The 115343-nt window shown below is 39.1% G+C and carries 101 protein-coding genes, 1 tRNA gene and 1 pseudogene (2 of these 103 only partly in view); 93 read left to right on the top strand and 10 right to left on the bottom strand.

Annotated elements, in window-relative coordinates; translation table 11 throughout:
* The 8 genes from IGJ28_RS08660 to IGJ28_RS08695 form a co-directional block, all read left to right on the top strand.
* Nucleotides 1-1155: the final stretch of a sigma 54-interacting transcriptional regulator gene (locus IGJ28_RS08660; protein ID WP_103299890.1), read on the top strand. The gene continues 1557 nt to the left of window position 1, outside the view; 1155 of the gene's 2712 nt are visible here — the last part of the coding sequence; the start codon falls outside the window, past its left edge; the stop codon is at nt 1153-1155.
* Between the two features lie 135 nt (nt 1156-1290).
* Nucleotides 1291-1608: a PTS sugar transporter subunit IIB gene (locus IGJ28_RS08665; protein ID WP_252711809.1), complete on the top strand. Its 318-nt coding sequence runs from the start codon at nt 1291-1293 to the stop codon at nt 1606-1608.
* Between the two features lie 24 nt (nt 1609-1632).
* Nucleotides 1633-1950: a PTS lactose/cellobiose transporter subunit IIA gene (locus tag IGJ28_RS08670; protein WP_003126901.1), complete on the top strand. Its 318-nt coding sequence runs from the start codon at nt 1633-1635 to the stop codon at nt 1948-1950.
* Between the two features lie 88 nt (nt 1951-2038).
* Nucleotides 2039-3475 carry a PTS sugar transporter subunit IIC gene (locus IGJ28_RS08675; protein ID WP_003126904.1) on the top strand — a complete coding sequence of 479 codons (1437 nt, stop codon included), beginning with the start codon at nt 2039-2041 and terminating at the stop codon, nt 3473-3475.
* 118 nt (nt 3476-3593) lie between these two features.
* Nucleotides 3594-3815 carry a hypothetical protein gene (locus IGJ28_RS08680; RefSeq protein ID WP_003126906.1) on the top strand — a complete coding sequence of 74 codons (222 nt, stop codon included), beginning with the start codon at nt 3594-3596 and terminating at the stop codon, nt 3813-3815.
* Nucleotides 3816-3868: 53 nt separating this feature from the next.
* Complete coding sequence (locus IGJ28_RS08685; protein WP_003126909.1) at nt 3869-4057, top strand: DUF3188 domain-containing protein; 189 nt, start codon at nt 3869-3871, stop codon at nt 4055-4057.
* A complete protein-coding gene (locus IGJ28_RS08690; protein ID WP_252711811.1) occupies nt 4054-4467 on the top strand; it encodes a DUF3284 domain-containing protein in 414 nt (137 codons plus the stop codon). Before IGJ28_RS08685 ends, IGJ28_RS08690 begins: the two co-directional genes overlap by 4 nt.
* Nucleotides 4468-4523: 56 nt before the next feature.
* Nucleotides 4524-5705: a GNAT family N-acetyltransferase gene (locus IGJ28_RS08695; protein WP_113849920.1), complete on the top strand. Its 1182-nt coding sequence runs from the start codon at nt 4524-4526 to the stop codon at nt 5703-5705.
* 226 nt (nt 5706-5931) lie between these two features.
* On the opposite strand, the gene IGJ28_RS08700 is transcribed toward IGJ28_RS08695, so the two are convergent.
* Nucleotides 5932-6003 (bottom strand) — tRNA-Arg (locus IGJ28_RS08700).
* A gap of 180 nt (nt 6004-6183) precedes the next feature.
* Here IGJ28_RS08700 and IGJ28_RS08705 point away from each other — a divergent pair.
* The 3 genes from IGJ28_RS08705 (at nt 6184) to IGJ28_RS08715 (ending at nt 8677) form a co-directional block, all read left to right on the top strand.
* Entirely contained in the window at nt 6184-7308 is a 1125-nt protein-coding gene (locus IGJ28_RS08705) for a baeRF6 domain-containing protein (RefSeq protein WP_138371726.1), read from the top strand.
* Between the two features lie 416 nt (nt 7309-7724).
* Nucleotides 7725-7925: a cold-shock protein gene (locus IGJ28_RS08710; protein ID WP_003126918.1), complete on the top strand. Its 201-nt coding sequence runs from the start codon at nt 7725-7727 to the stop codon at nt 7923-7925.
* Nucleotides 7926-8044: 119 nt separating this feature from the next.
* The gene (locus IGJ28_RS08715) at nt 8045-8677 is read left to right on the top strand and encodes an HD domain-containing protein (protein WP_005472230.1); all 633 of its coding nucleotides are present in this window, start codon (nt 8045-8047) and stop codon (nt 8675-8677) included.
* A 134-nt stretch (nt 8678-8811) separates the two neighbouring features.
* Here IGJ28_RS08715 and IGJ28_RS08720 read toward each other — a convergent pair whose 3' ends face one another.
* The gene (locus IGJ28_RS08720; RefSeq protein WP_003126921.1) at nt 8812-9582 is read right to left on the bottom strand and encodes an SDR family oxidoreductase; all 771 of its coding nucleotides are present in this window, start codon (nt 9580-9582) and stop codon (nt 8812-8814) included.
* 228 nt (nt 9583-9810) lie between these two features.
* Between IGJ28_RS08720 and IGJ28_RS08725 the strand changes: the two genes are divergently transcribed.
* From IGJ28_RS08725 to IGJ28_RS08820, 20 genes are all read left to right on the top strand, one after another.
* The gene (locus IGJ28_RS08725) at nt 9811-12573 is read left to right on the top strand and encodes a helicase C-terminal domain-containing protein (RefSeq protein WP_438845329.1); all 2763 of its coding nucleotides are present in this window, start codon (nt 9811-9813) and stop codon (nt 12571-12573) included.
* A gap of 54 nt (nt 12574-12627) precedes the next feature.
* Nucleotides 12628-13128: a cell wall elongation regulator TseB-like domain-containing protein gene (locus IGJ28_RS08730; RefSeq protein ID WP_252711814.1), complete on the top strand. Its 501-nt coding sequence runs from the start codon at nt 12628-12630 to the stop codon at nt 13126-13128.
* A 21-nt stretch (nt 13129-13149) separates the two neighbouring features.
* A complete protein-coding gene (locus IGJ28_RS08735) occupies nt 13150-14343 on the top strand; it encodes a pyridoxal phosphate-dependent aminotransferase (protein WP_034706885.1) in 1194 nt (397 codons plus the stop codon).
* Nucleotides 14344-14385: 42 nt separating this feature from the next.
* Entirely contained in the window at nt 14386-15684 is a 1299-nt protein-coding gene (asnS, locus tag IGJ28_RS08740) for an asparagine--tRNA ligase (protein WP_005472233.1), read from the top strand.
* A gap of 223 nt (nt 15685-15907) precedes the next feature.
* Complete coding sequence (locus IGJ28_RS08745) at nt 15908-17065, top strand: CDP-glycerol glycerophosphotransferase family protein (protein ID WP_252711815.1); 1158 nt, start codon at nt 15908-15910, stop codon at nt 17063-17065.
* Nucleotides 17055-17801 carry a WecB/TagA/CpsF family glycosyltransferase gene (locus IGJ28_RS08750; protein ID WP_252711893.1) on the top strand — a complete coding sequence of 249 codons (747 nt, stop codon included), beginning with the start codon at nt 17055-17057 and terminating at the stop codon, nt 17799-17801. Before IGJ28_RS08745 ends, IGJ28_RS08750 begins: the two co-directional genes overlap by 11 nt.
* Nucleotides 17782-18969, top strand: a complete 1188-nt coding sequence (locus IGJ28_RS08755) for a CDP-glycerol glycerophosphotransferase family protein (RefSeq protein ID WP_252711816.1) — start codon at nt 17782-17784, stop codon at nt 18967-18969. Before IGJ28_RS08750 ends, IGJ28_RS08755 begins: the two co-directional genes overlap by 20 nt.
* An 11-nt stretch (nt 18970-18980) precedes the next feature.
* Complete coding sequence (locus IGJ28_RS08760) at nt 18981-22289, top strand: CDP-glycerol glycerophosphotransferase family protein (RefSeq protein ID WP_252711817.1); 3309 nt, start codon at nt 18981-18983, stop codon at nt 22287-22289.
* 18 nt (nt 22290-22307) lie between these two features.
* The gene (locus IGJ28_RS08765) at nt 22308-24293 is read left to right on the top strand and encodes a CDP-glycerol glycerophosphotransferase family protein (protein ID WP_219645281.1); all 1986 of its coding nucleotides are present in this window, start codon (nt 22308-22310) and stop codon (nt 24291-24293) included.
* Between the two features lie 47 nt (nt 24294-24340).
* A complete protein-coding gene (locus tag IGJ28_RS08770; RefSeq protein WP_086269264.1) occupies nt 24341-27796 on the top strand; it encodes a CDP-glycerol glycerophosphotransferase family protein in 3456 nt (1151 codons plus the stop codon).
* A 3-nt stretch (nt 27797-27799) separates the two neighbouring features.
* On the top strand, nt 27800-28750 hold the full coding sequence (locus IGJ28_RS08775; RefSeq protein WP_252711818.1) for an NAD-dependent epimerase/dehydratase family protein: 951 nt from the start codon (nt 27800-27802) through the stop codon (nt 28748-28750).
* A gap of 36 nt (nt 28751-28786) precedes the next feature.
* The gene (locus IGJ28_RS08780) at nt 28787-30319 is read left to right on the top strand and encodes a tryptophan-rich sensory protein (RefSeq protein WP_113849912.1); all 1533 of its coding nucleotides are present in this window, start codon (nt 28787-28789) and stop codon (nt 30317-30319) included.
* Between the two features lie 141 nt (nt 30320-30460).
* A complete protein-coding gene (mltG, locus tag IGJ28_RS08785) occupies nt 30461-31825 on the top strand; it encodes an endolytic transglycosylase MltG (protein ID WP_438845330.1) in 1365 nt (454 codons plus the stop codon).
* A gap of 111 nt (nt 31826-31936) precedes the next feature.
* Nucleotides 31937-32416: a transcription elongation factor GreA gene (gene greA, locus IGJ28_RS08790; protein WP_003126935.1), complete on the top strand. Its 480-nt coding sequence runs from the start codon at nt 31937-31939 to the stop codon at nt 32414-32416.
* Between the two features lie 150 nt (nt 32417-32566).
* Entirely contained in the window at nt 32567-33298 is a 732-nt protein-coding gene (gene liaF / locus IGJ28_RS08795; protein WP_208787995.1) for a cell wall-active antibiotics response protein LiaF, read from the top strand.
* Nucleotides 33295-34362, top strand: coding sequence for a sensor histidine kinase (locus tag IGJ28_RS08800; protein WP_003126937.1), 1068 nt, complete (start codon nt 33295-33297; stop codon nt 34360-34362). The genes liaF and IGJ28_RS08800 overlap by 4 nt, the downstream gene beginning before the upstream one ends.
* Nucleotides 34363-34364: 2 nt before the next feature.
* Nucleotides 34365-34994: a response regulator transcription factor gene (locus IGJ28_RS08805; protein ID WP_003126938.1), complete on the top strand. Its 630-nt coding sequence runs from the start codon at nt 34365-34367 to the stop codon at nt 34992-34994.
* 90 nt (nt 34995-35084) lie between these two features.
* Nucleotides 35085-35750, top strand: coding sequence for a potassium channel family protein (locus tag IGJ28_RS08810; protein WP_003126939.1), 666 nt, complete (start codon nt 35085-35087; stop codon nt 35748-35750).
* Between the two features lie 12 nt (nt 35751-35762).
* On the top strand, nt 35763-36059 hold the full coding sequence (locus tag IGJ28_RS08815) for a HesB/YadR/YfhF family protein (RefSeq protein ID WP_081131312.1): 297 nt from the start codon (nt 35763-35765) through the stop codon (nt 36057-36059).
* A gap of 103 nt (nt 36060-36162) precedes the next feature.
* Nucleotides 36163-37095 (top strand): glycosyltransferase family 2 protein, encoded by a 933-nt coding sequence (locus IGJ28_RS08820; RefSeq protein WP_003126941.1) that lies wholly within the window; start codon nt 36163-36165, stop codon nt 37093-37095.
* Nucleotides 37096-37129: 34 nt separating this feature from the next.
* Here the strand turns inward: IGJ28_RS08820 and IGJ28_RS08825 are convergent, their stop codons facing one another.
* Entirely contained in the window at nt 37130-38080 is a 951-nt protein-coding gene (locus tag IGJ28_RS08825) for a phosphoglycerate dehydrogenase (protein WP_081131313.1), read from the bottom strand.
* Between the two features lie 80 nt (nt 38081-38160).
* Nucleotides 38161-38970: a DUF1189 domain-containing protein gene (locus IGJ28_RS08830; protein WP_081131314.1), complete on the bottom strand. Its 810-nt coding sequence runs from the start codon at nt 38968-38970 to the stop codon at nt 38161-38163.
* 134 nt (nt 38971-39104) lie between these two features.
* Here IGJ28_RS08830 and IGJ28_RS08835 point away from each other — a divergent pair, with 134 nt between their 5' ends.
* The 14 genes from IGJ28_RS08835 to IGJ28_RS08900 all read left to right on the top strand — a co-directional run bounded on the left by IGJ28_RS08835 (nt 39105) and on the right by IGJ28_RS08900 (nt 53935).
* Nucleotides 39105-39548, top strand: a complete 444-nt coding sequence (locus IGJ28_RS08835) for a GtrA family protein (protein WP_081131315.1) — start codon at nt 39105-39107, stop codon at nt 39546-39548.
* A 75-nt stretch (nt 39549-39623) separates the two neighbouring features.
* Nucleotides 39624-40232 carry a superoxide dismutase gene (locus IGJ28_RS08840; protein ID WP_003126946.1) on the top strand — a complete coding sequence of 203 codons (609 nt, stop codon included), beginning with the start codon at nt 39624-39626 and terminating at the stop codon, nt 40230-40232.
* Nucleotides 40233-40458: 226 nt separating this feature from the next.
* Nucleotides 40459-40659 (top strand): cold-shock protein, encoded by a 201-nt coding sequence (locus IGJ28_RS08845; RefSeq protein ID WP_003126947.1) that lies wholly within the window; start codon nt 40459-40461, stop codon nt 40657-40659.
* Between the two features lie 105 nt (nt 40660-40764).
* Nucleotides 40765-41166, top strand: a complete 402-nt coding sequence (gene tagD / locus IGJ28_RS08850) for a glycerol-3-phosphate cytidylyltransferase (protein ID WP_003126948.1) — start codon at nt 40765-40767, stop codon at nt 41164-41166.
* A gap of 168 nt (nt 41167-41334) precedes the next feature.
* Nucleotides 41335-42390 (top strand): ABC transporter ATP-binding protein, encoded by a 1056-nt coding sequence (locus IGJ28_RS08855; RefSeq protein WP_003126949.1) that lies wholly within the window; start codon nt 41335-41337, stop codon nt 42388-42390.
* Between the two features lie 46 nt (nt 42391-42436).
* Entirely contained in the window at nt 42437-43246 is an 810-nt protein-coding gene (locus IGJ28_RS08860; protein ID WP_081131316.1) for an ABC transporter permease, read from the top strand.
* A gap of 278 nt (nt 43247-43524) precedes the next feature.
* Nucleotides 43525-44622, top strand: a complete 1098-nt coding sequence (locus IGJ28_RS08865) for an LCP family glycopolymer transferase (RefSeq protein WP_003126952.1) — start codon at nt 43525-43527, stop codon at nt 44620-44622.
* A 298-nt stretch (nt 44623-44920) separates the two neighbouring features.
* Nucleotides 44921-47041 carry a peptidoglycan D,D-transpeptidase FtsI family protein gene (locus IGJ28_RS08870; RefSeq protein WP_081131318.1) on the top strand — a complete coding sequence of 707 codons (2121 nt, stop codon included), beginning with the start codon at nt 44921-44923 and terminating at the stop codon, nt 47039-47041.
* A gap of 305 nt (nt 47042-47346) precedes the next feature.
* On the top strand, nt 47347-47628 hold the full coding sequence (locus IGJ28_RS08875) for a hypothetical protein (RefSeq protein ID WP_003126954.1): 282 nt from the start codon (nt 47347-47349) through the stop codon (nt 47626-47628).
* Between the two features lie 3 nt (nt 47629-47631).
* Nucleotides 47632-49668, top strand: a complete 2037-nt coding sequence (locus tag IGJ28_RS08880) for a cation:proton antiporter (RefSeq protein ID WP_029486972.1) — start codon at nt 47632-47634, stop codon at nt 49666-49668.
* Between the two features lie 121 nt (nt 49669-49789).
* On the top strand, nt 49790-51694 hold the full coding sequence (locus IGJ28_RS08885; RefSeq protein ID WP_252711822.1) for an ABC-F family ATP-binding cassette domain-containing protein: 1905 nt from the start codon (nt 49790-49792) through the stop codon (nt 51692-51694).
* 14 nt (nt 51695-51708) lie between these two features.
* Nucleotides 51709-52656, top strand: a complete 948-nt coding sequence (locus IGJ28_RS08890) for a thymidylate synthase (RefSeq protein WP_003126957.1) — start codon at nt 51709-51711, stop codon at nt 52654-52656.
* Nucleotides 52657-52684: 28 nt separating this feature from the next.
* Entirely contained in the window at nt 52685-53437 is a 753-nt protein-coding gene (locus IGJ28_RS08895; protein WP_117474603.1) for a hypothetical protein, read from the top strand.
* A gap of 3 nt (nt 53438-53440) precedes the next feature.
* Nucleotides 53441-53935: a dihydrofolate reductase gene (locus IGJ28_RS08900; RefSeq protein WP_252711823.1), complete on the top strand. Its 495-nt coding sequence runs from the start codon at nt 53441-53443 to the stop codon at nt 53933-53935.
* A 63-nt stretch (nt 53936-53998) separates the two neighbouring features.
* Here the strand turns inward: IGJ28_RS08900 and trhA are convergent, their stop codons facing one another.
* Nucleotides 53999-54652 (bottom strand): PAQR family membrane homeostasis protein TrhA, encoded by a 654-nt coding sequence (trhA, locus tag IGJ28_RS08905; protein WP_113849906.1) that lies wholly within the window; start codon nt 54650-54652, stop codon nt 53999-54001.
* A gap of 126 nt (nt 54653-54778) precedes the next feature.
* Here trhA and IGJ28_RS08910 point away from each other — a divergent pair, with 126 nt between their 5' ends.
* From IGJ28_RS08910 to IGJ28_RS09020, 23 genes and pseudogenes are all read left to right on the top strand, one after another.
* Entirely contained in the window at nt 54779-55621 is an 843-nt protein-coding gene (locus tag IGJ28_RS08910; RefSeq protein WP_034704768.1) for a DegV family protein, read from the top strand.
* A 5-nt stretch (nt 55622-55626) separates the two neighbouring features.
* On the top strand, nt 55627-55923 hold the full coding sequence (locus tag IGJ28_RS08915) for a hypothetical protein (RefSeq protein WP_438845331.1): 297 nt from the start codon (nt 55627-55629) through the stop codon (nt 55921-55923).
* Nucleotides 55924-56037: 114 nt separating this feature from the next.
* Complete coding sequence (locus IGJ28_RS08920; RefSeq protein WP_285603985.1) at nt 56038-56967, top strand: SGNH/GDSL hydrolase family protein; 930 nt, start codon at nt 56038-56040, stop codon at nt 56965-56967.
* Complete coding sequence (locus IGJ28_RS08925) at nt 56967-57605, top strand: YpmS family protein (protein ID WP_005472266.1); 639 nt, start codon at nt 56967-56969, stop codon at nt 57603-57605. Before IGJ28_RS08920 ends, IGJ28_RS08925 begins: the two co-directional genes overlap by 1 nt.
* Nucleotides 57605-58126: a peptide-methionine (S)-S-oxide reductase MsrA gene (gene msrA, locus IGJ28_RS08930; protein WP_003126966.1), complete on the top strand. Its 522-nt coding sequence runs from the start codon at nt 57605-57607 to the stop codon at nt 58124-58126. Before IGJ28_RS08925 ends, msrA begins: the two co-directional genes overlap by 1 nt.
* On the top strand, nt 58119-58340 hold the full coding sequence (locus IGJ28_RS08935; RefSeq protein ID WP_003126967.1) for a YozE family protein: 222 nt from the start codon (nt 58119-58121) through the stop codon (nt 58338-58340). Before msrA ends, IGJ28_RS08935 begins: the two co-directional genes overlap by 8 nt.
* A gap of 75 nt (nt 58341-58415) precedes the next feature.
* Nucleotides 58416-59837: a S41 family peptidase gene (locus IGJ28_RS08940; protein ID WP_003126968.1), complete on the top strand. Its 1422-nt coding sequence runs from the start codon at nt 58416-58418 to the stop codon at nt 59835-59837.
* A gap of 26 nt (nt 59838-59863) precedes the next feature.
* Entirely contained in the window at nt 59864-60412 is a 549-nt protein-coding gene (lepB, locus tag IGJ28_RS08945) for a signal peptidase I (RefSeq protein WP_003126969.1), read from the top strand.
* Between the two features lie 442 nt (nt 60413-60854).
* Nucleotides 60855-61685, top strand: a complete 831-nt coding sequence (locus tag IGJ28_RS08950) for a PRD domain-containing protein (RefSeq protein WP_252711825.1) — start codon at nt 60855-60857, stop codon at nt 61683-61685.
* A 1-nt stretch (nt 61686) separates the two neighbouring features.
* On the top strand, nt 61687-63540 hold the full coding sequence (locus tag IGJ28_RS08955) for a PTS beta-glucoside transporter subunit IIBCA (protein WP_252711826.1): 1854 nt from the start codon (nt 61687-61689) through the stop codon (nt 63538-63540).
* A 34-nt stretch (nt 63541-63574) separates the two neighbouring features.
* Nucleotides 63575-65019, top strand: a pseudogene (locus IGJ28_RS08960) (family 1 glycosylhydrolase).
* Between the two features lie 959 nt (nt 65020-65978).
* The gene (gene ylqF, locus IGJ28_RS08965) at nt 65979-66848 is read left to right on the top strand and encodes a ribosome biogenesis GTPase YlqF (RefSeq protein ID WP_003126974.1); all 870 of its coding nucleotides are present in this window, start codon (nt 65979-65981) and stop codon (nt 66846-66848) included.
* The gene (locus tag IGJ28_RS08970; protein ID WP_029486958.1) at nt 66832-67596 is read left to right on the top strand and encodes a ribonuclease HII; all 765 of its coding nucleotides are present in this window, start codon (nt 66832-66834) and stop codon (nt 67594-67596) included. The genes ylqF and IGJ28_RS08970 overlap by 17 nt, the downstream gene beginning before the upstream one ends.
* 64 nt (nt 67597-67660) lie before the next feature.
* Entirely contained in the window at nt 67661-68533 is an 873-nt protein-coding gene (dprA, locus tag IGJ28_RS08975; RefSeq protein WP_252711827.1) for a DNA-processing protein DprA, read from the top strand.
* 144 nt (nt 68534-68677) lie between these two features.
* Nucleotides 68678-70756 (top strand): type I DNA topoisomerase, encoded by a 2079-nt coding sequence (gene topA / locus IGJ28_RS08980; RefSeq protein ID WP_438845332.1) that lies wholly within the window; start codon nt 68678-68680, stop codon nt 70754-70756.
* Nucleotides 70757-70992: 236 nt separating this feature from the next.
* Nucleotides 70993-72300, top strand: a complete 1308-nt coding sequence (trmFO, locus tag IGJ28_RS08985; RefSeq protein ID WP_003126978.1) for an FADH(2)-oxidizing methylenetetrahydrofolate--tRNA-(uracil(54)-C(5))-methyltransferase TrmFO — start codon at nt 70993-70995, stop codon at nt 72298-72300.
* Nucleotides 72301-72412: 112 nt separating this feature from the next.
* Entirely contained in the window at nt 72413-72838 is a 426-nt protein-coding gene (locus IGJ28_RS08990) for a hypothetical protein (RefSeq protein WP_252711894.1), read from the top strand.
* 13 nt (nt 72839-72851) lie between these two features.
* The gene (locus tag IGJ28_RS08995; protein WP_113849899.1) at nt 72852-74303 is read left to right on the top strand and encodes a flotillin family protein; all 1452 of its coding nucleotides are present in this window, start codon (nt 72852-72854) and stop codon (nt 74301-74303) included.
* A gap of 403 nt (nt 74304-74706) precedes the next feature.
* Nucleotides 74707-75624, top strand: a complete 918-nt coding sequence (gene xerC / locus IGJ28_RS09000) for a tyrosine recombinase XerC (protein ID WP_005472287.1) — start codon at nt 74707-74709, stop codon at nt 75622-75624.
* 25 nt (nt 75625-75649) lie between these two features.
* Nucleotides 75650-76192, top strand: coding sequence for an ATP-dependent protease subunit HslV (gene hslV / locus IGJ28_RS09005; RefSeq protein WP_003126982.1), 543 nt, complete (start codon nt 75650-75652; stop codon nt 76190-76192).
* 14 nt (nt 76193-76206) lie between these two features.
* Nucleotides 76207-77604: an ATP-dependent protease ATPase subunit HslU gene (gene hslU / locus IGJ28_RS09010; RefSeq protein WP_005472293.1), complete on the top strand. Its 1398-nt coding sequence runs from the start codon at nt 76207-76209 to the stop codon at nt 77602-77604.
* Nucleotides 77605-77617: 13 nt separating this feature from the next.
* The gene (codY, locus tag IGJ28_RS09015; protein ID WP_003126985.1) at nt 77618-78409 is read left to right on the top strand and encodes a GTP-sensing pleiotropic transcriptional regulator CodY; all 792 of its coding nucleotides are present in this window, start codon (nt 77618-77620) and stop codon (nt 78407-78409) included.
* Nucleotides 78410-78420: 11 nt separating this feature from the next.
* The gene (locus tag IGJ28_RS09020; protein ID WP_113849898.1) at nt 78421-79296 is read left to right on the top strand and encodes an aldose 1-epimerase family protein; all 876 of its coding nucleotides are present in this window, start codon (nt 78421-78423) and stop codon (nt 79294-79296) included.
* Between the two features lie 64 nt (nt 79297-79360).
* Here IGJ28_RS09020 and plsY read toward each other — a convergent pair whose 3' ends face one another.
* The gene (gene plsY / locus IGJ28_RS09025; RefSeq protein ID WP_438845333.1) at nt 79361-79990 is read right to left on the bottom strand and encodes a glycerol-3-phosphate 1-O-acyltransferase PlsY; all 630 of its coding nucleotides are present in this window, start codon (nt 79988-79990) and stop codon (nt 79361-79363) included.
* Between the two features lie 278 nt (nt 79991-80268).
* Here plsY and parE point away from each other — a divergent pair, with 278 nt between their 5' ends.
* From parE to IGJ28_RS09125, 20 genes are all read left to right on the top strand, one after another.
* Complete coding sequence (gene parE / locus IGJ28_RS09030; RefSeq protein WP_003126988.1) at nt 80269-82293, top strand: DNA topoisomerase IV subunit B; 2025 nt, start codon at nt 80269-80271, stop codon at nt 82291-82293.
* Nucleotides 82294-82304: 11 nt separating this feature from the next.
* Complete coding sequence (gene parC, locus IGJ28_RS09035; RefSeq protein ID WP_003126989.1) at nt 82305-84767, top strand: DNA topoisomerase IV subunit A; 2463 nt, start codon at nt 82305-82307, stop codon at nt 84765-84767.
* Between the two features lie 269 nt (nt 84768-85036).
* Entirely contained in the window at nt 85037-87265 is a 2229-nt protein-coding gene (gene pflB, locus IGJ28_RS09040) for a formate C-acetyltransferase (RefSeq protein WP_003126991.1), read from the top strand.
* Nucleotides 87266-87457: 192 nt separating this feature from the next.
* On the top strand, nt 87458-88213 hold the full coding sequence (gene pflA, locus IGJ28_RS09045; protein WP_003126995.1) for a pyruvate formate-lyase-activating protein: 756 nt from the start codon (nt 87458-87460) through the stop codon (nt 88211-88213).
* A gap of 86 nt (nt 88214-88299) precedes the next feature.
* Nucleotides 88300-89226, top strand: coding sequence for a manganese-dependent inorganic pyrophosphatase (locus tag IGJ28_RS09050; protein ID WP_438845334.1), 927 nt, complete (start codon nt 88300-88302; stop codon nt 89224-89226).
* Between the two features lie 181 nt (nt 89227-89407).
* A complete protein-coding gene (locus IGJ28_RS09055) occupies nt 89408-90214 on the top strand; it encodes a DUF1803 domain-containing protein (RefSeq protein WP_252711830.1) in 807 nt (268 codons plus the stop codon).
* Between the two features lie 188 nt (nt 90215-90402).
* Nucleotides 90403-90846 carry a hypothetical protein gene (locus IGJ28_RS09060; RefSeq protein ID WP_103299922.1) on the top strand — a complete coding sequence of 148 codons (444 nt, stop codon included), beginning with the start codon at nt 90403-90405 and terminating at the stop codon, nt 90844-90846.
* A gap of 69 nt (nt 90847-90915) precedes the next feature.
* Nucleotides 90916-91326, top strand: coding sequence for a hypothetical protein (locus IGJ28_RS09065; RefSeq protein WP_005472313.1), 411 nt, complete (start codon nt 90916-90918; stop codon nt 91324-91326).
* Nucleotides 91327-91630: 304 nt separating this feature from the next.
* A complete protein-coding gene (gene glgB / locus IGJ28_RS09070; RefSeq protein ID WP_029486951.1) occupies nt 91631-93508 on the top strand; it encodes a 1,4-alpha-glucan branching protein GlgB in 1878 nt (625 codons plus the stop codon).
* Between the two features lie 146 nt (nt 93509-93654).
* Entirely contained in the window at nt 93655-94797 is a 1143-nt protein-coding gene (locus tag IGJ28_RS09075) for a glucose-1-phosphate adenylyltransferase (RefSeq protein ID WP_252711831.1), read from the top strand.
* A complete protein-coding gene (gene glgD / locus IGJ28_RS09080; RefSeq protein ID WP_005472316.1) occupies nt 94787-95938 on the top strand; it encodes a glucose-1-phosphate adenylyltransferase subunit GlgD in 1152 nt (383 codons plus the stop codon). Before IGJ28_RS09075 ends, glgD begins: the two co-directional genes overlap by 11 nt.
* Nucleotides 95935-97365 carry a glycogen synthase GlgA gene (gene glgA / locus IGJ28_RS09085; protein ID WP_252711832.1) on the top strand — a complete coding sequence of 477 codons (1431 nt, stop codon included), beginning with the start codon at nt 95935-95937 and terminating at the stop codon, nt 97363-97365. The genes glgD and glgA overlap by 4 nt, the downstream gene beginning before the upstream one ends.
* A gap of 130 nt (nt 97366-97495) precedes the next feature.
* Nucleotides 97496-99922, top strand: a complete 2427-nt coding sequence (locus tag IGJ28_RS09090) for a glycogen/starch/alpha-glucan phosphorylase (RefSeq protein ID WP_438845335.1) — start codon at nt 97496-97498, stop codon at nt 99920-99922.
* 102 nt (nt 99923-100024) lie between these two features.
* Entirely contained in the window at nt 100025-100786 is a 762-nt protein-coding gene (locus tag IGJ28_RS09095) for a hypothetical protein (protein WP_029486949.1), read from the top strand.
* A 402-nt stretch (nt 100787-101188) separates the two neighbouring features.
* Entirely contained in the window at nt 101189-101758 is a 570-nt protein-coding gene (locus IGJ28_RS09100; RefSeq protein WP_252711834.1) for a DUF2179 domain-containing protein, read from the top strand.
* Nucleotides 101759-101836: 78 nt separating this feature from the next.
* Nucleotides 101837-102796, top strand: coding sequence for a cation diffusion facilitator family transporter (locus IGJ28_RS09105; protein ID WP_003127012.1), 960 nt, complete (start codon nt 101837-101839; stop codon nt 102794-102796).
* Between the two features lie 73 nt (nt 102797-102869).
* On the top strand, nt 102870-103430 hold the full coding sequence (efp, locus tag IGJ28_RS09110) for an elongation factor P (protein WP_003127013.1): 561 nt from the start codon (nt 102870-102872) through the stop codon (nt 103428-103430).
* A 65-nt stretch (nt 103431-103495) separates the two neighbouring features.
* The gene (gene crcB / locus IGJ28_RS09115) at nt 103496-103864 is read left to right on the top strand and encodes a fluoride efflux transporter CrcB (RefSeq protein ID WP_156247308.1); all 369 of its coding nucleotides are present in this window, start codon (nt 103496-103498) and stop codon (nt 103862-103864) included.
* A gap of 2 nt (nt 103865-103866) precedes the next feature.
* Nucleotides 103867-104220, top strand: a complete 354-nt coding sequence (locus IGJ28_RS09120) for a fluoride efflux transporter FluC (RefSeq protein WP_005472325.1) — start codon at nt 103867-103869, stop codon at nt 104218-104220.
* 13 nt (nt 104221-104233) lie between these two features.
* Nucleotides 104234-104917: a hypothetical protein gene (locus IGJ28_RS09125; RefSeq protein ID WP_005472327.1), complete on the top strand. Its 684-nt coding sequence runs from the start codon at nt 104234-104236 to the stop codon at nt 104915-104917.
* Nucleotides 104918-104965: 48 nt separating this feature from the next.
* Here IGJ28_RS09125 and IGJ28_RS09130 read toward each other — a convergent pair whose 3' ends face one another.
* Nucleotides 104966-105286: a GIY-YIG nuclease family protein gene (locus IGJ28_RS09130; protein WP_252711835.1), complete on the bottom strand. Its 321-nt coding sequence runs from the start codon at nt 105284-105286 to the stop codon at nt 104966-104968.
* Nucleotides 105276-106010, bottom strand: coding sequence for a tRNA1(Val) (adenine(37)-N6)-methyltransferase (locus IGJ28_RS09135; RefSeq protein WP_021151099.1), 735 nt, complete (start codon nt 106008-106010; stop codon nt 105276-105278). The genes IGJ28_RS09130 and IGJ28_RS09135 overlap by 11 nt, the downstream gene beginning before the upstream one ends.
* 135 nt (nt 106011-106145) lie before the next feature.
* On the opposite strand from IGJ28_RS09135, the gene IGJ28_RS09140 reads away from it, so the two are divergent.
* Entirely contained in the window at nt 106146-106775 is a 630-nt protein-coding gene (locus IGJ28_RS09140; protein WP_003127020.1) for a lysophospholipid acyltransferase family protein, read from the top strand.
* Between the two features lie 255 nt (nt 106776-107030).
* Nucleotides 107031-107384, top strand: coding sequence for a nuclear transport factor 2 family protein (locus tag IGJ28_RS09145; protein ID WP_252711836.1), 354 nt, complete (start codon nt 107031-107033; stop codon nt 107382-107384).
* A 249-nt stretch (nt 107385-107633) separates the two neighbouring features.
* Here IGJ28_RS09145 and IGJ28_RS09150 read toward each other — a convergent pair whose 3' ends face one another.
* Entirely contained in the window at nt 107634-108929 is a 1296-nt protein-coding gene (locus IGJ28_RS09150) for a PTS sugar transporter subunit IIC (protein WP_003127022.1), read from the bottom strand.
* A 45-nt stretch (nt 108930-108974) separates the two neighbouring features.
* The gene (anmK, locus tag IGJ28_RS09155; RefSeq protein ID WP_003127023.1) at nt 108975-110150 is read right to left on the bottom strand and encodes an anhydro-N-acetylmuramic acid kinase AnmK; all 1176 of its coding nucleotides are present in this window, start codon (nt 110148-110150) and stop codon (nt 108975-108977) included.
* A 287-nt stretch (nt 110151-110437) separates the two neighbouring features.
* Here anmK and IGJ28_RS09160 point away from each other — a divergent pair, with 287 nt between their 5' ends.
* The 3 genes in view from IGJ28_RS09160 to IGJ28_RS09170 are tightly spaced (at most 22 nt apart) and all read left to right on the top strand, a layout consistent with a single transcriptional unit that may run on beyond the window.
* Nucleotides 110438-111574 (top strand): exonuclease SbcCD subunit D, encoded by a 1137-nt coding sequence (locus tag IGJ28_RS09160; protein ID WP_113849884.1) that lies wholly within the window; start codon nt 110438-110440, stop codon nt 111572-111574.
* Nucleotides 111556-114735 (top strand): AAA family ATPase, encoded by a 3180-nt coding sequence (locus tag IGJ28_RS09165; RefSeq protein ID WP_156247310.1) that lies wholly within the window; start codon nt 111556-111558, stop codon nt 114733-114735. The genes IGJ28_RS09160 and IGJ28_RS09165 overlap by 19 nt, the downstream gene beginning before the upstream one ends.
* 22 nt (nt 114736-114757) lie before the next feature.
* Nucleotides 114758-115343, top strand: partial view of a DEAD/DEAH box helicase gene (locus IGJ28_RS09170; protein ID WP_252711837.1) — the start only. The gene runs 2579 nt beyond the window's last position; only the first 586 of its 3165 coding nucleotides appear in the window; the start codon lies at nt 114758-114760; its stop codon lies off the right edge, out of view.

The raw sequence follows: 115343 nt of genomic DNA on the forward strand, positions 1-115343 counted from the left end.
GGCTTTATTAGTATGTTTCTAGCTATTCAGGTGAAAAAACAGATCATGCCGCTTGAGAAGGTAGAAGTCGTCGTCTTGATGCATGGAAGAGCAACAGCTAGCAGCATGCTGGAAACCGCACAGGAGCTATTGGAAACCACTAGCGGTTATGCAATGAATATGTCATTGGATACAGAAGTGGGCGCAATGTACGAAAAGTTACTGGCCTATGTTTCTAAGAATAAAGATAAATTAAGTAATGGTCTATTGCTTCTCACTGATATGGGATCATTGAACTCTTTTGCAACACTTATTTATGAAGAAACGGGCATTCGGACGAAAGCAATCTCCATGTCCAGTACGATGATCGTGCTGGAAGCTTTGCGCATGGCAGAGAGTGGACGCAGTCTCGAGGATATCTATCAAAACATCCAGCGTTCCTTTGAGACGATCGTTCAAGAGCAATTCCGCACGGTTCGGGAAGCCAAAGGCAATAAAAAGGCAGTAATCGTTACGTGCTTTACGGGAGAAGGTGTCGCTGCCAAGCTGTATCAGCGCATCTATCCGGTCGTCGATCAAGAGAAGGTCGAAATTATTCAAATGCAATTTATTGAGAAAGAAACCTTCAAGAAACACATCGATGGGTTGCTAGAAGAATATGAGATCAAAGCCATCGCTGGCACAGTAGATATCGATTATCAAAACATTCCTTTCTTTTCGGCTTATGATGTCTTTGATGACGAACGGTTGAATGTGCTGAAGCGAATCGTTTCTGATGAAGTTCCCATCGAGAAAATTGTACGCTCTCTTGAAAATACCCTTACGCATGTCGGGTCTGTCTATCATTTGATCGAGAGCTTGCAACGAATCGTCCATCAGGTTCAGAATCAGCTGCATGTGACACTAGAACCGACTGTAGATGCCGGGTTAGTGATCCACCTTGCTTTTCTTGTGGAGAGCAATTTGAAAAAGGAACCTTCCCGAGCATTTAAGGATTTAGCAAACTTCCAAAAGCGGTATCGAATCGAGACCGATGTGTTGCGAACGAACTTGCTGCAAATCGAAAAAAATTATCAAATCAAGATCTCTGAAGATGAGATTGCGTATCTCACACAGATGTTCTTAGAAAATGAAATAAAAAATCATCATGAATCCGCACACAATATTAGTGTGTAATGAGAAAAAGTAAAAGTGTGTAAGCGTTAAATTGGTGCAGACCATTGTTAAATCAAGGTTTGCACTTTTTTTATTTTGGCACGCTTTTTGCTTTATAGTTAAGTGTAAATAATAATTTAGAAAGGAGTGACAATGATGGCGAAAAAAACGATTATGCTCGTATGTTCTGCTGGCATGAGTACTAGTTTGTTGGTAACAAAAATGCAAAAAGCAGCTGAAGCAAAAGGAATGGACGCAGATATTTTTGCAGTTTCCGCTTCAGAAGCAGACCAACATTTAGAATCAAAACCGGTGGATGTTCTATTGTTAGGCCCACAAGTACGTTTTATGAAATCACAGTTTGAACAAAAATTAGCACCTAAAGGGATTCCTTTAGAAGTCATCAACATGACTGATTATGGCATGATGAATGGCGAAAAAGTTTTAGCACAAGCAGAAAGCTTAATGAAGTAGTGAAGTAAGAGGAGGATTTTTTTGATGGACGAGCAAAATTTGGAAGCCATTATGGGTTTGATCATGTATGGCGGAAATGCGAAAAGTGATGCAATGGAGGCAATTGCGGCAGCCAAAGAAGGAAATTTTGAATTGGCAGACCAAAAGATTGCGGATGCTGAAGCATCTTTAGTAGAAGCACACCACTCACAAACTGGTTTGTTGACACAAGAAGCGCAAGGAAACCATATGACAGTGACCTTGTTGACGGTTCATTCGCAAGACCATCTAATGACATCAATCGCATTTACAGATCTAGCGAAAGAAATCATTGATATTTATCGACGTATGAGTAACGAATAATCTTTGAACGGATAGAAGTAGTTATTTGTTGATTTTATCTCTTAGAAAAATCTTCTTTGGCGAATAGAACTTATAGGAGGACATAAAAATGGATGGATTAACGAGTTGGATGGAGAAATACATTCTCCCCGTAGCAGCGAAGATCGGTGCTCAAAAGCACTTAGTAGCGTTGCGTGATGCGTTTATTGGAACAATGCCCGCGACAATGGCTGGATCGATCGCTGTAATGATCAATGCGATCATTCGCGATCTGCCGCCACAGTTTTGGCCTAGTTATGATGCAAGTACAATTCCAGTTATACGTGAAATTATTAGTATTAATGGGTTTGTTTGGAATGGTACACTAGCTGTAGCTGGATTGGTTTTTGCTTTTTCTTGGGGGTATAACTTAGCCCGAGCATACCGTGTCAATGACCTTGCCGGTGGGATCGTCGGAATGGCGACACTGATCCAAGGAATCGCTTTTTCATATAGCACATCTGTTGCGACGACAGTTCCTGCAAATTTGATGGATGAAATCAATGCTGGTACAGCAACAACTGGTTGGTCAGCAACAGCTGAAGGAATTACAGCTGGCGGCTGGGGCTGGTTGAATTTAAACCATCTAAATGGGAATGCATACTTTACTGTAATGATCATGGGAGCAATCTCAGTCATCATTTTCTGTAAATTAATGTTAGCCAATATTACAATCAAAATGCCGGATTCCGTTCCACCAGCAGTTTCGAAAGCTTTTGCCGCAATCTTACCGGCAACGATCGCTTTGTATGTTATTGCTATTATTAACTTTATTGTTGGACAATTGACGGATGGACAATTGATTATCGACCTTGTTCAGAAATATATTGCTGAACCATTCTTGGGTCTTTCTCAAGGAATAGGTGCAGTCTTGATCGTTACTGTTTTTGTGCAAATCTTCTGGTTCTTTGGTATCCATGGTCCAAACGTATTGGCACCAGTTTTGGAAGGTATCTGGGGACAAGCACAGTTGATCAATATTGATATTTTCCAAAAAGGATATGATGGAAAAACTGGAACAAGCGCGGTATTAGCAGCCATTGAAGATGGAAAAGCGTATATGTGGGTTCGTGGATCATTCGATGCATTTGCATGGTTTGGTGGTTCAGGTGGAACGATCGTTCTTTTGATCGCCATCTTAGTTTTCTCTAAACGTGCAGACTATCTGACAGTTGCCAAATTATCAATTGGACCTGGTATCTTCAATATCAACGAACCAGTCATGTTTGGTTTGCCAATCGTATTGAATGCGATCATGTTCATTCCATTCATTATTGCACCACTTGTTGCTACAACAATTGGTTGGTTAGCTACTTACTGGGGATTAGTCTCACCAGTTTCTCAACAAGTAACTTGGGTTGTGCCGCCAATGTTATTATCATTCTTAGCAACCGGTGCAGACTGGCGTGCGCCAATCGTCACTTTAGTATGTATGGTGGTCACCTTCTTCATCTGGGCGCCATTTGTTATCTCAGCAAATAAAATTGATCCAAAATTAGGCGAATAGCCCTTTAATCGAGAGGAACTGCTATCGCTTCATAGTTGAGGTAGCAGTTCTTCTTTTCATTCATTAAGAATACAGATAGAAAACAGCAGCAAGAAAACTGCTCAAGGAGGAATAAAAAATGATCTCAATCGCAAGTGCTATGCAACAAGATGCAATCAAAGAATTATTAGAAGGATACAATGAAGACGGTGTGTCTTACACATTTAAAGAAAAACAAGGGATCAAATTGATTTTTACTACCACAGCTGACGATGCAGAAGCAGCAGCTAAAAAAGCGAAAGAATTGATTAAGGCCCAACCATGGGGATCTGTGCTATACTTTCAAGCAACCGCTGTTTGATGTCGTAATACAACTGATGTCAGGGACGATTAAATAGATAGGGATGAATCAAAATGATAAAAAACGGCTTATTTTTGTGCAGTATCGGGTTGCTTGTGATTTTGTATAGCATGAACCCAAGCAATATGCGTTTAGACATTTTCAGTTTTACTACTGGAATTGCTTTGCTGATAGGCGGCGGTTTGTTGTTTATGAAAGGCAAGAAAAAAGCTGATCAATCAAATGGAGGACAGTCTAAATGAAAATTGAAAAAACATTGAACGTTCCAAGTCCAGTCTTTTTCGATAAAATAATCGACTCAGTGATATTTGATATCCGCAAGGCAACAGGCAAAACGGTTTCCCGCAAACAGTTAGCCGGATATGAGTACGTCAAGGAATTTTCAGCTTCCAGCCGTGCAAAAATCAAAATTGAAGAAGTCATTGAGAATCAAGTCTATCAGTTTCGGACAGAGACAACCAAAAATGAGTTTGTCGTTAGCTATGAGCTGGAAACGATAAATGAAAAGCAGACAAAGGTAATTTATACGGAAACGATGAAGTCATTCGGTATTTTGCAACAAATGAATGATATGCTGCTTGGAACGATTCTAGGTTATTTTAAAAGAAAACAATTCAAAAAAATGCTGGTTATGATGGAAGAATCATATTAAAGGGGTCCTGTGACGCCTTTTTTGTGTTTTCCAGGTAGGTAATAGGAGGAAATCGGATGAGTGATGTACGTAGAATGGATGAAGCAGGCCCACAAGAAGTTTTGGATTTAGTGGCTTATGCTTTCCAATGGGAATTAAGTGAGAAAAATAAGGAGCGTTATCGCTTACTAGCAGAGAATTCATGGAACTATGGTTCGTATGATGATCAAGGAAAGTTGGCTAGTCAAATCATGGCCACACCTTTTGCCATTGATTTTCATGGAACAAGCTATCCGATGGCAGGAATCGGTTTTGTTGCGTCATATCCAGAATATCGAAGTCAGGGAAGAATCGACCGCATCATGCGCCGCATCTTGGAAGATTGTTATGAGCAGGGAATTGTCCTTTCCTATTTAGCACCTTTTTCTTTTCCCTTTTATCGTCGCTATGGGTATGAATACGTCTTTGAACGTATGGTCTATGACGTTGCTGCTCATGAATGGGCCGATAGTCCCAAAGTAACAGGTTCGATTCAGCGTCTGCCATGGTCAGAGGCTAAAAGTGTGATCCACGATATTTATCATGCTATGCCAAGACATAAAAAAGGCGGATTGCTGCGAGCAGATTGGTGGGAAACGATCAAATTTACGTATCGTAAGCCGTATACATTTGCCATTTACCGCGATGAAGCTGGGAATAATACCGGTTATCTAGTTTATACGATTCAAGAAGGCAAATTCATCATTGAAGAGTGGGGTTACTTAAACATTGAGGCTTATCACGGATTGAATCGATTGATTGTCTCTCATGCCGATTCTGTTGCCCGAATCATTTATCAACCAGGTTATGACAATGATATTCGCCAGGCAATTGCTGCCAAACCAATAGCACACTATCAGGTGAGACCGGATATGATGGCGCGAGTAGTCGATGTTCATCGCTTTTTGACGCAATATCCCTTTACTTATCAGCTAAATGGAGCTTTTGCTATTGAGATCCAAGAAGATAAATATGCGCCTTGGAACAATGGGATTTATGAAATCTCTATCAAGGACGGTCAGCATTCAATCGAAAAAGTAACGCAGACGCAACAACCAATAGTAAAAACAACCGTGCAGCGTTTTGTCCAGTTATTTATGGGATACCAAACAGTTGATACAATGGTTTTCTTGGAACAATTAGTGGCAGATGATGCAGCAATAAACTGCATCAAGTCTAATCTTCCAATAGGAAAACCAATATTAGAAGACTATTTCTGATTTATCGAGTCGTCCAACCAGCAAAATACCTGATGGTCCCCTCGCGTTTTAGGTAGGAATCCTTTAAGATATGAGAGCAGTGATACAGACAGCTGATGGACCAGATCTGTTTTATCATCTTTGGTTTTAACTTGCTTCTTAGACAAGTGTTCTGTTGCAGCTAAGATTTTTTTATCTGATAAGCAAAAAAACTCTTGTCCAGCAAGAGTTTAACAGGTTCTTTCAACGTTCCCTGCCGGAATCGAACCAGCAACTAATCCTTAGGAGGGACTTGTTATATCCATTTAACTAAGGGAACACAACAATCCCATTTTACCTGTAAATTCATCTTCCTGCAACCCTAAGTCATAGTTATTTTTGTTGCGGGATAAGGGAAGATGAGGAATAGAAACCCGATTTATGCAATCGTTTTGCTTTATGGATAAAAATAGGCATGGTACACTTTAGGTGTAACCGATCAAGTAGGAGGTAATGTTGAATGGTAAAATTTGGGAAAGCTTTTTTGTCGCAATTAACAACTGACGGAATCAATGGACCATTTGTCACGATCATGCTAAATACTCACGTAGGTCACCAAAATGTTGAGAAAGATCAAATCAAATTCAAAAATTTTGCTAAAGAAGCAAAACGCCGATTTGAGAAGAGATATCCCGACCACTCATGGAACAAATTCCAGGAAAAAATTGAGACTCTGCTTGCTGACCAGGCATTTTGGCGCAGCAGCACCAAAAGTGTGGCAGTGATCTTAACAGCAGAAGAAACATTGATCCATCGCTTGAGTATTCCCGTGGATGATCAATACTATGTCGGAGATACACCTTACCTGTTGGCGATCATCAAAAATGCCCAATTCAATTATGCCTTTTATTTACTTGCATTGAATCGGGATTCCATGAAAGTATACCATGTTGAAAACAAGCAAGTCACTGAAGTGGCATTGCCTGAAGACGCTCCTGTTGACATTGAGACTGCTCTTGGTGAAGAAATCAGCGGTGGTGGAGATTTCAATTACAGTGCACAAGGTGCACCAAACAGTTCTGGTGAAGGCGTTGCCTACCACGGCTTCAGTGCTAAAGACGAAGAGGTTGAGATCGATCATGTCAATTACTACCAAGCTGTAGACAATTATTTTAAAAATGAATTTCCAAATGAGGAAAATTTACCGCTTTATCTTTTTGCACTCCCTGAAAATCAAACATTATTTAAGAAGATTGCAAAAACAAGTTACTTCAAAAAAGATGCTTGTATTGCGTCATCGCCTGCTTCATTATCCCCACAACAAATTGCCGAGTGTGCGCAAAAATTGATGGACGATCTGATGCAGAATGAAGTAGCTTCTTACAACAAACTGCTTGACCGCAAATTTATGGATCAATTAGTGGACATTGTACCAGCAGCGAAAGAAGGACGGATCGCGCAGCTCTTTATCGCCACTTCAAATTTAGTGGATGGCTTCGGAGAAGACCCGGATACTGAGTATGATCGTCGGCAAGTGCTGAATACATTGGCCAAAAATGTGTTGGAAAACAGTGGAGAAGTCTCTATATTGGAGCAAAAAGATGCGCCGGATGAGAAAAGTTTGACTGCGATCTTGCGGTACTAGTTTCCTAAATATCCGTAAAGCACCAGTTGAATAAATTAGCCTGTGACATAAACAACAAGAAGAATAATCTGAACGATTTACCAGGATTGCGTATCCCTTGTATAGTTGCTACTAGAACTTACAAACTGTAGGAGCAATCGTAGAATTTTTCGGATTAGTCCCTTTGTTGTAGAACATATGTCACAGGCTTTTTCTCTAAAAAAGTGCCTTCTTTGTGGAGAAAGTTAAGAAATAATTGCGTTTTCATTTTTTTTAAGTTTGCGATAGTCAAGAAGCAAAAACTGTGCTATAATACGAAGTGTAGTTTTTGTTACGGTAATTTATGGTAGCTTGTTTCATTTTAAAACATCTCCCACATTTTCACCATATACAAGTAATTGCAAAATATGTGTTTTAACACAAGGAGGATTTTTATTATGGAAACAGGTACAGTAAAATGGTTTAACTCAGACAAAGGTTTTGGTTTCATCACTGCAGAAAACGGAAACGACGTATTCGTTCACTTTTCAGCTATCCAAGGTGAAGGCTTCAAAACTTTAGAAGAAGGTCAAGCTGTTACTTTCGATATCGAAGACGGACAACGTGGACCACAAGCTACTAACGTAAACAAAGCTTAATTATTGCCTATCAGAGCAGCTTAGCTGCTCTTTTTTTGTGCTTTCATTCAAAAGAAGGTAGAGTCTAAATTTGTTTGCATTTTCTGTATTTGTTATACTTGAAAAAAGGGGGACTCAGGATGGGACTGAATGAATTTATTTTGGGACTGGCGAATTTGGAAAAGATTCAACGGGCGCCGGGGTTCTTTAAGTTTACAGAACATAGCGTCGCGGCGCATTCTTTTCGAGTCGCAATGATTGCCCAGACATTGGCTGATATTGAAGAGCAGGCGGGAAATACGATCGATTGGCAGATTCTCTATGAAAAAGCATTAAATCATGATTATACTGAACGATTCATTGGAGACATCAAAACGCCTGTCAAATATGCAAATAAAGAATTGCGGCAAATGCTTTCGACAGTAGAAGAAAAGATGACAGATACATTCATCGAAGAAGAGATTCCAGAATCATTTCAGCCGATTTATCGTCGTAGATTAGCGGATGGTAAAGATGATTCCCTGGAAGGCCAATTGTTGGCGATCGCAGATAAAATTGATTTGCTTTATGAATCTTTTGAAGAAATTTCAAAAAGCAATCCAGATAAAGTCTACAAAGAAATGTTTCGCGAAGCAGTAATGACGGTCAAAAATTTTAATCACCGTCCTAGTGTGTCTTACTTCTTTGAAGCGGTCTTTCCAGAACTATTGAATGCAGATTTCTATGGAAAAGAAAATTTTCTAGAAGAAATCGCAAACCTAATCAAAAATTGAAATGGACTGTGAAACAAGTTTACCTATGAAAAAAACATACTAAGAGCAGAGGAGAAACTCATCCGTCGATAAGTTCCTCCTCTGCTCTTAGTATGTTGTATGTTTTTGAAGCCTTGTTTCACAGGCTATTTTTATTATAACAATGATTCTGCTCCATCAACATAGACTTCTGTACCCGAAATGTTTCCTGCATCTTCAGAGGAAAGAAACAGCACGAGGTTAGCTACTTGTTCCGGAATACCAGTCTCCTGACGCAAAGGACGTTCCCGTTCCGGAAAGACGATTGGGATTTTGATTTTTTCAACAGCCTCTTCGATAGCCGTATTCTCATCAATATTTGTTGAAATCGCTCCTGGACAAATCGCATTGACTCGGATGTTGTAGCCGGAAAGCTCGAGTGCCGCCATTTTCATGAAAGCAACTTGACCAGCCTTAGATGTGCTGTAGGCACTGGCACCGAAATTTTTGAAAATTCGGTTGCCGTTGACCGAACTTGTGATCACGATACTGCCGCCGTTGATTTTTAAAAACGGAATTGCTGCTTTAACTGTGACAAAAGTACTGCGAAGATTCGTTGTAATGGTCGTATCCCAATCATCTAGTGAAAGCTCTTCGATAGGGGTCCAGGTTCCATTGATCCCTGCATTAACGTGGAGAATATCGACACCACCCAACTCTTGTGCCAACGCTGTGACTGCCTGTAAGAGCTCTTCTCCTTTTGATACATCAACCACACGATAAATCGATTGACCTTCAGTAGCTTCTACAAATGCCTTCAATTCTGTTTCATCAATGTCTAATAGACCAACGACTGCTCCTTGATCCAGAAATTGCTGGGCAACTGCTTTGCCAATGCCGGATGCTGCACCCGTCACGATAACCCTTTTATTTTCAAACCGTTTCATTTAAACGCCTCCTTCTTAATTAAATTATAAAAAAGTTCCTGACCTTTGTCGAAAGATACGGATGGTCCATTGATTTTTGATAGGATGAACGTATGAGGACTTTAGTCCTAAAATCAAGCTTCTCGTCTGATTGATCTCAAAATTTGATTTTCTCGTTATTGGCTAAAACAGATGTAAGAGGCAAAGATTTTGTAGTATAATGCAAGAAGTGCGTAAGGAGGAAGCGAAATGAAACCCATATACGCTGTGGTCGACCTTGAAACAACGGGGACTGATCCTGCCATTGATCGAATCATCCAATTTGGCTGTGTTTTGATCCAAGATGGTCAGGTCATTAATCGATTTGCGACAGATATCAATCCGGATCGAAGAATATCAAAGCAGATCCAGAATTTGACTCATATTACCAATCAACAAGTGAAACGAGCACCGTATTTCGAAGATGTTGCTCATACGATTTATAATTTGTTAACACAAACAGTCTTTGTGGCTCATAATATTTATTTTGACTATCATTTCTTAAGTCAAGAATTAATCCGATGCGGGATGCCGCCCCTTGAGATTCCAGGAATCGATACCGTGGAATTGGCGCAAGTTTTTTTGCCGACAGAAAGCAGCTTTCGTTTGGGAGATCTGGCTGAAAGTATCGGATTTGTTCATGAGAATCCACATCAGGCGGATAGCGATGCGGAAGTGACCGCGGCATTATTGCTGTACATCGAATCGATCATGCGTGAACTGCCATGGGTGACTTTAAAGCAAATCGCCCAGTTGAGCGGTCAAATGGGGATGCAGACCAGTCAATATATTCAGCGGATCGTCAGTGAACGTACCGAAGAGCCGCTTCCTGAACATTTGGAAGAAATCGATGGATTGGTTCTGCGAAAAAAGAGTGTGCCATTGTTTGAATCAAGCTATTTTCAAGGAGAGTATCCTAAAGTTAAAGCGGATAAGATCAAATGTTTTGATGGTCGCCTCAGTTATCGAAAACAACAAGCGCGGTTGATGAATGCTGTTTATGATCACTTTTCTCATGAAGAAAAAAATCTGATCATTGAGGCAGAAAACGGCATGGGAAAAACCATCGGGTACTTATTTCCTGCAAGCTACTTAGCTACTCCAAAAAATCCATTAATCGTCAGTACCACGTCGATTTTGCTACAGAATCAGATATTGGCTAAAGACATCCCATTAGTCAATCAAGTACTGGAACAACCGTTGCAGGCAACTGTTGTGAAAAGCCATCAACACTACATTGATCTCCAGCGGTTCAAAGCAACATTAGAACAACCGCTTGAACAAAAACAGTATGCCCAGTACCAGATGGGACTTTTAGTTTGGCTGACCAAAACTGAGACCGGAGATTTTGATGAATTGAATCTTGTGCGTCTTGATCATCCGCTGTTTTTGGAAATCCGTCATCGAGGGGTGGATTTTTTGGCAAAGAATCAAGCTTTTTATGAGCAGGATTTTGTGCGCCATCTCTATAATAAGATGACACAAAGCAATGTGCTGATTGTCAACCATGCATTTTTGATGCAGGAAAATCGGCGACAGTATCCACTACTGCCAACGAGTGACTTTCTGCTGATCGATGAAGTCCAGCATTTGCCGGAGATTGCCGAAAGATATTCGCAAAATTCCTTTGATTCCCAACAGTTCAAACGACAATTTTTGCAAATGAATGAAGAAGGTTTGTTTGAAGAGATCAAGCAACTCGTCGCTGAAGAATTCGATCTTTCCCATTTATTTTCATTGTATATCGATGCCATCAAATTGATTATCGATACGCTAGAAGCCTATTTTGAAACACTCATGATCGATGGGGAAGAACTGACACTTGTCCAACGCAAGGATCTTTACGATGGCAGCTTGCAGCAAGATCGTCTCCATCAAAAAATTCATTTGTATTATAAAGAAATTTTAGAAATCCAACAGCGATTGCAGACAACCTTCATGGCGACAGAAGAACGGCGATTGGCTCGGGAGCGCATCCTGATTGCCCGCTTGTTCGATTATTTCCATGATATGGAGGTACAGGCAGCGACGGTTCAATCGTGGCTGATGAATTGGCGACCTCGGTATGTCCATTGGATCAAGAAAAAAGCAGGGACTGCTGCAGCGATTATTGAAGTGGCAGACCTGCAGGGAAATCAAATTATCGAAAGCAAATGGTATTCAAGGTACAAACATATTCTTTATTTAGGCGGTACATTGAAAATTCCTGGTAACAAATCTTACTTTGCTCACCGATTAGGCATTCCTGAAGTGACGGTCAAAACGATTCCGGCATTTTATGATTATGAAAAGCAAGCACGCCTGTTTATTGTCAAACAAGGAATCTCGATTCAGCAAGCAACGAATGAAGAATACGCGCAATATTTGGCCGATGCATTAACACCGTTGCTATTTGAAAATTTGCAGCCAACACTTGTATTATTCACTGCTCATGAAACATTGAAACGGGTCTATGAAAAACTGCATAAAAAAGCCTTGGAACAAGGACGAGAACTTGTAGCACAAGGGACTGGCGGTAGTCGCGAGAAAATCATCAAGCGCTTTTTACTGGCGGAAAATGGGATTCTTTTTGGAACAGATAGTTTTTGGGAAGGCATAGATTTACCCGGTCAAGCGCTCAAAATCGCGGTTGTGACGCGCTTACCATTTGAGAACCCCAAACGACCGCTTGTTCAAGCACGTCATGCTTTTTTAGCATCGGAAGGCATTGATCCTTTCAAGGAAGATGCATTGCCAAAAGCAATTATCCGAATGCGTCAGGCGTTGGGACGTCTGGTTCGGTCGGAAAATGATCAAGGAGTAATGGTGGTTCTTGATCGTCGGATTCTTTCTACGAAGTATGGCAAGCGAATACTTAAAGGTTTGCCAAAAAATCTGCCGGTCAAAGAAGCTACACCACAAGAAATGACCGAGGACATACGGGCGTTTTTTGATTCTGGAGCAGAAGAAACACCAAAAAAACATTTTTCTTAAAAGATAGCTGAAATCTGCTATAATAGAGCATATTATTTTTATGGAGGATAACGAGTGAAAACGAAAGACAAAGAACAACGCCGTGTGATGATTTTACTGGGTGAGATCGTTTTTTTATTGATCGTTATCATATTCTCATCGATTTTCTACATCCGTTCGACTCGTCCGATGCGACAGGCACGCAATGAAGCAATCGAAATTGCTCAAAAGTATACGGATTTGAAAGAGGTCGATCAATTTTATTGGTTTAATCGTCAAGCCTCTTCTTTTAGTTTAGTTGGTACAGATGATAAAGAAAATAAAATCGTCGTCATTATTCCTAAAAGCGGTGAAAAAGTGTCAGTTTTTAAACAATCAGATGGTCTAACGGAAGAAGCCGCTCGTCAATTGGTTGCCGAAAAGCATCCAGAAGAAACGATCCAGAAAGCTACTTTAGGATTGTTTAAAGAGCAAGCTGCTTGGGAAATCATGACGAAAGATGCTTCTGGTGAACTTCATTATTATTTGCTAGGTTTTAAAGACGGCAAGGAAATCAATGCCATCAATAATATTTGATTTAGAGAAAGGATGGTTGACATGACACTCTCCAAACGAGCGTATCAAGTAGAGCCCTCAGTTACATTAGCTGCAGCTGCCAAGGCTAAGGCGTTAAAAGCGCAAGGCGTTGACGTATTGAGTTTGACGGTAGGAGAACCCGACTTTATTACTCCTGAGAATATTCGTCAAGCCGCTATCCAAGCCATTGAAAATGGGAAGGCAAGTTTTTATACCCCGACAGCTGGGATCCCTGAGCTAAAAGAAGCCATCCTACGCTATCTGCAGGAGTTTTATGGCGTAACGTATGACACCAACCAAGTGATCGTAACAGATGGCGCTAAATTTGCGCTTTATGCGTTGTTTCAAGCAGTGATCGATCCAGCAGATGAGGTGATTATTCCTGTGCCATATTGGGTCAGCTATGCAGAGCAAGTGAAACTAGCAGGAGGGCAACCAGTCTTCGTCTATGCTGCGGAAACCGAGCAATTTAAAGTAACGGTTTCTCAACTAGAAGCTGTTAGAACAGCCAAGACTAAAGCCATTATTTTGAATTCGCCTTCCAATCCAACGGGAGCAATTTATTCGAAAGAAGAACTACAGGCTATTGGAGAGTGGGCAGTTGAACATCATATTTTGATTGTTTCTGATGATATCTATGGTCGTCTGATTTACAATGGGCACTCCTTTACGCCGATTGCTAGCTTGTCTGAGGCTATTCGTAAGCAAACGATCATCATTAATGGTGTCTCAAAAACATATGCCATGACTGGTTGGCGGATTGGATTTGCCGTTGGCGATCAGACAATCATTCAAGCGATGACGGATATTGCTTCTCAAGCAACTAGCAATCCTACAGCTGTCAGTCAATATGCTGCTGTTGAAGCACTGTCAGGGAATCAAGACTCCATTGAAATCATGCGTCAGCAATTCGAAGACCGATTAAATAAAATCTATCCGATTGTTGCAGCCATTCCAGGTTTTCAATTAGTAAAACCGCAAGGCGCTTTTTACCTTTTCCCAAACGTCAGGGAAGCAATGAATATGTGCGGATATGAAGACATCAATAATTTTGTGGAAGCAATTCTGGAAGAGACCGGAGTAGCAGTCGTTACTGGTGCTGGGTTTGGTGCACCAGACAATTTACGGATCAGCTATGCAACCGATTGGGCAACCTTGGAAGAAGCCGCAAAACGTTTGCAGGATTTTGTTGAAAAGAAAAGCCGAAAAGCTTAAAATGCTTTATGGAACCCTTATTATCAGATTGGAGAGAAACGTGTGGAATCTATTCAAATTTTAGATGCAAAAAAACATGTTGGCGAAACAGTACAGATTGGTGCTTGGGTCGCAAACAAACGATCAAGTGGAAAAATTGCCTTTCTGCAATTACGTGACGGTACCGCATATTTTCAAGGTATCGTGGTAAAAACTGAAGTGGGCGAAGAAGTCTTTCAGCTTGCCAAAAACTTAAATCAAGAAACGGCAGTTCTAGTAACTGGTGAGATTCGTGAAGATAGCCGTTCGAAATTTGGCTACGAAATCGGTATCAGCGGTATTGAAGTAGTGGGCGAAAGCCATGAATACCCAATCACCCCTAAAGAGCACGGCACCGACTTCTTGATGGATCATCGCCATTTATGGCTACGTTCTTCAAAACAACATGCCATCATGCAGATCCGTAACGAAGTGATTCGTGCTACCTATGAATTTTTCAATAATAATGGCTTTATCAAAATTGATCCACCAATTTTGACAGGGTCTGCACCGGAAGGAACAACGGATCTTTTTGAAACCAACTATTTTGATCAAAAAGCATATCTATCTCAATCTGGTCAATTATATATGGAAGCTGCAGCGATGGCATTTGGTAAAGTCTTTTCATTCGGACCGACTTTCCGTGCAGAAAAGTCTAAAACGCGTCGTCATCTAATCGAATTCTGGATGATCGAACCGGAAATGGCTTTCATGCATCAAGAAGAAAGCTTGGAAGTACAAGAACAATACGTTGCTTTCCTTGTACAAAGCGTTTTGGACAACTGTGATTATGCATTAGATGTTTTAGGCAGAGATCGTGCCATTCTTGAAAAGTATACGAAATTACCATTCCCTCGTATTTCTTATGATGATGCCGTAGAACTATTGCAAAAAAATGGCTTTGAGGACATTCAATGGGGTGACGATTTTGGTTCGCCACACGAAACATTTATTGCAAACTCATTTGATCAACCAGTCTTTATTCTTAACTATCCAAAAGCCATCAAACCTTTCTATATGAAACCACATCCAACAAGAGATGATGTCGTGATCTGTGCAGATATGATTGCACCAGAAGGCTATGGGGAGATCATCGGTGGCTCAGAACGGGCTACAGATTATGAATTCTTGCTAGAACAAATCCGTAACCACGGATTAGATGAAAATGAATACTCTTGGTATTTAGATCTTCGCAAGTATGGCTCAGTTCCACATACCGGTTTTGGTCTAGGTCTTGAACGGACCGTTACATGGCTATCAGGTATCGAACACGTGCGTGAAGCCATTCCATTCCCACGCTTATTGAATCGTATTTATCCATAGGGGATATTAAAAGCCAGCTTCTGGGTAGGAAGCTGGCTTTTTTTGGTAAAAGGAAGCAAGGAATCTTAGGGGAATGAAGGTGCGAGTTTTTGGATTTATCAAAAGATCACCATATGCCGGAAGGTGTAACTTTTATTGAAATATAACGGTTTTGTTACATTTATTTTCTTTTTGCTTATTATCAGGTAAAATAAGAACTAATGTAAATAAATAGAGGTTATTTATGATTAAACAAATTGCAATTTCGTTTTCAAAAATCGTTTACTTGTCCTTAGTTAAACTTTTTTCACTAAGGAGACGTCCTAAAAACAATAAAATCGTCTTTTTGTTAAGTTTTCCATCCACAAGTACCTATGTTTTGGATGCTTTAGTTGAAAGATACGGTAATCGTTTGGTTATTTGTTATACCAGCAATGCGCAAGAAACGATTAAACGATTTAATCAAGAAAGAATCGACTGCTATCCTCTGCAGTCATTTTATATCTTGTGTACTAGAATCATCCCGATTATTAAAGCGTCGCAAATGATTATATGTGATAATTATTTCGCCTTTCTGGGGGGGATGTTTTTTGATGAACAAACAAAAGTTGTTCAAATATGGCATGCAAATGGGGCAATCAAAAAATTTGGTTTGCAAGCCCAATATGCTAAGAAAGCAACTGCTAAGGATCAACAACGTTATCAAAAAGTATATGATACGTTTACGCATTTTGTAGTAAGTTCTCCGACAATGGCTGAAATTTTTGCTGAAAGTTACAATATCGATCCTATCTTTTTAAAATTCGGTTATCCCATGACGGATTATTATTTCAATCGGAACGAAAAAAACATTCTTAAAGAAAAGAATATTTTATCAAAAGGGACTAATAAAAAAATTGCTCTCTATGTTCCAACCTATAGAGAAAACGACTATGAGCTTCCGCTGGACTTCGAGCAAATTGAAGAACAAATTGGTGATGAATGGGTATTCTATATCCATGCCCATCCCCATGATAAAAAATTAAAAAGCTTGGCTAAGAAATATCCATCTTATTTTATTGATGAAATGCAACATGACCTAAAAAATTTACTTATTGTTGCAGATTGTCTGATCACGGATTATTCCTCAGTTCCATTTGAATTTTCTTTAGCGAATCCAAATGGAAAAATAATTTATTTTTGTTATGACTATGAATTATATGATGATCTTGTGGGGATACAAGAGGCCTTCAAAGATACTCTGGATTCTTCAATCGTGAAAACGCCAGCTGGATTATTTGAAGAAATAATGTCCTCCGAAAAACAGGACTTAGTGGATTTTAATGCGAAGTGGAATACGTTTGTTTCTGGAAATGCAATGAACTATTTATTTGAATGGATTGATGAACAATATGAAAACTGAAGAGATAATGGGAATTTTTGTGGATCAAATTACCTATGAGGATGTAATCAATGATTTACCAAATTATATCAATAGTAGTCGTAAAATGACTATTGTAAGTGTAAACCCGCAAATCATCACTGAAAGCAATAAATTTCCTGAAATCGTGCGATTTATCAATCATAGTACACATCGCATACCTGACGGGATTGGCGTAGTCTTTGTTTCGAAATTAACTGGTGGAAAAATCAAAGAAAGAGTCACTGGTTACGATTTAATGTTGAAATTATTGGATTACGCAAATATTCATAAGAAAAGTGCTTTTTTTTATGGAGCAAAGCCAGAAGTCCTTTCTGATGCAGTTAAGAACATCAATCAGCGATACCCAGACCTGATTGTTGCAGGCGCAGTGGACGGATATACTAAGATGGACGATGGAATCTTAGTTGATCAAATAAATGCTGCTCAACCTGATTTTCTTTTTGTAGCGTTGGGGTTTCCTCGGCAAGAGAAATGGTTGGCTAAAAATACAAATGCGCTTGAGGCATCAGTTTTTCAAGATGTTGGGGGGAGTTTTGATGTTTTAAGCGGTCACGTAAAAAGAGCTCCTGCTTTTTTTATTAATTGTCATTTAGAATGGTTGTACCGTTCTTTGAGCAATCCAAAGAGGATTGGAAGAATTCTACAGTTGCCAGTATTTATGGCGAAAAGTATTTATTGGAAGATGGTGCATAGAAATGATAAAACAAATTATTAGTTTTATTTATCGAACGTTATTCAATATAGTCACAGCAATCTTTCCAGTAAATAAAAAAATAGTTTTATTTGAAAGTTTTAACGGGAATATCCCTTCAGATAATCCTTTAGCGATTTATAATGCTATGGTTCAAGACGAAGAGTTTGCAAACTGGAATCTTTATTGGGGAATAAAAAAAGCAAATCTATTAGAAGCAAAAGCTATGTATCCAGAAATGAATTATCTTTCTCGCTATTCAATGAAATGGTTATGGGTAGCTTCAAGGGCGGGTTTTTGGATTTTTAATGCACGAATGTCAAACTGGTTTAAAAAAAATAAGCAAACAGTCTATTTTCAAACATGGCATGGGACCCCTTTGAAAAAATTAGGATTAGATATCAAAAATGTTGTCATGCCTGGTACAAATACTAAATCCTATCAAGATAGCTTTATCAAAGAAAGTAAGCGTTGGGATTATTTAGTCGCACCTAATGAATACTCAAAAGAGATATTTAAACATGCATTTGCTTTCGAAAATAATTTTTTAGATATCGGATATCCTAGGAACGATCGTTTGGTGCAAGCAAATAATGAGTTTATAGTCAACCAACTGAAAAAAGAACTCCTAGGAGAAAAACGAGGCAACGTTTTTCTATATGCACCAACTTGGCGAGATGATTATTTTATTTCCCAGGGGAATTACAAGTTTAACATGCCTTTCAAATTAGAAAAAATGATACAACTTCTTGATAAAGAAGATTTGCTAATTATCAGACCGCATTATTTAGTAAAAGATTCAATAGATATAGATGGGTATGAAAATCAAGTTAGGGTCTGTGTTGATGAGGATATAAATGATTTGTTTCTGATTGCTGATTGCTTAATAACAGATTATTCATCAGTTATGTTTGACTTTGCGATATTAAAGAAACCAATGATATTTTATGCCTATGATTTGGTTCATTATGAGAATGAGGTTCGTGGATTTTATTTTGATTATGATAGTTTACCTGGACCAATTTGTAAAGATGAAACATCATTCTATAATGCGATAAAAAACTTTTATACAGAAACCAGTAAAAAAAATCTCAATGATAAAAAATATCTAGAATTTTATAATAAATTTTGCTCTTGGGAAAATGGAGAAGCTTCTCTAAAAGTGGCAGAATTGATCAAGGCAAGTAATTAAGGGGATACTATATGAGTGCAGTAGGGAATATTAAGTTGCTGATTAACAAAGTATTAAACAGTTTTGTTTCAAAAAATGGTAGTATAGCGTCGTTTTATGCAAAATTAAGTACAATCGATATAAAGAAAAATACGATACTATATGAAGTCAGGGATGGTCAATCAATTGTAGACTCTCCTTTTGCAATTTTTAAGTATTTAGTGAATGATCCCGACTTCGCTCATTATCACCATGTGTGGGTAATCAATGATTTAGATTATCCTACTGTTAATAAAATAAAAGCTTCTTATAAGAATGTTGATTTTGTAGTGAGAAACTCAAAAGAATATTTGAAATGGCTTGCGTCTGCAGAATATTTAGTGAACAATGCTACTTTTCAATCTTTCTTTGTTAAGAAAAAAGAGCAAATTTACATAAATACTTGGCATGGGACACCTTTAAAATATATGGGATTTGATATCCCAGGAAATCCTGCTCATTCGCAAAATGTTGTAAGAAATTTTTTAATGGCTGATTATATTCTATCGCCGAATGCTCACACAACTGAAATTTTTTCAAAAAGCTATCGATTAGACGGAATTTTTCCTGGAGTGATTTTAGAAGGAGGCTACCCTCGAATAGATTGCACTAATTCTATTCAACGAGAAGTCATCAAAGAAGAATTAGATGAGTTAAACCTCGTTTTTGATGATAATTTGCCAACTATTTTATATACGCCAACATGGAAAGGATCTTCTATATTAAATCCCTCAAATGATGAAGAACAAATTATAAGAGAAACCTATCTTTTAAAAGACTATTTTAAGGGAAAATATAATGTATTGGTCAAGGTACATCCTTATATTTACAAGACATTAAGCAGAAATGAGCGAATCAAACATATTTTGATTCCAGATAGTTTGGATCCAAATGAGGTATTATCAATTGTTGATTTATTGATCACTGACTACTCTAGCATCTTTTTTGATTTTTTGGTTACAGACAAACCTATTATTTTTTATGTTTGGGACAGAGATTTGTATGAAGCGGATAGAGGAATGTATCTCCCAGAAAGTGTATTACCCGGACCTGTTGCTGAGACAATCGATGAGCTTATTGACCTGATAGAAAAAAAAGATATTTTTGTGGATCAATATAGACAAAATTATCGTTTAATGAAAGAGAAAATTTGCAATTACCAAGATGGTAATGTAACTAAGCGTTATGTTGAAAGGATTTTCAAAAAAAGGAAATCAGAAAAAATTAAGGAGATACTTCTTAGAAATGATCTGAAAAAACTTATTATTTATCCTGGTGGCATGAAAAATAATGGAATCACAACAAGTTTTATTAATCTAAGTAACAATATAGATTATAGCAAGTATGATATTTCTATTATTCTGAATAAACCTATTTCCAGTGAAGAAATAAAAAACTTAAATAAGATCAATAAAAATGTTCGAATGCTATTTCGTCCAGGAAATTCACTTTTTACTAGAAATGAATTAATCAGAGATTATTTTATTCAGCTCTTTTCATTGAAGAAAGGGTGGCGCTTCTTGCTACCAGAGAAAGCTTATAAAAGAGAGGCTGCGAGGATTGTAGGAAATATTGCGTTTGATGTTGCAATTGATTTTAGTGGGTATAGCTTTTTCTGGGCAAAATTGATTGCATTCATGAACAGTAATAAGAGAATTATTTTTCAACATAATGATTTATTAAGTGATTCAAAAAAAATCATTAATGGAAAGGCTCCGCATAAAAAAAATCTACCTGCAGTCTTTTCCATTTATTACTTGTTCGATCGTATTCTTAGTGTTTCAAAAGAGACCATGGAAATTAACAGAAAGAATTTAAAAGAATTTATTACGGATGGACAAATTGGTTACACGACAAATACAATTGATATATCTAAGATCATGACAAGTGGATCTGTAGATAGTAGTAATCCAAACGCCAATAATCAAGAAATATCTAATTTTAGATTTACAGGAAACATCATTGCCGCTAAAACCTATCAAGTATATACAAGCCTATCACTGCTGGAAAAAGGAGTATATTTTTCCAAAACAATTACAGAAGATGACGAAATTTATGTACTTGCATCAACTTTTTATAATATGAAAGAGTATGCAAAAATTACAGTTAATGGCATTTATACAGGTTGGATTGAAAAAAGATTTATTCAGGCTTCTAACAAAGGTATCCAAAAGGAAGAAACAATAATAGAAAACCGCTCAATGATTGCTACAATTAACTGCAGCAATGATGAAATGATTTATTATTCAATGAGTGATTTGAATAGTATTCGCTCACCACTTAAATATTTAAATAATACGTATGCTTATATTAGTAAAGAGCAGAAAATTAATGACACCAGCTACTGCTACATTGAAAACAGCAATGGAGAAATCGGCTGGATTAACAAAAATTGTCTTTCAAATTTTCATCAAACGTTTCATCTAAGGGCTTTAATAAATTATTTTTTGAATAAAAATGTCAAAGAAAAAACAATTGTGTTAGATAAGTTTCAGTCTATATTTATTCAAGGTCAATTCAAAAATAAAACAACAATTGGATGGACTGAACCAGAGCCAATTGCTGGAAGCGAACAAGTAGCCATTATGTTTGAAAAAGACGATGTAGCTTTATTTACAAAAAAAGCAACAATTAATCAGAAGGATTACTATTGTACTAATTCAGCAGAAGGAAATAAAATATGGATTGAAGCAAAAAACATTGAGGAAGCAAGAGTCAACTCAATGGAAATTCAAAGTAACTTAATTGATGAAAGAGCCAAGAATCAGAAGTGGATAAGCGGTCCTACCATCTCATCTGACTCTATCAATTTAGTTAATATGGGCAGATTATCACCAGAAAAAAATCAAATCAATTTAATCAAGGCTATCAAGCAAATTATTGAAGATCAAAAAAATGTACGTTTGTATATTTTAGGAGAAGGTCCTTTAAAACTTGAGATGAAGCAGCTAATCAAAAAACTTGAGCTTGAAGAACATGTCTTTCTGTTAGGACATCAAGAAGATCCTTTTTCGATTATGAAACAATGTGATTTGTTTGTTTTTCCTTCAATCTATGAAGGGCAACCTATGGTCTTATTAGAGGCTTTAACGTTAAAACTTCCTGTTCTAGCTACAAATATCCCTGCAAATGTTTCAGTTTTGGGAGAGTATTCTACGACCTACATTGAAGGATTTTCTGCAGAGGATATTGCACAAGCTATACAAAGAGAAATACCAATGATAGAACAGATAATAAAATTTGATCCTAATGATTACAATACGAAGGCAATTACAAATTTTTATATGGAAATTGATGGATAAAGTTAGGTGAGTACTATTATGCATAAAATTGAAATAAGAACAGAAAAAGACGAATGCTATTTTATCTCTAGAACGTTTAATTTTGTTAAACTAGTTATTGCAAAAGGAAAAAATGAGATTAGATTCATAAAAGTAGACGATTTTACTTGGAAAATCACAGGTAAAGATATTGCTAGTTTGATGAAAGAAAAACAAGAGGATAGGGTTTTTATTTATTACGGAATAAAAAAGGAGCAAATTTCAGTAGATGATTTTGATATTTCATTTATAAATTCTCCAAAAATGAAAATTTATAATACTGAAATTTATATATACCTCACTTTAGACAACAAAATAAGATTTATATGGAATCAATTTCCTTCAGCTAAGAGTTACATCCAGAATGCTCAAATAACTGATATCAGGATGCAAAAAAAACAGAACTTGATATTAAATTTTCAAGTTGTTACAAAGTGTATACCAATCGATAAATTAAATATTGTAACTATCAATAGACAGAAGCAAGCTACTCATACGATAGAAACCAAGTATATAAATAGTAGAAAAGGAGAAAACAGTACCTTTATTAATAGTTTCTCTGTGACTTATGATATTGTAGAAGCAATAAAAAAAGTTACTGGAACTATTCATTATGACCAGTACAATTATGATGTTATTGATTTTGGATTTACTATTCAATCAAAAATTATTCCTTTAACGTCATATATGGCACAAATAAGTATTCCTTCAATAAAGAATAATGAGATATGGCTAAACTTTTCAGAGAGCAAAAAGATAATGATAAGATTTTTTGAAAATGCAAAAAATAAAGTTTCTGCTAGATTTGGTATATTAAATAATGAAGAATTCACTTTCTTGAAGAGCCTTGAAAACGATCATATGTTATCTAAATCATCCGATAAAAACAATATTATTTTAATTATGGAGTATCCACATAAAGCACAGGAAAATGGTTTGGCGTTTTTTAAATATCTGATGGATAAACAGAAAGAGTTTATTCCGTACTATATCATTACTAAAGACTCGAAAGATTTACTGGAATTAAATAAATATATGTCCAATGTCTTGTTTTATAAAAGTAAGGAACATATCGAAAAACTCTTTCAAGCCAGTTATCTCGCTCATACGCATACCCCAAATTATGCAGCCCCAGTATTGACAAGTACTATTGAGAGAAAGATAAAGAGTTTTTATAATATATTTCTACAACATGGTATTATAGGTGTGCGAAATTTAGAATATATGTATGGGAAAAAAACAAATCCCGAACTAATTAATAAATTTGTTGTTTCATCAAAAAGAGAATTTAATATAGTTAGGGATGAATTGTATTATCCTGAGGGAGATATTATCTTAACTGGTCTTCCAAGGTTTGATTATTTACTTGAACCTTTTAATCAGGTCAAAACTATTATTAATAAAAAAAAGATCTTAATCATGCCTTCTTGGAGAAAGGGGCAGGAGAATTTATCGGATGAAGAATTTAAAAAGACATCTTTCTTCAAAGCCTTTAATTCGTTAATAAATAATTGGTTTTTTGAAAATGAAGTTAATAAACGGGATTTGACTGTTAATTTATACTTGCATAATAATTTTCAGAAGTATAATCATTTGTTTGAATCTAGATTTGTTCAAGTTGTTGAAGCTGGAGAACATACCGTCCAAAACATGTTAAAAAATCATGGAATATTAATAACTGATTATTCAAGTGTAGGGCTTGATTTCTCAATTTTATATAAACCAGTATTGTATTATCAGTTTGATAATCAACTTGTTGAACAGAGAAATTTTGATCCATTAGAGCCAGATTTTTTACCTGGAAAGATAGTCAATAAAGAAGAAGAGCTATTGAATGAATTATTCAAAAAGATTGAACATTATAAAATGGAAAAAGAATTCAAAAAAATTGTTAAAAATGATATTTACCAATTTCGTGATAGAAGAGCTTGTCAAAGAGTTTTTCAAAATTTGCAACATTTACATGAAGAAAAAAAATCCTTTTAGTAGCCGAATATTGCACTTGTAGAGAGAAATTGTTTTTAAAGAGAAAGGTGTTTGGATTGAATATATTAGCTAAGGTTAGAAAAAAAAATAATTTATCTTTTCAGCTAGCCACCTGGGCAGCGGAGTATTATGAATTTTGCGAACAAGACTCAAAAATGATTTTTTATGAATCCAGAGATGGAAAAAATATGGTTGACTCCCCAAAAGCAATCTTTGAATATATGATGAATCATGAAAGATATAAAGAATATACTCATGTTTGGAGCTTTGATCCAGCAGTAGATAATTGGGAGAATATAATCGATTTCTATCAAGAACAAACAAATGTGCTTTTTGTGGAGAGAAACACACAAGAATACGTAAAATATCTTTATGAGAGTAAATTTTTAATTACAAACGCTACTTTTCAATCTTTTTTTATACCTAGGAAAGATCAGGTAGTAATTAATACTTGGCATGGTACTCCACTAAAAAAAATGGGATTTGATATCAAAGATTCTAATCCAGCCGGTCCGCAAAATGTTATCAGAAATTTTCTTTTTTCAAATTACTTAATTAGTCCAAATAGACATACAACTAATATGTATTTGAACAGCTTTAAATTGGACGGATTGTATCAAGGTGAGATTTTAGAAGCAGGCTATCCAAGAATTGACTTAATGCATAAAACTACACTCGAATCAGAAGTAAAGAAATTAAAAGAGCTATCATTGAATGTTAACCTTGACAAAAAAACAGTTCTATATTGTCCTACTTGGAAGGGAAAAGACGTAAATAACCCTACTTCTGAGTTGAATCAAATAATTAGTGAATCTAAGTTTTTACAAAGTCACATTGGAAGTGAATATAACTTACTTGTTAAGGTACATCCGTTTATTTATGATGCAGCGAAAGAAATTGATGAGTTTCGTGGGTTTTTAGTACCAGATTCTTATGATCCAAATGAATTAATGGTGGCTATTGATCTATTGGTGACAGACTATTCTAGTATATTTTTTGACTTTATGCTGACTGATAAACCAATTCTATTTTATTGTTGGGATAAGGATCTTTATGAAAATGATAGAGGGCTATATATTAGTGAAGATAAATTACCTGGTCCGGTTGCTACGACAATTTTCGAAATTATTAATTATATAAAAAGTATTGATAGAGTGCAGAAAGAATATAGACAAAATTATGAAGCTCTCAAAAGCGAATTTCTAAAATACGAGGATGGAAATGTAACACACAGAATTATTTCATATATTTTTGATAAACATGAGCTAAATTTGGGTGAAAGCATAGTTTCAAGAAATAATAAAAAGAAATTGTTGTTTTATGTGGGAGGAATGAAAAATAATGGAATAACATCAAGTTTAATCAATTTACTAAAAAATATCGATTATTCAGAATATGATGTTACTTGTTTCTCAGGCTATCCTCATTCTTCAGAAAGTATTTCTAATATCCACGCTATTCCTGATGAGGCAAGATTTTTGTTCAAGCCAGGATATGCTATGCTAAGTAACAAAGAACAGAAATTAGTAGCAAGGTATAATGAAAAGCCATCTGAAAAAAACTCAAGCTTACTTCCGTGGGATGGGCTCAAGAGAGAGGCTTCTCGAATTTTCTCTAATCAAAAATTTGATGTAGCAATCGATTTCAGCGGGTATAGTTTCTTTTGGTCAAAGTACATTTTGGCGGCTGATTCAGATAAAAAACTTTGTTATCTCCATAGTGATATGCTAGAAGATAAAAATCGTACAGTTAATGGAGTACGCATTCATGAGATGAACCTATTAAGGTTGTTTTATCAATACAAAAATTTTGATAAGTTAATCACTGTGTCACCTATTATGCAAGAAGTAAATCAGGCTAAATTATCAAAATTTGTAGACAAAGATAAGTTTACTTACGCATTAAATACTCTAGATACGGAAAAACTTTTTTCAACAAGCAAAGAGCTGAATGAAGAAATTAATATTCTTGAAAGTAATACAGATTTAGTTAATATAAGAGAATCAATAGAAATATTTAAATCTCCTTTTGATTTAGAAAGTAAAAGTCAGATAATTAAGTCGACTGATTTGTTAAGATCAGTAGCTCAGGTTAAGTTCGCAGATGAAATCAGATATAAGATTTTGATTAATAATATTTTTGTTGGATGGACTTCTTCAAAAGATGTCAATATACGGTTGCCAGAAATAGTGAGTATAGAGAACGTCGATTATTTTTGCTACGTAAAACGAAATAAACGTAGAATCCTATGGAAAGACCTTCCCACGATTGAGGAAGCAAGAGTAGTCGGGAAAATATGGGATTATCGCTACTTGATTGTTAAAGTTACTAAAGAAGCTTATTTGAGTACAGATCAAGTATATGTTCACATACAAATAGATTCTAAGGATTTGGGCTGGATTGAGAAATCTGTTCTAAATCCTATCAACAGTAACTTAATGCTTAGAAAAATGAAGAATCATTTATCGAATAGAAACCGTCTAAGAACTTTAAATAACAGAACTCTTGAAACTGTCTATGAAGAAGGGTTTGCTAGAATCATTGCACTTCCAAGTAATGATCCATGGAAAAGCGCCTTAACAAAGGATTATGAAAAAGAAGACATCAATATAATCAACGGAAAAATTTTGAAGTATACTATGAAAATTCAAAATCAGAACGGTTGGTACTATCGTCTTTGGGATCGAAATAAGTTTATCGGTTGGGTAAATGAGAAAAATTTATTAATAATTGATGGATTTCACATTGTTTCAACTGAAAATATATTATTGAAAGCACAAATAATATCAGACTATGCGTTTTCTTCATTAGAGGAACAAAAAACTATTGAAGTAACGACAAAAGAAGTTTTATTAACAGAGAAGTGCATTACAACACTAGGCATATATTTCAAAACGAATACAGATATTTTTGTGGAAGAGTCTAAGATTAAAGTGATTAAAAGCTTCGGAAAAGTTGATTTATTAGGAAATTTTGTGCTGTATCCTCAACAAGAAAATTTTAATATCGTTACCATGGGGCGGCTATCTCCAGAAAAAAGACAAGCTGAGTTAATTGAAGCCTTTAATCGATTTGTCACTTCCGTTGACAATGCTCGACTTTATATTTTAGGTGATGGACCTTTAAGGCAAGAGCTAATTGATCAAATAAAATCTTTAAATATAGCTGACAAAGTTTTTTTAATGGGGCATGAGAAAAATCCTTTTCAGTTACTATCTGAAGCTCAATTTTTTATTCTAACTTCGGAATATGAAGGACAACCTATGGTTTTGCTAGAAGCAATGGCCTTGGGAGTTCCAGTAGGAGCTACAAATATACCGGCTACACAATTTGTATTACAAAATGGTAGATTAGGAATTTTGGCCCAAAGTAATAACGTTGAAGGCATAGAAAATATGCTTATAAAGGCATATAATGAAAAAGTCCAACCAGCTACTTTCAATGCACAAGAATATAATAAAAATGCGATCAAGATGTTTTATAAACAAATTGAGGAGGTATAAGCAATGAGATATCTTGTTACAGGCGGTGCCGGCTTTATAGGCTCAACATTAGTAAATAATTTAGAAAAAAATAACAATGAAATAGTGGTCGTTGATAACTTATCGATGGGAAAAAGAGAAAATCTTAATAGCAGTCCTAAAATCACGTTCTTTGAAAAAGATGTAAGAAACCGAGATTTTGTAAATAAATTATTTGCTGAATATCAGTTTGATTATATTTTCCATCTAGCTGCAGTTGCAAGTGTTGCCGATTCGATAGAGAGACCATTTGAAACACACCAAGTTAATATGGAGGCTACACTTGACTTACTGGAATTAGCAAAAGAGACCCAGAAAAATCTAAAAAGGTTTGTTTTTGCTTCTTCTGCGGCTGTTTATGGAGACGATCAAGTCTTACCTAAATCAGAGATTTCGAGAATAAAGCCGTTGTCTCCGTATGCAATTGACAAATACTCGTCGGAACAATATGTATTACTTTATAATACTCTGTATGGGTTACCGACAAGTGCTGTACGATTTTTTAATGTTTATGGTCCAAATCAAAATCCTTCTTCTCCATACTCAGGAGTGTTGTCTATTATAACGAATCATTTCAAAAAAATAAGAAATAATGAAAAAGATGTGTTTACAATTTTTGGAGATGGGAGTCAAACTAGAGACTTTGTCTATGTTGAGGATGTTTTGCAAGCTCTAAAATTGGTATCAGAAAAAGAAGAAGCACTAGGAGAAGTGTTTAATGTAGGGACTGGCGCTCCTAGTTCGATTAACGATGTACTTGGTATATATGAATCCGAAATGAATATCAAGCCTATAATTCAGTTTGAAGAGTCTAGAAAAGGTGATATTAAGGATTCGGTTGCAGATATATCAAAACTTAAGAAAATTGGGTTTTCACCTAATTATAGTTTAGATGAAGGAATAGCTGAGTATTTAAAAGAAGAAATACAATATTGATAAATGTTAAATAGTTGTGGAATGGAGTAAATCTCAATGAAAGTGACAAGGTCCAATAGTTCGAAATCTCTCAATACGGAAAAGATATTCTCCTTTATGCTAGTACTTCTTTCATTTGTTTTAATTTTACTAACTTTGAATTCAAATGTTTTTTCAAATAGGATAGACGCTCATGATTCTTCCATGTTTCTTTATTTCGGAAAAGGAATATCGGAAGGATTAATACCTTATAAAGATATGTTTGATCATAAAGGGATAGTATTATTTTTTATTCAATATATAGCTAATATTGTTGGATTGGGCAATATATTTTTGGGAATATTTTTAGTGGAGGCAGTTTTTTTATTAATTGCTTTAATTTTTCTTTACAAAACAAGTTATCTTGTTTCAAGAAATCATTTGATATGTGGAGTTGTAATATTGATTTCTTCTGGATTATTTTCTGAATTATACGAAGGTGGAAATCTTTCTGAAGAATATGCATTAACTTTTATCTCTATCTCAATGTACTACTTTCTGAAAGAGATAATCGGTGATTCATTAAAAAGTTACCAATACTTTCTTTTAGGTCTAATGGGTGGTTTAGTATTTTTTATACGTCTAAACATGATTTCTCTTTGGGTAGTCTTTTGCATAGGAATAGCCGTAAGAGAAATTATAAAAAAAAGTTTTGTTTCTCTTTTTAGAAAAGCTTTTTACATTTTTCTTGGTGGAATGTCTATTGTTTTGCTCATTATTGTATTCTCTATAATGACAAATTCAGTTGAGGAAATGATTTTTCAAACATTCACATTGAACATGCAGTACTCTTCAACATCTCTAAAAGAACGAGTGGCAGCGTTTATCTTCTTCTTCGGTTTATTTTCAGTATATGGTCTGCCTATTTGGTTTACAGTTTTGTTTTCAAAAATTGTTATTAAATATAGAGAAATAGAGGTGGAGAAGCGGTCTGTTATTGTTTTAATCCTAATAGCACTGATTTTAAATCTATTTACGATTGTTGTCTCTGGTAGAAATTATCGTCATTACGGAATCACGGAAATTCCTTTTCTGATTGTTTTACAGTGCATCGCAATGGGATTTTACTCAAAAAAATTTAGTAGGAAGAAAAATCTTATAGTTATGTTTGTATTTCTTTTTTCCATGCTACCTATATTCTTGCCAACCGTAGGTGAACGTATTAATAATGTTAATAGAAAAGAAACGCCTTCATATCAATCGGAACAATTAGATATTGCCAGATATATAAAAAATCATTCGAACGAGGATGAACAAATTTATGTTCATGCAATTGATGCAAATATATACTTACATTCTAATAGATTCTCTAATTCCAAATTTTTTGTGCTTCCTTCGCTGAATTATGAAGAATTTCCAAAGTTAAAAAATCAATTTACAAATTCTTTACAAAAAAATCCTCCAAAGTTTATTGTTATTTCAAAAAATTCATTCTTAGAGGAGCATCCAAACGATAGAAAACTAAATAAGATTTTAATTGAAAAAATCAAACAAGATTATCACAAAGTAGACGCATTCGATAAGAGCTACTATGTTTTTGAAAAACAGTAGCTTAAAATCGGTGAGATTTTCATCAATACAGCTTACAATAATGTTAAACTAGAGTACGAAAAATATTTATTTTATTCCACTCCTCCTAACTTTCGTGTATAATGGTACAAGTCAGTATTACGAAAGTTAGGAGGAGTTGTTTTGAGTAAACAACATCCAGAAGAGAAGTCCTTCAAAGACGAAGTTTTAGGTGCTTTGAAAAAACCTCAAACCAACGAATCGTCTGAACAAAAGCGATCATCTGTTGAGGAACCTATAGAAAGTCGCTCTGCGACCCGCAGTACAAAAAAGCAGAGCAGTACCCAAAAGGGCCAAATCAAAAATAAAACTGTTCAAAAAAACGCTAAAAAAGCGAAGCGTTCAGCTCCTAAAAGGGAAGAAGCTGGTTTAGATGAAAAGTCAGATACCGTTCGTAAGTTACAGCGGAAAAGAGAAGACCGTATCGTCAATCGCATCGTCACAATTGTTGTAATCGCATTAATCGTTATTGGCGGCGTCCTTGGTTTTTCAGTCTATCGATATGTTACTTCAGGATTGCAGCCGTTAGATCCAGAAAAAACAGAAAAAGTTGCTGTTGAGATTCCAAGCGGATCATCAAATAAAATGATTGGCGAGATTTTAGAAAAAGATAAGATCATCAAAAGTGGTATGATCTTTAATTATTATACGAAATTTAATAATCTGACTGGTTTCCAAGCTGGTAATTATCAGTTTTCTCCAAGTATGACTCTGGATGAAATTAGTGCCCAGTTACAGCAAGGAGAAGGGTCAGTGACATCAGATGCGAAAGTGACGATTCCTGAAGGGTATGATATAGACCAAATCGGAGATGCGCTTGCCAAAGCAACAAGTATCTCGAAAGATGATTTCTTAGCTTTAATGAAAGATGACACCTTCTTTAATAAAATGCATGAAGCATATCCAGAGTTGTTGGATAGCGCAGCAAAAGCAGAAGGCGTTCGCTACAAGTTAGAAGGATATCTCTTCCCGGCAACTTATGACTATTATAAAGGAAACACTTTAGAAGAAGTTGTGACCCAAATGATCGATAAAACAAATACTGTTATGTCTAAATATTACGATCAGATCGCAGAAAAAGAAATGACAGTGCAAGAAGTGTTGACCTTGGCTTCTCTTGTCGAAAAAGAAGGTAGTAAAGAAGATGACCGTAAGAACATTGCCCAAGTCTTCTTTAACCGTCTGGCAGTGGATATGCCATTGCAGTCAGATATTTCTATTCTCTATGCGTTAGGCGAGCATAAAGAGTTGGTAACTTACGAAGATACTCAAGTAGACTCACCATACAATTTGTATGTCAACACAGGATACGGTCCAGGATCATTCAATAATCCAAGTGAGCAATCTATCAAAGCAGTGTTGGAACCAACACCAAATAATTACTATTATTTTGTGGCAGACATCAATACGCAAGAAGTCTATTTTGCAGAAACCTATGATGAACATATGCGTTTAGTTGAAAAATATGTAAACAATACTTCGAATTAATTTTTATTAGGATATTAGTTTACATTTAAAAAAAACCATGGTAATCTTTTGTGGACTATTCGCAAAAGATTACCTTTTGCAGTTGATACGAAGTTAAAAGGAGAAATTAAAATGGTAGAAAAAGTATACCCAATGACATTAGAAGGAAAAGAAAAATTAGAGCAGGAATTAGAAGAATTAAAGACAGTCAAACGTGGAGAAATCATTGAAAGAATCAAAGTTGCCCGCAGCTTTGGAGATCTTTCTGAGAACTCTGAATACGAATCCGCAAAAGATGAACAAGCCTTTGTAGAAGGTCGTATCACCACATTAGAAAATATGATCCGTTTTGCTGAGATCATTGATAATGAAGGCGTAGACAATGATGAAGTATCGATCGGAAAAACAGTCACGTTCATTGAATTACCTGATGGAGATGAAGAAGAATATACAATAGTTGGGAGTGCAGAAGCGGATCCATTTTCTGGTAAAATCTCAAACGATTCACCGATCGCTCGTGCATTGATTGGTAAAAAAATCAATGATGAAGTAACAATTTCAACACCAGGCGGAGATATGCTGGTGAAAATCACAGAAGTGAAAAAAAGCTGATTTTTTCGTAAAAGTATAAGCAGAAGATCCTGATGATCACTTTCTCAAAGAGAAAAGGACCAATCAGGATCTTTTTTCGGACTCGCGACGGATGTATGCCATCGAAGAATCCGTTATGATAAAATAGAATCATTGGGAGGAGGAGCTTACATGAAAAGCCCTTGGCGTTTTTTCTTTGTCGTAGAAGCATTATTATTTCTATTTGCGGTCTGGCAAATTTTATCGAATCCACCGTTATTGATTTTATTGATTTTAGGTGTTGTGACGATCTACTTTGTTTCTCGCAGAGAACGTAAAACAAATTTTAATAATTTTTTGATGGTTACCGGTGGTATTGCCATCTTTATCAGTCTTTTAAATAGTCCGGCTTTGTGGCTGATGTTGATTTTTGCGATCCTTTTTATTGGATTGAAAGGTGTGGAAATCACTGGTGTAGATTTTACAAAAAACACGTTTTGGCGCAAAAAACAAATGATCATTTTAGAAACAGAAGAACCAAAGCAGTTTCATCCTCATAAAACGAAACAACAATGGATCGGCAATGAGCGGATCGGGAATCAAGTGTATGAATGGGATGATATCAATATCGACATCTTTTCTGGAGATACGATCATTGATTTGGGAAATACATTATTGCCGAAAAAAGAGAATGTCGTGATTGTTCGTAAGGGATTCGGCCGTACGAGAATTTTAGTTCCTGCTGGAGTTGCTATCAAAATGGAACATAGCACCTTTATCGGGACAGTGATTTTCGAAGGCGAGTCAACAGGTCTGAAGAATGAGAAAGTTACGATCTACAGTCCGGATTATGAGGAAAACACCCGCCGACTAAAAATTTTAACGAACACTTTGATTGGGGATATCGAGGTGATTCGGGTATGATTGCTAAATTTTCTCGAGGAATGATCGCTTTTTATAGTGCGGTCACTAGTTTTTTGATGATGATCTTGATTCTTTTTTCGTATCTTTATGCTAGTGGAAAGAAGAATTGGCTGCTAGAAGTCTTTCAGATCAAACTATTCTTTATACCGATCATTTTTCATTTATTAGTTGTTTCGCTGATGGTGGGCCTGGCTGTCTTTCTATTGATTTCTCTTTTCAGAAACCGCCAATACGGGCCAATCGAAGAGAAGCTGCGATTACTTTCAAATGGAGATATTGATAGTCCACTACTTGACACACCTATCCCTCATGCGCAAGAAAATCGGTTGATTGAAGATGTCGATCGAGACATCAGGAAATTACAGGTCAAAATGAAAGATATGTCAAGTGAGCTTCAACAATTAAATGCTCGGCCGCAGCTAGTGGATGGCAGTACAAAAGAAGAAATCCTTGAAGCCGAACGACATCGTTTGGCCCGAGAATTGCATGATTCAGTTTCACAACAATTATTTGCCGCAATGATGATGATGTCCGCATTGAACGAACAAGCTATCCGGGACGATGCCCCAGAAATGCAAAAGAAGCAGTTGGCTATGGTAACGGACATCATCAATGCTTCGCAGTCTGAGATGCGAGCGTTATTGTTACATCTGCGTCCGGTCACATTGGAAGGGAAAAGCCTCAAACAAGGAATCGAGCAATTATTAAAAGAATTGGAAACAAAAATTAAGATATCCTTGAAATGGGATATTGAAGAGTTTACTATGCCAAGCTCTATAGAAGACCAATTATTTCGAGTGATTCAAGAATTACTATCGAATACACTGCGTCATGCCAAAGCGGATGAACTTGAAGTCTACTTGAATCATATTGAACACAACGTGCTGTTGCGCGTGATCGACGATGGTGTAGGATTCGATGTCGACAATCAAAAAGCTGGCAGTTATGGACTGATGAATATCCGTGAGCGAATCAGTGCCGTTGGCGGCACATTAAAGATTATCAGTTTTAAAAATCAAGGAACAAGTATTGAAATAAAAATCCCGCTGCTTAAGGAGGCATAAAAATGATCAACGTTTTGTTAGTAGATGACCACGAAATGGTACGTTTGGGGGTTTCTTCCTACTTATCCATTCAAGAAGATATAGAGGTGATTGGAGAAGCTGAAAACGGCAAAATCGGCTACGAAAAGGCATTGTCTTTACGTCCCGATGTCATCTTGATGGATTTAGTGATGGATGAAATGGATGGTATTGAGGCAACCAAAGCCATTCTAGCAGATTGGCCGGAAGCAAAAATCATCATAGTTACTAGTTTTATTGATGACGAGAAAGTATATCCTGCAATTGAAGCTGGTGCTGCCGGTTATTTGTTAAAAACATCCACTGCACATGAAATTGCGGATGCCATTCGTGCGACTCAAAGAGGCGAGCGGGTGTTGGAACCGGAAGTAACAACGAAAATGATGGATCGTTTAACAAATCGTACGCCGATTTTACATGATGATCTGACAAATCGAGAAAAAGAAGTGCTGCTTTTGATTGCTGAAGGGAAAAGTAATCAGGAGATCGCAGATGAGTTGTTTATTACACTCAAAACGGTTAAAACTCATGTATCAAATATATTGTCGAAACTAGAAGTGGAAGATCGAACACAAGCAACCATTTATGCCTTTAAGCATGGCTTGACAAAATAAGAATCTCATCATAAGGGTACCTCCTCATAGTCAGTTGAGGAGGTTTTTGATATACTAGAGTAGGATTTGTAAGGTAAAGGAGCGTTTAATGTGAAGCAGAATTACGCGATTATTGGTCTTGGAAGGTTCGGCGGCAGTATTTGTCGAACATTGATAGAATCCGGACAAGAAGTATTAGCCATTGACAGCAATGAGGATCGGGTCAATGAGTATATGAATATTGCTACCCATGCGGTAGTGGGCAATGCACAGGATGAAATGACGTTGCGCTCATTAGGAATTCGTAATTTCGACCATGTGATCGTAGCAATCGGTGAAGATATCCAAGCAAGTATTCTTGTGACTTTGATGGTCAAAGAGATGGGGGTACCGAACGTTTTAGCAAAGGCGCAAAATGAATATCATGCTCGGGTTCTTGAGAAGCTTGGTGCTGATCGAGTTGTCCACCCAGAACGGGATATGGGGATTCGTATCGCTCACAATCTAGTATCAAAAAATATCTTGGATTATATTGAGCTTTCAGATGAATTTTCGCTGGCGGAGATTCGTGTCTCAAATCCGCGTTTCTTTAATAGGTCCTTACTTGATTTGAATTTTCGTCAAAAATATGGATTGACCGTTGTTGCTATTCGTCGAGGACCTGGACAAGTGATCGTGTCTCCCGCAGCTGATTCGATCGTGCGTGAGAATGATAATCTACTCGTGATTGGGAACACGGATGATGTGGATATTCTTGATGAACATATGAATGATTAGGAGTGAAAAATGATGAATATAACTATTACAGATGCCGCAATTGATTGGTTCAAAAAAGAACTGACAGTCGACCAAGGAAGCGGCGTTCGCTTTTTTGGTAAAATCTATGGGAAAACTCAGATCCATGATGGTTTTTCAGTAGGAATGTCAGTAGATAAACCTGAAAATCCTATCGTTCAAAAGACAGTTTCAGACATGCTTTTTTTTATTGAGGAGGCTGACGAGTGGTTCTTCAAAGGGTATGATCTGCAAGTCGACTACGATGAAAAGCTAGATGAACCTAAATATAGTTTTACTGAAAACAATTAACTAAAATAAAGATACAATGCAACAGTATGAGTCTATGACTGAAGTTTAGTGGATTCCATATCGCTAGCTTTGATCATAGACCTGTTCGTTAGGAGATGAAACCATGTTATCAATTATCGTACCTTGCTTTAATGAAGAGAGTAGCTTACCACTTTTTTTTGAAGAGACTGAAAAAGTAAAAGATCAGGTAGGCATGCCTTTTGAATATTTGTTTATCAATGATGGGTCATCCGATCAAACACTCGCAGTGATGCGCAAGCTGCATCAAGAGCATCCAGAAAGTGTGCGGTACCTTTCGTTTTCACGTAATTTTGGAAAAGAAGCAGCCTTGTATGCTGGCTTAAAAGCAGCAAAAGGGGATTTTGTTACCGTAATGGATGCAGATTTACAAGATCCTCCAAGCCTTTTGCCTCAGATGTTTGACTTGCTCAACACAAAACAATTAGACTGTGTTGGAACGCGCAGAGCCGATCGCAAAGGAGAGCCTAAAGTTCGTAGTTTCTTTTCAGAAGCCTTTTATGCATTGATCAACAAAATTGGTGAGGCACATATGGTCAATGGCGCACGAGATTTCCGTTTAATGCGTCGTAATATGGTGGATGCAGTTTTAGAACTTTCTGAATACAATCGGTTCTCCAAAGGAATCTTTAGTTGGGTAGGTTTTGATACAGAATACATTGCCTACGAAAATCGTGAAAGAGTAGCTGGAGAAACTTCTTGGTCATTCTGGAGTTTATTCAAGTACTCGATTGATGGCATCGTCAATTTTTCTGATACGCCATTAAATATTGCTTCTTTTGTTGGCGCGTTGTCTTGTCTAGCTTCTGGAATTGCACTGCTATTCATAATTATTCGTACTTTTATTTTTGGTGATCCTACCTCAGGCTGGCCTTCTTTAGTTTGTATCGTATTGTTTGTTGGTGGTTTGCAATTGCTTTGTCTAGGTATTATTGGAAAATATATTGGAAAAATTTTTCTGGAAACGAAAAAACGTCCCCTTTACATTTTAAAGGAGACAGAAAAAGATCAAAAATAATTTTTGGGATTAAAAAAGCAGCGCTGGTTGATGATCAATACCCTTTTGTTACATCGACTTGATTTCGAACCAATTTTTTCTCGTGGATAAAATTGCGGAAGTTATCCATAAAGATGGCCATGAATGCTTTTTGAAAATGTGGGGTCAACCCGGAAATATGCGGGGTGATCAACACATTTTCCAGTGTCCATAGCGGGTCATTTGCGGGTAAAGGTTCTTCTTCAAAAACATCAAGAGCCGCAAATGCGATTTCTTTTTGGCGGAGGGCTTCTGTCAACGCTACAGTATCTACACTAGGTCCACGCCCAACATTATAAAAAGAAGCGGATGATTTCATACTATTAAAAAAATGGTTATTATAGATTCTTGTAGTTTCAGGTGTCAATGGTAAGATATTGATCACACAATCAGCTTTCTGACTTTGTTCAATCAACTCTTCAAGTGGATAAGTTTCCTTGAAACCATCAACGGCATGCCCCGTTGTATTTATGCCGACAGGTTGGGTGCCAAAAAAATTTAAGGCCTTTGCTAAAGCCTGCCCAATTTTACCTGTACCTGCGATCAGTATTTCTTTATCAGATAATAATGAATAAGGAATACCATTGGGCTGCCATTGTCTTTCAGCCTGTTTTTTGATGGCGGTAAAAATTCCTCTGGATTCCATGAATAATAAAGCAATTAAATGATCAGTGATCGATTGTGCATGAATGCCGCTACCATTAGAAAGTAAGATGTTCTTTTGGGCAAACTGTGCTAGAGGTAGGGTATCCACACCGGCTGAAATGGCTTGGACCCATTCAAGAGAAGCATTAGCCAGTAACTTTCCGGCCCATTCTTCTTTCCAACCAATCGTGATTGCAACATTTGACCAGTCGATGGAAGTTGCTTCATCATAGTGGATAAACTGATATTCATCACTGATTTCATGAATTTGTGTGATAAATTCATCACGAAATTCTCTGCTAGATAAAATATATTTAGTCATATTTGTTCCTCCTTTATTTTAGTGTATCAAAGAACGAAGAAAAAACCATGCGCAAAGATCTATGCATGGTTGGATAGTTACTAGCTTTTTAATTGGATTTTAGGCGAACCTTTGACGCCTTGAGTGAATAGAAACAGTGCTGCGAATAAGATAAATGTTGTCCCATCAAAATTTGGTACGAATAGTTGGATCAGCACACTCAAAATTGTTGGTAAAGCAGCACTAACGATTAGTATCTTAAGGTTTTCAAAAAAGCTGTAAGAAAAAAGTTTTAGTTTTGTATAGATAGTTGCAATAAATGTACCCATGATCAATGTGATTAATAAATTTAAAAATGTAGGGTAGAGCGCTACTAAGAAAACAATAAGTTGTAGCCACCAAGGAATTTGATTGCTGCTCAGAGTTTCCCGAATCTTTTTGCCATCTAAATTTTTAAATGCTGGTTCATTATAAGAAAATTTTAATTGATTTGTATCTAAGAATGATGTGGAAAGTCCTGTTCCAGGGAAACTGACAACAATTTCTTTTTTTAATAGTCCCACACTCAACACATTTGCAGTGGCATCTGAAGCAATATCGGTAGCGTTGCGTTTTCCTTCAGGGTCGAAAGTAAAAATGATAGAGTCGGTTTGATAGATAAACCCTTCTCCTTGTCCATTCGTTGTTAATTGACCATTTTCAATCGAAAAATTGGGGATTTTTTGCGCAATTTTTTGACTATCTCGCTGGAAATCCTGAAAGATATCATTGACTTGCAAAGTGATTGGTACGGCTAAAATAACGGTAGCTCCAAGTAGAAAAAGAATCACTTTTGAAAAAGCAGCGTCTTTTACATATTTGAGATTTGGGATTCGAATAAATGCACTTTTTAGCATTTGTATGATTGTCATTTGTTTAACTCCTTTTATGTAACTAAAAATAATTGTAACGAAGGCAGCAACAGAACACAAGGACTTATGACAGAAAAGTCCGATTATCTCTAAAGTGTTCTTTGCTGATTAATGAGTAGAATTGGAGATCGAGTATGGAAAGTTTAAAAAATGTGAAAAATAAACTACAAGAAAAAAAATTATGGGAGCCGTTAACGTATTTAATTTTTGGTGGATTAACTACTTTGGTCAATTTAGTTGTTTATTTTCTCTTTAGAGAAATCTTTGATTTTCATTATATGATTGCTAATGTGATTTCTTGGGCAGCTTCTGTGTTGTTCGCATTCTTCACGAATAAGATTTGGGTCTTTGAAGCAAAAAGTGAAACAAAAAAAGAATCGTGGCTTGCCTTTTGGAAGTTTCTTTTCTTCAGAGTCCTTTCGCTGGGATTGGATATGGCTTGTATGTATCTATTGATTAGCGTACTAGGAACCGGTGATTTTATCGCTAAGCTTGTTACACAAATCGTTGTCGTCCTAGCAAACTATGTTTTCAGCAAGTTTCTGATTTTTGCACCAAAAAAAGTTGATAAAAAGTAAGCATATGTTTTGATGAACCACTTTTTATCTGATAATGTTACTTATGTAATCACTATCACTGAGGAGGAATTTTTTATGTCTTACACATTACCAGATTTACCTTATGCTTATGATGCATTAGAACCTTACATTGATGAAGAAACGATGCATTTGCATCATGACAAGCATCACAATACTTACGTCACAAATTTGAATGCAGCAATTGAAAAACATCCTGAATTAGGTGAAAAATCAGTTGAAGAATTACTTGCTGATTTTGATTCGGTGCCTGAAGACATCAAAACAGCTGTCCGTAATAACGGTGGTGGTCATGCAAATCACAGCTTTTTCTGGGAAATCTTGGCACCAAATGCTGGTGGTGAACCAACAGGAGCCATCAAAGAAGCCATCGAAGAAACATTTGGCAGCTTTGCTGATTTCAAAGAAGAATTCAAAACAGCAGCAACTGGCCGCTTTGGTTCTGGCTGGGCTTGGTTAGTCATCAAAGATGGTAAATTAGCGATCACTTCAACTGCGAACCAAGATTCACCATTAATGGACGGTCAAACGCCAGTTTTAGGCTTAGATGTTTGGGAACATGCCTACTACTTGAAATACAAAAATGTACGCCCTGATTATATCAATGCTTTCTGGAGTGTTGTTAATTGGGATAAAGTAAATGATTTTTATGCGAAAGCAAAATAATCATTAAGTAAGGGAATTATTTTTAATCAGAATAAAACTATCCCAACGATAAAAGAAAGCACGTTGCATCTTAGCATCAGCTTCGTGTTAACCATAAGTTCTCACTGCTACCTTTGATTCGTTGGGGGTAGTTTTATTTTTTGAAACATATTGCTAACGCTTTCATTTTCAGCTATAATATTGAAGACGGAAGCGTCTTATTTTAATTACTGGAGGATTTACACGCATGGAACATGGAAAAGTAAAATGGTTCAATAATGAAAAAGGTTTTGGGTTTATTACAGTTGATGGCGGAGATGATGTCTTTGTTCATTTTTCTGCGATCCAAGGAGATGGCTTTAAGTCTTTAGAAGAAGGTCAAGAAGTCGAGTTTTCGATTGTCGAAGGCGCCCGAGGACCGCAAGCGGCAGAAGTCACGAAAATCTAAACTAGAACAAGCTGAGGGGGACCTCAGCTTTTTTTAATTTGCTATTTTCGGCCAAATTTGTTATCTTCAGTGTATTGTAAATAGATTAAAAATGAGGGATATTTGATGAAACGAGTAATTACGTATGGGACATTTGATTTGCTCCATTATGGTCATATCAATTTATTGCGCCGAGCAAAAGAACAAGGAGACTATTTGATCGTGGCATTGTCTACGGACGAGTTCAATTGGGATGAAAAACAGAAGAAATGCTACTTTTCTTATGAAAAACGTAAACAGTTATTAGAGGCTATTCGCTATGTTGATTTAGTTATTCCTGAAAAAAACTGGGAACAAAAAGTTTCTGACGTCAAAGAGTACCACGTGGATACTTTTGTCATGGGTGATGATTGGGCTGGTAAATTTGATTTCATTCAAGAAGAAACAGATGCCGAAGTTGTTTATTTAGCTAGAACGCCTGAAATATCAACGACACAGATCAAAAAAGACTTAAAAATAAATAATTAATACTTAAAGCATAAAAGGTATCTTTAAATGGTGCCTTTTTTTGTACACTATTTCCGTTTTTTTCTTAAAATTTATTAGATGTTTTTCGTTGTTTATTTTGTCTTAGAGGAAAATATGATATGATGTAGCTTGAGTTGTAGCAAATGAATAGAATTTCTTTGAGAATGGATGAAGAAAGTGGAAAAAGAAATAAAAGTTCGTAGTACTTTGGTTACAAAGGAATATGACCTATACAAAAAGAAATCAGACAAAGTGAAAGCATTATTCAAATTTTATCATCGAAATGTTCCGCGTTTTTGGGCATTAAAAGGCGTTAGTTTTGAAGTGCGTGCAGGAGAGTCTGTAGGGATCATTGGGATAAATGGTTCTGGAAAATCAACGCTTTCAAATGTGATCAGTGGCATTATTCCTCCAACATCAGGCACAATGGAAGTCAATGGCGATACGTCGATTATCGCAATTGGAGCCGGATTAAAATATCAATTGACAGGTTTAGAAAATATTCGTCTAAAAGCATTGATGTCTGGAATGACCAATAAAGAAATCGATAAAAAAATGGATGAAATCGTAGCATTTGCCGATTTAGGTGATTTTATTAATCAACCTGTAAAAAGCTATTCCAGTGGGATGAAGTCACGTTTAGGGTTTGCCATTGCTGTTCATAATGATCCAGATATTTTGATCATTGATGAAGCTTTATCTGTTGGAGACGAAACTTTTTATCAAAAATGTGTGGATAAAATCATGGAATTCAAAGAGTCCGGCAAGACTATTTTCTTTGTCAGCCATGCTTTAGGACAAGTTGAAAAATTATGTGACCGTACAATCTGGATGCATTACGGCGATTTGCGCATGTTTGGTCCGACTGAGGAAGTAATGGCGGAATATCGCAAGTTTATCGACTGGTTCAAGAAGCAACCGAAAAAAGAACAAAAAGCTTACCAAGATAAATACAAAGAAAATCAAAAGGCATTTAATCTAGAAAAATTAGCTGAAAAAAGCCAAGATGATAGCTTGCTGAAAGAGCAGCATCTATCTGAACAAATGATTCAGAAGAACCTTAAACGAACTCCTTTAGGTGAGAAGATGACGATTCCAACTAAAGGACTTTTGACTCTTGCGATAGTAGGAACACTGTTTTGCTCTCTTGTTTCTTTCAGTGGCAGATCCATTAGCTATGCGCTAAAGCATCCAGTTGATGCAATTGTACAAGTTTTCAAGTAAAGATAACTATTTCTTTATTTAGTTTAGATAGAAAAGGAAGAGTTTAGTGAAAGAAATTGCTGCAGTAATAAAAGAACAATTTAATCATGCGGGAATTATTTTCCGTATGTCTCGATACGAGGACAAAGCAACCTATCAAAGCCACTATCTTGGTCTTGCATGGCAAATCTTGAACCCTGCGATTCAAATTGGCATCTATTATTTAGTCTTTGGGCTAGGAGTCAATGGTAATCGGAAAGTAGATGGCGTACCATTTATTATTTGGATGTTGATTGGGATCACAGCTTGGTTTTATATCAATTCTTCGGTACTTGGAGCGTCCAATAGTATTCACCGACAAGTTGGTATGGTAGCCAAAATGAAATTTCCAGTAAGTATCTTGCCGTCAATCAATATTATCAGTAACTTGTCATCTTATATCCCTATGGTAGCTATTGTGATTGGCTCGCTCTTATGGGCGGGAGTAACACCGTCCGTTTATTGGTTGCAATTTATTTATTACTTTATTGCGATGGTTATTTTCTTATTTGCTTTCGGATTATTAAATGCGACCATTACAGTATTGATACGTGACTATCATATTTTCTTACAATCAGTGTTGCGTTTGTTGTTTTATGTTTCAGGACCAATTTGGGATATCAATAATCGAAATATGCCGGAATGGTTAATTAAGCTATTACGTTTGAATCCCTTTTATTATTTGATTGAAGGCTTTAGAGATGCCTTTTTATCACGTGGTTGGGTTTGGGAAAAAACGACCTACACTTTGATATTTTGGGGTGTAACTCTGACTTTATTGATATTAGGTAGTCATCTACACATGAAGTTTAGAGCGCGATTTGTGGATTATATTTAAGTATAAAAAAACTATTTTTCAATTAATACAAAAAACTATCCGAAGGAATGAAGGGTCTGTTAAAGCGAGTCTCTTACTTTCCTTAGGATAGTTTTTTTAGATGTGTTAATGAATAGGGATGTACGCCGTTAAAAGTTAAAATAACAAATTCTTTATCGTTTCATTTTTGTTGCAATCGTGTTAAGATTCTGTAATAAAACAGAAGCAAGATTGCTGAATTTGTAAAATTGTGGCAAAATTTAAACGATTACCTAATAATGTTGTGATAGAGGTGTAGGATGCGTTTATATCAAAAAGTAATTTTAGGATTGTTGGGCTTGGTGGCAGTAAGTATTGTCGGTGTCACTGTCTATGGAATGAAAGTATACGATGATACGAATAAAACGTTCAATAATATTACGCAAAGTGCGGATCGTAAGACGAAAAAACGTGAAACGGCAGTAAGTATTGAAGATAGAGAACCCTTTTCGATTCTTTTGCTTGGGATTGATACTGGAGCGTTGGGGAGAACCGAACAAGGGCGTTCAGATAGTATGATGGTCGTTACGGTTAATCCTGCCAAGAAACAATCAACGATCGTTAGTCTTGACCGTGATATCTACACTCAAATTGTTGGGTATGGCACGTTGGATAAGCTGAACCATGCATATGCCTTTGGTGGCGAAGCAATGTCGATGGATTCCGTTGAAAATCTGTTAGACATTCCTATTGACCATTATGTTACGATTAACATGCAAGGTATGCGAGATTTGATCGATGCAGTTGGAGGCATCGAAGTCACTAATAAAATCGATTTTACTCTGGAAGGGGTGCATGTGCCTAAAGGAACCATTACTTTAGATGGGAAAACCGGTCTTGCCTATGCACGCATGCGAAAACAAGATCCGGAAGGCGACATTGGACGTCAAAAACGGCAAAGAGAAGTTGTCACTAAGATCGTTAAAAAAGTAATGAGCTTGGATGGCGTCAGCAATTATCAAAAAATATTAAAAGCTGTTGAAAAGAATTCAAAAACAGATTTGACTTGGGATGACATGATGGATATCGCTACCAATTATTTGCCTGCGTTCACGACAATCGATCAAGAACAATTGCAAGGTGAAGGCCAAATGATGAATGGGGTCTATTACCAATTATTAGGTATCAATCAATTGCTGGAAATGCAAAATAAATTGAAAGAACAACTGAATCTTCCTACCAGCGAGACTTTGTCTCAAGGAGATGAACATACTGATGGTTATACAAACTATCAATTGTACGACGATACGAATTACAATAGTGAAGAAAACTCAAATGAGAATCCAGGTGAACCGTCAGACATTTATGATGATGGAGCCGGGTATCAGGAAGATACTGGCGATTACTCTGGATATTAATAATGAAAACCAAAGCAAACGGTCATTGATCGTTTGCTTTTTACTTTTCCACAGATGGAAGTTAGAAAAATGTGTTTCACGGGATTAAAATTGGAAAAGATTAAGAAAGCTTAAAGTGTAGCAGATTTTTTCTCAACAAAAAAATCTTTTTGCGTAACTGTGAAACATTACAGTGGATGAGAACGAATTCTTATAATTTTCTCTAAGGATACTTGGATAATTTTGATTTCTTCTGTTTATATTGAAAATTTTTGGTAAAATAAGACGGTAAGCAGTTTGTAATGAGAGGATAGAAGAGATGAAGAATCTAAAAGATAAAGTCATTAAGAATATACGAAAAGGGCCTGAGGAGCCTAAGACAAAATCTTATCGCAAATCCCATGTTCCCTTTCGATTGAATTTTCTCTTTTTTGTGATTTTTGGTCTTTTTGTTGCGTTGATCGTGCAATTAGGTTATTTACAAATCGTCAATGGTGATAATATTGAGAAGCAATTGAAAGCTTCATCCGTGGTAGAAGTCAATGGCAGCTCTCCACGAGGAATGATTTATGATGCATCTGGCAAACCGCTTGTCAAAAATCAAGCCAATGCAGCCATTACCTTTACAAGAGGAAATAAGATGACAGCTGAAGATTTATTGAAGACTGCACAAAAACTAGCTACATTGATCGATATTCCAATCGATAAGAATCTGACAGAGCGGGACCTGAAAGATTTTTGGTTGGCAGATCCTGAAAATTTGAAGAAAGCGCAAGATCAATTAAGTTCCAAGCAAAAAGCGCTCGGGGCTTCTGAACAGTATGCGGCAACTGTCGATAAAGTAACGGATGAGGATATTGCCTTTAATGATGATCAGTTAAAAGTAGCTTCCATTTTTAAACGAATGAATAGTGCACAATCTTTAAGCACTGTTTATTTAAAAAATTCTGATGTATCTGATGAAGAACTAGCAATTGTGGCTGAGAATATGACCGAACTTCCCGGAGTTTCGACCGGCACAGACTGGACTAGAAAAATTGTTGAAGGCAGTTCATTGGCAAGTTTGATCGGAACTGTGACAACAGAAGAACAAGGGATCCCTGAAGAAAACTTGGATGAATATCTAGCGAAAGGGTATGCTCGTAATGATCGTGTAGGACGAAGCTATTTAGAGAAGCAATATGAAGAAGTCCTTCAAGGATCAAAATCAAAGTCTCAAATCACATTAGACAATAGCAATAATATTGAAAGCCAAAAAGAAATCTATGCGGGCTCTAAGGGAGATAATCTTGTACTGACGCTAGATGCCAAGTTCCAAAAAGAAGTTGATGAAATCTTACAAGATAACTTTAAGTCTTTGATGGATTCAGGAGCTGCAGAATACTCGCCTGGAGTCTATGCTGTTGCGATCAATCCTAAAACTGGCGGGATTTTGGCAATGTCAGGTTATCAACATGAGGCAGAATCAAGCAAATTGCAAGAGAATGCAATCGGAACCTTCATCAATGCTTTTGTTCCAGGGTCTGTAGTCAAAGGTGGTACGTTAGCAGCTGGTTGGGAAAATGGTGTCTTGAATGGGAATGAAGTCTTATATGACCAACCAATCCGCATCGGCTCTGATGTCAAAGCTTCGATCTTTAACCCGACAGGAGCAAACAACCGCAATTTGTCAGCTGAACAAGCCTTAGAAGTTTCTTCCAACTCCTACATGATGCAGGTTGCTTTACGCTTGATGGGCATTGAGTATCAGCCTGGAATTTCAATTCCAACAGTTGATCGTCAAACAGAAGCCTACAGTAAGCTGCGTACAGCCTTTGCCTCTTTTGGGATGGGGACGAAAACAGGGATCGATCTTCCTGGCGAAGCAACAGGGATCAGCACACCTGTCGACAAATTAGATACGGTCAGTGATGGCGGTAAGATCCTGGACTTAGCCTTCGGACAGTTTGATACCTATACGACATTACAATTGGCTCAATATGCAGCAACTGTGGCCAATGGCGGCCAACGATTGCAGCCACATATCGTTTCGGGTATCTATGGGAATGATGAAACCGGTGGTTTAGGAAGCTTGAAATCAGCGGTAGAACCTACCGTTTTGAACGAAGTTGGTTTAACTACTGATCAGATGAAAATCATTCAAAATGGATTTTATGATGCCGTTCATGGAACAGATGCTTGGGCTACAGCAACAGGACTAGCTTCTGCTAAAATGGAACTTTCTGCGAAAACGGGTACTGCGGAGACACCGATTGTCGATGAAAATGGCAAAACCATCAATCTGGTCAACCTAAATATTGTTGCTTATGGACCAAGTGATGATGCAGATATAGCAGTTGCAGTGGTTTTACCACAGGTTAAATCTTCAACTACTTCGCATCCAAACGTAAAAATCGTGAAAGAAATCATGGATGCTTACTATGATTTATATATGAAATAAGCAAGGCATAATCGTTGAATGAGTAAGAGGGAGTTGATGAACGGTTCGTTCGCTGATGATTTTCCAAATCAGTGAAGGACGGTTCATCAACTTTTTTTATAGCAAAATACTTTCTATCGGAATTATTAAGAGATTATCAATAATTCGGAGAGAAACCTCTTTTTTAGTAAGTGGGTCTTGCTATTTTTGGTTGAATGGCATAGAATACTCTCGGTCAACAAGAAATGAAAAAGCAGGATTGGTTTCAATCATTTTTCATTTTAACTGACTTCTATTATAATTGACTAGAATTGCAGGGGGCTATCATGACGAAGCAATGTTTAACGAAACAAGAATTGATGGAACGCCTAGGGGAGTTCTCACCAGCAGAAAAAAAAGAAATCCGCGAATATTTGCAACGGAAGAATCCATTGCTGTTTCGCAAATTTGAACGCATGAAACATGAATTATTTCGTCTAGAATCAAGACGGATTCAATGTGAAATCGAAAAAAATGAAAAGGAGTTGAATCAGCTCGATCATAAGATTCTCATGAAAAAAGAACATTTTCTTGAGTTATTAATCGCAATTCGAAAGAAAAGAGGATAATGGATGGAATTTATTGAACTTATCATCATCATCGCGATCCTCGTGACCTTTTCAAATATTGTCAGCAAAATACTGCCATCAGTACCGATTTTCTTCATTCAGATTATCTTAGGCATTCTGCTAGGATTGACTGAAATGGGACAAGAAATCGCATTTGAACCAGAGATGTTTCTAGTGATGATCATTGGACCGCTATTGTTTCGAGAAGGAGAACGAGCCGATGTTCCGGAAATCTTGAAGAACAGTAAGATCGTTTTGTTTCTGGCCTTTGGCGGTGTTTTGCTGACCTTATTTGCAGTGGGAACGACACTGCATTGGCTGATGCCATCGATTCCTTTGGCTGCTTGTTATGCTTTTGGCGCTGCCTTAGGACCAACAGATGCGGTAGCCGTCTCATCTTTAGCGAAACGCTTAAAAATTTCCAAGAACATCATGCATATTTTAGAAGGCGAAGGTCTTTTGAATGATGCTTCCGGGGTAACAGCGCTCCAATTTGCTATCGTTGCTTTAGTCACTGGTAGCTTTTCTGTTATGGGGGCTGGCTTTCAATTGCTTTTTTCGAGTATTGGCGGCGGCTTGATTGGTTACTTGATCGTTTGGTTAAAACGGCGGATCATTCGCTTTATTGAAAAAATATCTGCCCAAGATGTCACTGTTTATCTGTTGATCGAACTACTATTGCCTTTTGCAGCCTACTTGATTGCAGAAATGGTTGGAGTATCTGGTATCATTGCGGCAGTTGTTGCCGGTGTAGCGCAAGCACAAAGAAGACGACGAGTCTCTTTGTTCGATGCGGAACTAGCCAATATCTCTGAAAGTACGTGGTCAACAATTGTATTTACGTTGAACGCCCTTGTTTTTTTATTTTTAGGGATTGAACTTTCGCAAGTATTTTCACCCATTTGGGAAAGCAATTCTTATGCAAATGGTCATTTAGTCTTGACCATCGTAGTAGTAACACTCGTTATCTTCTTCATTCGTTTCTTATTCCTTCTTTTTTATTATCAGTTTTTACAATCAAAAAAAATCGTGGACTTGAAGCAAGTAGCTTTGTTGACCTTTGGAGGGGTCAAAGGAACGGTCAGCTTAGCGGCAATTTTTATCTTGCCTGTAACGATCAACGGTGACCAATTTGAAGCCCGCAGTTTGCTCTTATTTTTGACGGCTTGTGTCATCTTAGCGACTTTAGTGATCAGTGTACTTGTCTTGCCCTATTTGGCAGATGGTGAAGCTGCCGAATCTGTTGATTTCAATCAGTTGCTGATTTTAGAAGAAGTCATCCAGATCTTGGAAGAAGAAGAGAAAGAAACTACGGATGCCAAAGAGCGCTTAGCGACAGATGCAGTAATCAATACTTATGAAAATCGACGCTGGGAATTGTATCGCAATAGTTTAACTGATTCTGAAAAGCAAGAGATACAGGAAATTCAAGGATTGATTCTATCCATTGAACAGGATGGTTTGGATGAAGCCTACCGAAAAGGTGAGGTTAGCTCCAATGGGTATCGCTTTTATTCCCGGTTCATTTCGCAGCAGCAGCATTCGTTAGCAAAACAGTTCTTGTCTTTTTTCAGTTTTTGGCTTTTGATCATTCAACGTTTTGTACGGATCATTTTTCATCCCAAGCTGTTTTGGCAGCGCCAGCAGCAGCTGAAGGATGCATTGAAACAAAGAGATATATCAGAAGTACAAAAAATCTATATCAAAAACAGTGATTATATTTTTCATAGTTTAAGCAACTTAGAAGATGTCTACGATTCATCTTTGATCAACTTCTTTATACGTCAAAGGGAAATGAGCTTAAAGCGTTTTGAGCATAATAACTTCATTGAGACTATCATGATTGAACAAGAACCGATTTTTGTCAAAAAAGTTTTACGAGGCTATTATTTAGAACGAAAAACGATCGATGAATATGAGGTAGCCGAAAAAATTCCAACGATCTCTGCAAACGAATATCGACGCAACGTAAATCTCTTGGAATCTTATGCGATGGCTCGCGCAGATGAACAGCCGAAACAGCGAATGTTTCGTAGATAAAACAACAACTTCTTCGTCTCAGGGTTGAGATGGAGCGGTTGTTTTTTTCTTTTTTCTTAAAGACCCTGTCATGCTTATGTGGTACAATGGGCGAAGAAAAATAGATCTCAGGAGGGATTCTGTGAAAGAATTAAAAGTAAGTGAGCTTACAAAAACTTACGGCGATAAAACATTATTTGATCAGCTTTCTTTTCTGATACATGAGAAAGACCGGATTGGCTTGATTGGTGTCAATGGGACAGGCAAATCAAGTTTACTGACGATCTTGGCTGGAATTGAAGCCGGAGATGGCGACCGTCCCTCTGTTTTTAAACCACAAGATTATCGAATCGGCTTTTTGGCGCAAGAAAGTCAATTAAAAGAAGAATTATCGGTTGTTGATGCGGTCTTCCAAGGAACAAGTCCATTAATCAAAACCGTTCGTGACTATGAGAAAGCTTTGATTCAGCTGGAACAAAATGGCTCAGATCCTACAGTGCAAGCTGCCTACAGCAGAGCAGAAGAAGCTATGAATAAAACAGATGCTTGGAATACGGATACAACGGCAAAAATTATTTTGCAGAAATTAGGGATTTCAGATTTAAAACAACCAGTCAATGAACTTTCAGGTGGGCAAAAAAAACGGGTGGGGTTAGCGCAAGTGTTGATCGATGAACCGGATTTACTATTGTTGGATGAGCCGACGAACCATCTTGACTATGAAGCTATCCAATGGCTAGAAGGCTATTTGAAAAACTATCGCGGCGCACTGATGATGGTCACTCATGATCGCTATTTTCTTGACCGGGTAGCCAATCGCGTGTTTGAACTCTCTTTTGGTAAACTTTATGAATATCAAGGAAATTACGAGGACTATTTATTAGCCAGAGCAGAAAGAGAACGTATTGAAGAAACCCAAGAAGAAAAACGGCAACAGTTATATAAGCACGAGCTGGCATGGATTCGGACAGGCGCCAAAGCGAGAACGACTAAGCAACAAGCGCGAATTGATCGTTTCGACGATTTGAAAGAGAATATGAACCAAGTCAAGCGGAATGGAGAAGTGCAGATTGATGTTGCGACCTCACGTTTAGGTAAGCAAGTGTTGGAAATCAAAGAAGGTAGTTATGCAATTGAAGGCAAACCAATTCTATCTCAATTTGATTTATTGATTCAGTCGCGAGAACGTTTAGGCATTACTGGTGAGAATGGTGCAGGTAAATCAACCTTGCTGAATGTGTTGGCGGGACGTCTCTCATTAGATTCAGGAAGACGGATTATTGGCTCAACCGTCAAATTAGCTTATTATACGCAAACCAATGAGACGATGGATCCGGAACAGCGGATGATTGCTTATTTACAAGAGGCAGCAGAAGAAGTAGAAAAAACAGATGGTGCCCATGTCAGTGTAGCGGAAATGCTGGAACAATTTTTGTTCCCCCGTTTCATGCACGGAACAAAGATCGGTAAATTATCTGGTGGTGAAAAACGCCGCCTATTCTTATTGAAATTATTGATTGGTCAACCAAATGTTCTATTGTTGGATGAGCCAACGAATGATTTGGATATTGATACATTAACTGTTTTGGAGAACTATCTTGAATCATTTCCTGGTGCCGTAATTACAGTTTCTCATGACCGTTACTTTTTAGATAAAGTTGCTGAAAAATTACTTATTTTTGAAGGCAATGCGCAAATTCTTCGCTTTTATGGTTCGATAAACGAATATTTACAAAAGACAGCAACGAAACAGGGCACAAAGAAAACTGCAGCCTCACAACCTGACAAAGGGCTACACAGCAAATTTGTTTCCGAAAAGCCAGTCAAAAAGAAACTAAGCTACATGGAACAAAAAGAATGGGCAACGATCGAAGATGAGATTGCTCTGTTAGAAGAACGAGTCGACGCACTAACTGAAGCGATGAATCAGCAGGGGGATGACTTTACGAAATTACAGCAGCTCCAAGCAGAACTTACAGAAACAGAACAATTGTTAGAAGAAAAAATGACACGCTGGGAATATTTAAGCGAGTTTTCAGACGACTAATAAGGAGGCCCATTATGGAACAAGCATATCTTGACTTAGGGAAAAAAATTTTAGAAACGGGAAATGTCAAAGGGGATCGCACAGGGACTGGAACCAAAAGTATTTTTGGTCATCAAATGCGATTTGACCTCTCTCAAGGATTTCCATTATTGACAACCAAGCGCGTACCTTTTGGTCTGATCAAAAGCGAGTTACTCTGGTTTCTTAAAGGAGATACCAATATTCGATTCTTACTGCAACACAAGAATCACATTTGGGATGAATGGGCTTTTGAGCGGTATATTAAAAGTGAGGACTATACAGGTCCTGATATGACTGATTTTGGCCGTCGCTCATTAATTGATGAAGAATTCAATGCCAGCTATCAAGAGGAATTGCAAAAATTTTGCGAACGTATTTTAAATGACGAAGCATTTGCAGAAAAATTTGGTGATCTAGGTCATGTTTACGGGTATCAATGGCGTCATTGGGAAACTACTAAAGGGGAATTTATTGATCAGATCAAAGAAGTAATTGAAATGATCAAAACAACGCCAGATTCTCGGCGCTTGATTGTTTCCGCATGGAATCCAGAAGATGTGCCGACGATGGCGCTGCCTCCTTGCCATACTATGTTTCAGTTTTATGTTCATGAAGGTCGACTAAGTTGTCAGCTTTATCAACGAAGTGCCGATGTTTTTTTGGGGGTGCCTTTCAATATTGCTAGCTATGCGTTATTGACTCACTTGATCGCTCACGAGACAGGACTCCAAGTCGGCGAATTTATCCATACTTTAGGGGATGCCCATCTGTATAGCAATCATATGGAACAAATGAAAGAGCAGCTTTCCCGAACAATTCGTTCTGCACCTACGTTGCACTTAAATCCTGAGAAACAATCGATTTTTGACTTTGAGATGGGAGATATCACGATTGAAGGCTACGATCCGCATCCCACGATCAAGGCACCGATCGCTGTCTAACTTATTACAGTTGGGAGTGAGAAGATAGATGATAAACGATTTACAGCGGGGAATCGTCGCAACGCTGCATATTACGTCAAAAGATACCATTTCATTATCAGACGTAGAAAAAACAATTACGATCCTTCGTTCTTATTTTTCGCAAGTCATTTTAGCAGTTTCTGAAGTAACGAAACCTGAAATCAAGCGGTATTTATGGCAGCTGCCGCCCCAGATCTATCTCTTTGAATTGCCAGCAGTCGGTGCTGGTCCAGCACGTCGACAAGCTGTGGCACGCGCTGGAAAGGCATTTCCGCAACTCGCTTCCTTTCAATTATGTGATTTTGATCGTTTGATCACTTGGTGTGAGGAATACCCAGATGAACTGTCAGCTTTGAGCTGTCAGCCATTTCCTACGAACACTTTCTGTATATTAGGACGTACAAAGAAAGCCTTCCTAAGCCATCCAACTGCTTGGCAGCGGACAGAAAAGCTGGTCAATGAAATTGCAGCGGAAGTTTTTCATATCAAGGGTCTTGATATTACCGCCGGCAGTGTCTTGTTTTCTGCGGAATTGATTCCTTTACTAGTATCCGCAGATTCTTCAAGATGGACGGATGGCGAATGGCCAACCAAAGTGAAGCATCATGGAGGGCATATTTTTTATCAAGCGTGCGAAGGCTTGTGTTATAAAGAAAGAAATACCGATCATCTGCAAGCACAGCCTGCTTATCAATTAATGAGAAGGCTGCAGATTGCAGCGGCTATTGCAGATTCACTTTATCTAGAAAGGGAGTTTTGAAACATGTTGATTGCACTTTGGGCACAAGACAAAAATGGTTTGATTGGAGAAAACGGCACATTGCCATGGCATTTGCCAAACGATCTGAAATTCTTCAAAGAACAAACTACTGGAAATTCGCTCATTATGGGGCGAAAAACGTTTGAGGGCATGAAGAAAAAAGCATTGCCAAATCGAACAACAATCGTTTTGACCAGTGACACAGCATATGAAGCAGAAGGCGTATTAGTTATGCATGATCGACAAGAAGTCTTGGATTATACTGCACAGCAAGATCATCCTGTGTTTCTAACTGGGGGTTCTGGAGTTTTCGAATCGATGATCGAAGATTGCGATCAGTTGTATCGAACAGTGATCGACGAGACATTTACTGGAGATGTCTACTTTCCTGAGATCGATTGGTCAAACTGGCATTTGGATAAAGTCATAAAAGGCGTAGTGGATGAAAAGAACATCTATCCGCACCGGTTTGAGTTTTATAGTAAGCAGAAAAAATAAATAAGGCAGCTGTTACAACATATGGTTGTAGCAGCTGCCTTATTTAAGTAAAAGTGGGTTGGATCATGTAAACCAAAGAACGGAAAAATACATAAGTCCAGCTCCGAGCATAACAAACAAATGCCAAACCACATGCATGAAGCGTACGGATTTGATACTGTAGAATAATGCGCCGACGGTATAAGAGACACCACCGCTTGCTAACAGAAAGGTACCCCAAAAACCCAGCGAAGCAATCAATGGTTTAAATGCAATCACGCAGAGCCAGCCCATAATAATATAAATTAGTGTGGATATTTTTGAAACCGTCTCTTTTTTATGTAGTGTGAGTGACTTATAAACGATCCCGCTGATGGCTAACAACCAAATCAAAATGAAAAGTGTCCAGCCCAACCAACCTTGAATACTCAGCAAGCAAAACGGCGTATAACTGCCTGCGATCAATAAAAAAATCGAGGCGTGATCAAAGACTTGGAAAACTTTTTTTGCTCGTGTGAACATCAAACTATGGAAGAGTGTAGAGAATAAGAATAACAAAATCATCATAGAGCCATAAATCGCATAGGAAATGATGTGAATAGGGGAATCTAATCGAGCCCCTTTAATCAAAAGAATAACGAGTCCAGCTATACTTAATCCAAATCCGATACCATGGGTCACCGCATTGAGTACCTCATTCAGAATCAAGTAGCGTCGTGTAAATTTCATATGATCCATCAAGCACCTTCCCTTCGAATTTAAATAAGATGAAAAAATTTTTTCTCTCTGTTATACTGATTATAAATGGTCTATGGTTATTTTACCACGAAAAGAGACTTGATTTAAAGAGAGAGTGAATGTATGATGGCAAAGCTTAAAGTTGTAACGGATTCCTCCTGTACGATGGAGCCAACCGTTCGAGACCAATTGAATATCCATGTAGTTCCGTTATCTGTAATGATCGATGGGATGGTTTATCCGGATGATGATTCATTGCCCGGAGAACGATTCATGCAAATGATGGCACAAGCAAAAGAACTTCCAAAAACGAGCCAACCACCGATTGGCCATTTTGTGGAACTGTTCGATGAATTAGGAAAAGATGGTAGTGACGTTTTATCGATACATATGACGAAGGGTCTGAGTGGAACTGTCGAAGCTGCCAGACAAGCAAGTAATTTGTCGAAAGCAAATGTGACAGTGATCGATAGTGATACGACAGATCAAGCATTGTCGTTCCAAGTGATTCGGGCAGCTCAATTAGCACAAGAAGGCAAGACATTAGCTGAAGTTTTGCCGGAAGTTGACAAAGTTCGAGAAAATACCAAATTATTTATTGGTGTCTCTACATTAGAAAATCTGGTAAAAGGCGGTCGAATCAGTCGTGCCAAAGGGTTACTATCCAGTTTATTAAATATGAAAGTGATTATGGATTTCGACCATTCAGAATTGATTCCAATCGTAAAAGGACGCGGTGTAAAAACATTTAATAAGTGGTTTGAAGAATTGAAAGACGAATTGAAACGCATGCCGAATGTGAAACAAATAGGGATCTCTCATGCAGAGGGGTTAGAGATCACAGAACAATTCAAAAAAGAATTGCAACAACTCTTCCCAGAAATGAATATTCCACTACTTCATACCACTCCAATCATCGCTACCCATACCGGCAAAGGCGCATTCGCCATTACGTATTACACCGAATAATTTTAATGACAGTATCCAAGCGATTCGTAAACACGAATCGCTTTTTGCTGCGAATCACAATGATTGGCTTGCGAAGCAAGACAGAATTGATGGTGAGCAACGGCGAGCCAAGCGAGCGCGACCTTGAAAAGAATCATTATGGTTGTCACTCGAAAAATGACTTTTACATTCTTTTTAATGTAAGTTTAGAAGCAACTGCAGACGAAACAATGAGTACAATGAGTAGCCGAGCAGTTGATGAAGCGGGACTCGAATCAAGCAGATGGGTAGAAATTGCTTCATACTTCGCTGCTCTTCGTTGATTGAGTTTCTCGTCAATCAAAACATTTCGACTATGAATTTAATGAGAATTTTGATAAAATAGCTTAGATTATAGGTTAGGAGATTGAAGATCCGTGAAGTGGAAAAAAGTAGCAATTTATCTTTCAGTTGTATTGATCGTAGCTTTAGGTACTGGAATGCTCGGTCATTTTTTGATTCCAAAAGCGCAACCATTGCTCACACCAGTTGCGAGAACGGCAGAAGAGGGAAAGACCAAAAATGTGATCAATTACATGGCCTTAGGCGATTCGCTGACTGAAGGAGTCGGTGATGAGACGCAACAAGGAGGATTTGTGCCCATCGTTGCAGCCGATTTGCAAGATCGGTATCATTTAGCAAATGTTGTGACGACGAACTATGGAATTGCTGGAGAGCGCAGCGATCAAATCCTGAAACGAGTGAACAAAGACAAAGAATTGCGCAGTGACCTAAAGAAGGCTGACTTGATTACATTGACCGTCGGCGGGAATGATGTATTAAAAGTGATTCAAACTAATTTTTTTGGTTTGAGTGTCGATTCTTTTACCAAACCAATGGCCGACTATCAAGAACGATTAGTAGAGATGTTTGAGCAGATTCGTCAACTGAATGAAACAGCACCCATTTATGTGTTAGGGATATATAATCCTTTTTATTTAAATTTTCCAGAAATTACTGATATGCAAACGATTATTGATAATTGGAACAAAGCAACAGAAACATTTGTCAAAAAACAGCACAATGCTTATTTTATCCCAATCAATGATTTGCTGTACCAGGGGCTAAGTGACGAAGTAGGGATCGCAGATACGGATTCTTCTGAAGCAGGCGCTTCAGGGTCAGCAGAAACTTCGGATACCACAACTTCCACCACCAATGGTATGACCGGTACTTCAGAAACTGGGGGAACAAAAGTGACCAACAATGTACTGTATGATGGGGATCGTTTCCATCCAAACAATCTAGGGTATCAGCTAATGGCGAATGCTGTTCGTGATGAATTAATCAAAACCCAAAATGTTTGGCTGATGAAGGAGGAAAAATAATGAAACAAGAAACTAATGATGTGGATAAAAAAAGTCCAATCAAAAAAATGAATTACTGGAAAATTGCTTTTCTAGTTTTAGTAGGCATTCTGTTGGGAACAACTGTCTTTTTTGCTTCACGGGTGTTTCAACAACGTGAATCTGGGATCTCAGAAAGTGCAGAACTAGTCAAACGAGACGGTAATCCTGTTTTGACCATCAACAGTAATAAGAGTCAAGTCAATCAATTGATCGATTTCTATTTAACTGATTTTCAGAAAGATCAAGAAGTAAAATACAATTTCGAGTTGAGAAATGAGGCACTACTGACAGGTCAATTTAAAGTGCTGAACTTTCCAATCACATTTTACTTATACTTTGATCCTTATGTCACCGAAGAAGGCAATGTTCAGTTAAAAGCCAAAAGTTTATCAATTGGTACTTTAGATCTGCCGACCAGTGAAGTGTTAAAAATGATCAAGCGCAGCTTCAAGTTTCCAGAGTGGATCGAGGTCAATGCGGATGAACAAATTATTTTGATTCGCTTGGATCAATTCCGCATGCAAAACGGCTTGTTTATCAAAGCGAATAAAATCAATCTAGTAGATGATGAGATCCAAATGAGTCTCTATCTGCCAGCAGAAACGGAGGACAAATAATGGAACGAGCAATTTTTGCGGGAGGGTGTTTCTGGTGTATGATTCAGCCTTTTGATGAGTTAGAAGGAGTACAGTCCATCTTTTCCGGGTATACGGCTGGACACACGGTTGACCCGACCTACGAGGAAGTAAAAAGTCATAAAACCGGTCATACAGAGGCTGTTGAGATCATTTTTGATCCAGAAAAAATCAGTTTTGAGGAATTATTGACTATTTATTGGCAACAGACGGATCCCACGGATGCTTTTGGGCAGTTTGAAGATCGAGGAGACAATTACCGACCAGTCATCTTCTATTTCAATGAGGAACAAAAACAAAAAGCAGAAGCAAGCAAAGCCGCTTTGCAAGCATCGGGTCGCTTTAATGCCCCAATCGTAACGAGTATCGAACCTGCACAACCTTTTTATTTGGCAGAAGAAGAGCATCAAGAATACTACAAAAAGCATCCTGAAAATTTTGCTCGCAATCATGCGAGACGAGCAGCTTTTCTTGAGGATCACTGGGAGAATACGCATGCGTAAAAGTTTTTATACTTATTTAATGGCCATCAAAGGGCCTAGTCATACTGATGAGGCACAGATCTTTGCGACACATGCAAGTCATGATATTCAATTCCCAAAACATACCGACGATTATGATGAAGTTTCTTCTTATTTAGAATTGAACGTCGATTATTTGCCTTCTATGGATATTTTTGATCGTATTTGGGAACAGTATGTGGAGGATAATAAATAAGAGAGAGTGGAGTGGAAACTTCCTCTCTTTTTACACTAGAGGCTAAAAAATTAATGGACAGAAAGGTGTCTTTCTATGAAAAATGTTTCTTTTCACCGTTATGTGATCTCACTGATTTGTGTCGCGATCCTCTCGGGAGGCGGTGTCTACATTTGGCAAAAAAGTACGGCTGCAACACAATCCCCACAGAATCAGCCCACAGTGGCGACATCAAATGAACTGGAAAAAGTTCAAACGCTTTTTGATCAAATTCGTGCCAATTATTACCAAGAAGTAGATGAGGATGTCTTGGTCGAAGGGGCATTAAAAGGAATGACCGATGCATTAGGTGATCCTTATACAACGTATCTTAGTGAATCAGCAGCCAATGAATTGGATCAGTCTTTATCAAGCAGTTTTGAAGGAATTGGCGCCACCCTTACCCTTGTCAACGACTATCCAGAAGTGGCACAAGCCCCTATCAAGAACTCCCCAGCTGAGAAAAACGGTTTGCGTCTAAACGATCGTATTTTGAAAGTGGATGGGAAAGAAACGAAAGGCCTGTCATTAACAGAGGTCGTAAACAACATTCGTGGCAAAAAAGGGACCACAGTCAAGTTGACGATCCAACGGGAAAAAGAGACCTTTGACGTATCGATTACACGAGATACGATTCCAGTGGATACTGTTCATACAGACCTTGATAGTGAGAAAAAAATCGGGAAAATCGAAATTACGACTTTTGGTGAAAGTACTGCCTCCGAATTAAAAGAAGGAATTGAGTCACTGAGAAAGAAAGGAGCAAAATCATTTATTCTGGATGTCCGGCAAAATCCTGGTGGGCTTTTAGATCAAGTACAGATCATGGCTAGCATGTTTTTAGAAGATGGAAAAACGATCGTTAAGTTTGCAGATGATAGTGGTGTCATAAGTGAAACGAAGGCAAGTGCTGCTCTTGATGAAGGATTCAAAGTCACAGAACCGGTTGTCGTTTTGGTTGATGGCGGCAGTGCATCGGCCGCAGAAATTTTTGCAGCTGCGTTGCAAGAATCTGCAGATATACCAGTTGTCGGTACAGAAACCTTTGGTAAAGGAACTGTACAAAATGTAAAAGAATTAGGAGACAATAGTGAGTTAAAGATGACGGTCATGAAGTGGCTGACGCCAAATGAAGAATGGGTCAATGAGCAAGGCGTAATGCCAGATCATCAAGCAGACTTTCCTGAGTATGCCTATTTAGCTCCACTACCAAGAGACAAAGAATTGAAAGAAGGGCAAAGCTCAGAAGCAGTTGATCGGTTGAATCAGTTTCTTTCTGCACTAGGTTATCGGACCACCGGAGATACATTTGACCAAACCACCGTATCAGCCGTTCAAGCCGTTCAGCAAAAAGCTGAGCTGGAAGTGACAGGGAAAGTGAATGCAGAAACAGCACAAGCAATTGAGAAAGCTGTGACGGATCAATTAAAACAAGAAGATCATGCTTATTTGAAAGCTGTCGAGTTATTATCAAAGTAGTAACAAAGTAAAAGAGGAGGGACATCATGCAGCGAAGAAAAATCTGGATCGATCGTTTTTGGTTCATCATTAAATACGCGATTATTGCATTGGCCTCTGCATTCCTGATTCGTGCATTCTTGCTGATCCCTGTACCGGTAGGCGGAAATTCAATGGAAGGTACCTTAAGACAGGGGGATATGGTTTTGATCGAGAAAATCTCACCCATCAAGCGATTTGATGTCGTCGTTTTTCAAATGCCGGATGGTTCCACCTATATTAAGCGAGTGATTGGATTGCCTGGTGAATCCATTCGTTACGAAAATGATCAACTATATGTTAATGATCAGCCGGTAGATGAGAATTTCCTAGTGAAAAATCGAAAGAATGATCACGAAAATGTCTCTTATACGAATGACTTTGATCTACAATCATTGTTGGGCGTTGAAAAGCTGGGGAAAGACAGCTATTTCGTGATAGGTGACAATCGTCGTGCCTCTAAAGACAGCCGATCATTTGGTGCCATTTCTGGAGATGCGATTTTAGGAAATGCCCGTTTTGTTTATTACCCACTAACCCATATGCGCTTTATATAATGAAAAACAAAAACATTATTTATTCATATTTTTGCGTAGGTATCGCTACTTTCAAAAAATATGAGTAGATGATGTTTTTAATAGCAGCTAGTATTTTTCTGCAGAAATCAATGTTGTTGAATCCTTTGCTTGATAATAAAATGCTGTTGTTGTGTCATGCCCTTTACATAATTATTTAACACTTACTTTGTTGTTTTTCGTTATTCTATTGAAACGAACGAGCAAGAAATAATTTTATAAGTAAGCGTTGACAGTGCCATTTTAAGCTGATATACTTTGGCTGTAAGTTAGAAAAAGGAACGAGAAATAGCGCCGCAGCTGTTTCTTGAGTTATGTTACTGAGACGATCAGGCAGAACTCAGAATATATATCAAGTACACTTTCTTTTGTAAAGTTTATTTGATATTTATTCTGAGTTCTTTTTTCTGGAAAGGAGAAACGAATGAAAGTTAAAAAGATTATCAATAATAATGTTGCCTTAGTGGATAGAGGAGGGCATGAGTCGATCATCTACTTAACAGGAGTCGCATTCAAGAAAAAAGTTGGCCAACATATTTCTGACTCTGAAGTAGAGAAGACCTTTGTCTTAGATAGCCAAGATCGATTAGAGCATTTTAGCTACCTCTTATCTCGCGCCGATGATCAATTGATCCTGCTGGTAAACGAGCTCGTACAATATGGAGAAAAAGAAATCGGCAAAAGTGCCAATGATTATCTTTATTTAGCTTTGTTAGATCATTTATCCTTTGCATTGAAACGGGCAAAAAAAGATCAATATTTGAGGAGTCCATTGACTTGGGAGGTAAAAAAATTCTATCCCAGTTATTACAAAATTGGGTTAGAAGCCTTGGAAAGGATCAATCAAACCTTTCAAGTCGATTTTCCTGAAGATGAAGCCGTTGCCTTACATTTTGTTAACTTGCAGGAAACGAAAGCAAAGTTTGATGAACAATTAGCTGATATGGAAACGTTGCGGGATATGCTGAATATTATCAAATATCATTTTACGATTACTTTAGATGAAAACAGCATGAATTATATGCGTCTTGTGACCCATCTCCAGTATTTCATCGAACGATTGCGGAACAACCAGACCTATTCCGACAATGAGTCTCAACTTTATAAACAAGTGAAAGCAATGTATCCGGAAGCATTTGCCGCGGTTGAAAAAATTGAGATCTATGTCAAAGGAAAGTTCAACAGTTACCTGACACAAGAAGAGTACACCTACTTAATGATCCACATCAATCGTGTAACAGAAAGAGGAGAATGACATGAATCAATACCATGATTTCAACGAGCAAATCATCAAATTAGTTGGCGGAAAAGCCAATATTCAAGCTGTTGTGCACTGCATGACTCGTCTTCGTTTTACTTTAAAAGATCGCTCAAAAGCAGATACAAAAAAATTGCAAGAGCTGGAAGGGGTTATTGATGTGGTAAGCAACAATGTTGCTTATCAAATTATCGTAGGAACCCATGTAAACGATGTTTACAAAGATTTAATTGACCAACTGGGAATGTTAGGAGACGAAGCAGACCAGCCAAAAACGAAGAAAAATCCGATCAAGGCGATGCTAGATGTGATTTCGGAATCAATGAATCCCATTTTAGAACCAATCATCTGTGCAGGTTTATTAGCCGCATTTCTTTCAATTATTTCATTAACCGGTTTGATTTCGACAGATAGCTCAACGTATCAAATTTTTGATGCATTACGGTCGGCTGTTTTTTATTTCTTACCTATTTTAATGGCGATGAGCTGTGCCAAACGATTAGGCGCCAGCCCTTATCTAGCAGTGGCTTTAGCAGCAACCATTTTATCTGAACCGATCAACAATGTTTCGGGATTGAGTTTATTTGGTATTGGGTTACCACAGATCACTTATTCAAATAGCTTTATCCCGATTTTATTAGCAGTATGGTTCATGGGCTATGTAACAAAGTTTGCCAAAAAAGTCATTCCTAAAAGTTTGCAGTACTTTATGTCTCCTTTAGTGATCATGCTGATTACTTTGCCAGCCACACTCCTGGTTTTTGGTCCATTAGGGTTTTATATTTGGGAAGGCATCATTGGCTTCTTCAATCTATTGATGGACACGATAGGTAGCTGGTTTGTGATGATGCTCTATTCTGCATTACAGCCATTCATCATTATGTTAGGCGCCGGCAATTTCATTATGCCTGTCGTGGCTTCATTGATTGCAGCGAATGGATATGATCCAGCGTTTATCTCATCATGTACAATCTCTGACATCGCTGTCGGCGGAGCAATGCTTGGATACTTCTTGCGTGCTCGCAACTTGAAACAAAAACAACTATTTGGGACCGTGACTTTATCCGCCATTTTAGGAGTTACCGAACCAGCCATCTATGGTGTATTCGTTAAATTCCGTCTTCCGTTTATTGCTGTGATGATCGGCGGAGGTTTAGGGGGACTGTTCGCCGGTTTAACAGGTGTCAAAGCTTATTCAATTGCTTGGGGATTATTTGGATTACCTGCCTATATTGGCGAAGGCGACTTCATGAATCTTTGGTTAATGGTGGCAGCGGTTGCGATCAGTTTTATTGGTGCGACTATCGCAGCCTATATGTTAGGGATTCCAGTAGAAAGTGATGAAGTACCGGCGGTTAAAGAGAAAGAACAACCTGTATCTTCTGAAATGATTCGTTCTACTGCTTTAAAAAGTGTAGTGGAAGGAGAAGTGGTTCCCCTCAATGAAATCAATGACCAAGCTTTTTCAACTGGTGCTTTAGGGAAAGGAATCGGTATCAAACCTATAAGTCATGTGATTCATTCGCCAATCGATGGGGAAGTGCTAACAGTCTTTCCTACCAAACACGCGATTGGTCTTCGCAGTGACCAAGGCGTTGAGGTCTTGATCCATATTGGTATCGACACTGTTTCGTTAGAAGGCAAGTATTTTACGATGAATGTGAAGCAAGGTGATCGTGTGAGGACAGGACAACCAATCGGTGAAGTAGATTTTGAAAAAGTTCGTGAAGCCGGGTATGATCCAACGACTATTGTGGTCATTACGAATACGAATGATTTTCTTGATGTGATCCCAACATCCAATAACCAGTTGGTAAAGTCGGATGATTTACTAAATATTGTCTTGCAATAGAAACCGTAATAAAGAAGATAGAAAAGGTGAGCAGATGAAGTTAAGAAATGATTTTTTATGGGGCGGCAGCATTGCCGCTCATCAATGTGAAGGTGCTTGGCAGGAAGATGGCAAAGGCCCAGCTATTATGGACTATGTCACAGTAGGCAGCTATGAACAGCCTCGTGAGATCGATAAAGAACTTCTTGCTAACAAGGTTTATCCTTCTCATACAGGCATCGATTTTTATCATCGTTATCAAGAAGATATTGCTTTGTTTGCAGAAATGGGATTCAAGGCATTACGGATTTCTATCGATTGGTCAAGAATTTATCCTAAAGGGGACGAAGCAGAACCAAATCAAGCCGGTATCGATTTTTACCATCGAGTCGTTGACACGCTATTAAAACATGGTATCGAACCGATCATTACGCTCTATCACTTCGAAATGCCGATTCATCTAGTGACAGAATATGGTTCATGGACAAATCGCAAAGTCGTTGATTTCTATTTGCGCTTTTGTCGCACGATGTTTGAAGCATTCAAAGGAAAAGTCAGATACTGGGCCACATTTAATGAGATGAACCATATCGATCCTCAAAGTGAGGCTAGTGATATCTTTACCTATATCATTGCCGGATTAAAGTACTCTGAAATCGATGCTAAGGCCCAGACATTAGCCATGATTGGCTACAATATGACGCTTGCAAGTTGTGCTGCTGTCAAAATGGGACATGAAATTGATGAAAATTCCAAATTGGCTGTGTTTTTGGTATCGAGCCAGTCTATCCAGCAAATTGTGATCCCGTCAATGTTCTAAATGCCTATAAACAAATGGATCGTGACTTCTATCAGATCGATGCAATGTGCAATGGTCTGTTTCCCCAATACAAACTGGAAGAATATGCAGATCAAGGCATAAAAATCGTGATCTCTGAGTCAGATAAAAAAGTGTTTGCTGAGGGCAAAATTGATTTTATTGGCATGAATTACTATGCGTCTTCTGTCGCAGAATATGAAGGTGCATCGGAAGGAAAAAGTGCTTTATTTGGCGGTCTGCAAAATCCTTATTTGGAAAGCAGTAAGTGGGGATGGACGATTGATCCGATTGGCATGCGGTATTTGTTAAATTACACTTATCGAAAATACGGATTACCAATCATGATTACTGAAAACGGACTAGGTGCAGTGGATGAAATCGCAGAAGATGGGCATGTTCACGATGCGTATCGCATTGATTACTTGCACAGACATGTCGAGCAATTGTTGCTGTCAGTTGAAGAGGATCAGGTAGACTGTATCGGTTATCTAACGTGGGCGCCGATCGATTTAGTCAGTGCTACGACAGGTGAGATGAAAAAACGCTATGGATTTATCTATGTCGACAAACAAGATGATGGAACAGGGTCCTATATGCGTAAGAAAAAAGATTCCTTTGAGTGGTATCGGCAAGTCATTAACTCCAACGGTGAGAGTATCAAAAGGGAGAATCATGAGTAAAAATTAGTTTTCTATTCATTTCATTTGTATTTTTTTTCATCAAAACTTGTATCGATACGCACTTTAATAAGAAATGATGGCGATCTAGAAAGAAGTAAATTCTTTCTAGATTTTTTTGTTTTCATAAATCAGTATGAGCGATGGGAACCTCTTGGTTTCAAAAAAGTTTGATCTTTTCGATTTTGTTGATCTTAGTACTTAGCTACGATACATAGCTGCATTTCGTTTTATTTCTATTACTTATATATTCAAACGAGGTAGCCGCTTGCTTGAGCAAATGTGAAAAAAATGTTCTAGAAATAACGATAAAATTTTTTACAGTGTTGTAATTCTGTCAGACTTTTGGCATTTTTTCTTCAAAATTGATAAGATGATTTGAGTAAAAGACGTAAAATGAAGTATAATTTTAACTAGGCTGAAAATTGGTCTTTTTCTCAAAAAAAGTTGGCTTCCTACATCCTGACACTCAGCTAGCTAATTTTAGCTACTTTTGACTACTTTTGGCTACTTTTTCCTAATTTTAGCTACTTTCACAAGCCAGCAAGTTCTCTTGGACTGACACTGAGTGACAGAATGAATTGAGCCGTGGACCAAATCCCCTTATGGCATTTTTAAATTAGTCTGCCAAGTGATTCTAGTGAATGAATTAACAAGGAAAGGCTGTGGAATCAGCCAAATAATGGCATATAACAGAATAGTCAGCGTAGTTGGGCAGTTTTTGGCCATTCTTTGGATATTTGCTGGACTGTAAGAGCAGGTTGAATGAGCAAATCACCACTACAATACGCGTCTCATAGGTATAGTTGCAGGTGATTGGCAGGTAGTATTTCCAATTAAACCAATTCGTGTTAAAATGCGTAGGATACTCGGCAATCAGGAAATTTTCTCGATTCGTCCGATACTTTTAAGAGAAAGCCAAAACAATGTCTGAAAAAGACTGGTATGAAAGGAAATTAATTATGAGTACCATTCAATGGTTTCCAGGCCACATGGCCAAAGCAAAACGTGAAGTAAGCGAAAAACTAAAATTTGTCGACATCGTGTTTGAACTTGTAGATGCTCGTCTCCCCATTTCTTCAAGAAACCCCATGCTGGATCAAATTTTACAACAAAAGCCACGCTTGATCTTGATCAATAAAGCAGACTTGGCTGACCCTCAGCAAACAAAACTCTGGGAAGGCTATTTTAGAAAACAAGGTTTCTTAGCCATGGCGATCAATGCTCAGGATAGTCAAGGAATCAAAATGATCGTTCCTAAAGCAAAGGAAGTTCTGCAAGAAAAAATTGCTCGTGACAAAGCTCGTGGGCTCAAACCACGTCCGATAAGAGCAATGGTCATTGGGATTCCTAATGTAGGAAAATCAACATTGATGAATCGCTTAGTCGGCAAAAAAATTGCTCAGACTGGGAATAAACCAGGTGTTACCAAAGGGCAACAATGGTTGCGTTTTGGTACAGAATTGGAATTGCTGGATACACCAGGAATTCTCTGGCCTAAATTTGAAGATCCTGAGATTGGCAAAAAATTAGCTTTGACTGGCGCTATCAAAGATCAACTCATCCATTTAGATGATATTGCTTTGTTTGGGTTAGACTTTTTTGCTCGCTACTATGAAGGAAGAATTGCTCAGCGTTATTCACTTTCTGCGGAAGAAGAACAATGTCTAGCACCAGAACTATTGATGAAGATCACTGAAAAACGTGGCTACAAAGACAATTATGATCGCGGTAGTGAATTAGTCGTTTTTGATATTCGACAAGGGAAGCTGGGAAGGTACACATTAGATCGTTACGAGGAGTTAGGTGAAAAAGATGAAAGAGCCGATTAAAACTATCAAAGAGCGACTATTTGCCGAGGAGGTTGACCCGGCTTATGTGGCTCAACTGATGGCAGACGAACGCTCTGGTGTCCAAAAGCTGATTACCAAGTATCAAAATCAGCAGCGTAAACAGCGACAAATGCAAGAAAAATATGCAGAAATGTCTGTATTTGAACAAGAACTCTATCAGAAAGGGCTTCGGTTTGTTGCCGGTTTAGATGAAGTCGGCCGGGGACCGTTAGCTGGGCCTGTAGTTGCCGCGGCAGTGGTTTTACCGAAGAATTGCGGGATCATTGGCTTGAATGATTCGAAACAACTTTCTGCGAAAAAAAGAGAAGAATTATTTATTGAGATCCAAAATAAAGCGGTAGCGATTGGCATCGGTATTGCAGATCATGAGGAAATTGATCGTGTGAACATTTATCAAGCCAGTAAGAATGCGATGAAACGAGCGCTAGCTGACTTATCGATTACACCAGAGCATTTATTGGTGGACGCTATGACGCTTGATACCGATATTCCTCAGACCAGTCTGATCAAAGGGGATGCGCGGTCGATCTCTATCGCTGCTGCAAGTATCATGGCTAAGGTATTTCGGGATAATTTAATGAAAGATTATCATGGTGTTTTTCCTCATTATGGATTTGATCAAAATGCTGGTTACGGTACGAAAACCCATTTAGAAGGATTAGCTGCCCATGGGATTTGTCCTATCCATCGCAAAACGTTTGCACCAGTAAAACAGTATGTAAAATAATTCATCAAACAGCCTCATTTTTACGAATCTTATTAGTGAGATTCTTTAGAAATGAGGTTGTTTTATGTACTATCAGGAATGTACGCCCTTCGATAAAATCCTCCTTCGCTTGTCATTTGTACAAGGAGTCGGTATTCAAAGTCAGTGGCGGGTGGTCAAAGGCTGCCTCGCACAAGAAAATTGGACTATAACGGCTGAAGAAGTTATTCAAATGACAGGGATCACACGCAATATTCGTCGTTTTCAACAGTCGTGGCATCAGTTGACAGAGAGTGACTTAGCGGAAAAAATGGCCAACCAGTCATTTATCACCTTTTTTTCAAAAGACTACCCACCTGCACTGAGAAAAATCGCTGATCCACCATTGATCCTCTTTTACGAAGGGAATCTGGCATTACTCCAAAAGCCTTCACTGGCTGTTGTCGGTGCTAGACAAGCGACAAGCTACGGTCAGCAGATTTGTAGAAAAATCATTCCGGAACTAGTGAAAAAGAAGTACTTGATCGTTAGCGGCCTTGCCCAGGGATTAGATAGTTTCGCCCATGAAGCAGCGATTGAAAGTGGTGGACAAACCATTGCAGTTATAGGAACGGGACTGGATCAGTGTTATCCTAAGAGTTCGCAACGTCTTTATTCTCAGATCAAGCAGGAACATTTGCTGGTTAGTGAATATTCGCGAGGAACATTGCCGCATAAACATCATTTTCCCATGCGGAATCGACTGATTGCGGGAATCGCACAGGCAGTTTGTGTGATTGAAGCCAAAGAAAAGAGTGGCTCTTTGATTACTGCACAGTTGGCTTTAGAAAATGGGAAGGATGTATTTGCCGTGCCTGGAGAAGCTTTGACCGATCGATCAAAGGGGTGTCATCAGTTGATTCAAGATGGAGCAAAATGCACGCTGACAGCAGAAGATATCTTAGAAGAATTGCCTTAGGCTTTTGAACTTATGATGATCCTTTCTTGACAAAACTTTTTCTGAAAGCTATGATAAGCTACGATTTGGATGTTTGGAAAGCAAGTGGATTGTTTGCCGAATATATTATAGTAGGAAAAAATGAAGGAAGGAGCCATTTTTTATATGGCATATAAATATCTAGTGATCGTGGAGTCGCCAGCAAAGGCGAAAACCATTGAAAAATACCTCGGGCGCAACTATAAAGTTGTTGCGAGTGTTGGACATATTCGTGATTTGCCGAAAAGCAAAATGGGCATTGACGTCGAAAATGACTATGAACCTCATTACATCTCGATTCGCGGCAAAGGCGATGTCATCAAGAGCCTTCGTTCTGCAGCTAAAAAAGCAGAAAAAGTTTATCTCGCAAGTGACCCGGATAGAGAAGGGGAAGCTATTGCTTGGCATTTAGCTTTCTTGCTAGGACTAGATTTAAAAGAAAAGAACCGGGTCGTTTTTAATGAAATCACAAAAGATGCAGTTAAAGCTGCGTTCAAAGAACCTCGTACGATTGATGTCGATTTAGTAGATGCGCAGCAAGCTCGTCGGGTGTTGGACCGTCTGGTAGGTTATTCAATTAGTCCAATTTTATGGCGCAAAGTCAAAAAAGGATTGAGTGCGGGCCGTGTTCAGTCAGTAGCATTGAAAATCATCATTGATCGCGAAAAAGAAATCCGCGAGTTTATACCTGAAGAATACTGGAGTATCGATGGCAACTTTAAAAAAGCAACGAAAAAGTTCAAGGCGGCTTTCTGGGGGCTAGATGGTAAAAAGAAAAAACTACCAAACGCTGAAAGCATCAAAGAAGTGACCGATCGTTTAGATGGCAAAGATTACCAAGTGACCAAGGTAGAAAAGAAAGAACGAAAACGCAATCCTTCGGCTCCTTTTACAACCAGCAGTCTTCAACAAGAGGCAGCCCGCAAACTGAATTTCCGTACACGTAAAACAATGATGGTAGCCCAACAGCTTTATGAAGGAATCCCATTAGGCAAGCAAGGAACGGTGGGGTTGATCACCTATATGCGTACCGATTCTACACGGATCGCGGATACAGCTAAAGGAGAAGCAGCGGAATTCATCGAAACAACCTATGGCTCAGCTTTTTCAGCTCATGGTGGCAAGAAAATCAAGAATGCGCAAGGGGCGCAAGATGCCCACGAGGCTGTACGTCCTACAAGCGTCATGCGTACACCAGAAGAAATGGAAAAGTACTTGGACAAAGATCAGTTGAAACTCTATCGCTTGATTTGGTCTCGTTTTGTAGCCAGCCAAATGACTCCTGCGATTTTGGATACAATGAAAGTGACGCTACAGCAGAATGGCGTCATATTCATAGCTAACGGATCCAAAATCAAATTTAAAGGATTCATGCAAGTGTATGTTGAGGGACGAGATGACGGCAAAGAAGACAAAGAGAATATTTTGCCGGAATTAAACGAAGGGGACGTTGTTCAGTCGATCTCTATCGAACCAAAACAACACTTCACACAACCACCTGCTCGTTTTAGCGAAGCAACGTTGATCAAAACTTTAGAAGAAAATGGTGTAGGGCGTCCATCGACTTATGCACCAACTTTAGAAACGATCCAACGGCGCTATTACGTTAAATTAACTCAAAAACGTTTTGAACCAACTGAATTGGGAGAAATCGTTAATTCGTTGATCGAGGAATTCTTCCCTCAAATCGTCGATACCCATTTCACAGCCGAGATGGAAAGCAGCTTAGACAGTATTGAAGCGGGCAAACAAGAATGGATCAAAGTCGTGGACCAATTCTATCGACCATTTGAAAAAGAATTATCCAATGCGGAAGAAAATATTGAGAAAATCCAGATAAAAGATGAACCCGCTGGCTTCGATTGCGATATTTGCGGTCATCCAATGGTCATCAAGCTAGGTCGTTATGGAAAATTTTATGCTTGTAGCAATTTTCCAGATTGTCGAAATACAAAACCGATCGTCAAAGAAATCGGAGTGGAATGTCCAGTTTGTCACCAAGGACAAGTTGTTGAAAGAAAATCCAAGAAGAACCGAATTTTCTTTGGCTGCACACGCTATCCAGAATGTGACTTTACGTCATGGGATAAAACAGTAGGCAGAAACTGTCCAAAATGTGACAACTATTTGGTTGAAAAGAAAGTCAAAGGCGGCAAGCAAGTCGTTTGTATCAAAGGTGATTATGAGGAAGATGTTCAAAAGTAAGCTATCGATCGTTTTTGACCTCTCAATAAAAAAATGAAGTGAGCGCAAGAAGTATCTGCTGAGAGACAGCAGACTTCTGCGTTCCTTTTCAAAAAACAGAGCTGTGACACAAGGAATAGAATAAAAAATAAGCAGAGACAAACGATGATCTGAAGATCAGCATCTGCCAATGTAAGGGTTATTTTTTGTTTTGATGACTTTTGGCACAGACTCTTTTACTATAAAGGAGACGAAGTATGAAAAAAATCAATGTAATTGGTGCTGGATTAGCAGGAAGCGAAGCTGCTTGGCAAGCCGCTGAGGCAGGAGTGGCTGTCAATTTGTATGAAATGCGTCCTAAGAAAACGACAGAAGCCCATCATACGAATAATTTTGCGGAACTTGTTTGTACAAATTCTCTTAGAGGAAACAATTTAACCAATGCAGTAGGTGTTTTGAAAGAAGAAATGCGCCGCTTGAATTCGGTTATTATCTCTTCGGCCGATCAGACAGCGGTTCCGGCTGGTGGTGCACTAGCAGTTGATCGGGACGATTTTTCTGAATTAGTTACAAAGCGGGTGAAAGAACATCCGTTGGTAACAGTGATCGAAGAAGAGATCACCGAAATCCCAGAAGGAATTACGGTAATCGCTACTGGACCATTGACTTCAGAACCGTTATCCAAGGCGATTCAAGCATTCAATGGGTCGGAAGGCTTCTATTTCTATGATGCCGCAGCGCCAATCATTGATAAATCAACTATTGATATGGATAAAGTTTACTTGAAATCACGATACGACAAAGGAGAAGCAGCATACCTGAATTGCCCGATGAACGAAGAAGAATTTTATGCCTTTCGTGAAGCCTTGGTAAATGCCGAAGTCGCTCCTTTGAAAGAGTTTGAAAAAGAGAAATTCTTTGAAGGCTGTATGCCAATTGAAGTGATGGCCTCTCGTGGTCCAAAGACGATGTTGTTTGGACCAATGAAACCTGTTGGTTTGGAAGATCCTAAGACAGGCAAACGGCCTTATGCAGTGATCCAATTGCGTCAAGATAACGCTGCTGCCTCGTTGTACAACATTGTAGGTTTCCAAACGCATCTAAAATGGGGAGAACAAAAACGGGTCTTTCGGATGATCCCTGGATTAGAGCAAGCTGAATTTGTCCGCTATGGTGTAATGCATCGGAATAGTTTCATGAACTCGCCAGAACTTCTGCAACAAACCTATCAATCTCGCAAACGTGATGACTTGTTTTTTGCTGGTCAAATGACAGGAGTAGAAGGGTATGTTGAAAGTGCGGCTAGCGGTCTAGTAGCTGGAATCAATGCAGCAAAACTTGCAAAAGGGGAAGAACCAATCATCTTTCCGCAGGAAACAACAATCGGCAGCATGGCGTATTACATTACGCATGCAGAAGGCAAACATTTCCAACCAATGAATGCCAATTTTGGCTTGCTTCCTGAACTGCCCGAACGAATCAAAGATAAAAAATCCCGTTATGAGGCATTGGCTAATCGTGCGCTTACAGCTTTAGAGGCTGCCAAAGAAACAGTTGCAAATTAATTGTCGAAAACTTTCTCACGAGAAATTGTTGAGAAAGTTTTTTTTTGAATTGTCTTGAAACTTGGTAGCGGTTATCATATGATTAACAGTAACAATAGCGAAGGTGGTGACGATCGTGATTGGGGAATGGGTCACATTGCTTCAAGAGTATCTGCAGCAGTTTCCATCTTATATTCAAATAGTGGGCTGGCTGATTGTACTATTTGTTTTGATATTTGCCTTTTTTCTGCTTTTCAGTTTGTTGCTAGGCCCGTTTATGTGGCTTTTCAATCGCTTGACAGATAAAAATCGCAGCAATGTTCTTGGTCATGAAGATTTTTTGATTGGTGAATTGACAGAAAAGATCGTCGGAAATACCCTCGGTGAAGTGATGGAGATTGGCAGTAAGACAGCGCGTTCTGTTTATCCGGCAAAGTTCTATAAAGAAGAGGATATTCGGGAAAAGCGAGAATTACCAGTCGGAACCAAAGTGATTATTGTTGATTTTGACAAAAAAGGTATTGCTTTAGTGGTAGAAAACCACAATTTTATTGAATAGGGAGTGTTGGAAAATGTTAGATACAGGGAATGCATTAGATTTTTTAAGTAATCCAATTTTATGGATCATCGTTTTAGTCGTGTTATTGATCGCATTTTTAATGATTCGTTACCGAATCGGCAAGCCAGATGAAGCGTTGATCGTAACGGGGTCATTTTTAGGTAAAGAAGGCATCAAGATTTTAAAAAATAGCGGAACATTCGTGATCCCAATTGTTCAAAAAGCACATAAATTGAGTTTACTGACGCATAAACTTGAAATTGGCACACCAGAAGTTTATACCGAACAAGGGGTACCGATCAAAGCAAGCGCGACGGTTTTAGTTAAAGTTGGTAACAGTACGGAATCGATCAAAACAGCTGCCGAACAATACTTAGGCAAATCAACCGGCGAGTTGGAAGATGAAGCACAAGAAGTACTGGAAGGCCACTTGCGGGCGATTCTAGGGACAATGACCGTTGAAGCAATTTACAAAAATCGAGATGATTTTGCGGAACAAGTGCAAGAAGTCGCATCTACCGACTTGAAAAAAATGGGATTAGAGATCGTTTCATTTACGATCAAAGATGTTAGTGACAGTAACGGCTACTTAGATGCCTTAGGACGACCGCAGATTGCTGAAGTGAAGAAGAATGCAGAAGTTGCAGAATCAAATGCATTAAGAGAAACACGAATCAAGCAAGCCGAAAATGAACAGTTGGCACAGCACGAGGAAATTCGTCGCCAAACGGAAATCGCAGAAGCAACGAAAGATATGGCATTGAAACAAGCACAATACAAACAAGAACGGGAAGTAGCAGATGCTAAAGCAGAACAGATTGCTGTGGGCGAAAAAATGAAAGTCCAATTGATCGAACAAGAAAAGAACATCGAGATCCAAGAAAAGCAAGCTGAACTGACGGAAAAAGAATTGAATGCTACAGTCCGTAAAAAAGCAGAAGCCGATAAATATGTTGTAGAACAAAATGCCTTGGCAGATAAAGCAAGAGAAATTGCTCGTGCCCAAGCAGAGGCTGAAAAAGTGAAACTAGCTGCCCAAGCAGAAGCAGAGAGAATCGAAAAACTCGGTTCGGCAGATGCTGAAAGAATCGCTAAAGTCGGTCAAGCAGAAGCCGAAAGTCGCGAAAAAATGGCGATTGCTTTAACTAAACTGAATGAAGCAGGTATTTTGATGGAATTCATCAAAGTATTGCCTGAAATTGCCAAAGAAGTTAATGCGCCACTTAGCAACATCGATAAAGTGGTCAGCTTTGGAGGCAACGACGGACTCCACGACATGGGAGAAGCCGGCTTGGCACGGACATTTGATACTATCAAAGAAACAACTGGCCTCGATTTAGTCAATCTCATTAATCAAACCATGTCTACTAAACAAGGAAACAAAGAGTTAGTAGCAGCCATCGAAAGCCAAAAGCCAGTAGAAAATCAACCAAACACAGACAATGACACCCAACCAATCGAATAACCCAAACAACGCACTCAAACGAGTGCGTTTTTGCTGCGAATCACAACGAGTGGCTTGCGAAGCAAGGCAGAGTTGATGATGAGCAGCGGCGAGCAAAGCGAGGGTAGCAACCTTGATAGAATTTTCTACGGCTGACTCTGGAAAGAGTGGAACGCAAGTTCTACTTAGTTCACAGTGAGAAGCTACTGTAGGCAAAGCATATGCCAAGTTGAATTTGGGGCAAATCCTTCGCAAGTTTTCGTGTAAATCATAACAATCAAAAAAAGCTTCGAGAAACCTGCGGATCTTTTCTAAATTCTCCCTTAAAGAATTTTCATAATTATGTCTAAACTTTGAAATATTGGTTAAATTCTGACAATTCGTTTGTTTTTTTTAAAACTCTATGATACAGTTATTTCGAGTCATGAAATGGGGGATTAGTTTGCCGGAGAACGAACTTCAAAATGATTTTTTTCGTTATCTAATTGTTGAACGAGGCTATTCTGATAAGACCAAGTCTGCTTACCAAGAAGACATGGAGGATTTCTTTCGTTTTTTAAAAGAGTCTGGCAATGAAGACTTTCTTGCCATTGATCACCGTGACGTCAGAGTATACCTTAGTTTTTTGAATGAGCGCAATTACAGTCGCAATTCGATCAGCCGTAAAATGGCCAGTTTGCGGTCGTTCTATCACTTTTTAACGAAACACGAAGTCATTAAAGAAAATCCATTCGCTTATATTCACTTAAAGAAAAAGAACGCAAAATTACCGCGTTTTTTTTATGAAAAAGAAATGGAGGCACTTTTTGAAAGTGTAAAAGGGCACGAACCTTTGCAGCAACGAAATCGAGCTTTGTTGGAGATCCTGTATGGATCCGGACTGCGGGTCAGCGAATGCAGCAACCTGACCTTGTCAGACGTTGATTGGGAGAATGGTGTATTGTTGATCCATGGGAAAGGAAACAAGGATCGTTATGTTCCTTTTGGCAGCTATGCGCAAGAAGCGTTGCGAGACTATGTCTCAGCTGGACGCCAACAGTTGATGGAGAAACACCACAAACGGCATGAGATTGTTTTCGTCAATCATTTAGGTGACGGAATCACAGCGACGGGGATTGAGTATGTGTTGAATCAAATCATTCGCAAAAGTAGTTTGGACAGCAAGATCCACCCCCACATGTTGAGGCACACATTTGCCACTCACTTATTAAATCACGGGGCTGATATGCGGACCGTTCAAGAATTGTTAGGCCATGCCAACTTATCTACGACGCAGATCTATGCCCATGTCACAAAAGATAGCTTGCAAAAAAATTACCGCCAATTTCATCCAAGAGCTTAAAAATTGGCGACAGGAGGAAAGAATTATGAAATCACCTTTTCATTCAACAACGATTTGTGCTGTTGAAAAAGATGGCAAATTCGCAATGGCCGGAGATGGTCAAGTAACAATGGGAGAACAAGTCGTCATGAAGGGGACGGCACGCAAAGTACGCCGAATCTATAACGGTGAAGTCGTAGTTGGATTTGCTGGAAGTGTGGCAGATGCTTTCACACTGGAAGAAAAATTTGAAGGAAAACTCAATGAATACAACGGCAACTTACAACGTGCTGCTGTTGAGTTAGCGCAAGAATGGCGGACACAGCAATCGATGCAGAAACTAGAAGCAATGCTGATCGTGATGAATCAGGAAGAAATGCTCTTGGTTTCTGGGACAGGAGAAGTCATTTCACCCGATGAAGGGATTTTGGCTATCGGTTCTGGCGGCAATTATGCACTCGCTGCAGCCAGAGCGATGAAACGTTACGGCGGTGATCTTTCTGCAAAAGAAATTGCTGAAGGAGCATTGAATATCGCCGCTGATATTTGTGTCTTTACCAATCACAACATTATTGTTGAAGAGTTTTAAAGAGGGATGAAGCTATGACAAATCAAAATATATCACCAAAAGAAATCGTCAAAGAATTAGATCAATACATTGTTGGCCAAACTAGTGCCAAGAAATCTGTTGCAGTAGCTTTACGTAATCGCTACCGTCGTCTCCAGTTGGATGAGAAAATGCAGCAAGATGTGACGCCGAAGAATATTTTAATGATCGGACCGACTGGTGTCGGAAAAACAGAAATTGCTCGTCGATTAGCGAAGATCGTTGATGCGCCTTTCGTTAAATTAGAAGCAACTAAGTTCACCGAAGTCGGTTATGTCGGACGTGACGTGGAATCAATGATTCGGGATCTTGTGGAAAATGCCATCCAGATCGTAAAAAAAGAGCAATACAAAAACGTTCGGCTGCAGGCAGAAAAGAAAGCCAATCGTCGACTGGTTAAAGTACTGGTACCTGGAATCAAAAAAGAGCAAAAGAAATCTGCGAATCCATATGAACAAATGATGAATATGTTCAATCCTGGGCAGCAGGCAGAAGAACCAAAAGAAGAACTGACGGACGAAATCCGCAGCAACCGTCAAGCCATTTATGAGCAATTAGAAAAAGGCTTATTGGACAATCGTGAAGTAACGATCCAGGTGGATGAACCAAAAACACAGTCACCAATGATGAACAATGGATTGGAACAAATGGGGATCGATTTGAATGAAACATTAGGTGCATTGAAACCGCAAAAGAAAATCGAACGGACAGTAACGGTAAAAGAAGCTCGAGAATTATTGATCCAAGAGGAATCTTCAAAATTAGTGAATGATGCGGATATCCATAGTGCGGCATTGCGTTTAGCCGAATCTAGCGGGATCATCTTCCTTGATGAAATCGATAAGATCACATCAAAATCGCAACAATCAGGCGAAGTTTCTCGTGAAGGTGTGCAACGGGATATTTTACCGATCGTGGAAGGGTCACAAGTCAACACGAAATACGGCCCTTTACAAACCGACCATATCCTATTCATTGCTTCAGGTGCCTTTCATTTGTCAAAACCAAGTGATTTGATCCCTGAATTACAAGGACGCTTCCCGATTCGTGTAGAACTTGATGATTTAACGAAAGAAGACTTTGTCAAGATCCTGACGGAGCCAAACAATGCTTTGATCAAGCAGTATATTGCCTTGTTGGGAACAGAGAATGTGACAGTCACTTTTACGCTGGAAGCAATCCAAAAAATTGCGGAAATTGCCTTTCAAGTGAATCGCGATACAGATAACATTGGCGCCCGTCGCTTACACACAATTCTAGAAAAGTTACTTGAAGACTTATTGTTTGAAGCATCCGACATGCAAATGGGAGAAATCACTATTACAGAAGCGTACGTTGAAGACAAACTTGCTTCTATTGCCAAAGATGAAGACCTAAGCCGGTATATTTTATAAAGGGAGAGAACCAATGAAAACACTTTTAGAAAAGACACGACAAATCAATGAATTACTGCAACAAAAAAATACCTTCAATCTGGCATCTGATTTGCCTTATGATAAAATGGCGGTTATTTTAGGTGACATACTCGATAGCAATGCTTATATTATCAGTAGTGACGGTAGTGTTTTGGGATTCGTTGAGACGCATGATGTCAACAATGAACGTATCAAAAAGATGTTTGTAGAAAAACAGTTTCCTAAAAATTATACAAGTTTAGTAGATAATTTATCTTCGACAGAAGCAAATGTTCCCATCAGCAACGATATGACTGCTTTTCCTATTGAGATGCGGGAGTTATATCCGAATGGTTTAACAACAATCGTGCCCATTTATGGTGCAGGCGAACGGTTGGGCACGATCATTTTGTCTCGGATTGAAAAAACGTTCGATGACGATGATCTAGTCTTAGCAGAATACAGTGCAACTGTAGTTGGCATGCAGTTTCTTTATCAAAAATCCCGCAATATCGAAGAAGACGTTCGTAGTGCGACTGCCGTACAAATGGCGATCAATACACTGTCATACAGCGAATTGAAAGCTGTCCAAGCGATTTTTGAAGCATTAGAAGGGGATGAAGGACGTTTGACCGCTTCTAGTATTGCGGATCGAATCGGTATTACACGTTCTGTTATTGTAAATGCATTGCGCAAACTGGAATCAGCAGGTATTATTGAGTCACGTTCCTTGGGAATGAAAGGAACGTATTTAAAAGTGTTGAATAGTCGTTTCAAAGAGGAATTGAACAAACATCAATATTAGGAGATGGCGATATGACAGTTACGATCAGCGCAGGGCATTTGCAGGCAACAATTGCCGAAAAAGGAGCCGAACTGCAAAGTTTGATTGATGTGAATACCAACTTAGAATATATTTGGCAAGCTGATCCTGCACATTGGGGAAAGCATGCACCAATCTTATTTCCGATAGTGGGTGCGTTGAAGGACAATCAATACCGCTACAAAGGTGAAACGTATCATCTGCCACGGCATGGTTTTGCTCGAGACATGATGTTTGAAGTCGTGGAGCACAAAGTAGATTATGTTCGTTTACTACTAGCTAGCAGTGAGGAGACAAAGAGCAACTATCCCTTTGATTTTCAGTTGTTTGTTAGTTACGAATTAGGTGGAGACGGTCTTGTAGTCAAGTATCAAGTCGTAAATGATAGTCAGGAAGACATGTTCTTCTCTATCGGTGGTCATCCTGCATTCAATGTACCGTTAGGAGAGGATAATGTATTTGAAGATTTTTATCTCACATTCTCACCTAAGAAATCTCGTGTAAAATTGCCGTTGGTAGGCAATTATATCGATCTGGAGCAGCGGACATTGGGACAAACGAACACTGATCTACGGTTGACTCATGAGATGTTTAAGAACGATGCCTTGATTTATGAAACGAAAGGGTTGAATTCATTTTCGATCCGCAGTGAAAAATCTCCTCACAGTGTGACATTGAGCTATAATAATATGCCTTACGTTGGCTTTTGGACGACTTATCCAGTAGAATCTCCTTTTTTATGTATTGAGCCATGGGTAGGTATTGCAGATACCTTAGAGACTAGTGGCGAACTACATGAAAAAACAGGAATCCAACGCTTGGCAGCCAACGAGCAATTTGAAACGAAATATTCGATCACAGTTAAGTAAGCCTATGTGAATAAGAAAAAAAGAAGCTGGGACGAAAGTCATGAATGACTTTTCCCAGCTTCTCCTATTCTTTTTTATTAAGACCAAAAGAGATACGGCTCTCTGTGCCGTCTTTGATCCGCTTGATATTTTCACGATGACGGATAAAAATAAAACAGGTGACACCAATTGCGATACACGTCAATAACCAATTTTGTTTTGGTAAAATCATTGGTGCGACATAAGGCACTAGGATTGTCGACAAAGTGATCAAGCAGGCTGCAATCATACTTGTCAGGCTGACCATGCTGGTTATGAACAAACAAATCACAAAAATAAGTGCTGAATAAATGAAGAAAATTGGATTGTAGCCTAAAAGCATGCCTGCGCTGGTCGCCACCGCTTTCCCGCCTTTGAACTTGGCAAAAATTGGAAACGTGTGACCTAGAATAGCACAAACACCAAACCAAAGAGGATTGATTGTTGTGACTGAAAAGATCGCCGGCAAACAAGTAGCCAAGGTACCTTTCAGAATATCCATCAATAAAACAATGACGCCAGCTGATTTGCCAAGAACACGAAAGGTATTCGTAGTTCCTGTATTCCCGCTGCCAAATTGGCGAATGTCTTTTTTGAAGAATAGCTGACCGATCCAGACACCAGAGGGAATCGAACCGAGCAAATAAGCAATAAATAGTAACAGAATCGTCTTCATGATAACCCACTTTCCTTGAAAGTCTAGAGCAATTTTAGCATGAAACCGTCGCAGCAACAATAAGAAAATACTGAAGCTATGGATAAACGAGCAATGATAGATGGATCATCCAAAAGCTAAAAGTGACTTTGCCTTGTCGAACGGTAGGAAAAAGGATAAGATAGTTTAGAAAAATGTTCGCTTGAAAAAAGCCGATTTTATGTTAAGATTTTTTTTGCGAATCATTCATGTTGGGTTTCCGCGGAAACCCACTTAATTTAGTTAAAGGAGCGGTGGCTTTGGCAAAGAAAACCACAGAGTATAATGATGCCTCGATACAAGTCCTAGAAGGCTTGGAGGCAGTGAGAAAGCGACCTGGTATGTATATCGGATCGACTGACGGCCGAGGCTTGCACCATTTGGTCTACGAAATCGTTGATAATGCGGTCGACGAAGCACTATCAGGATTCGGGAATGAAATTGATGTCACTATCCACAAAGACAATAGTATCAGTGTGCGAGACAATGGTCGTGGAATGCCGGTGGGAATGCATGCTTCAGGAATCCCAACAGTCGAAGTCATCTTTACTGTACTGCATGCTGGCGGCAAATTCGGCCAAGGGGGCTATAAGACATCAGGCGGACTCCACGGAGTGGGTGCCAGTGTCGTAAATGCGCTATCAAGCTGGCTAGAAGTTTCTATCGTACGAGATGGTATCGAATACCAAGAGAAATTCAAAGATGGTGGCAAACCTGACGGTACATTGAAAAAAATCGGAAAGACGCGGAAAGCAACTGGAACAACCGTACGTTTCAAGCCGGATGACACGATTTTTACAACAACGAAATTTTCTTATGACACGTTAGCAGAACGATTGCGAGAATCAGCTTTCTTATTAAGAGGAGTGAAAATCACCCTAACAGATGAGCGGGCTGAATTGCAGCAAGAGGTCTTTTTATTTGAAGAAGGAATCAAAGAGTTTGTTGATTATTTAAACGAAGAAAAAGATACATTGACGCCTGTTGTGTATTTTTCTGGCACAAAAGAAGCAATCGAAGTGGAAGTTGCTTTCCAATATAATGATGGGTATTCCGAAAATGTCCTATCATTTGTAAATAACGTGCGTACGAAAGACGGCGGTACCCATGAAGTGGGAATGAAGATCTCTATGACTAAAGCTTTCAATGAATATGCTCGAAAGGTCGGCCTGCTGAAAGAAAAGGACAAAAATCTGGAAGGCAGTGATTTTCGGGAAGGTTTAGCGGCAGTTCTGTCGATTCGGGTACCAGAGAATCTGCTTCAATTTGAAGGTCAAACAAAAGAAAAACTAGGAACGCCGATCGCACGAAATGCGGTAGACAATGTGATTGGTGAACAACTGGGTTATTACTTGCAAGAAAATAGCGAGATGAGCCAAATGCTTGTCCGTAAAGCCATCAAGGCTCGGGAAGCGCGGGAAGCTGCTCGGAAAGCACGAGAAGAAAGCCGCAGTGGGAAAAAACGCAAAAAGGGCGAATCGTTGTTATCTGGAAAATTGACACCAGCCCAGTCTCGTAATCCGAAAAAAAATGAGTTGTACTTAGTCGAAGGAGACTCGGCTGGTGGATCAGCCAAACAAGGCCGAGACCGTAAGTTTCAAGCAATTCTTCCGTTACGTGGAAAAGTCATCAATACCGAAAAAGCCAAAATGCAAGACATTTTGAAAAATGAAGAAATCAATACTATGATCTACACGATCGGCGCAGGTGTCGGTCCAGAATTTTCGATCGAAGACTGCAATTATGACAAAGTGATCATCATGACCGATGCAGATACAGATGGTGCTCATATCCAAGTCTTGTTGCTGACCTTCTTTTATCGCTATATGAAACCATTGATCGAAGCTGGCAAAGTTTATATTGCATTGCCGCCTTTGTACAAAGTTTCAAAAGGCCTAGGCAAAAAAGCCGTAGTTGAATATGCCTGGACAGATGACGAATTAAACGCGGTGACCAAAAAAATTGGTAAAGGCTATATGCTGCAGCGGTACAAAGGGTTAGGTGAGATGAATGCAGATCAACTTTGGGAGACAACGATGGACCCAGAAACAAGAACATTGATCCGTGTTCGAATCGATGATGCGGCACAAGCGGAACGACGGGTTACTACATTGATGGGTGATAAAGTAGAACCGCGGCGGAAATGGATCGAAAGCCATGTCCAATTCAGCTTGGAAGAAGACGGCAGTATTTTAGAGAAAAAAGAAGAGACGATCCCTGGATTGGTCGAAGAAAAATTACAAGAAGCTGAGCAAATTTCAGCAATCAGCTTGTCTGAGGATTAGGAGGGGATCTCTTGGAACATAAAAATAATATACAAGAATTAACATTAGAAGAAGTGATGGGGGACCGTTTCGGCAGATACTCTAAATATATTATCCAAGAACGGGCATTACCGGATATTCGAGATGGCCTAAAGCCCGTTCAGCGACGAATTTTGTTTGCCATGAATCAAGATGGAAATACTTATGACAAAGGATTTCGTAAGTCCGCAAAATCTGTAGGGAATATCATGGGGAATTTTCATCCCCATGGAGATTCCAGTATTTATGAAGCCATGGTCCGTATGAGTCAAGACTGGAAATTAAGACAAATCCTGATCGAAATGCACGGGAATAACGGGAGTATGGATGGTGATCCGCCAGCAGCTATGCGTTATACAGAAGCCCGTTTGTCTGAATTAAGCGGAGAATTATTGAAGGATATTGAAAAAGATACCGTTGAGTTAGTTTGGAATTTTGACGATACCGAAAAGGAACCAACTGTTTTGCCAGCAAAATATCCCAATCTGCTGGTCAACGGGTCGACAGGGATCTCTGCCGGTTATGCAACTGAAATTCCCACACACAATTTAAGTGAAGTCATTGACGGAACGATTTATTTGATTGATCACCCGAACGCCTCATTGGATAAATTGATGGAATTCATTCCAGGTCCAGATTTCCCAACTGGCGGCATCTTACAAGGAAAAGAAGAAATCAAGAAGGCATATGAAACAGGTCGCGGGAAAGTGATCTTACGTTCAAAGACTAGAATCGAAGATATCAAAGGCGGCAAACAGCAAATTGTCATCAATGAGATTCCTTACGAAGTCAATAAAGCGAATCTGGTCAAAAAAATGGATGAGATTCGTTTAAACAAAAAAATCGATGGGATTGCCGAGGTCCGGGACGAAACGGACCGTACCGGTTTGCAAATTGTGGTTGAGCTGAAAAAAGATGCCAATGCTCAAGGAATTTTGAACTATCTATTTAAAAATACGGAACTGCAAATCAACTACAATTTCAACATGGTAGCCATCGATGAAATGCGGCCGCAGCAAGTCGGGTTGAAACATATCTTAGAAAGTTATGTGAAACACCGTCGGGAAGTCATTGCTAAGCGGAGCCGCTATGAGCTGAAGAAAGCGCAGAAACGTCAGCACATCGTTGATGGGTTGATGAAGGCTCTTTCGATCCTCGATGAAGTGATCGCGACAATCCGCAGCAGTAAAGACAAAAAAGATGCAAAAAATAATCTGGTCGTTCAGCATGGGTTTACAGAAGAACAGGCAGAAGCCATTGTAACATTGCAATTGTATCGCTTGACTAATACAGATATCACGCAATTACAGGCAGAAGCCCAAGAATTAGCTGAAACGATTCGCGAATTGACGAAAATTTTGAATGAAGAAACGGAATTATTAAAAGTCATCAAAAAAGAGCTAAGAGAAATCAAGAAGAAATACCACTCTGATCGGATGACCGAGATTGAAGCAGAGATCCAAGAAATCAAAATCGAGACCCAAGTACTTGTCGCCCAAGAAGATGTTGTGGTAACTGTTACGACAGATGGCTATGTCAAACGCAGCAGCTTGCGGTCTTATGGCGCTTCTAAGCCAGAAGAGTTAGGCATGAAAGAAGGCGATGCACTGCTTTATAGCGGGCAAGCAAGCACATTGGATCATTTGTTGCTGGTGACCAATAAAGGGAACGTCATTTATCGCCCCATTCATGAGTTGCCGGATCTCAAATGGAAAGATCTAGGGGAACATATTTCGCAAACGGTAATGAATCTAGCGACCGAAGAAACCATTTTAGCTGTATTCACCTATCAAGAACTTGATCCGCAAAAGAATTTCGTGCTGATTAGCAAAAACGGTATGATTAAACAAACAAGAATGACAGAATTTGAACCTTGGCGTACGTACAAGAGTCGGCCATTGACTATGATGAAACTAAAAGATGAGGCCGATGAACTTGTCAACGTGTATTTAGCGGATCAAAATGAGCCGTTGGATGTCTTTCTAGTTAGTTATCGTGCTTTTGGCCTACGCTATCCATTAGCCGAAGTGCCTGTTGTAGGACCAAAAGCTGCTGGAGTCAAAGCGATGAATCTTAAAGAAGATGATCAGATCGTCAATGGATTATTGGTTTACTCGGAAGGAGATACGCCTGTAATCATGGTCACTCAGCGAGGGGCGGTCAAACGAATGCTGGCTCAAGAAATCAGTCAGTTAGGACGAGCGAAACGAGGACTGATGGTTCTCAGAGAGTTAAAGAAAAATCCTCATCGGATTGTTTATATGGGAAGCGGTGAAAACCAATCCCTGATTTTGACTACTCAAAAGGGGCAAATGATCGAGATCGAGACGAATCAAATCCCAATCAATGACCGGACATCGAATGGGTCCTTTGTTACCGATGAAAAATCCGGTGGCTTGATCCATGAAGTTGCTCGAGTGATTGATCCTGCGATTCAAGAAGATTCTGTACTATAAGTTAAATGTAAAACACGCATCTGTACCAATACAGACGCGTGTTTTTTTCTATATAATTAATTTTTCACATTTTCAAAAAATGGACTTTAATAAAAAATTCACATTTAAAAAACGTTGATTTAAAAGCTGTTTCGTTGCGTTTTATGTTTTAATAGCTAATTTTGTTAAAAATAATTCTTGTAAATGCTTGCAATGCAAACGCTTTGTGTTATACTATTCACGTAAAGCTGTTACACTTAGTGAACAGAAAATTTAAGGAGGTCCATCAAATGGAACAATGGAATGGATTTAAAGGAAAAACTTGGAAAGAAGAAGTTAACGTACGCGACTTCATCCAAGAAAACTACACACCTTATGACGGAACAGACGAATTTTTAGCTGGCCCAACTGAAGCAACTACAAAGCTTTGGGATCAAGTTATGGACTTGAACAAGCAAGAACGTGACGCTGGCGGCGTTTTAGACATGGATACTAAAATCGTTTCAACGATTACTTCTCACGGCCCGGGCTATTTGAACAAAGAGTTAGAAACAGTTGTCGGGTTCCAAACAGACAAACCTTTCAAACGCAGCTTGCAACCGTTCGGCGGTATCCGAATGTCAGAACAATCAGCAGAATCTTATGGGTATGAAATTGATTCTGAAGTTTCTCACATCTTCCGTGACTACCGTAAAACACACAACCAAGGTGTATTTGATGCGTACACTCCTGAAATCAGAGCTGCACGCCGTTCTGGTGTTATCACTGGACTTCCTGATGCTTATGGTCGTGGTCGTATCATCGGTGACTACCGTCGCGTAGCATTGTATGGTGTGGATTACTTGATCAAAGAAAAACAACAAGACTTGTTGTATTGCGGCAATGGCACGATGTCAGACGATATCATTCGCCAACGTGAAGAATTAAGTGAACAAATTCGCGCATTAAGCGAATTGAAAGAACTTGGTACAATCTACGGGTTTGATATTTCTCAACCTGCACAAACTGCAAGAGAAGCATTCCAATGGTTATATTTAGGCTATCTAGCAGCCATCAAAGAACAAAACGGAGCAGCAATGTCTCTAGGACGTACGTCAACTTTCTTGGATATCTATGTAGAACGCGACCTTAAAAATGGCGTGATCACAGAAGAAGAAGCACAAGAAATCGTTGACCATTTCGTAATGAAACTTCGTCTAGTGAAATTTGCTCGTACACCTGAATACAATGCATTATTCTCTGGTGACCCAACATGGGTTACAGAATCAATCGCCGGGATGGGTGAAGACGGACGCCACATGGTAACTAAAAACAGCTTCCGTTTCTTGCACACACTAGCAAACTTGGGACCAGCTCCAGAACCAAACTTGACTGTTTTGTGGTCAACACGCTTGCCACACAACTTCAAAACATTCTGTGCGAAAATGTCTATCCAAACATCAGCAATCCAATATGAAAACGATGATGTAATGCGTGGACATTGGGGCGATGACTATGGAATCGCATGTTGTGTATCTGCTATGCGCATTGGTAAACAAATGCAATTCTTCGGGGCTCGTGCGAACTTGGCGAAAACGTTGTTGTATGCAATCAATGGCGGGGTCGACGAAAAATCAAAAGCGCAAGTGGGACCTAAATTCCAACCAATCACTTCAGAATATCTTGATTACAATGAAGTAATGGAAAAATATGACACAATGATGGACTGGATTTGTGATTTGTATGTCAATACATTGAACATTATCCACTACATGCATGATAAATATTCTTATGAACGAATTGAAATGGCCTTACAAGATACAGATATCTTGCGTACGATGGCTACTGGTATCGCTGGATTCTCTGTAGCAGTTGACTCATTATCTGCTATCAAATATGCGAAAGTCCGCACAATTCGTGACGAAAACGGCATCGTTGAAGATTACGAAATCGAAGGCGACTATCCTAAATATGGAAACAACGATGATCGCGTAGACGATATTGCTGTTAACCTATTGAAAACTTTCATGAAGAAAGTAAAACGCACAAAAACTTACCGTAACTCAAAACATACAACATCGATCTTAACGATCACTTCAAACGTCGTTTATGGTAAGAAAACAGGGAACACTCCTGACGGACGCCGCGCTGGTGCGCCATTTGCCCCAGGTGCGAACCCAATGCACGGCCGCGATACACACGGTGCGTTGGCTAGTCTTTCATCTGTTGCGAAATTGCCATATGACTATTCATTAGATGGTATTTCAAATACATTCTCAATCGTACCTAAAGCATTAGGACGTGACGACGAAACACAGCAAGAAAACCTAGCAACTATGTTGGATGGTTATGCAGCAAAAGGTGGTCACCACTTGAATATCAATGTATTCAACCGCGACACATTGCTTGATGCACAAGCGCATCCAGAAAAATACCCACAATTAACAATTCGTGTATCAGGTTATGCAGTTAACTTCATCAAGTTGACAAAAGAACAACAAGATGACGTTATCGCTCGTACCATGCACGAAGCAATGTAATAGCAAAAAAAAGGCGGCGGATGGAACATTCCGCCGCTATTGTTATGAATCACTGCGACTGCGAAGCAGAGCAGATGATGACAAGCGTAGTTTGTTCATCAAACTATTGCCTCACTGCGAGTACGGGCGAGGAATCAATGGAATAAAACGATGCAACTTTATTTTTAGTTTCTTCAAGAAAGGAAGAGCAACATGTCAGTAACAGGACATATTCATTCAACAGAAAGTTTCGGATCAGTGGACGGACCAGGTATTCGTTTTATTGTCTTTATGCAAGGATGCCGGATGCGTTGTGAGTTTTGTCATAATCCAGATACTTGGAAAATCGGTGCCGGTATCGAACGGACGACAGATGACGTACTGGAAGAAGCACTCAAATATCGAGAATTTTGGGGAGAAAAAGGTGGGCTGACTGTTAGTGGCGGAGAACCATTGCTTCAGTTGGACTTCTTGATCGATCTTTTCCGGAAAGCCAAAGCTGCAGGGGTGAACACCACCTTAGATACGTGCGGAAAACCTTTTACTCGGGAAGAACCTTTTTTTAGCAAATTTCAAGAGTTGATGACTGTCACTGATTTACTATTATTTGATATCAAGCATATTGATAATGATGCTCATAAGAAGCTGACCACACAATCCAACGACAACATCTTAGAAATGGCAAAATACCTTTCAGAAATCAATAAGCCAGTCTGGATCCGTCACGTGCTGGTGCCATTCAGAAGTGATTATGATGAGTTTTTGATCCGTTTAGATGCGTTTATCAAGACGTTGAATAATGTAGATAAAGTAGAGATTTTACCTTATCACACAATGGGTAAATATAAATGGGATGAATTAGGGCTGAAGTATCCACTGGAAGGAATTGAGCCGCCAACACAAGATCGCGTGAAAAATGCAAAAGAGTTGCTTCATGTCGATGACTATAAAGGTTATCTTACCCGTTAACAAGCGTAAAGAAGATAACTATTGATTCTTTCCTATTTTTTGCTATCATTAGAAAGTGGAAAATGAATGAATTAGGAGCGATCATTATGTCGAAAATATTAGTATTTGGACACCAAAATCCTGATACAGATGCTATTGGAGCAGCAATTGCTTTTGCGCACTTGCAAAAGCAATTAGGAAAAGATACCGAAGCAGTTGCTCTGGGAACACCAAACGAAGAAACGCAATTTGCTTTGTCTCATTTTGAACTTGAAGCCCCGCGTGTGATTGAGCAGATTGAGGCTGGTTCAGAAGTGATGCTTGTGGATCATAATGAGTTTCAACAAAGTGCAGAAGGGATAGCAGAAGCTGCCATTTTAGCTGTAGTTGACCATCATCGTATCGCCAATTTTGAAACTGCAAACCCTCTCTACTACCGTGCAGAACCTGTTGGCTGTACGAGTACGATCGTGTTGAAATTATACCGTGAGGCAAATGTAGAGATTCCCGCAGCTATTGCCGGAATCATGTTGTCAGCGATCGTTTCAGATACATTGTTGTTCAAGTCACCTACATGTACTGAGGAAGATATCGCCGCTGCAAAAGAGTTAGCAGCAATTGCTAATGTGGATTTAGATGCGTATGGTCTGGATATGTTGAAAGCTGGAACAAATTTAACAACCAAAACGGCTGCTGAGTTGTTGGATCTAGATGCAAAAAGTTTTCCGATGGGTGGAAAAAACATTCGTATCGGTCAAGTAAATACAGTGGATTTGAATGAAGTGTTTAGCCGCCAAGAAGAGCTAGAAACAGCAATGAAGGCCGAAAATCAGGCAAAAGGCTATGACTTGTACTTATTAGTCGTTACTGATATTTTGAACAGCAATTCTGAATTGCTAGTGATTGGAGAGCCAACTGCACCGGTTGAAGCGGCGTTTAACGTTGTCTTGACAGCAAATCGTGCATTCTTACCTGGGGTTGTTTCTCGTAAAAAACAAGTTGTGCCGCAATTAACTGAAAGCTTTAATAACTAATAGCTGACAGGATAATACGGGCAAAAAAGATGAACATTTGAATTTGTCGGACAATCAGCAACTGCAGTCCTTTCACTGTAATAATGAAAGGTTTTTGGCTAGCAGGGAAGCTTAAGATTGTCCGGCTATTTTTGAATGGGAAGACGGCCCTTCTAGTGGGAATGGAAAGAGAGCGAAAGACATGGAATTTTTTTATAGTAGTCATTATCAAGGAATTCAGAAAATTATTGATTCAGAGTTGTTCTTAAAACTGATTCTTTTCTTGAAAAAACAACAAAAACCACCAATCTTAAGAGAATTAAAACAAAATTTTCCAGAGAAAAATTTTGAAAAAATACTTGATCAGTTGATCGATGCTGGGATCATTAACCGAAAGGATCGTCGCTATCAAGTGGCATTTTCTATCTATTCCACACAAGATCAGCAGAAGAGTCGTGAACGTTGGCAACTACCTAATACGATAATTTCAGAACAGTTGGCGTTCATTTTACAAGCGGAACTCATGAGTGACCAACGCTTTTTCTATGCTTGTGAGGAAGGAGTGGTACAAGGATTCATTTATCGGCTAATCCATGAGTCTTTCCAGCTTATTTCTCTTTCCCAAGAAAAATGGCCGACAACGATTCCCGCTTTTTTTGCAGCAAATCGACAACTACTGTCATTGCCAATCTATCAGAAGCTTTTGTATTTGCTAGGGGATGTTGATGAGGCCTATTACTTGGATCAAATCAGTGTCATCTTTGAACGGGTGGCAAAACAGCGAAAAATCCGGCCAAGTATTTTTCTGACATCCCTCCTAGAAGGAAATATTCTTCAGTCAGAACAGCGTTTTGATCTTCCTGTTGTTGATCCTGCGTTTCTCACTGAGCAGAATGGGTCATCGATGGAAGGATTGTCCGAATTTGATCGGCGTACATTTTTAGCAGATTATCTTGGAAAAACATCTAATCCGCAAACAATTCTCATCACGGAAATGATAAAATTTTAATAAACGTTCAGAAACACAAAAGATAAAAAAGAAAGAATTCGTTAAAACCCTCTTTGGGATAACGTTTTCTTTCTTTTTTTGCATTTTTTTATTATTTGAAAATGATTAGAAAATAACGAGCGTATTAATTGATTGTTCTCATTTGAGGTGGTATGATAACTTTAGAATTTTGAAAGGGGGCGTAAAAATTGGAAGGAATCAAAGCATTTCATACAGAAGTGATTGAAGAAACAAGAAGCAAAGCAGAGATGATCACTTTTGTTTCGATGGCGGAAATTGAGCATGCACGAAAAGAACTTTGCGAAGCCGGTATTGAAGAAAGCCGCTTTTCTGATGGAGAATTAATTTTTGCACTTAAACAAAAAAATGAATGTCAAGCAAATACAATCGTACCAATCGTGATCGACTGGTTGTTAATGAAAAACTATTTATTGACTCCGGCCCAAGCTGTTCGTTTTTTGACGAATAAATTAGGACAGACAGAATCAGTATCTTTGAAAGCATTAGGAGATCTTGAGTTTGACGGGGATGGAAAATACTTTTTGATTGCCTGTCAATCAATGAATAAGCAATATGAAAAAGTGTATAAAGTATATACAGATGGACAAGTGAAAGAACTTTGGCGGGCATGATCCTTTTTAGGATCGAGAGAAAGGTCATGCCTGTCTCTGAATGGATTAATCAAAGGTTGTGAGTCTCAGGTGAAATCAAATCAAAGAATCGTCTTTGCAAGTAGCCATGTGTTTATTTTTATTCTAAGTATGGTGTCGGCACTTTTATTTATTTTAAAAGTTCCTAACACATTTAATGCAAATCAAATTTTTTCAGAGAATATACATTTTTCAGACACAGTCTTTGATGTGGTCACAAGGCTTTTTTTATTGGGCATCTGTAGTTTATATACAACAGTTGCCAGCTTCTGGTCTTTTCGTTCTTGGCCTTATCTTTCAGCCGGAATTGGGATCGCTGCGGTCATAACGGCTTTCCAGATGAAAGTTCAATTCCATCCATTTTTGTTTGCTTTATTTTTGATCGTCGGTTTGTTTCAAGTAAGTGTCGCTTCTTATGTCGCTTTTGTTTCCAAAAAAAGAAGCAGCACTGAAACAGGTTGAACCAATCGTGTTCAAGCTGTTTTTTTTCTGCCTTAAATCTTTTGATTATAAGCAGAGGATCGAAATACAACGAATCAGGAATAGGAATTGGTCTATTCCGGCAATCGCCAAGGCTTTTACGTTACGAGATCTTTAATTTATGCTATTCTACATATAGGAGCAGCAATGCTAAATTAAAGCCATCTGCCCTGAACTATTTTCCCAGTGATCTTCCTAATATTCTGTTTTTAGATGGAAGATTGATTGGCTGAAAAAATAGGGTTGATCTAAGAGGAGGTTTGACATACGAGTGGAAAATGAGCAAATGATTACAGCAGAGAAGCAGTTTACGACCGGTGAAAATTTTTATTCACAGCATCTTTTAGGTGCACATCGTATGAAAGCAGGCTATGTTTTTCGTGTCTGGGCGCCAAATGCGCAAAATGTCTGGCTAGTAGGTGACTTCAATCAATGGGATGACTCTTTGCCGATGACGAAACGCTCCGAATCGGGGATTTGGGAAATTACCACCAATCAGCCTCAAGAAGGACAGCATTATAAATTCAAGGTCAAGCAAGCCGACGGCCGTGAAATCATGAAAATTGATCCATATGCAATTTATTTCGAAGAACGTCCTGGAACGGCTGCTGTCTTGTACACCGTGCCGGCAAAAAAATGGCGTGATGGTTTGTGGCAAGGCCGCAAAAAGCGTCAAAATCAATTTAAACGACCACTTAATATTTATGAAGTCCATGCAAGTTCTTGGAAACACCACGCAGATGGAACCCCTTATCGTTTTTCTGAATTAAAAGATGAACTCATTCCTTACCTCAAACAAATGGGCTACACCCATATTGAATTTATGCCATTGATGGAACATCCATTAGGCACATCGTGGGGTTATCAATTGATTGGCTATTTTGCGCTCAGCGCTTATTACGGCACACCAGAAGAATTTCAAGATTTTGTTGAAGCCTGTCACTTGGAAAATATCGGTGTCCTAGTTGACTGGGTGCCGGGCCATTTTTGTGTCAATGATGATTGTTTGGCTTACTATGATGGAACGCCGACATTTGAATATCAAGATGCCGATCGTGCAAAAAATGTTCGTTGGGGAGCAATCAATTTTGATTTAGGCAAACCACAAGTACAAAGTTTCTTGCTATCCAGTGCCCTTTTTTGGATCGAATTTTATCACATCGATGGGATTCGCGTGGATGCGGTTTCGAACATGATCTACCGAGACTACGACCAGGGTGTTTGGCAACCAAATCATGAGGGGGGCAATCGAAATTATGAAGGTTATTACTTCTTGCAGAAACTAAATGCAGTCGTGAAACTGGCGCATCCAGAAGTGATGATGATCGCTGAAGAAAGTACCTCAGAAACGAAAGTTACAGGCCTGATTGAAGAAGGGGCTCTTGGATTTGATTACAAATGGAATCTGGGCTGGATGAACGATGTCCTGCGTTTTTACCAAATGGATCCAATCTTCCGTAAGGACCATTTGAGTTTGTTGTCGTTCTCATTCATGTACCGCATGAATGAGAACTATATATTACCCCTTTCCCATGACGAAGTCGTCCATGGCAAACGTAGCTTAATGCACAAAATGTGGGGAGATCGTTACAAGCAATTTTCACAATTAAGAAATTTGTATACCTACATGATGACCCATCCAGGGAAGAAACTGCTGTTTATGGGCAGTGAGTGGGGACAATTTTTGGAATGGAAATATGATCACGGGCTTGAATGGGTCGATTTATCAGATGAACTAAATCAGCGTATGCAGCAATTTACAAAGACACTAAATGAACTGTATAAACAGGAGCGCTCATTGTGGGAAATCGAAGATAAAGAAGAATCGCTGGTAGTCATTGATGCTGATAACTTAGCGGAAACAACATTGACCTATTTGCGACAAGGTAAAACCAAAAAAGATTTCGTGATCGTTGTATTGAATTTGACACCTGTTGAACGCCACGATTTCGCCATTGGCGTTCCGTATGAAGGGACCTACCGTGAAGTATTGAATACCGAACGCGATAGTTTTGGCGGGACTTGGACCCAGAATAATCAAGACCAACAAACAGAAGCGATTCCATTCAAAGAATATCCTTATCAAATCAAAACAATTTTGCCAGCACTTGGGGCATTGATTATAAAACCAGAAAAGATTCAAATCAAACGCAGGAAAAAATGAAAGGGGGGAGGAGCTGGCTCGAAAGTCCAATCGAAGTGACAACGTGAAAGGTGATATCGAAAAGAAGGCTTTTTGAAAGAAAAGCATTCATATCGAAAATAACACCGGCATCGTGAAAGAGATTGGCTTTTTAGCGGCTCAAGAAAATGAAAACAGAGATGTTAGCGATGATCCTCGCAGGAGGACAAGGCACACGTTTAGGGAAGTTGACCAAAAATATTGCGAAACCTGCAGTACCTTTTGGTGGTCGGTATCGTATTATCGATTTTACATTAAGTAATTGTGTCAATTCAGGGATTAAGAATGTTGGTGTGGTGACACAGTATCAACCTTTGGCATTGAACAGTCACATTGGAAACGGATCAAGTTGGGGGTTAGATGGTATCAATACCGGAGTGACGATTTTACAACCCTACTCAAATTCTGAAGGTGGAAAATGGTTTGAAGGAACAGCTCATGCGATCTATCAGAACATTGCCTACATTGATGAAATGGACCCTCAATATGTATTAGTATTATCCGGTGACCATATCTACAAGATGGATTACGAAGAAATGCTGGAAAAACACAAAGAAAACGATGCGTCTCTTACTGTTGCAGTGCTAGAAGTGCCAATGAAAGACGCTTCCCGCTTTGGTATCATGAACACAGATAAAAATGACCGGATCATTGAATTTGATGAAAAACCAGCAGAGCCAAAAAGTAACTTAGCTTCAATGGGAATCTATATCTTTGACTGGGCTCGCTTACGCAGCGTACTGTTAAGCAATTATACAAAAGACGGCGAAATGGTCGACTTTGGGAAACACGTGATTCCATCTTACTTGGAAAGTGGCGACAATGTATTTGCTTATCGTTTTTCAGGCTATTGGAAAGACGTGGGTACCATTGATTCTCTTTGGGAAGCTAATATGGAATTTATCGATCCAAAGATGGAACTGGGAATCCGTGATAAAAATTGGCAAGTCTTTTCAAAAAATCCGATTGCTCCTCCTCATTTCATTACAGAAACAGGTTCTGCAAAAAATTCGTTGATCATGGATGGTTGCTATGTTGCTGGAGATATTGAACATAGTATTTTATCAGAAAATGTTCAAGTCAAAGAAGGAACCAAGATCACAGATAGTGTGGTCATGCCTGGAGCAGTCATTGGGAAAAATGTAACACTAAAACGCGCGATCATTGGAGAAAATGCAGTGATCGGTGATGATGCAGTCATAGACGGAACAGATGAAATTGCTGTTGTTGGTTATTCTGAAGTGATAGGAGTGACGATTGATGAGAACTAATAAAATGTGTGCCATTTTAGGCAATCTGCACCGCTACAAAGAACTGATGCCCTTAACGGAAAGTCGTCCGTTGTCGACGCTATTGTTTGATTGTAAATATCGTTTGCTTGATTTCAACTTGTCAAGTATTGAAAATGCAAATATCAAACAAGTGTATATGATTTTTAATGAAGGAGAAACACAATCCGTATTTGACCATATCGGTGGCGGGAAAGAATGGAATCTAGATGGTGTTCAAAACCGTTTCTTCATTCATTTGTTCCAAGACTCATTAAAACAGCAAGCTGCTGGTCAAGAGTATTACTATAACGTGATCGATTATTTGGAAAAATCTAAATCAGAGCATACGGTTTATATGGGCAGCAATATTTTGTGCAACATCGATTTGCGGGCGTTGCTGAAAATCCACCAGTTACAGAATAAAGAAATGACGGTCGTTTATAAACGAATCAGCAGTGATAACGTAAGTGACAACGACTTGATCTTTTCAGTTGACGAAGAAGGCCATTTGAATGAAGCTGTCCAAGCGAAGAAATGCGAGACAGAAAGTATGGTCAATCTTTGTACTGATATCTTCATCATCAAAACAGACCGCCTGATCCAAGCTTTAAAAGAAGGACAAGCTGTAGGAGCTACTCCAGACCTAGGTCGTTTCTTGCGGGAACGAATCTCTATCGAAAATACTAGCTTGTATGAATATACTGGTTATTTAAGCAATATTTATGATATTCAATCCTATTACCAAACCAACATGGACATGTTAGATGTCCACAAATTTACCTCATTGCTTTACTCAAATCAAAAGATCTACACCAAGCTGAAGAATGAAGTGCCAACCTATTACGCTGAGACTTCGGATGTCAAAAATAGTCACTTTGCTTCTGGTTGTATCGTAGAAGGATCTGTCGAACGGTCACTTGTTGCCCGCAGAACAACGATTCATCCGAATGCCCATGTCAAAGACACGATCATTTTTGGGAATAATGAAATCAAGGAAGGTGCTGAAGTTTCCTATGCTATTCTCGATAAAAATGTTGTGATCGCAGAAGGTGTCAAAGTTAGAGGAACCAGTGACGCACCGATCGTCGTCAAAAAAAATACCCATGTCACTGAAGATCTAATTGGAGGAGCAACGGCATGAAGGTACTATTTGCCGCAGCAGAATGTGCGCCATTTTTCAAGACAGGTGGACTAGGGGATGTCGTGGGTGCATTGCCTAAAGAACTTGTCAAAAAAGGGGTAGAAACAGTCGTGGTTCTGCCATTCTTTACTAAAATGTCAGCCGACTATCAAGAACAGCTGGAAGATTGTTTTTCATTTGAAGTCAATGTGGGTTGGCGTAAGCAATATTGTGGGTTGAAGAAACTAGTTCTCAATCGTGTTACCTACTATCTTATCGATAATCTGTACTATTTTGGTCGTGATAATTTATACGATTATTATGATGATGGCGAACGTTTTGCCTTCTTTCAACTAGCAACTATCGAAATGATGGAGAGAATCGATTTTATTCCTGACGTGATTCATGTGAATGATTACCATACAGCAATGATTCCTTTTCTTCTGAAAGAAAAATATCATTGGATCAATGCTTATCAGAATATCCGCACCGTTTTGACGATTCATAACATTGGCTTTCAAGGATGGTACAGCAAAGATATTTTACCGGACTTGTTTGGCATGGGGACAGAGCGTTACGATGACGGGACATTACGTTTAAACGACTGTTTGAATTTCATGAAAGCAGGTATTTTATACGCAGATCGTATCACAACAGTCAGTCCTTCTTATAGTGAGGAAATCAAAACACCAGAATTTGGTTGCGGACTTGAAGTCATTCTAAGAATGGAATCTGGGAAACTGCAAGGAATATTGAACGGAATCGATTATGAAACCAACGATCCCGCAACAGATCCATTGCTGCCCTATCATTTTACTTCCGATGAAATGTCCGGTAAAGCTGCAAACAAGCAAGAATTGCAAAAGATGCTGGGGCTGCCAGCGCGTGATGTTCCTCTTATCACAGTGGTCAGCCGCTTGACTACACAAAAAGGCTTTCATCTTGTAATGCCAGAAATGGAAAACTTATTGCAATTTGATGTTCAATTTGCGCTGTTAGGAACGGGAGAACCGGAATTTGAAGAAGGATTCCGTTACTTTGCTGCAAAATATCCAGAAAAATGTGCTGCGGTGATTTCTTTTGATATTGGACTGGCGCAAAAAATGTATGCCGGAGCGGATCTGTTCTTGATGCCTTCTGCTTTTGAACCTTGCGGGCTTTCACAAATGATCGCCATGCGTTACGGGACATTGCCAGTCGTGCATGAGATTGGCGGTCTAAAAGATACGGTAGATTCATACAATCCAATCACTCATCAAGGCACCGGATTTGGTTTCCAAGAGTTCACGTCATTTTATTTGATGAATGCAGTGAAACAAGGAATCCTGCTTTATCAAGACGACCAGCAGACGTGGAAATCTTTGCAAGCACAAGCCATGAATAAAGATTTTAGCTGGGACATTAGTTCCAATCAATATATTGATCTCTACCAAGCGATCAAAGTATAATCAAGTATAAGACAGAAGTATTCATTAGTCTGAAAGTAGAGCGGGTTTGACAGAACGACCTAGCGACAAGGGCGATTGGTGCTTCTGTCCTTTTTCATACAAATTGATAGTCATAAAGGAGTGAATTGTAATGGAGAAAGCTACCTTGCAAGAATTATTAGAAACCCGGTTGAAAGATATTTTTTCGATCGAGATCGCAGAAGCTTCACCGCAAGAATTGTTTTTAGCTTTAGCTAACGTGGTCAAGAGCTGCTACGCGAATGATTGGAGCCAGACACGAAAAAATCTGCTCGTTGAACAGCAGAAACAGGCGTATTATTTCTCAATCGAATTTTTACCTGGAAAACTGTTGAAAAGTAATCTACTAAATTTAGGGTTGCTGGATACTGCGGAAGAGCTCTTCGAAGAGTTATCCTTTTCATTAGACGAAGTTGCTGAAGTTGAAAAAGATATGGCATTAGGAAATGGTGGACTAGGACGATTAGCTTCTTGTTTCATGGATTCTTTGGCTTCATTAGGGTTGCCAGGAAATGGGAACGGCATCCGTTATAATTATGGCCTTTTTAAACAAAAGTTTGTAGATGGGCATCAAGTAGAGCTGCCTGACGACTGGTTACGTTCCGGAAATGTCTGGGAGGTTCGAAAGGAGAGTAAAGCCGTGGATATTCAATATGGCGGCGAAGTGTACTTGATTGAAGACGAGAATGGGCGGCTGCGTCCTGAACGGCATGGTGGGTATGTCTGGCGTGCGGTTCCTTATGATACCGGAATGGTTGGCTATCAAAATGATATGATCAATACATTACGTTTGTGGAGCGTTGAGGTTCCTGCAGCGGAAGAAGCCAACTATGCAACCATTGAATCTCGTCGTTCTCTAGAAGATCTGACCGCTGTCTTGTATCCAGATGATTCTAATGAACGAGGCAAGAAGACTCGACTTATGCAAGAATATTTCTTTGTCTCAGCAGGCATTCAAAGTATTGTTCGCTACTATTTAAAATTGAATCATCCGCTAACGATGATGAGTGAAAAAATTGCTATCCATATCAATGATACCCACCCTGCATTATGTGTATCCGAATTGATGCGGTTATTGTTAGATGATCATGATTTGCCATGGGAACAAGCATGGGCAATCACAGTGAAAGTCATGAGCTATACCAACCATACGATTATGGCTGAAGCTTTAGAAAAATGGCCGATTGATCTATTCAAAGAAGTTATTCCTCGGAATTACCAAATCATTGAAGAAATCGATCGTCGTTATCTTGAAGAGTATGCAGAGGTTCACGAAGCTGCCCTTCTTAATCGGACGCGTATTATTATTGATGGCCAAGTCCATATGGCGCATTTAGCGATTATTGGCAGCCATAGTGTCAATGGTGTCGCAAAGCTCCATTCTGATCTGTTGAAATCCGTTGTCCTACATGATTTTTATTTGATATTCCCAGAACGTTTCAATAATAAAACCAATGGGATCGCACAACGTCGTTGGATGCAGTTAGCCAATCAACCTTTATCAAAGGTGCTTGATATGACTATCGGCAAAAGTTGGCGCCATAACCCACAAGACTTGCAATTATTGAAAAATTACCAAGAAGATCCAACAGTATTGCAACGTCTAGCAGATGCAAAACTGACCAACAAACAAGCGTTAGCTGAATATATTCAGCAGACAACCGAGATCGAAGTTGATCCAACCGCGATATTTGATGTCCAAATCAAGCGGCTCCATGCGTATAAACGACAATTGCTGAATGTGATGCATATTTTGAAACTTTACTTTGACTTGAAAGATGACCCTCAAGCACCGATTCATCCGCGGGTATTTATTTTTGGAGCGAAGGCCGCACCTAGTTATCATTATGCGAAAGCCATTATTAAAGTGATCAATGAAGTAGCTAACCTGATCAATCATGATCCGACAATCAATGATAAGCTGAAAGTCGTCTTTTTGGAAAACTACAATGTCACATTGGCTGAGCGGATCATTTCCGCAGCAGATGTCAGTGAGCAAATTTCCTTAGCATCAAAAGAAGCTTCCGGTACTAGCAACATGAAGCTGATGTTGAATGGGGCAGTCACGATCGCGACATTGGATGGTGCGAACATTGAGATTCGAGATGCAATCGGAGATGAGAACATTGCCATTTTTGGATTAACAGAAGAAGAGGTCTATGCTTATTATGCCCAACAAAACTATTCTGCGTATGCGTTTTATGAAGAAGATCCTGTGCTGCAACGAGTTGTGAATGCATTTATTGACGGAACGATCCCAAATATAGAAAGAGAAGGTCGGGAAGTGTTTGATTCACTGTTAAAATATAATGATGAATACTTCTTGTTGAAAGACTTCAAATCTTATTGCGATGCCCAATATCGCGTGGATTTAGCTTATAAAGACCAACAGCGCTGGCAAGCGATCAGCTTGATGAATATTGCGAATGCCGGCAAATTTTCCGCAGATTATACGGTTCAAAATTATGCTGATGACATTTGGCAGATCGAACCATTGTATGCACATGTCAAAGAGCCAAATTCAGCTAGTCTGACGTAATAATCTATTGCATTTGGTCATTGAATATTCCCAAAAGGCACCACAGCTTTCGTGAATTATTCACTGAAATATGATATGATTATAAAAAATCGCAACCAGAGGATGAGTGAATTGGCAAATTATTTAGATGTGAAACGCAAACATTTCCGTTTTCCAGCATATGATGATCAAGAAGGTGTAAAGCTGCAGTCCGAACACAAGGAAGTTTTCAGTCAGTCTGATGATTGGATTTTGACAGAAATCAAGGATCAACCTAGCACGAGCAGCAAAGAAAAGGATTCTGCTCACTCATTGCGTCGGAAAGTTCCTTCCAGTCACCCCAATTACGGTCATAGTGTGCGGCAAAAAGAAGAATTAGCGCAACATCGGGCAAATTTACCAAGCTATGGAAAACGACCTTTGCAGGAAAGTACACCTACCGGCAAAACAAATCTTTTTGGCAATGATCAACGACGTGCTTCTTATAAAGTGACGAGTAAAGCAGAACGGGCTGAAACGCCAACACCGACCAAGAAAGAGTATTCTGGGCGATCTTATTTTGTTCCCAAATACATTCCTGCATCGATCATCCCTGAGCAAGAAAAAGAAGAGATCACTTCACAAGAACTGATGGATTCAATGGAGAAACCCCGCGAATCCTATTTGCTCTTTGATACTGAGCCAGCAGCCTACCAAGTAAAAGAAGGCGATGATCCCACGGTCAGAAAGTTCAATCGACCGCAATCTGTAGGCATGACACGGCGGGAATTTCGCGGCATGAACAAAAAAAACGGCGATAAGCGAGCTGTTTTGGATCGTTCCTTAGAAGGAATGATCGAAGAGGGGCAGTCAGAAAGCAATAAAAATGGCTACTTTCGCTCTTGATGAGTAGGACAACTGAAATAAGCAAAGGCACTCGTGAGAATCTCTCGCTCAACAAGCAGTTGGGAGTTATTCGTTAATAAAACAAGGATAATGATTTAAACAACAAAGAAAGCAACTATCTGAATTGTAGATGAAGCTGTGGCGCTAGCTTGCTGGATGAAGTAAGCTGACAAAACCAGTCGCTATCATCTGTGATTTGGATAGTTGTTTTGTGCTTCAGAATACCGCTAGTCTTTTCAAAAAATATCAAGAAAGCTGAAGCGACAATTTCCGTTAAAGAAGCGGCAGCTGTCCTCCTTGTTTTTATTTGTTGAAAGAAAACGGTGACTAACAGATGGCAACTTCTCAATTATTTTCACTTTTGAGAAGCATTTGCTATTCTTAAAATAGGAGGGATACGGGATGGAAATTGATTTGCAAATGTTAGCGATGATCTTCTTTATCAATATGGCTTATGTCACATTGAATACAATTCGTTTTTTATTGACGATGAAAGGGTATTGGCTGATTGCACCGCTGGTCAGTATGGTCGAGATCACGATTTATATATTAGGATTGTCGATGGTATTGGATCGCTTAGACAATCCATTGAACCTACTGTTTTATGCATTAGGTTACGCCGCAGGAGTTAGTGTTGGAATCAAAATCGAAGATCAGCTAGCTCTAGGCTATACGATGGTCACGGTGATTTTACCGACGAATACAGATGAAGAAAAGAATTTGCCAAAAATTTTACGCCAAGAAGGATATGGTGTTACTCAAAGTTATGGAGAAGGATTAGAAGGTCCGCGATTGATCCTTGAAATTCTCTCACAACGCAAAAGCGAGAAGAAACTGTTTCAAAAAATCAAACAAATCGAAGAACGGGCCTTTATCATTAGCTATGAGCCCAAATATATTTCTGGCGGCTTTTGGACGAAGAAAATCAGTCGGAGAGAAGCTCGGGTCAAAAAAGAACAAAAAAAGGAATAGCTCTTTTTCTCTCCTGTGCGAGGGTCCTTTTTTGAGATATAATAGGCAAGAATTTGGTTTGGAAGGAAGCGAATTTGAATGGAAAAACAAGCAAACGGCATGATGGCGGTGATAGCAGCACTCATCTCGAATATTTTAGTTGCCATCAGCAAGTTTGTCGGCTACGCATTGAGCGGCAGTGCGGCGATGTTGAATGAAAGTATTCACAGCGTGGTCGATTGCAGCAATCAAATCTTTCTGTTGATCGGTGATAAACGAGCAACGAAAGGGCAAAGTGAACTTCACCAATTTGGCGAAGGACGCGCGAAATACTTCTTTAGTACGATCGTAGCGATGATGCTGTTTTTTGGTGGGGGCGCTCTAGGTGTAATGGAAGCTTTTGAAAAGCTGCTGCATCCTGCTCATGAAGTTGGTAATACTTGGCTAGTGATTGGTATTTTGCTTTTCGGTTTAGTTGTAGAAGGTAGTTCTTTGTGGATCGCGATCAAAGAAATTCGGACCTTGAACGTAGAAAAGCAGCCTATTTATCGTTTTTTGAAAGAAAGTCGCCATAGTGAGATCTTGATTATCTTTACCGAAGACTTTTGTGCAGTGATTGGCTTGATGTTGGCAATGGGTGGAACGATCTTGACAATGGTCACTGGCAATGCGTTTTTTGATGCTTTCAGTGGCTTGCTGATCGGTATTTTGTTGATGATTGCTGCTATCTTTTTGGCACGAGAATTTTACAGTTTATTGATTGGCGAAAGCGTGACGAAAAGAGATCTTGTACTGATCAAAGAAGCCTTTGATCGTCCAGATGTCGATCGATTATTGGATATCAAAACCGTTCATTTAGGTCCTGCGGAAATCTTAGTCGCTGCCAAAATTGATATCACAGCAAAACAAGAGGAGATCGGTTATCAAATCATTAACGAGATCGAAGCAAAGATCCGCAGCTTCATGCCGGATAAAAAAATGTATATTTATATTGAAACGGATGAGTATGATCCTCATTATATGGAGAAACGGCGAAAACTTGTCCGATCACAAGACTGATTTTTGTAGAACAAAGCCAGTTTTTTTGATACAATAGACAAGGATTATCTAAGACGAAGGAGAATAAACCATTATGATCAATGCAAGTGATTTAAGAGCAGGAATGACATTCGTGCAAGACGGCAAACTAATCAAGGTATTAGAAGCCAGCCATCACAAACCTGGTAAAGGGAATACAGTCATGCGTATGAAATTGCGCGATGTTCGTTCAGGTTCAACTTATGATACAACATTCCGTCCAGAAGAAAAATTTGAAAAAGCTCATATTGATACGAAAGCTGTTCAATATTTGTATACAATGGACGATACAGCGTTCTTCATGGACTTGGAAACCTATGAACAATATGAAATTCCGGTTGAAGTTGTAGAAGAAGAAATGAAATACATTCTGGAAAACATGGAAGTGAAGATCCAATTCTTCGGCAGTGAAGTGATTGGGGTTCAATTACCATCATCAGTCATCTTGAAAGTTGTTGAAACACAACCGTCGATCAAAGGTGCGACTGTGACTGGCTCAGGTAAACCAGCAACGATGGAAACAGGTTTGGTCGTCAACGTACCTGACTTTATCGAAGAAGGCGAATCTCTAGAAATCAATACTTCTGAAGGTACGTACATCAAACGCGCGAAATAATCATTTTCTAGAAGAGCCAAGGTTTTATGAACTTGGTTCTTTTTCTTTTAGAAAGAAGGATCAACATGAATGTACTTGTTGTGGCATTTTTTGCATTTTTTGGCGGCATGGCACGCTATTTTCTTGCTTCGGAATTGCCGTCTTGGGGCATCTTCCCTTTAGGCACATTACTGGCTAATTTTATTGGCTGTTTTATTTTTAGCTTTTTAGTCAAGCAGATCATGACGAAAAGACAATTGAATGGACGTTTGATCTTGGGCATGGGGACCGGATTTTGCGGTGCTTTGACGACTTTTTCATCCTTTGCACTTGACACGGTGCAGTTGCTGCAAAAGCAAGCCTATGGGTTAGCGGCGGGGTATTTGATCCTGTCGATTTGCGGCGGGTTATTTTTTGTCTGGTTAGGCGAAGCCCTCGTTAGAAAGCAGGTGTAAGTATGGCATATATCGTTGTAGGAATTGGTGCAGCCATGGGCGCTGTCCTGCGTTATGGTATCAATCGTTATTTTGAACGAAGACCACATCCTTTCCCCAAAGCCACTTTGCTGATTAATTTATCTGGTGCGTTGATACTAGGGATTCTTGCCGGTCTTCAGATTGATCAACACTTGTATCTTTTGCTTGGAACAGGGATCATGGGCGGTTATACTACTTTTTCAACAATGACGATTGAATTATTTACATTGCTAAAGACCAATCGCCAGTACTTTTATCTTTATTTTTTCAGTACGTACATTGTAGGATTGACGGCTAGTTTTATTGGGTTGATGATAGGTGCTTATTTGAACTGAAAAGGAGTAGACGATGATTGCATTCATGTCAGCAGAAATGTGGCTTAAAAGTGAGTTTTTTTATTATTCAATCGTTCCGGTTTTATTAGTCGTTGGATTAGTGGCGCTTTTACTTTTGCTGATCCTTTTGTTGTATCGGGAGAACCGGCGGCAGGGTTTGATCTGGCTGCCTGTCGTAGTTTTGTTGCTTTGCGGCGGCGGTTTCTTGTTAGGAGATCATTTTTTTCACGACTTTAAAAATGACAATGCACAAATTACGCCAAATATCCGCGATCGGGAAAAACGCTTTATCGGATATAAATATTATGATCAGAGCACGTTGGCGGCTTATCAGCGAATCCAAAGTGAAGCCATTCCTTCTCTGGGGATCTATCAAGCAGAACCGGTTAGCCGAGAAATCCAATTTCTGGGTATTGCGCACAACTCTGTGTATTTCAAACTAGGAGAACAGTATTACTATTTGCGCCAAGAGCCAATCTTTGCGAAACAAGAACAAGCTGAGCTGCAAGGTGTCCAATACCATCTGATTGAGTCCGCTTTTGCAGACATCGGTTTTTTTACAGAAACAAACAATTATTTAACAGCCATCGTTTTGCCTGAGAGCAAAAAAGAGTTAGTCTATGAATCCATTGATGGGATCTTGCCAAAAGAGTTTGGTAAAAGTCAAACAGCTTGGGCAGTCCCTGGAAACCAATAAAAAATGTCATTACATGAGACAAAAGGATAGGTGAATCATCCGATTCATCTATCCTTTTGTGATGTCTTTACTTCCCTTTGAAGATTGAGCATTCAAAACATTTTTTTCTTTCTGTTCAGTCAGATAACGTTCTTTGTGTTTGCGCACCAGTTTTTTAAAGGCAGCTTCCGCTTTTATGGCTTCACTACGGGTAGCAAAGCTTTCCGCATGGATCATTTGTAAGGGGCGACGACTAGCTGGATGAGTGTACTTTGCTCCAATGCCTTGATTGTGTTGATGCAGGCGGCGTATCAAATCTGTGGTATAACCACCGTAAAAGGTATTGTCTTTACAGAGCAATACATAGAAGTAATGCGTATCAGCTGCCATAAAGCATCCGACTCACTTCCTCACTGTAGCTCCCATCCGCATGATAAGTGATCAGCGGTGAGGCAATCTTGAAACCATCAGCTTTACCATCCTTGATGCCCTCGATCAATAGGATATTCGCGTCTTTCCCTGCTTTGGGATAGACGAAACGGACACGTTTGGGGGCGATCCGATATTTTCTCATGCAGTCTAAAATATCCAAAAAACGATCAGGTCGGTGAACCATAGCAAAGCGCCCATTCATTTTCAGCGCTTTACTGGCTGTGTGGACCACCTCGTCTAATGTGGTCTCGATTTCATGGCGAGCAATCGCCAGATAAGGATTGGGATTTTTAACAGCAGTGGGAACATTTTTGAAATAGGGCGGATTACAGACCAAAAGATCCACCGAATCCGGTTTGATTTTGGTAAAGATGTTCTTTAAATCCATTGGGTAAACCGTTATTTGTTCCTCAAGCCCATTCAAGCTTACACTGCGTTGGGCCATATCAGCCAGCCGATCCTGCAGCTCGATCTGGTAAATATGAGCCGAAGTTTTACGGCTGATAAACAAGCCGACTGCACCATTTCCAGCACACAGATCAACGATTCGTCCCCGTTTGGGAATCGTTGGGAAGTTAGCTAGCAAAACGGCATCGAGGGAGAAAGAAAAGACCTCGCTGCTTTGGATGATTTTGATATCTTCCGCATATAATTGATCTATGCGTTCGTTTGATTGCAACATGAAAGCATACTCCTGTTCTAATTCATTTCCTTTGTATTATACTACGATTAAGAATAATCGGAAACGACAAAAAAGGCTTGTCATTTGAAGCGTTTTTTTGCATACTTATAAAAGAAACTGGAAAGGAAAGTGAGTATGTTTTTTAGCTTTATGCGAGGCGTGGTTCGGGTCATTTTGTTTTTGATCAACGGGAACGCCCGATATCAAAACAAAGAGGCTTTGCCGCAAAATGAAAATTACATATTGGTTGCACCTCACCGTACCTGGTGGGATCCGTTGTATCTGGCGGTGGCTGCTCGTCCCAAAAAGTTCAGCTTTATGGCAAAAGAAGAATTGTTTAAGAATCCAATCTTGCGCTTTATTTTGATTCATGCGAATGCTTTTCCGGTAAAGCGTGACAAACCAGGGCCGAGTGCTGTCAAAACACCGGTGAAGATCTTAAAAGATACAGATCTGAGTCTCATTATGTTTCCTAGCGGAACAAGACATTCGACCGCGCTGAAGGGTGGCATGGCACTGATTGCCAAAATGGCGAAGGTAAAAATCGTTCCTTCTGTTTATCAAGGTCCCTTAACGCTAAAAGATTTATTTAAACGTCGACGAGTAACCGTTCGTTTTGGGGAGGCGATCGATATCAGTGATATCAAGAAAATGGATAAAGAAGGGTTAGCAGAAGTGGAACGCCGCATTCAAGGTGCTTTTACAAAGCTCGACCAAGAAATAGATCCGAATTTTGTTTATGAAGTAGAAGAGAAGAAACGTTGATGCGTTTCTTCTTTTATTTTTGACTGTGTTTTAAATAAATATTGAACTTGATAATTTTTTGAGGATATGCTATGAGATAATCAATAACAAGGGTTTAGTTACAGGTTTAGAGGGCCTATTAGGGCAAATAGTAATTCTTTGATTTCAGATGTTCAAAAATTATTTGTGAAAGTAGAATATATAAATACAATTAGATACTTGTTTTATAGTGCAAATTAAAATGAAGATTTTTACACATCGAGGAGGTAAAATGATATGAAGCCAAAAGAAATACTTTGCCAATGGGTTGACGCATTTAATCATGCGGATGTAGAAATTATTTCAGAATTATATGATGACAATGCAATAAACCATCAGGTTGCCAATGAGCCAGTTATTGGAAAAGAGGCTATAAAGAAAATGTTTGAACAAGACTTCTCTAACGCAGAAATGGTTTGTATCGTTGAAAACATTTTCGAAGATGGACAATGGGCAATTTTAGAGTGGCGTGACCCGTTAGGTTTGAGAGGTTGCGGTTTTTTTCGAATAGTAAATAATAAAATTTTATTTCAAAGAGGCTACTGGGATAAGCTATCTTTCTTGAAACAGCACAATTTGCCTATTGAATAAAATGAATAGATATCTTATATAAATAGTTTGTAAATTTCTTAAAAGGTGCATTAAGGGAAGGATAATAATTTCCCTTAATGATTGTTAGAATAGTAACACTGCGTTAAAACATAGTCTTATTTCTAATTTCTAAAGTAGGGTTGCTTCGTGCTTCTTACTTAGGAAAAGCAGCTCCTTATTGGTATGCTCAAAAAAATTTTAAAAAGGAGTCTCTGTTAGACAGAGGCTCCTTTTTTAGCTCATCAAGAGTTATTCAGTGACTGGTTGATTTTCCTTTTCCAATTCATTTTTGTCATAGATTTTTACAAATGGATAATAAATGAGGATGGAAAGTACAATCAAAAGAATGTTTAAGACGATTGCTCTCCAGTCACCGCCTGTTGCAAGAAAGGCACCAATTGGTCCTGGCAATGTCCAAGGGGCATTGACGGTCACTTTGTTGACTAAACCAGCCGAGGTGGCTACCCAGGCAATTACACCATTGACTAATGGTGCAATGATAAATGGCGGAATCAAAATTGGATTCAAGACGATAGGCGTCCCAAAAATCAGCGGCTCATTGATATTGAAAATAGCAGGGATCAATGCGGTTTTTCCTAGTTTTGATCCGAATTCGGATTTTGTACGAAAAGCAAGCAAGATCGCCAGACCGATGGTTGACCCTGCGCCGCCGATCCAAATGAACCATTGGTAGAATGGCTCAGCAGCAATGTTGGGAATCACATCGCCAGAAGCTAACGCAGTGGTGTTGCCTTCCAATAATTGCAGCCATAACGGCCGTGCCAGTGAACCAACGATCGAGGCACCATGGATACCAAAGGACCAAAAGAATGTCGTTAAGAAAGTGATCAATAAGACACTTGGCAAGCTATCGGCTGCGCTAACTAGAGGATCAACAACTTTTGCTACGATGGTATGCCAGTCAAAGCCAATGTAATAGGTGATTGCCCCCATACCTAAAATAATGATCAATGTTGGCGTTAAAGCTTCAAAAGATCGAGCAACAGCAGGAGGGACTTGTTCCGGCATCGTGATTTTAAATTTAGATTTATCCGTCAAACGATAAATCTCGACAGCTAAAATCGATGTAATGATCGCTACGAACATCCCGGCACTGCCCAAGTTTGCCATTGGTAAAACAAATCCGGCTGTACCAGCAGCCTCCAAAGCTTCGGGGGGAATATTTATTGGCGTGAAAGTCAATAAAAAAGCTGTGGTGGCTAAGATACCACCAGAGAGACCATCGAGTTTATAGGAACGGGCTAAGCTAAAGCCGATCCCGAATGCGGCATATAAACTCATAATGTACATCGTCATGCGGTAAGGAAGCAAGATCGTGGTCGCATGGCTCGAAAGAAATTGATAGATTCCCCAGTCTTGTGGCAGGGGAGGAAAAGCTAAAATCATAAAAAATGAGCTGACGATAATCAGTGGCAAAGTAGAGACGATCCCATCGCGGACCGCCCGTAAATGCCGTTGACTCCCCAGTTTTTCCATTGGTCCAGCCAGGTGACGTTCAATGAACTGTGTAAATTTATCTAACATTTTTTAACCTCCTGTGAAAACGTTCATATGGTTGAATTGATAAAGTTATGTTGGGTGATTCCGCTCTCCTATGGGACCAAATGGATTTGGGATGATCTTTCCCAGAATCACGGATTGTTTGGCACCAGTCGCGGCAGGAGCATTATTTTTATGTCCCTGTAAGGTCTCGTATCCTAAAAGGGCAAATGCCATAGCTTCTTTCGCATCATTGGACCAACCTAAATCATTTTGGGTAATCACTGTAATCTCAACGGGTAAGTAGTTGACCAGCATTTTTTTTAGTGTTGAATTATGCGCGCCGCCGCCTGCTAAAATCACTTCAATGGGTCCGCTTTCAACAAGTGGGAAAACGAAGCGCCGATAGCTCTCGGCAATCGAGTAGGCAGTAAAATCGGTCACTGTTGCTATTAAGTCTGCTGGTTTTTCTGCAGAAAAATCTGCTAATAGTTGATCACTGAATGCTTGACCAAATAGTTCCCGTCCAGTGCTCTTAGGGGGTGCTTGATCGAAATAGGAATGATTTCTTAATTGTGTTTGCAATTTAGGAATAATGGTTCCCTGTTGAGCAATCCTTCCTTCAGCATCGTAAGGAAGTTGGAATAATTGATGCATCAGTTCATCGATGATCATATTTCCAGGACCAGTATCGAAGGCGACAAGATCACTTAATGTGCCATTTTTCGGCAGGACCGTCACATTTCCAATCCCACCGATATTTTGCAATAAGCGGGTTTTATCAGGGGAACGATACAAGAGATAATCAGTATAAGGTACAAGCGGTGCTCCTTGTCCACCAGCAGCCATATCCATCGCGCGGAAATCGGCAACCACAGTTGTTCCGAGTCCGTAGGCAATGATTGACGGCTCTCCAATTTGAAACGTACTGGAAACAAGCGGGTTTTCCGAGGGTGCATGCCAAATAGTTTGTCCGTGGCTAGCAACAAAGTCAATGCTAGTTTCGGTTACTGCTGTTTCTTGGCAGACCTGACGACAAGCAGCGAGAAAGGCATAGCCTAGCTCAACATTTAACTGACAGATCAAGGAAACAGAAGAGTCCTCCGGGTCACAGGCTTGTTTTATTCTTTGGCGCAGCTCGGGGGAAAAAGCAGTAGTCGTCAGATGCAACAGACGAATAGATGGCTGTGAATGATTATCGATTTCTACTAATGCGGCATCAACACCATCTAAACTAGTTCCAGACATGAGTCCAATTCCAAGCATTGTTTCTCCTCCTTTCTTTTGTGTTTGTCGAAACCAAATTAGATGAACTTGGGCAGAAATGTATTCGGTTTCAACCTCGTCTTTATTGTAGTGTATGTGTAATTGCATTTCAATGATTTTTTTGTAAAAGGAAATTTAATTTCATTAATTTGACAAATCAGTGTGAGAACCCGTTTGGAAAAAGAAGGACTCAACTGTCTGGGAACGAGAAGATCACGTTGATACATTCAATTCATAATCGTAAAGTGGTATAATAATGGGAAGGATATTTTTAAGAGGGTGGGTATATGCGTTTTTTACATACAGCAGATTGGCACATAGGTAAAAAATTACACGGCTATGATCTTCTCGAAGATCAAAGTTACATTATTGACCAGATAATTGATCTGGCGGAAGAACAATCAGTAGATGCAATTATCATTGCTGGGGATCTTTATGATCGCACGGTGCCAGCCGTTGACGCAGTGAAATGTTTAAATGAGAAAATAGCGAAAATCAATTTAGAAAAAAAGTTTCCTTTACTAGCGATTTCTGGTAATCATGATAGTCCGACACGACTTGAAACTGGAAGTCCATGGTTCAAAAATACGCAATTTTACCTAACGACCTCCATTGAAGAAAGTATTGAGCCGATTGAATTTTCTGACACCCAGTTTTTCTTGTTACCTTATTTTGAACCGATCGAAGCGCGTTTGTTTTTTGATGAAAAAATCACAACGATCGCAGAAGGGGTGACTCGGGTCCTTCAAGAGATGAAGCAGTATTTTGATTCTACGAAAAAACAAGTCCTGGTGACTCACTTTTTTGTAGCTGGTTCAAGCCAGACGGATTCGGAAACCAAAATTCAAGTAGGCGGATTGGATAGTGTACCGACAACGGCTTTTGAAGGGTTTGACTATGTCGCCTTAGGACATCTGCATGCAAATACTGCGCTAAATCATGAACGAATCCGTTATAGCGGGTCTCCGTTGAAATTTTCATTGTCTGAAATAACCAATGAGAAAGGTGTTTATATCGTAGATACTCAAAAGGACCAGCGGCATTTTTATCCGTTGCGGCCAAAAAGAGATCTTCAGCAATACACTGCTTCTTTTGAAACATTGCTTGATCCTGCCTTTTATCGGCAAGTGGATCGAGAGGCCTTCTTACACTTCACGTTAACGGATCGAGCCGTAATTCCTAATATGATGAATCAATTACGGCGGGTCTATCCTCGAATTTTATCTGTGGAGCGGCAAAGTGGGCGAACCGTCAGCAAGAAAAATTTGACATTAGCCGATGAGGAGGATCCGCAACGGGTGATCGCCCATTTTTATAAAGAAATGACTGGAGAACCGTTAAATGAGCAGCAGCAAAAATGGCTCACAGGTTTGACAGCGGGTGGAGAGAAGGAGCGAGAGCAGTCATGCAGCCAAGAAAATTAATCATGAAAAACTTTGGTCCCTACATTCATGAGGAACTGGATTTTGGCGACTTTCAAGAAGGTGGTTTGTTTCTAGTCAGCGGGAAAACCGGGGCTGGCAAGACGACGATCTTTGATGGAATGACATTTGCATTATTTGGAGAAACTTCCGGAAATTTGCGGTCCGGTAAAGAAATGCGTTCGACATTCGCTTCCCCCACAGAAGAGACGAGTGTCCGTTTTTCCTTTGACCATCAACATTTGCACTATGAGATCGAACGACGTCCCGAACAAGTCTTAGCCAAAAAACGCGGCGATGGAGTCACGAATCAAGCAGCTAAGGTACGGTTGACGATCTATGATCAGCAAGGAAAAGAGCGCAAACAAATCAGCAAAAAAAATGAAGTAGATATCTTCATCAAAGATCTGCTGCAATTGGATGCCAAACAATTCTTCCAAATCATTTTGCTGCCTCAAGGAGAATTTCGCAATTTTTTGATCGCCAGCAGTAATGAGAAAGAAAAAGTTTTGCGGAATATTTTTGGAACGGAAATGTATCAGCGCTTCAATGAATGGCTGAAAGAACAGGTCAAAAAGCAAACCAAACAAATTGAAAAACAACAAACGGCAGCGGATCATTTGGTCACACGCTTTGAGTGGACCGAACCGGCAACTCCGGTTTCGTTGGTTGAGACATTAGCGTACTGGCAGACAGATCTTGAGAAACAACGAAGTCATCAGCAAACAATTGAAGCAAAAAAATCCCAAGCGGAGCAAGAGAAAAAGACCGCACAGGAAGCTTTTTATTTGGCAAAAGAAATCCATAAAGCACTTGCCGAGCAACAGGAACTCAGCCAACAGGCAGCGAATCTAGCTGCGAAAGAAAGTCAAATTTTAGACGATAAACTGCGGCTGCAGCAGCTAGACTGGGCGAGTGAGCATCAAGAAATCTTACGCCAAAAAGATGAGCGGACAGCTGAAGTAGCACAGGCTATTCAACAACTTACATTCAATCAGCAATCATTAGAACAATGGCAAGAGTCTCAAGAGATATGGGACAAAAGCCGAGAAGTTCAGGTAGATCGAAAGGACGAACATACGGCAGCTAAGCAACGTTTACAAATACTGGCACAGTTAAAACCATTAGCCGAGCAAGTTCAGCAACAAGAAAAACAGGTCGCTTCTTTGCAGGAAACGGTGACTCAACAGGAAAAACAAGCGCAGCATCTGAAAGAACAGCAAAATCTTGCTATGAATCAGGAGCAAGGATTAAAAGAAGAAATCCAAAAGCATTCGATCTACCAAGTACAGGAAGTCCAACTGGTTCGTGGAGAAAATCTATTGTACCAATGGCAGATGTTGAAAAAAGAGGAGCAGCAGCTGACTGATACCCAACAGCAACTAACAGACCAGCAGCGAAAATTGCAAGAGAAGCAGCAGCAGTTAGTAAGTAAATATGATGAGTTAACTGAAGAATTGGTGCAAGAAAAAAGTCGAAATGCCAAGATGCAGATTGCTCGTTTGAGTCTCTTATTGGTGGAGGGGGAACCTTGTCCGGTCTGCGGCTCTTTTGAACACCCCGCTGCTCAAAAACATACAGAGTATAGTAATGAAGAAATCATTGATAGCGAGCAGCAACTTGAATCTTTGGAGAATCAGCTGCAACAAGTTGGTGAAGACCGTTCGACGAACTTGCTGCTGCTAGAACAAGTCAATGACCAGTTTCAAACAATTAAACAAAAAATGAGCGCGTTGAAGGAAAAACAACAGACAACGTATCAGACACTGCGAGAAATCCTCCAGCCGTTGATGAAAAATATGCTAGGTCAAACAGTTCTGAAAGAAGGAGCTGACAAGGAACCAGCTGATCCATTGCTGGCAGAAGGATTGACTGAAAAGGAAATTGCCACTACCTATTTCAAATGCCAACAAATCAATCAGCAGTTGAAAGAGCAATTTGCTCTAGACAGTCAGAAATTGACAGAGGTCCAAGCAAACAGCCAACATCTTACAGAAGAATTGACAGCACTTGAAGCAAGTCTCAAGACTGCTAGTGACGCTTTACGTTTGGAAGAAGGAAAACTGTCCTCACTAAAAGAGCAAACGGAGGGAGTATCTCTGGAGCAGTTGAACGAGGAACAGGAGCAACTAGCAGCACAATCGTCTCGTTTAGCAGCTCTGATTGAAGCGGATCAGTTGGAAGAGCAACGTTTGAAGGAACAGTATACGATCCTGACAGAGCAGCAACGAAATCTGCAACAGTTTCTAGCCGACAAGCAACAAGCTGCTCAGCTAGCCCAAGAACGCTTGGAAGAAGTCTTGCCTGCGGCATGTACCGAACAACAGATGCGCAGTCTGCTCAATGATCTTGAGGAACGCCAGGAGCTACGCAGTACGATAAAAACCTATGAACAACAACAACGTTTTGTTCAACAGCGACAGCTTGAACTGGCACAATTTTTGCAAAACAAAGCTGTGCCTGACTTGGAAGTCTTGCAAGAACAAGTAGACCAGTCTGAAGCAGCGGTAGAACAATTACAAGAACAAGTAATCCGAGGAAAAGAACAAATCAAGCAAAATCAGCGATTACTTGAAGAATTGCAGATAATCTATCAACAAAACACCAAGCAATTAGAAAAAATCAGCCATTTACAGCAACTATCAGAAGTCATCAATGGAGAAAATGAAAAGAAGACCAGTTTGGAACGCTATGTTCTGCAACGATTTTTAACAGAGATCTTAGAAGTGGCGAATGTTCGCCTAGCTCGGTTGACAAGAGGACGTTATCAATTCGAGTTGGCAGACAAAGTGGGGAGCTATCGAAGCTCGACAGGGTTGGAGATCGATATCTATGATGATAATGCTGGCAGTCTTCGGCGAGCACATACCTTATCGGGTGGTGAAAGTTTTATTGCCGCATTGGCATTGGCTATCTCATTAGCTGATGTGATCCAAAATCGTTCGGGAGGCATCGAGATCGAGGCGTTGTTTATTGACGAAGGATTTGGCTCATTAGATGAAGAATCGTTGGAAATGGCGATGGAAGCATTAGAAATGATTGAAAATGAAGGGCGGATGATTGGGATCATTAGTCATGTAAGAGAATTAAGAGAGCGAATCTTGCAGCAAGTCGTTGTTCAAACAGATGGCAGTGGACAAAGCAAAATTCGTACAAAACTTTAGAGAAAGGAGGAATCAGAAGCATATGAAATGGAGTATTCCAGAAAAAGTCATTGAAAGAGGTCGGACCTATCTAAATGAAGGTCGCGTCCTATCGGTTATTCCAGATCCAGAGAGAAAGGTATGGCATGCGGAAGTCTTGGGAAGTGAGCTATATTTAGTCGATCTTGATGCGACGGCTAAAGAGATCGATTATTGCCAATGCCCCTTTTGGGAAGAACATCACTATTGTAAACACACTATAGCTGTTGAACTTTATTTACGAAAGCAAGGTAAAACAAGACAAATCACAGAAGAAAAAAAGCCAGCAAAAGCCGCATTTTCGGCTTCGGAGATGTTTTCTCAGGGATTCAATCGATTGCAGTCTGGACAGCGGACGATCACTCCTTTGCAAATTGAATATCGTGTCGAAAATCTGACCACGAACCCTTACCACCAGGAGATGGATGTTCTAGGGATTTCACTAAAAGTCGGTCAACGGGGAACTTCAAAGACATATGTCGTCAAAAATATCTATAAATTTTTGCAAGTCTATCAAGAAAAAAAGAGCTATCTGGCGAACAAACAAACAGAGTTTCTTTTAACGAGTGAAGCATTTGACCAAACCAACA

Origin of the sequence: Enterococcus sp. AZ091, from assembly GCF_051714805.1 — a bacterium.
Classification (GTDB): domain Bacteria; phylum Bacillota; class Bacilli; order Lactobacillales; family Enterococcaceae; genus Enterococcus_D; species Enterococcus_D gallinarum.

Excerpts from the sequence above, each read along its gene's own strand:
- greA (WP_003126935.1), top strand. The coding sequence starts at position 31,937 with ATGGTAGAAAAAGTATACCCAATGACATTAGAAGGAAAAGAAAAATTA.
- glgD (WP_005472316.1), top strand. The coding sequence starts at position 94,787 with ATGAGAACTAATAAAATGTGTGCCATTTTAGGCAATCTGCACCGCTAC.
- IGJ28_RS08935 (WP_003126967.1), top strand. The coding sequence starts at position 58,119 with ATGCGTAAAAGTTTTTATACTTATTTAATGGCCATCAAAGGGCCTAGT.
- IGJ28_RS08820 (WP_003126941.1), top strand. The coding sequence starts at position 36,163 with ATGTTATCAATTATCGTACCTTGCTTTAATGAAGAGAGTAGCTTACCA.
- IGJ28_RS08695 (WP_113849920.1), top strand. The coding sequence starts at position 4,524 with ATGAGTGATGTACGTAGAATGGATGAAGCAGGCCCACAAGAAGTTTTG.
- IGJ28_RS09130 (WP_252711835.1), bottom strand. The coding sequence starts at position 105,286 with ATGGCAGCTGATACGCATTACTTCTATGTATTGCTCTGTAAAGACAAT.
- topA (WP_438845332.1), top strand. The coding sequence starts at position 68,678 with ATGGCATATAAATATCTAGTGATCGTGGAGTCGCCAGCAAAGGCGAAA.
- IGJ28_RS09160 (WP_113849884.1), top strand. The coding sequence starts at position 110,438 with ATGCGTTTTTTACATACAGCAGATTGGCACATAGGTAAAAAATTACAC.
- IGJ28_RS09075 (WP_252711831.1), top strand. The coding sequence starts at position 93,655 with ATGAAAACAGAGATGTTAGCGATGATCCTCGCAGGAGGACAAGGCACA.
- trmFO (WP_003126978.1), top strand. The coding sequence starts at position 70,993 with ATGAAAAAAATCAATGTAATTGGTGCTGGATTAGCAGGAAGCGAAGCT.
- IGJ28_RS09120 (WP_005472325.1), top strand. The coding sequence starts at position 103,867 with ATGGCATATATCGTTGTAGGAATTGGTGCAGCCATGGGCGCTGTCCTG.
- IGJ28_RS09095 (WP_029486949.1), top strand. The coding sequence starts at position 100,025 with ATGAGTGAATTGGCAAATTATTTAGATGTGAAACGCAAACATTTCCGT.
- hslU (WP_005472293.1), top strand. The coding sequence starts at position 76,207 with ATGACAAATCAAAATATATCACCAAAAGAAATCGTCAAAGAATTAGAT.
- IGJ28_RS09150 (WP_003127022.1), bottom strand. The coding sequence starts at position 108,929 with ATGTTAGATAAATTTACACAGTTCATTGAACGTCACCTGGCTGGACCA.
- IGJ28_RS08830 (WP_081131314.1), bottom strand. The coding sequence starts at position 38,970 with ATGACAATCATACAAATGCTAAAAAGTGCATTTATTCGAATCCCAAAT.
- IGJ28_RS08680 (WP_003126906.1), top strand. The coding sequence starts at position 3,594 with ATGATCTCAATCGCAAGTGCTATGCAACAAGATGCAATCAAAGAATTA.
- codY (WP_003126985.1), top strand. The coding sequence starts at position 77,618 with ATGAAAACACTTTTAGAAAAGACACGACAAATCAATGAATTACTGCAA.
- IGJ28_RS09020 (WP_113849898.1), top strand. The coding sequence starts at position 78,421 with ATGACAGTTACGATCAGCGCAGGGCATTTGCAGGCAACAATTGCCGAA.
- glgA (WP_252711832.1), top strand. The coding sequence starts at position 95,935 with ATGAAGGTACTATTTGCCGCAGCAGAATGTGCGCCATTTTTCAAGACA.
- lepB (WP_003126969.1), top strand. The coding sequence starts at position 59,864 with ATGCAGCGAAGAAAAATCTGGATCGATCGTTTTTGGTTCATCATTAAA.
- IGJ28_RS09100 (WP_252711834.1), top strand. The coding sequence starts at position 101,189 with ATGGAAATTGATTTGCAAATGTTAGCGATGATCTTCTTTATCAATATG.
- dprA (WP_252711827.1), top strand. The coding sequence starts at position 67,661 with ATGTACTATCAGGAATGTACGCCCTTCGATAAAATCCTCCTTCGCTTG.
- IGJ28_RS08720 (WP_003126921.1), bottom strand. The coding sequence starts at position 9,582 with ATGAAACGGTTTGAAAATAAAAGGGTTATCGTGACGGGTGCAGCATCC.
- ylqF (WP_003126974.1), top strand. The coding sequence starts at position 65,979 with ATGAGTACCATTCAATGGTTTCCAGGCCACATGGCCAAAGCAAAACGT.
- IGJ28_RS08995 (WP_113849899.1), top strand. The coding sequence starts at position 72,852 with ATGTTAGATACAGGGAATGCATTAGATTTTTTAAGTAATCCAATTTTA.
- IGJ28_RS09140 (WP_003127020.1), top strand. The coding sequence starts at position 106,146 with ATGTTTTTTAGCTTTATGCGAGGCGTGGTTCGGGTCATTTTGTTTTTG.
- anmK (WP_003127023.1), bottom strand. The coding sequence starts at position 110,150 with ATGCTTGGAATTGGACTCATGTCTGGAACTAGTTTAGATGGTGTTGAT.
- IGJ28_RS08875 (WP_003126954.1), top strand. The coding sequence starts at position 47,347 with ATGACGAAGCAATGTTTAACGAAACAAGAATTGATGGAACGCCTAGGG.
- IGJ28_RS08800 (WP_003126937.1), top strand. The coding sequence starts at position 33,295 with ATGATTGCTAAATTTTCTCGAGGAATGATCGCTTTTTATAGTGCGGTC.
- IGJ28_RS08775 (WP_252711818.1), top strand. The coding sequence starts at position 27,800 with ATGAGATATCTTGTTACAGGCGGTGCCGGCTTTATAGGCTCAACATTA.
- msrA (WP_003126966.1), top strand. The coding sequence starts at position 57,605 with ATGGAACGAGCAATTTTTGCGGGAGGGTGTTTCTGGTGTATGATTCAG.
- IGJ28_RS08670 (WP_003126901.1), top strand. The coding sequence starts at position 1,633 with ATGGACGAGCAAAATTTGGAAGCCATTATGGGTTTGATCATGTATGGC.
- IGJ28_RS09145 (WP_252711836.1), top strand. The coding sequence starts at position 107,031 with ATGAAGCCAAAAGAAATACTTTGCCAATGGGTTGACGCATTTAATCAT.
- IGJ28_RS08940 (WP_003126968.1), top strand. The coding sequence starts at position 58,416 with ATGAAAAATGTTTCTTTTCACCGTTATGTGATCTCACTGATTTGTGTC.
- tagD (WP_003126948.1), top strand. The coding sequence starts at position 40,765 with ATGAAACGAGTAATTACGTATGGGACATTTGATTTGCTCCATTATGGT.
- hslV (WP_003126982.1), top strand. The coding sequence starts at position 75,650 with ATGAAATCACCTTTTCATTCAACAACGATTTGTGCTGTTGAAAAAGAT.
- IGJ28_RS08870 (WP_081131318.1), top strand. The coding sequence starts at position 44,921 with ATGAAGAATCTAAAAGATAAAGTCATTAAGAATATACGAAAAGGGCCT.
- IGJ28_RS08840 (WP_003126946.1), top strand. The coding sequence starts at position 39,624 with ATGTCTTACACATTACCAGATTTACCTTATGCTTATGATGCATTAGAA.
- IGJ28_RS08705 (WP_138371726.1), top strand. The coding sequence starts at position 6,184 with ATGGTAAAATTTGGGAAAGCTTTTTTGTCGCAATTAACAACTGACGGA.
- IGJ28_RS08900 (WP_252711823.1), top strand. The coding sequence starts at position 53,441 with ATGTTGATTGCACTTTGGGCACAAGACAAAAATGGTTTGATTGGAGAA.
- plsY (WP_438845333.1), bottom strand. The coding sequence starts at position 79,990 with ATGAAGACGATTCTGTTACTATTTATTGCTTATTTGCTCGGTTCGATT.
- IGJ28_RS08880 (WP_029486972.1), top strand. The coding sequence starts at position 47,632 with ATGGAATTTATTGAACTTATCATCATCATCGCGATCCTCGTGACCTTT.
- IGJ28_RS09090 (WP_438845335.1), top strand. The coding sequence starts at position 97,496 with ATGGAGAAAGCTACCTTGCAAGAATTATTAGAAACCCGGTTGAAAGAT.
- xerC (WP_005472287.1), top strand. The coding sequence starts at position 74,707 with ATGAAATGGGGGATTAGTTTGCCGGAGAACGAACTTCAAAATGATTTT.
- IGJ28_RS08865 (WP_003126952.1), top strand. The coding sequence starts at position 43,525 with ATGCGTTTATATCAAAAAGTAATTTTAGGATTGTTGGGCTTGGTGGCA.
- IGJ28_RS08950 (WP_252711825.1), top strand. The coding sequence starts at position 60,855 with ATGAAAGTTAAAAAGATTATCAATAATAATGTTGCCTTAGTGGATAGA.
- glgB (WP_029486951.1), top strand. The coding sequence starts at position 91,631 with ATGATTACAGCAGAGAAGCAGTTTACGACCGGTGAAAATTTTTATTCA.
- efp (WP_003127013.1), top strand. The coding sequence starts at position 102,870 with ATGATCAATGCAAGTGATTTAAGAGCAGGAATGACATTCGTGCAAGAC.
- IGJ28_RS08910 (WP_034704768.1), top strand. The coding sequence starts at position 54,779 with ATGGCAAAGCTTAAAGTTGTAACGGATTCCTCCTGTACGATGGAGCCA.
- IGJ28_RS08765 (WP_219645281.1), top strand. The coding sequence starts at position 22,308 with ATGCATAAAATTGAAATAAGAACAGAAAAAGACGAATGCTATTTTATC.
- IGJ28_RS08755 (WP_252711816.1), top strand. The coding sequence starts at position 17,782 with ATGATAAAACAAATTATTAGTTTTATTTATCGAACGTTATTCAATATA.
- IGJ28_RS08825 (WP_081131313.1), bottom strand. The coding sequence starts at position 38,080 with ATGACTAAATATATTTTATCTAGCAGAGAATTTCGTGATGAATTTATC.
- IGJ28_RS08685 (WP_003126909.1), top strand. The coding sequence starts at position 3,869 with ATGATAAAAAACGGCTTATTTTTGTGCAGTATCGGGTTGCTTGTGATT.
- IGJ28_RS09050 (WP_438845334.1), top strand. The coding sequence starts at position 88,300 with ATGTCGAAAATATTAGTATTTGGACACCAAAATCCTGATACAGATGCT.
- IGJ28_RS08815 (WP_081131312.1), top strand. The coding sequence starts at position 35,763 with ATGAATATAACTATTACAGATGCCGCAATTGATTGGTTCAAAAAAGAA.
- IGJ28_RS08675 (WP_003126904.1), top strand. The coding sequence starts at position 2,039 with ATGGATGGATTAACGAGTTGGATGGAGAAATACATTCTCCCCGTAGCA.
- IGJ28_RS09135 (WP_021151099.1), bottom strand. The coding sequence starts at position 106,010 with ATGTTGCAATCAAACGAACGCATAGATCAATTATATGCGGAAGATATC.
- IGJ28_RS08710 (WP_003126918.1), top strand. The coding sequence starts at position 7,725 with ATGGAAACAGGTACAGTAAAATGGTTTAACTCAGACAAAGGTTTTGGT.
- IGJ28_RS08925 (WP_005472266.1), top strand. The coding sequence starts at position 56,967 with ATGAAACAAGAAACTAATGATGTGGATAAAAAAAGTCCAATCAAAAAA.
- IGJ28_RS08915 (WP_438845331.1), top strand. The coding sequence starts at position 55,627 with ATGACAGTATCCAAGCGATTCGTAAACACGAATCGCTTTTTGCTGCGA.
- IGJ28_RS08890 (WP_003126957.1), top strand. The coding sequence starts at position 51,709 with ATGGAACAAGCATATCTTGACTTAGGGAAAAAAATTTTAGAAACGGGA.
- IGJ28_RS08760 (WP_252711817.1), top strand. The coding sequence starts at position 18,981 with ATGAGTGCAGTAGGGAATATTAAGTTGCTGATTAACAAAGTATTAAAC.
- IGJ28_RS09165 (WP_156247310.1), top strand. The coding sequence starts at position 111,556 with ATGCAGCCAAGAAAATTAATCATGAAAAACTTTGGTCCCTACATTCAT.
- IGJ28_RS08845 (WP_003126947.1), top strand. The coding sequence starts at position 40,459 with ATGGAACATGGAAAAGTAAAATGGTTCAATAATGAAAAAGGTTTTGGG.
- IGJ28_RS08715 (WP_005472230.1), top strand. The coding sequence starts at position 8,045 with ATGGGACTGAATGAATTTATTTTGGGACTGGCGAATTTGGAAAAGATT.
- IGJ28_RS08725 (WP_438845329.1), top strand. The coding sequence starts at position 9,811 with ATGAAACCCATATACGCTGTGGTCGACCTTGAAACAACGGGGACTGAT.
- IGJ28_RS08805 (WP_003126938.1), top strand. The coding sequence starts at position 34,365 with ATGATCAACGTTTTGTTAGTAGATGACCACGAAATGGTACGTTTGGGG.
- IGJ28_RS09055 (WP_252711830.1), top strand. The coding sequence starts at position 89,408 with ATGGAATTTTTTTATAGTAGTCATTATCAAGGAATTCAGAAAATTATT.
- IGJ28_RS08955 (WP_252711826.1), top strand. The coding sequence starts at position 61,687 with ATGAATCAATACCATGATTTCAACGAGCAAATCATCAAATTAGTTGGC.
- IGJ28_RS08780 (WP_113849912.1), top strand. The coding sequence starts at position 28,787 with ATGAAAGTGACAAGGTCCAATAGTTCGAAATCTCTCAATACGGAAAAG.
- IGJ28_RS09125 (WP_005472327.1), top strand. The coding sequence starts at position 104,234 with ATGATTGCATTCATGTCAGCAGAAATGTGGCTTAAAAGTGAGTTTTTT.
- crcB (WP_156247308.1), top strand. The coding sequence starts at position 103,496 with ATGAATGTACTTGTTGTGGCATTTTTTGCATTTTTTGGCGGCATGGCA.
- pflB (WP_003126991.1), top strand. The coding sequence starts at position 85,037 with ATGGAACAATGGAATGGATTTAAAGGAAAAACTTGGAAAGAAGAAGTT.
- pflA (WP_003126995.1), top strand. The coding sequence starts at position 87,458 with ATGTCAGTAACAGGACATATTCATTCAACAGAAAGTTTCGGATCAGTG.
- IGJ28_RS08835 (WP_081131315.1), top strand. The coding sequence starts at position 39,105 with ATGGAAAGTTTAAAAAATGTGAAAAATAAACTACAAGAAAAAAAATTA.
- IGJ28_RS08895 (WP_117474603.1), top strand. The coding sequence starts at position 52,685 with ATGATAAACGATTTACAGCGGGGAATCGTCGCAACGCTGCATATTACG.
- trhA (WP_113849906.1), bottom strand. The coding sequence starts at position 54,652 with ATGGATCATATGAAATTTACACGACGCTACTTGATTCTGAATGAGGTA.
- IGJ28_RS08855 (WP_003126949.1), top strand. The coding sequence starts at position 41,335 with ATGAAGAAAGTGGAAAAAGAAATAAAAGTTCGTAGTACTTTGGTTACA.
- IGJ28_RS08735 (WP_034706885.1), top strand. The coding sequence starts at position 13,150 with ATGACACTCTCCAAACGAGCGTATCAAGTAGAGCCCTCAGTTACATTA.
- IGJ28_RS08690 (WP_252711811.1), top strand. The coding sequence starts at position 4,054 with ATGAAAATTGAAAAAACATTGAACGTTCCAAGTCCAGTCTTTTTCGAT.
- IGJ28_RS08750 (WP_252711893.1), top strand. The coding sequence starts at position 17,055 with ATGAAAACTGAAGAGATAATGGGAATTTTTGTGGATCAAATTACCTAT.
- IGJ28_RS08665 (WP_252711809.1), top strand. The coding sequence starts at position 1,291 with ATGGCGAAAAAAACGATTATGCTCGTATGTTCTGCTGGCATGAGTACT.
- IGJ28_RS08970 (WP_029486958.1), top strand. The coding sequence starts at position 66,832 with ATGAAAGAGCCGATTAAAACTATCAAAGAGCGACTATTTGCCGAGGAG.
- liaF (WP_208787995.1), top strand. The coding sequence starts at position 32,567 with ATGAAAAGCCCTTGGCGTTTTTTCTTTGTCGTAGAAGCATTATTATTT.
- IGJ28_RS09105 (WP_003127012.1), top strand. The coding sequence starts at position 101,837 with ATGGAAAAACAAGCAAACGGCATGATGGCGGTGATAGCAGCACTCATC.
- IGJ28_RS08745 (WP_252711815.1), top strand. The coding sequence starts at position 15,908 with ATGATTAAACAAATTGCAATTTCGTTTTCAAAAATCGTTTACTTGTCC.